The organism is Arcicella rigui (assembly GCF_034929435.1).
Lineage (GTDB): Bacteria > Bacteroidota > Bacteroidia > Cytophagales > Spirosomataceae > Arcicella > Arcicella rigui.
Window position 1 is genome coordinate 1 of sequence record NZ_JAYFUM010000019.1, and the last position, 115,343, is coordinate 115,343.

The window sequence follows — 115,343 nt, forward strand, 5'->3', positions numbered from 1 at the left end:
TTATATCTTTGCTGAGTACGTAGTACATAAAAAGGTTGCTTTGGTATGGTTCGCAAAACAAATATCAGCAACCTTTTTTATTTTTAAGCAATACTGTCAAAAAAGTCAAGATGACTTCATTGAATTAAAATGATTTTTTTACGTTTTACTTGAATAAATATCCTTGATTTTTACTGTAACGAAACTGTATAATCGTCTTTACTTCCTTCTATGGTTAGCAGTAATTTCTCGGTAAATTTTACATTACTATCCCAAAACTTATCGCTGCATTGATAGATTTTTGTGCCCACGGGCAGAAATACATAGTTATTTTTAGTCTTACTCAAAGGGCTTGAAAAACCTCTTTGCTTGTCGTTTGCCCAAGGCAATTCATAACGCACATGGGCCATTGAAGGAAACCAAGATGCCCCTTTGATATTGACACCTACCAATTTGATACCCTGTTTCTTGGCAATACTTTCTATGGAATTTTCGTCTTGAATTTTTTCGTGTTGCTTCTGAGTCATTTCTGCTCGAGCAAAGTCTAAATACTGTTCACGAGTAATTTCATAGCTTTGATTGATAAAAAAGACTTTCCCATCATCTTTCTGAGTTACCACACAGAATAACTCTCTCTTACCATTTTTTTCTTGATAAACATACACAGGAGTAGGCAAATTGACAGCGTGCGAAGCCAGTGCATTTAAGCCATAACCGTAGCCACCCGTAATTTTTTGTAATTGCGTATTGTAGCTACTAAAGCCAATCAGTTTGTTTTTGAGCGAAGGATTTTTGATAGTAAAACTCACACGAGCAGGTTCGGTTTGAGCTTTTCCGATGAAAGCAATTAAAAGAGAACAAATAAAAAGAAGTGATTTGATTTGCGTTTTCATTTTTTGAATGTTTAAGAGGTTTATGCCTCGTTGAATTGATGGGTCAAAGTTTGCCCCTCAAAAAACAGAAAACGCCTTAAAACATGATTTAGAACGTCTTGAATGATGATTTGAGACTTTCTTGAATTCGTCAGTTGACTTAAAACATCAAGACATTGCAAAAAATGATTGAGATTTCACTAAATGCAAATGGCAATTATCAAGATTGGAATGGCTTAACACTAAATGCAAGTGTCAATTATAAAGATTGAAAAGGCTTATCACTAAATGTAAGTGGTATATATCAAGATTGAAATGGCTTAACGCTAAAAATAAGTGTCAATTATCAAGATTGAAATGTCTTAACGCTAAATGCAAGTGGCAATTATCAAGATTGAAATGGCTTGTCACTAAAAGTAAGTGACATAACGCCAAAGTAAATAAGGATAACGCTAAGTGTAAGTGACATATATCAAGATTGAAATGGCTTAACGCTAAATGTAAGTGTCAATTATCAAGATTGAAAAGGTTTAACTCTAAAGGTAAGTGCCATAACGCTAAAGTGGATATGGATAACACTAAATAAGGGATAGTGTCGAATTTCGTGTATTTATCAAAACAGATAAATGACTGAATTTTAAGTACTTGAAAATTATACAAAATAAAAATAGGGTTACTTTTGCTAAGTACTTATTTTAACGAAAAACGTAAACTTTTGTATGTTTTCGAGTTAGCTACAATTAAATAAACCTTTCATATAATGAGAAATCTATTTATTATTTTTTTACTACTTCTATTTAATATTTGTTTAGCAAAAATCGCAGTAGATTCAAGTAAAGCGATTCAAATACAAAGACAAAAGATTCCGCAAGTCAAGGTTAATTTGCCCTCAACATTGCAAATCGAAAATGTTTCCAAGCCCCATGACTCTATAAATTATAAAAATATGCCTTGGGTAGTTGCCTTGGTATTAGGTTTTATATCTGCACATGATAAAAATATGCCTTGGATAGTGGCTTTGATAATTGGTATTTTATCCGCTTTTGTAAACTTCTGGATTGGCAACCGACTCAGACTTTCAAATGAAAGTAATCTACAGAAGCAAATAGAGAGCAACGAAAAAAATTTACAGCGTCAAATTGAAACATCAAAAGAAGTCAAGCTTTTAGAATTCAAAGCGACAATTTCTGCAAAGAATAGGCAAGAATGGATTAATGAATTAAGACATACTGTAAGTGACTTTCTATCAATTGCTATGCAGTTAACCCCTGAAGAACATGAAAAATTAGCTGAACTAAGCCCTATTGATAAGAGTAAGTATTGGGACAAGTTTTACTATACAAAAGCTAAAATTGAACTTCTGCTCAATTCAGAAAAAAAAGAACTGAAAGAGGTTTTGGATAAAGTTGAAGCTGTTGTCAATTCATTAACAAATGAAAATGGAGAATCTTGTATAAATATTCGAACTGCAAGAACCGACCTAATATCATCCTCTCGGAAACTATTTGATCTTCATTGGAAAAAAATTAAGAATCTGGAATAACCCTTGCTAACTCTTGTACTGCCTATGTTGTTAATCTTTTCTCACCAACAACACCTGCCTAAACAACGCACCAATTATCAAAGAGATATTAGGTGAGTTGTAGGGAAATCACTGAGCCAAAAAGGCAGGTAGCTACCGCAAAAATACTTATCTACAAACAGATTTCATTTGTAAGTACCTTGATTTTGAGTACCTTTACTTCATGGAAGCACTATACACAGACGACCAAATATTTATCCCGATAATCTCGGATTATGGTTTTAAGGCTACTTTTGGCAATGAGGCAAATACACTTTTTTTGCGTAGGGCTTTACAAGCACTTATCAAGTCAGAAGTGCCAATTAAAGAGGTTAAATTTGACAAAAACACCTTTGAGGGTATCACTCAAGACGGAAGAAGTGGTATTTTTGATTTGGCTTGCACGGATGAAAATGATAACCATTTCATTGTAGAAATGCAGTATGGTGATGCACCTTATTTTGTACAACGCATGAAGTTTTATGCTTTGCACAAGTTTAATGCAATGGTAAAACGTGGGAAGTTTGACTATGGAACACTGACCAAAATCTTTTGTGTAGCAATTCTGGCAAGCGATATTCTACCATATTATCAATTTCATACCATTGCGAATCTACGAAATGAACAAGGCGAACTTTTTGATGATCAAATGACTTTTATCACAGTAGAATTAGATAAATTTACTTTGCAAGAGATTGATTGCCAAACAGATTTACAAAAACTGATTTATACGATGAAGACGATACATACTCATACATTTACCAATCCTATACAATTTCCCAAATTTTGGGATGAGGATTGGCTTAAAGTAGCCATTGACGAATTGGACAGTCGTAAAATGACACCTGACGCAAAGGCTTCATTAGAGATTTTGATTGCTCGTAACGCTGAATCTGTAAAAGCAGAGAGTAGGAAAATTAAAGAGGCAGAGGATAGAAAAGAAAAGGCTGTAAAAATAGAAACAGTTAAAAATGGTTTATCAATGGGTTTAACCATTGAACAATGTGCGAAATTATCAAATGTATCCGAGGACTTTGTTTTATCTGTTCAGCGACAAGTTGCTGGAAACTGCCCCTAATTAGTCCAAGCCACAGGCTTGAACCAGTTATTGATAATTTTCTTCATCAAAGAAAAAATAATCTTAATAGAACGACGGATGCTCTTTTTAATTTAAGTCGTCGTAGGAGAGTCCCCAACTAATTGTTTGGCACAAAGAACCTCTTTTTTGTCGCTTTTAGACCTTGTTTATTGAGTGTTAAAGTTTAGGTTTGTGTATAGAGAATTTAACTTATAAAACTATGGCACTCATCAATCCTCACATTAACTTTAACGGAAATGCCGAAGAAGCATTTAACTTTTACAAATCAGTATTTGGCGGAGAATTCGCAACAATTGTGCGTTTCAAAGACCTTGCTGGGCCTGAATTTACCGTCTCAGAGCATGAAGCCAACAAAATAATGCACATTGCTTTGCCGATTGGCAAAAACGTTCTGATGGCTAATGATGTTCCCGAAATTATGGGACGCACAAACGAGAATGAGCATAGAAGTAAAATTTCAATCAGTGCAGAAAGCAAAGAAGAAGCCGATAAATTATTTAACGGACTTTCAGCAGGTGGACAAATTGAAATGCCTATTGCCGACAGTCCTTGGGGTTCATACTTTGGGATGTTTAGAGACAAATACGGAATAGAATGGATGGTAGATTTTGACCCAAATTATCAAGGACAGATTTAACCAAATTCCGCTTTTGATTTCTATAATAAAAATAGCTCATTAGTTCCGTTAATTTTTACTCGTGCCACTATTTACCAAAGATACCCTTGAAAAAAATCCAATAACGCAATCGAAGTTTTGTAACTTTACCAAAAATATTTAGTATGGCAAAGTATCTCAATCCTTATACTGATTTCGGTTTCAAAAAACTTTTTGGAGAAGAAGGTAACAGAGACCTTTTGATTGATTTTCTTAATCAATTATTGCCACCACATCATCAAATCGCAGACCTGAATTTTCGTAATCCAGAAAATTTAGCAGATTTATCGGCGGAGAGAAAAGCCATTTTTGATATTCATTGTAAAGCACTTTCAGGCGAAAGATTTATCGTAGAAATGCAAAAAGCCAAAGTAAAATACTTCAAAGATAGAAGTTTATTTTACGTTACTTTTCCTATCAGAGACCAAGCTCAACAAGGAGATTGGAACTTTAAATTAGAGCCTATTTATTTTGTGGCTATCCTTGATTTTGAGTATGATGAGTCTGAGGAAAGACGCAAATTTAGGCGTGATGTGGCTTTGAAAGACCAAGATGGAGATATGTTTTTTGACAAATTGCATTTTAAGTTTTTGCAAATGCCTTTGTTCAACAAAAAAGAAAACGAGTTAGCAACTAAATTTGATAAGTGGTGCTACTTTCTGAAAAACTTAGAAAGCTTTGACCATATTCCGAACATTCTCAATGAACCAATTTTCCAAAAAGCCTTTGGAACAGCCGAATTAGCAAATCTGAGTGCCGAACAAAGAGCTATTTACGAAGAAAACCTCATTCAATACTGGGGTATGAAAAGTGCTTTAGAGACAGCAGTTGAGGAACGAGAGTTTGAAATTGCGAAAATTATGTTAGCGGACAACGAGCCCAACGAAAGAATAGTTAAATATACAGGCTTAACAGTTGAACAAATAGAAAGGTTACGTGCTGAACTGAAAAAACAAAACTGATGATAATACCATGAGTTTTAAATTCATCTACAATAAATCATCAATACCTTCAAATCCAACCCTTTTACAGCTTTCAAACTCCAACAACAATTTACTGAGGGAAATGTGCTAATTTTGTGTTTGTATTTTACTTACATTACACGCATGACAAAAGAGCAAAACGATATAGCAATTCTTCCTTTCAATCAATCACTTCCTACGATGGAAGCCTTTTATACGCTTCAAGGCGAAGGTTTTCATCAAGGTAGAGCCGCTTATTTTATCCGCTTGGGCGGTTGTGATGTGGGCTGTCACTGGTGCGATGTGAAAGAATCTTGGGATATAAACGCACATCCAAAATTAAGTATTAGTCAAATTGTGGCGGATGCTTCTGCTTACGAAGGACGCTTGGCGGTAATTACAGGTGGTGAGCCTTTGATGCACAACTTAGATGAACTCACCGAAGCTTTGCATCAAGCAGGTTTTGAAACCAATATCGAAACATCAGGCGTTTGCGAACAAGTAACTGGTGCGTGGGATTGGATTTGTTTTTCTCCTAAAAAATTCAAATCGCCTAATCCTGATATTTATCCTAAAGCCAACGAGTTAAAAGTAATCATTTTCAACCAATCAGATTTTGAATGGGCTGAAAGCTTTGCCTCTGTGGTTTCGCCCGATTGTATGCTCTACCTTCAACCCGAATGGAGTAGAATGGAACAAATGCTTCCGCAAATCATAGAGTACATCAAGAACAATCCGAAATGGAGAATTTCGTTACAAGTACATAAGTTTATGGATATTCCATAGTAATTATGAGTGCTGAATTGTGAGTGAGGAATTTTAATTTTATATCTTTGATTTTCAGTTAGATATACAAATGTAGGCTATCCGTTTCATTTGAGATTATACATAATCAAATGAATTAAAAGAGTATCATTAGTTGTTAAAAATGTTTCTTTTCATTAGTGTGCGACTTTAAGTCGCACACTAATGAGTTTATCTTTGAGTAATCGTTTTATTCCTAAAAACTTTTATTTTTCACTTAACATTAACTAAACCTTTGTCGTTTTTGTAAAATAAATTCTTTTGTTCTATTAAATTTTCCAGACATGAGATTCCTTTTTTTGCTCTTCTTTTTTACTAATTTCTCCTTCTTTATTAAAGCTCAGAATACGCTGTCTTCCACTAACAAAAAAGCAATTGACGCTTACCAAAATGCCTTAAAGGCGTTGCAAGAAAGAGATTTAGAAACGGCTTATAATGAGTTTGAAGAGGCCATTGAAAGAGACAAATTATTTGCTGAACCTTATTTTCATTTAGGAAAATTATACGAACAAAGTCGCCAATTTGGCAATGCCATCCTAAACTATGAAAAGGCAGTAAATGCTCAAGAAAAAAGCTCGGTTACAGAAATCGCTTCTCAGCAATTGGGACAATTGTACCTTAAAAAAGGCGATTACCAAAAAGCTTTGGGGTATTTAGAAAAAGGGCTTCCTGCGGTTACGGCTTCCAACCAAAAAAGATATTTGGCTCGTTTAGAAAGCTGTAAGTTTGCTCTCAAATCTTTAGAAAACCCTCTAAAAATTGTACCAGTTGGACTGCCAAAAACTGTCAATCGTTTCGATTCCCAATACTTCCCCGTACTTTCTGCCGACCGTGAAACGCTGATTTTTACAGGTCAACAAGATAAAGATGAAAACCTTTATCAATCTGTTTTCAAAGACAGTACTTGGTCTGTGCCAGTTTCTATTTCTGATAAAATCAATACCCTCGAAAATGAAGGAACGGCTTCAATTTCTGCTGATGGTAGGACTTTAGTTTTTACTTCTTGCGGAGGCAGAAGAGGCTTTGGAAGTTGCGATTTATTCATTGCTTACAAAGAAGGAAATGATTGGTCGTCACCACAAAATTTAGGGCCAAATATCAATTCTGGCGAATGGGAATCTCAGCCTTCGCTTTCTGCAGATGGACGAACGCTGTACTTTGTTTCGGATAGAAAAGGAAGTATCGGCAAAAGAGATATTTGGGTGACTAAATTAGATTCAATGAATGTCTGGACGAAAGCACAAAATCTTGGCAATGTCATCAACACCAGCGAAGACGACCTTTCGCCTTTTATTCATGCCAATGGAAAAACGCTTTTTTTCTCTTCCGAAGGACACGTAGGCATGGGCGGATTGGATTTGTTTTTTACTGAAAATCAGCAAAATCAATGGACAAAACCTGTGAACTTGGGTTTCCCGCTAAATACCAATGAAGACCAAGTCGCTTTTTTCATTACTTCCGATAGCAAAAAGGCTTATTACTCTTTAGAAAGAAGTCAGGATGATAGAGTGCGTCGCTCTAAAATTGTTGAAATTGTTTTACCCGAAAACTTCCAACAACAATTTAAGTCCACTTATTTCTTAAAAGGAATTGTGTTTGATGCCAAAACCAAACAAAAGCTTTCGGCTGAAATTGAATTAATTTCGCTAAAAACACAGGAAAAAGTAGGACTTTTTAAGGCTGATGCACAAACAGGAAATTATACTTTTGTCTTGGAAAATGGCGGATCTTATGCCGTTTTCGTTAATAAAAAAGGGTATTTTTTCAAGAGTATGAATTTTGATTTTTCTGAAATATCTGGCACAGATAAAGTACTCGACATTCCGCTTGAACCGATTCAGAAAAATAGTAAAGAGATTTTAAACAACATCTTTTTCGATACTGGAAAATGGGAGTTACAAGAAGCATCAAGAATTGAATTAGATAAATTGACGCTTTTGCTGAATGAAAATAAAGACCTGCCGATTGAAATTTCTGGTCATACCGACGACGTTGGAAAGGATACTGAAAATTTAGTTTTATCACAAAAAAGAGCAAAATCCGTTCGTGATTATTTAATACAAAAAGGTATCAATCCTGCTATGGTAAAATCAGAAGGTTATGGGAAAAGCAAGCCAATTTTACCCAATACTTCTGCCGAAAATCGTAAATTGAATAGGAGAATTGAAATAAAGTTTTTGTAGCTATGAGCTTTTAGCTATGAGCGGTGAGCCTTGAGTTTTATTTTTTGAAAATATTAAGCTCACAGCTCAAGGCTCAAAGCTCAAAGCTCAAAGCTCAAAGCTAAATATCTACACCCCCCAAACCGTTTCGCCCGTAACCAATTCTAAGCCATTCTGATTCACCATTTTATGTACAAAGCCCTCGCCAATTTGTTGACTTTGAGTAATGATTTTGTCGCCAAAAATACTTTCATTTTTGAAGATAATATCAAAGGTTTTCAGTACGCCCTCATTCAATACTTTAGTTGGCACACTTTCCATCAACCATTCTACATAGCGGTTATTGTTGGCGTGTTGGTTTGAATCAATATCATGCCAACGAATATCAAAAGCTCTTTGAGTCTCGACCTGAGTAAGCTGTGGAATTTTTCCAGATATTTTCTGTACTTTTTCTTCCGTAGTACAAATGGGCGTGATGGCTCGCATCCAATCTGGCACAGAAGTAATACGACGGCGAGAAATATCTATCAAACCAAACAAAGCGTTGGCTCTGATAATTTCATTGCCATTGGTATCGTAAACCTTAAAATCTCGATAATAAAAGTACTTGTCAATTTCTTGAATGTAAGTTTTTACAAGTACAGTTTCATCATAAGAAGGTAGTTTTTGAATCCAAATTTTTAGTCTTGAAAGTACCCAAGTAATATTGTGTTGTGCTGTTAAGTCTGGAGCAGATACATTTGCCACAACGGAATGTCGCCAAGCCATTTCTTGGAAAAGTCCATTTAAGGCTGGAATTGTCAGATTAGCATGAGCATCTACTTCAGTAATTCTAATTCTATAAGATTCGGTAATAAAATCCAATTTAGTTTATGTTATATGGTTAATTTCAATCAAAAAAAATTCCAGAAAATAGTTCAATCAGAACCATCCTTCTGGAATTTTTACAAATGATAAATGCTATGGTAAATACTGGAAAATCTTTTTTACAGAGCAAAATATTAATAAAATCTAATTTCCAGTTTTTTGTTCTTTTAAGAATTTTTGTCGAGAAATACCTTCAGTAGGAGCGTCTTCGTAAGCTTTTTTATAGTCGTCTCGTTTCAAATCTCCATTTTTGATTGACTTAATAAAGTTCATCCAAGCAAAAGGGTTTGTCAAAGCCATAACTGGACTTTGGTAAAAACCTCTGTTGGTTGCGGCATAAGTCATTTGGTCAGAGAAGTTTCTAAAATTTCCTGCACCACTCAATCCCGCTCTCATTGCCAATACATTCAACTTCGATTGTTCAAGATTTTTTGCCAAAGCTCTTCTTCCTGCTTCATTTTCCAATTTCATGTCCAAGAAAGCTTTCTTAAATTCATCCTCAGTTCTGTAAGGATAAATTTTTACTTCTGCCAATAGCTTAGAATCTTCGGTCATGAAAATCGTAGCAACGTGCGAAAAGTCATTGGTACGAGGAATGATATAGTATTTCTTTTTGTAACCCACATACGAAAATACTACACTGTCACCGGGATAAACATACAAGGAGAAATTACCAAAATCATCAGTAAGCGTACCTCTTCCCGACTGTGGATTGAAGACGTAGGCATTTGGTAAAAACTCTGAGCTACGGTCTGCTACTACTCGTCCTGAAAATACGACGGACTTATCTTGCCCTTGCCCAAAACTTGAGGAGAAGTTAGAAAGACAAATAATAATAGCAATGATAAATATGTGTTTTAACTTTAGTAACATCGTTTCACTTTCTGAGTTGAATTTTATGCAAACTTACTCAATTTAACGTTTCTAAGTGATTCTGCTGTATGGCTTTAACAGTTTTTAACGTTTTGCAATTTATCAAATATTTTTAAAAAACTATGGGAAAAGTTTTAAAAATGTAATAATAAATGGAATGGATAGGAGTAAACCGTCAAATCTATCTAAAAAGCCACCGTGCCCTGGAATTGTAGAGGCCGAATCTTTTATTTTAATACTTCTTTTAAAGAGCGATTCTACCAAATCACCATACGTACCAGCTACCACTATAATAGCTCCACAGCCAAACCATTGCCATTCTAAGAGGTCGTTGAAGTACTTCGAAAGAATAAAAGCAACCAGCATTGATGATAGAAAACCACCGACACTTCCTTCCCAAGATTTCTTGGGTGATACTCTTTCAAATAACTTAGTTTTCCCGAATTTTGTTCCGGCAAAGTACGCACCTGTATCACTCGCCCATAGTAAAAACAAACAACCAAGAGGACGTTGCCAGCTAAAAGTAGTACTTGTTAGAAATGCCAAAATGATAATTAAAGCAAAAGGCAAGGCTACATAAATAACGCCCAAAAATGTATAAGCAATATTTTTAAATGGCTTTTCGTCTTGAGATTTATATAATTTGATGAAGAAAATCAGCGTCATCAAAGGTGATAAAATGTAATAATTACTTTCGTGGATAATTCCTTTCTCAATCAAAAAAGTAATTGTAACCAAGGCAAAACCACAGAGAGTACCATAATAAGTAAGTGGTTCGTCGCCGTCGAGCCCCAAGAGTTTATAAAATTCAAGTTGTGCTAAAACAGCAATAATAGCAAAAAGTCCAAAGAACGTCCAATCGCTAAAAACTATACAAAATATCAAAAAAGGAACAGCCACAACGGCTGCAATCACCCTTTGTGCTAAATTTGACATTCCTTGTAATTTTTTATTCATACTGATTATCTATTTATTTTGTTTATTTCTGGTTGAGTAAATTTGCTTTAGTATAATATGCTTTAAGCTATATGCAGTAGGCTTTAGGCAATGATATTTTATCACAGGTTCTGATTTTAGATTTCAGATGTCGGATATAAGGTAAATCAAATGTTTATCTAATCTCCGAAATCAGAAATCCTAAATCCGAAAAATGATACATCACTCATAATTTTCTAATCCTGCTTCATTATCCAATAAAAACTTTGCTAACACGGCATTTTGTAAATGTACATATACTTCACAAATACCTATTAAATATGAACTATCTCTTTTGCTAATCACAACGGCATCAATTTGGTGTTCGTCAACCAAAAAAGCTTTTGCTAATTCTGCTTTAAAAGGATTTGTAGATTCATAAATTTTCTTCCAGTCGTTCATGTTTTTCAGTAATTAGCAAAAAGTGATTGGTGATTAGTATTTTATGTGTCTAATAATCAGCTATTTACATAAATTAAAAACGTAACTTAACTTGTGTCCATTACTTTAACAAAGCTTCACGAATTTTAAGCTGGCTTATTTTTTTTATCTTTCTGAAGTCCGTACATCCAAAACCATCTAAGTAAAAAAATGGTAAGTAAAGCCGAAACCAAAGCCATTGTTACAGGTACTGAATCTGTTTTTTCAATATCGGTTTTGGTTACTTTCATTTGATAAAGATAGCTCATCAAAAGCGTAAAACCATTATTTACAAAGTGTGCAAACATTGAAAGCCAAAGATTTTGTGTCCAGTAATACAAGTAGCCAAACATTGCACCAAGCAACATTCTTGGAATAAATCCATAAAATTGTAAATGGATAAAACTAAACCAAAATGCCGCAAACCAAATAGCAATATGTGGATTTTTGAAGGCTTTCCATGCCAAATTTTGTAAAACTCCTCTGAAAAGAAATTCTTCGCTAATGCCAGCAAACACGGCAACTACCAACATTGCAAGCATAAACTGTGTCGGATTCTGAAAAGAAGTAAGGAATTTAGTAAGTTCCCCTGTGGCTTTTTCAGAATTTTTCATCCATTCTTCAATCCCTTTTAAAGATTCTGGTAAAACCATTTTTTGATTCAATTCAATAAAAATAGCATCAAATGGCATGAAGCCAATCACTAATATCGCTACGGTAAAGAGTACCGATAAATTAGTACTATGGAAACTTAAAGTACTAATGTCTTGTTTTTCAATGACGTACCAGTAAAAAAGAGAAGATGCTACAAATGGAATTGGGGTTGAAAAAGTTTGAAGGAGCATCAAACCAACATAAGCATTCGGGAAATCTTTGAGGTGCTGCTGGGCAAGTAAGGCTTTTTGAAGTGAGACGCCATTAAGCCAAGAAAAGGCCAATATCCCAACCATTGAGCCGACAAACATAAAAATTAGGGTCAATCCTACCAAAATCATTAGTTTGGCAATGAGTGGTCGGTCGGTTTGTGCTTTAAAAGTATCGAATTCTGTCATAATGGTTGTAAATTTACGTAAAAATTAGCAGTGAACAATTAACCAAAGAAGCTAAACTCTTGTTTGTTAGACATTGACAAGGGTAAACTTTTTTCGTGGAAAGTATAATAGATTGATAAAGATGGTAAAGATTAAAGACATAGAATTAGGAGAATTTCCTTTGTTATTAGCCCCAATGGAAGATGTTTCAGACCCTCCGTTTCGTGCAGTTTGTAAAGAAAAAGGAGCAGATTTGATGTACACAGAATTTGTTTCTTCAGAAGGACTTATTCGTGATGCGGCAAAATCTTTACAAAAATTAGACATTTTTGAGTACGAACGTCCAATAGGTATTCAACTTTTTGGCTCTGATATTGAAACCATGAGAGCTTGCGGAGAAATTGCCACCAAAGCAGGTCCAGATTTGATAGATATTAATTATGGCTGTCCGGTAAAACAAGTGGCTTGCCGTGGAGCAGGAGCGGCACTTTTGCAGGATATTCCTAAAATGGTAAGCATGACCAAAGCCGTTGTAGAATCTACACACTTGCCTGTTACGGTAAAAACTCGTTTAGGTTGGGACGATTCTACCAAAAATATCGAAGATGTAGCCGAACGTCTTCAAGATATTGGTATTGAGGCTCTTACGATTCACGGACGTACAAGAGTACAAATGTATAAAGGCGATGCCGACTGGCGTTTGATTGCCAAAGTAAGAGAAAATCCAAGAATTAGAATTCCTATTTTTGGCAATGGCGATATTGATTCTCCAGAAAAGGCTTTAGAATATCGCAATCGTTATGGCGTTGATGGTATTATGATTGGGCGTGCCGCTATCGGTTATCCTTGGATTTTCAATGAAATCAAGCATTATTTCAAAACAGGAGAGCATCTTGCTCCGCCAACGATTGATGATAGAATTGATGTTTGTAAAAAACATTTAGATTTTAGTATTCGTTGGAAAGGCGAGTATGTGGGCATCGTTGAGATGAGAAGACATTACGCTAATTATTTCAAGGGCTTATCGCATTTTAAAGAATTTAGAATGAGATTAGTAACATCCATGAATTATGAAGAAATTCTTGATATTTTAAGAGAAGTATCTGTTTTTTATAGTCAAAACGAAGTCGTTTTGGCATAAAACTTTTTCACCTATCAAAAGAAGAATCAAAAGCTTTTGATAGGTGTTTTTTTAGCATCATTTTTGCCTAATAGTAGTCTATTCATCTAAAATGTTATCCCATTGAAATTTCTTACTTTTTTACTAATCCTTACTTTATTCAGCAGTAAAACGCTATTGGCACAGCAAGAAGATAAGTCGCCAAAGTACTTGAGTGTAGCTACTGGTAATGACAATAATACCGAAAAGGCGGATAGAATTCTGGCTACTAAGCCCAGTTTTATCAGCGTTGCTCTTGAAAAACGCTTACCTAAAAGCGAGCTTTATGGTATTGGTCTCTACGCCCAACACTTCAATACTGAGTACGAAAACTATAATCATCTTTCTTTTCGGGGTTATCAACATTTTGGTGATGTACGAAATGCTCATGCTGGTAATATCGACCCTTACATTGGTGTAATGGTAGGTTTAGATTTTTGGCAAAGTACCATGAAACCTGCTTTGGGTATTTTCGGTGGCTTGCGATTGATGCTAACGACTACGTTGGGAGTTCATGCCGAAATCGCTTCGGTTTCGTCGGGTTTCAATAATAGCCTGACTACCCAAGTGGGTATTACTACTTGTTTTTTGAAATCAGATAAAAAGAAACCCAAGAAGTATTATTCAAAATGCCCTAAATTCTAATTGTTTCAGAAACTTTATATTTTTGTGGCTGGTTATCTTTTTATGAAAACAAACCTTACCACTGCTTCAAAAACACAACACCCCTTGTTAGTTTGGGGATTATTAGCACTTCTCGCCCTTATTTGGGGAAGTTCATTCATTTTAGTTAAAAAAAGTTTAGCGGTTTTTGCTCCAGCCGAAGTTGGGTCAATTCGTATTTTCGCTGCTTTTTGTTTTTTCCTTCCTTTTTTTCTGGTCAAGCTCAAAAAAATCCCTTTCAACAAGTTTCAATACTTTTTGTTAGCAGGACTTTTAGGAAATCTTTTGCCAGCCTACCTATTTTCTTGGGCAGGCTCAAAATTAGACAGTGGCGTTTCGGGGGCATTAAACTCTACAACTCCTTTGTTTACATTGATTGTCGGGGCAATTTTCTTTAGAAACAAAATTACGCAACGCCAAAGTATAGGTATCGTGTTGGGTTTTGTGGGTGCTTTATTATTGATTTTGGCAGGAGCGAGTGGCTTTCATGTGAATGCTTATGCTTTTTTTGTGATTATGGCTACGCTTTTGTATGGCATTAATTTGAATCTTACCAAGAAATTCCTCACAGGTTTAGGCATAGATTCTTTCTTGATTACTACTTGTATTTTTATGACCATTGGCCCAATTGCAGGAACAGTACTTTTTTCTGGTGATTTTATTCCGAAATTACAGCAAGAAGGAGCGATTCAAGCAATGGTATTTGCCATGTTGTTGGGTGTTTTGGGTTCTGCAATCGCTATGGTGCTTTTCAATCGACTGATTCAAATGACCAGTGCTGTACTTGCCAGTTCGGTAACTTATCTGATTCCAATCGTTGCTATCCTTTGGGGTGTATTGGACGGCGAAGCTATACTATTTCAGCATTATTTAGGCATGAGCGTAATTCTAATTGGTGTATATTTGGTGAACAAATCATAGAATTTTTTGTACGTTTTTTCTAAGGAAACAAATTTCACTAAAAAACCAACCTTAAAGATTATGCTTAAAGCCTTAGTCAACCAGCAAACGTTCGATATTATTTCGGATAAATCAGGAACAAGTATCAACGGTACGCCACTCGAATGGGACATTTTAGAAGTCCGAAATAATATCTTCCATATTCTTTTTCAGAATCGTTCTTACAACGCTGAAGTACTTGAAGCAGACTATCAAACAAAGTCATTTTTATTGAAAATCAATAGAAATCAGTACTTGGTGAATGTAAAAGACCGTTTTGATATACTTTTAGAACAGCTTGGTATGGCAAATGCTGGTTCGGCAAAAGTGAATGATTTGAAAGCTCCAATGCCCGGTTTGATTGTTTCTATCCAAGTACAAGTAGGGGATAGCATCAAAAAAGGAGACTCACTTTTGATTTTGGAAGCCATGAAAATGGAAAACGTTCTGAAAGCAACAGGTGAAGGCAAAATCAAAAATATTAAAGTGAATCCTCGCCAAAACGTAGAGAAAAACCAAGTATTGATAGAGTTTGAATAATGCGGGTTTGAAAGAAGAATTTAGGGATGGAATGAAAAAAAAGTATATCTTTGTCCCCGAAAAAAAAACCTTAAATCATGGACAAACCGAAGTACAAACGAATTCTCCTAAAACTATCAGGCGAGGCTCTTAGTTCAGACAATGAAGTAATCGACCCAACCATTTTACAGCAATATGCCCTTGAAATTAAAAAAGTAAAAGAATTGGGTGTAGAGGTAGCCATTGTAATTGGCGGTGGTAATATTTTCCGTGGAGCGGCAGCAGCAAAAGCAGGTATTGACCGTGTTCAAGGCGATTATATGGGAATGCTTGCCACGGTAATCAACGCTATGGCTATTCAGGGTTCTCTTGAGAAAAATGGAATGTTGACTCGTTTACAAACGGCTATTAAAATGGATGCAGTATGCGAGCCTTTCATTCGTCGTAGAGCTATCCGTCATTTAGAAAAAGGTAGAGTAGTTATTTTTGGTGCAGGAACAGGAAACCCCTATTTTACAACTGATTCAACTGCGGCTTTACGTGCTACTGAAATCGAAGCAGATGTAGTATTAAAAGGTACTCGTGTAGATGGTGTTTACACCGCTGACCCAGAAAAAGACCCAACTGCTACTCGCTATGAAAATCTTTCTTTTGCTGAAGCCATCAGTAAAGGTTTAAAAATTATGGATACTACGGCATTTACTTTATGCCAAGAAAATAAAGTTCCTATCATTGTATTCGATATGAACAAACCTGATAATTTATTTGCTTTAGCAAAAGGAGAAGCAGTCGGAACATTAATTAGTTAAGTAATGATTAGGAAAATTGATTGGTGATTAGTTTTTTAATCGTCAGCCATTTACATGAATCAAAAACAAAATCTAAATTGTATTCATTACTTAGTTAAAGATTGTTCTTTCATAAAATCTGAAATCCCCAATTTTTTACCAATGGAAGAGATAGAATTTTACATTGATGCGGCTAAAGAAACGATGGATGGTGCTTTGAAACACTTAGCTATCGAACTTTCAAAAATTCGTGCTGGAAAAGCAACGCCTTCAATGTTGGATGGTATTCAAGTTGATTATTACGGAATGATGACGCCACTTTCGGGTGCAGCATCTATCAATACGCCAGATGCCCGTACAATCATCGTGAAGCCTTTCGAGAAAAAAATGATTGCTGAATGCGAAAAAGCTATTCGTAATTCAAATATTGGTCTTGCACCGATGAATGATGGCGAAATTATTCGTTTGAATTTACCACCGCTTACCGAAGAGCGTCGTCGTGAATTAGTAAAACGAGTAAAAGCAGAAATCGAAACAGCAAAAATTAATGTGAGAAACGTTCGTCAAGATGCGAATAGCTCAATTAAAAAATTGAAAAATGAAGGCGTTTCAGAAGATGCAGTAAAAGCAGGCGAAGAACGTGTTCAGAAAATGACAGACGCTTATATCTCAAAAGTAGATGCAGCTTTTGCAGATAAAGAAAAAGACATCATGTCGGTATAAAATAAGTGAAGAGTCTTTTAGTGAAGAGTTTTGAATGCTGAATGAGGAGTTTCATTCGGTATTCAAAACTCTTTTTTTGTTAGTTTTGATAATTGTTGTCATCAGTTTTTCTTGATTTCATTACGCAATTGCTTTATTTGTTCAATACTTAAATTCGTTGCTTTTGCAATAAATTCGTTTTCAGAACCTAATAGAATTAAGTTTTTCGCAATCTCAATTTCTCTTTCCTCAACCGCTGTTTCCAAAGCACTTTTCATACCCCAATATTGAATAAGATTTTCTTCGTAAATAGCTCTTTGTTCGATACTTAAATTAGCTAATTCCGCTGTTCCAAAGGCTTTTTGAAAAATTGGCTCGTTGAGGATGTTCGGAATTTGGTCAAAACTTTCTAAGTTTTTCAGAAAGTAGCACCATTTGTCAAATTTAGTTGCTAACTCATTTTCTTTTTTGTTGAACAAAGGCATTTGCAAAAACTTAAAATGCAATTTATCAAAAAATATATCTCCGTCTTGGTCTTTCAAAGACACATCACGCCTAAACTTACGTATTTCCTCTGCCTCATCATACTCAAAATCCAAAATAGCCACGAAATAAATAGGTTCTAATCTGAAATTCCAGTCCCCTTGTTGTGCTTGTTCTCGAATAGGAAAGGTTATGTAAAACAAACTTCTATCTTTGAAGTATTTTACCTTAGCCTTTTGCATTTCAACGATAAATTTTTCGCCCGAAAGAGCTTTACAATGAATATCAAAAATGGCTTTTCTTTCTGTTGAAAAGTCTGCTAAATTTTCGGGATTACGAAAATTTAGGTCTGCAATTTGATGATGTGGGGGGAGAAGCTGGTTCAAGAAATCAATGAGCAAGTCTTTATTACCTTCCTCACCAAAGAGTTTTTTAAAACCGAAATCAGTATATGGATTGATGTACCTTGCCATTGTTGTATGTTTAGGGTAATTTACAAAACGTCGATAGTGTTATTGGTCTTTTTTTCAAGGGTATCTTCGTGTGAATAATGGTACGAGTAACAAATTGACGAAACCAATTATCTCATTCTTGTTATAGAGAGTTAGACATACGCTCTTTGTTTAGCAAATGCCACTACTTCACTTAATGAAATTTTCCCTGTCACTTAGTCACGTATAATTTCAATTCCTTTTGGTGTTGGTTGAAAGCCTTCAAACATATTACTTCCTATGGCGTTGGCAGTGCTATCTAATGTTCGCAAGTCTGAAAATTTCACCCCCATAATGGTCAGGTTGATTCTGTCTATTTCTATTGTATTAAACATATCTATCGGGTTTGAAATTCAGTTATAAATTTACACATTTTCACTTACTGGTTCAAGCCTGTGACTTAGACTTTTAAACCATTCCTTTTCAAACTGAAATGATTTAAAAGTCCAATTGACGCTTTTACTTGAATCAGTTAGGTTTCTTTCATAATTATTCTCCATTCTCAATTATCTCTTTCAGTGGCGTTTAATTCGTTAAGCACTAAGGTTTGTAGTGCCTCTTTGGGCAACAAAAGTTGATACTCAGCTACTCCAATGGGTTTATTTATATCTTGTAGGGCTATTTCTACATCCAAATGGTCTTTGTCAGCACAAAGAATAATACCGATAGATGAATTTTCATTTTCGCCTTTTTCTAATTTGTCTAAAAGGGAAAGATAGAGGTTCATTTTTCCCACATACTCGGCTTTAAAACTTCCAATTTTAAGTTCAATCGCAACCAAAGACCGCAAACCTCTGTGAAAGAAAAGCATATCTACAAAGTACTCTTTGTGGTTGTATTCCAAGCGGTACTGGTTGCCTATAAACGAAAATCCTTTGCCCAATTCCAATACAAAGGATTTGATTTTTTCTACCAATCGTTTTTCTAAACCTAATTCTTTTATGTTTTCGGTAATTCCTAAGAAACCAAGATTATAAGTATCTTTAAATACTTCGTTAGCATAATCGGCATCAATGGCAGGAAGTGTTTCATTAAAATTATGCGATTTGATTTGCTTTTGGGCGTAGGCGTAACTGTCCATTTTTATGGCATTGAGCAATATATCCCTGCTCCAACCTTTGCTTACGGCTTCATTGGCGTAATATTCAACAGCTTCAAGCGACTGAATTTTGTTGATTAAGAGCAAATTATGTCCCCAAGGCAAAACTGCTACGGCTTGTAGCAGTTTTTGGTCTGCCTGATAGTAACGCTCATAAAACAGTTTCATATTCCATAAATTACGAGGCGAAAGCCCCATGTCTGGAAATTCGGATTTTAAATCTACAGAGAGTTGTTTCACTACACCACTGCCATAACCTTCTTCTAAATGTTTTTCAAAAAGGAGTTTGCCCAAATTCCAATACACAGCATTGGTGCTACTGTTTACCTGTTTTGCAATCAGGGTTCGGGCAGTCTTGATTTGACTGATTGCCTGATGTAAAATCTCGGTATAATCAGATTCGTTGATATTTGTTTGAGCTTTGTTGGTCATGTCTAAAATTCTGATTTTTTACTACAACTTAATCAAAAAAGCTCATTTTAAGTGAGATAGTTTGGATAATTGAAACGTAGCTTAGACAGGCGTTGTAAGTCTTAGCAACCCCGAGAAAACGCCACAACAATTGAAATATTTCTAAACTAAACTGCAAGCGTGACGCTCTTTTATGTTTGGGGTCGTAGGAACGCTACGCTTAACCTACGAATAGTTTGAGCACAAATGCCCAATTTATTACAAAAATTTATTAGAAGCACAAAACTCCAAGCTTGCACGCCACCCCCGCCCTGACGCAGAATCTATGTTGGTTACTGGTGTACTCATTCTGTCAGCCGTTTTAGGAGGTAGTCAGTCTTACTTTTCATTTCATAAATTATATGTTTTTCAAATTTTTGTCTGTCGCTTGGTAGTTCACTGTAAGTTGTCAGTATGACCTGTGCGTCATCTGATAATATGTTTTCTATTAAACTTACACAGTCAATTAACGAATCATTGTCTAAATTTTGCTGCTTCGGTTCATCAAGTAACAAAACATTTGGAAAGTTAATTGAGTCCACGTTTTTGAACTTTATTGAAGTTTGAAGAAGCGATAAATAATAACTTAAAATAATTCGGATATTATCGCTTGAACTTGAAATATTGTAAATGTCATAGTTGTCTAGATATGGCGTGTAATTGTCGTTACTATCTACTTTAATACTTTCAATTAAAGCCTTATTACCTTTGAATAATCCTAGACTTGTTACATTAGATTTAACATAACTTGTTATGGAATTGATGATGTTTAGGTCATTCACTGTTTGTTTATACTTGGACACTTCTTCGTTTAGTTTTTTGAGTTCTAAGTCTGTTATTGTAATATCTCTTCTAAGTGGCTTTAAGTCTTCCCACCTTTGTGCAATTCTCGAATATTTCTCCATTTCCTTATGGGTATAGTCCGCATCTAAAATTCTTTTTCTTAAATCTGCGAATTCCTTACCTGCAAAAGTTTTAGTTTGATGTTCAAGTTGACTTTCATACTCTTTAATCTTGTCTCTAATCACATTTCTCTGTTCAAGAATTTTTAGTTTATCTAAAATTCTCTGTTTTATAACTTTTTTGAAGGTGTTTTCTTCATCTTCTAAGAATGCTAAATTTTGTTCAGGAGTAGAAATTTTTTTCGATAATTCAGAATGACATAAAACACATTCATCGTCTTGTTGGGCTTGTAGTTTAGCTTCACAGACTGGGCAGGTTTTAATATTAAAATCGGTAGAAAGTTCCTTAATTTTCTTAAGCTGTTTGTTCTTGTATTTGTTAGCATTAATTCTTTCTATATAACTTTCATACCCTGCAATTTCAATTGATATTTTATCAACCTTTTCAGAAGCTTTTCTAAATTGATAGTCCAATGTTTTTAAGCTGTCTCTTAGTTTTTCATTACTTTCTTCATACTCTTTGTTTTGACTAGAAAGCTGATTGATAAATTCGGATTCAGCTTTATATTTTTCTTGTAAATACCTTATGTAATCGTAAATACTTGTCTTTCCTATAGAATTTGTATTTACAATTAGAATTTCTTCTGATTTCTCGGCATTTGCGATTATTAATAGATTTTCTTCTTTCTGATACAATTCCTCTTTGAATTTTTTAAGTCTTGCTTCAAGTTCCTTCACCTTAATTTCTGTTAGATGTAAGTTAAATCTGTCTAAACCGAAAATATATTCAAAGGCAACTTTTTTGACGTCTTTAATATTGTATCTAGTAACTTGTCTAGCTTGAATTTGAGACCAACCTGCACGCTGTTCAACAAAGAATAGAGGTAAAATATTCTCAAAATATAGCTTAGATAGCTTGTTGTCATATGTCGGTAATTCAACTTGGTTTATACCAATAAAATTGAAAAGGAAATTTTGGAATCCATTTTCAGAAAAAACACCTTCACCTGATACAATTAGCTTTGTGACTTCTTCTGTTTTAAAAAACTCATCAGCGGAACATTTTTTTACAGCAGCAAGGTGAACTTCACCACCTTTAATGTATCTAAATATTGTAACTGTCTCTACTCCGTTTGAAATTTCAAGAAGTAAATATGAACTCTTGATAGTTTTTCCATCGATAAAGTTGTAGAATTCAGGTTTGAAAGGGTTTTGAATTGTCTTAAAAATGCCTAGCCCTTTTTCTGCTCCTAAACCATATATAATCCCTGTAATAATACTTGTCTTTCCGACAGAATTCGGGCCATAGATGATATTCAGTCCATTTTTAAAAGGAATGGTCGCCCCATACTTTCCATCATCTTGAGTGATGACAGTATATTTTAGTTTATTTATTATCAGTTTCGACATTTTGCTTCCAATATGAATTTGGGATGACTTCTGTAATTATGTTTATGGTTCTATCTTCTACAAGACGGCTTCCAAATAGTTCCAAAAAATTAATTTCACTGGGAAATACATCCTTTATTTTTTCGTAAAATGTTTTACCTGTTTCTGTAATTTGAATTCTAGCATTTTTTTCGTTTTCATCTGCTTTATATGTAATTAAGTCTCTAACGTAGAGATATAAAAACATATCATTAAATCTTATGTCCCAAGGAACGCTTTTATATTGAACTATATTGAAATCAGTTTCAACCTGTGATTTGGATTTGAACTGACTTAGTTTTTTGAGCACATTCTTTTGTCCATTAAAGTATTCAACAATAAATTTAGCTTGAAATGCTTCGTTGCGTAGTAAAAAGTCAATACAAGCAATCACATTTTTGCTCAAGCCATATTTATTATTAAGCATACCAAGAATTATGAGGATTCTTGTTGACCTAAATTGAATTCTGTCTTCAGGTTGTATATAGGTTGGTCTATCCAAATTAATATTTGGTTTAAGACCTTTATCGGTTATTGACTGTATTAAATGATTAAACTGTTCCATTTTTTCTCCAATCTAATGGGCATTCTGCTGCTAACTCAAATACAACGCCATGTAGTAATTTTTGTTGGTCATTTTTTAATTTGAAGTCACTATAAAAAGTGAGAATCTCCTTTTCGGCTTCTTCAAAAAAATCATGAAAAAATTCCTGAGGAGTATAACTGGAATTAATGTTAAATTTATGAGTAAGTCGATGAGCCTTAATTCTCATGTTGTCTTGCCAGTTTTTAATATTTGTTCTGAGTTCAGGATTTAAGTCAATTAAACTATCAAGATAAACTTTATAATTTGCTCTAACTCGATGATAAAAGACTCTATGTTCATCATCTTCCGATAGAACGGAGTTTAGCTTTTCATCTAAAGTTGTTTTCAAAATAGCATCTTCATCTGGGTCTTTGTCGGTTTCCTTAATTAAAATTACATCAGCAAATCTTAATGCTTCTTTTTTCTGTATTAAATTATTTATTATCGCCTTAATCCTTTGAAGCTCAGTTGCTCTGTCAATTAAAATATCGCAACTGATTTTGTTAAAAATCTTTTTATAAACTTCTGTGTCAAGGGCAAATAGTTTTTCAATTTCTTTGTCAGGTGTCCAAAACTCAACAGGATATTTGAAGTGCTTTAAAACTTTAGATTGAATGTTATGGTCAATATTGCTTAAATCCCTTAGAGGTGAAAGTGCTATAAAGGCTGTTGGTGTATGACTAGAGGCTTCAAGTTGGAGTTGTTTATTAAAGATGTCCGCCCATTCTAGTTTAGCTGTTGTGTAGTATTTACACTCAATGAAAATCTCCCTTTCTTGCTCATCATCATCTAAGAACAAAACACTTATGTCGAAACCATTCTGGTCTCCTGAGTCTTGTTTTCTTACTTGAATAACTAGAAACTCCATTTCTTGAAAAATTTTCCTAAAGAATGGTTTAACTAATTTCTCAAAGTCACTTCCTGTTATTGCCATTTATTTTTCTGTATGATATTTGATACTTTGTCGTCTTTTACACTTGCCACCAACTCGCTAATATGCGAAAGTTTTGTAGTATTTTTTGTATTGTTAGCGATTTTATATACGAATCTACCCATTCCCAAATACAATCAAAATAACTAAATGCACTAATTACAAAAAACTTATTATACGGTAAGTTTTCTTGATATAATACAAATTATGGCTGTATTTACTTATGCAATATGATAATTACTATTGATATATAGTATTTGTATTTGGCGTTATGCTAATCCATTTTAGCGTTAAGGCACTTACCTTTAGCGTTATGCCTATTTAATCTTGATATATGCCATTTACATCTGGCGTTATCCTTATTCACTTTAGCGTTATGTCATTTACCTTTAGAGTTAAGCCTATTTAATCTTGATATATGCCACTTACATTTGGCGTTATCCTTATTCACTTTGGCGTTATGTCACTTACATTTAGCGTTAAGCCATTTCAATCTTGATAATTGGCACTTACTTTTAGTGATAAGGCACATTAATCTTTATAATTGACACTTACTTTTAGTAACAAGCCTTTAGAATCTTTATAATGACCACTTGCATTTAGTGACAAGGCACATTAATCTTTATAATAGACGCTTGCATTTAGTGATAAGCCATGTCAATCTTGATAATTGTCATTTATCTTTAGCGTTATGCCAATCATTTACTCCTCACTCCGCACTCAAAACTCCCCACTCTTCAAAACTCCTCACTCTGTCAATACTTTCTCATTTCCTCCATGCCTTGTTCGTATCCGAGTAATATCATACGTTTAATATCGTCTCGGTTAAAATCTTGAATGTCTATATTAAGATGTTCTTGTGGGCGAATGATTTTTAGTTTTATTCTTGATTCTCCTTTTAAAATGCCTGTTTCAATAGGCGAGCCATCGGCTGGTAAACATTCATTTCTAAACTCTGCCCAATCTAAATCTGCATTCAAACATTCGTTTACCGCAATGTCCATTACTCTATCTACCAAAGCCAAAAGGTTGCCATAAGGGAAATTTCCGCCGTCGATATTCCGAGTATGACAAGCCACGCAAATAATTTCGGTAGCACCGTCTTGTATCGCTTTTTTTACGGGTGCAACGTCTCGCATTCCGCCGTCCAAGAAAGCCATGTTGGCTTGTCCGCCGATATTTACAACGGGCATCAAAATCGGTATAGCCGAGGAAGCCATGATATAATCCAAGAAATGGTCGTAAGTTGGGTTAGCATACACAATATTTCCGTTGATAATATCTACCGCTCCAACTTTTAGTTGCACAGGGCTTGCATTGAGGTAACGCATCGAAATATTGTTATTTAATATTTCTCTGAGTGGCGTAGTATCTAATAGTCCTTCAAAGTTTCGGCGAATGGCACTTAAACCCAGTTCATAAGTACCACGTCGGAGTGCCAAACAGTCAGGAGCGTAAATATTATTAATCCAAAAGTCACATAAATCTTTTGTTGCTTGATTGTAGTCAATAAAGCCATTGGCATCTAACAATTGCCTTCCAAAATGATTGACTAAATAAGAGGCATTCATACTGCCTGCGGAGATACCATAGATGGCATCAGGAGCAAAACCTTTTTCAAAAATTGCCTTTATTACACCCGTTTGATATGCCCCTTTTACCGAGCCACCAGCCAAAACTAAGATTTTACTCATACTTAAATAAAGATTGTTTTTAGGTTGTCAATTAAAATGAAAGTCTTTGAAAACTAACAATTTAGCTATATTAACAAATAAAATGATATTGAACAAAAAAAATAATTTCAGGTTATTCATTAAGGCAAGGTACATTTTTTTAGAGAAAAGCGTAATTTGCATGACATTTGACAAACATTATGAGCCTATCAATCAAAGAAATACAAGCTCCAATTGCGGCTGAAATGGAAGCCTTCGAAGGCAAGTTTCGCCAGTTTATGAAAACTAAAGTAATGTTGTTGGACACCATTATGAACTATATCGTCCAACGAAAAGGCAAGCAAATACGTCCGATGTTCGTGTTTTTGGCGGCAGGGGTATGCGGTGAAATCAATGAGCGTACTTATCGTGGTGCGGCACTGATGGAGTTACTTCATACGGCTTCTTTAGTGCATGATGATGTAGTGGATGATTCTAATTATCGCCGAGGTTTTTTCTCAGTCAATGCACTTTGGAAAAATAAAATTGCGGTTTTAGTAGGCGATTATATGTTTGCCAAAGCACTTTTATTATCAATCGACCATGACGATTTTGAACTATTAAAAATTGGCTCAACGGCTGTTCGTGAGATTTCAGAAGGAGAACTTTTACAAATCGAAAAAGCTCGTAGATTAGACATTACCGAAGATATTTATTTTGAAATTATTCGTCAGAAAACCGCTACTTTGATTGCCGCTTGTTGTGCAACAGGAGCAAGTTCGGTAGGAGCAGACCCAGAAACCATTGAAAAAGCACGTCTTTTTGGTGAAAAAGTAGGGATTGCTTTTCAAATTAAAGATGATTTATTTGATTATGGCGATGCAGAAATTGGTAAACCTTTGGGCATTGACATTAAAGAAAAGAAAATGACTTTGCCTTTGATTTATGCTTTGAACCAAAGTAATTGGAGTACCAAACGTCATATCATTAATTTGATAAAAAATGATTCTGAAAATCCGAAGAAAGTAGCCGAGGTAATTGATTTTGTAAAAAAATCAGGAGGTATTCAGTACGCTACACAAGTAATGCAAAATATTGTTGCCGAAGCACAAGCGATTTTAGAGTTTTTCCCTGAATCAATTTTCCGTACTTCTCTTTCTGGACTTGTTCAGTTTACGATAGAACGAGCCAAATAAGTAGTGATTGATGTTTTTATGATTAAAATACGTTGATTAAATTATACTGTTTTAAAAACTAAAGGCTGTCTTTTCGGACAGCCTTTAGTTTTTAAAACAGATTTTTATTCCAACAAAATCTTTCCAGTACTTCTCAGCTCTTGGTTTTGAATCAGGTAGAAATGATTACCTCTTCCGATGTCGCTGATTGAGATTTTAGTTTTCTTCACAAAGTTTGTTTCAAGCACTTTCTGACCAATACTGTTATAAAGTTGGAAAGTTGATTCACCTTCCAAATCTGTTTCAATATTAATTTCATTCGTTGCAGGATTCGGGAATACTTTAAAACCAAGGCTTGGTTCTGTTTGAATGATTTCTTCTCTCACCGTTTTAGCCGCTTGAATCGGAGAGGTAGTTCCCGTCGTCAGTATTTCTGGACTTACTTTGATGGCATTACTTGCCGCACTGATACAGCCATTCACGGTACAAGTTGCGGTATAGGTAGTTGCCACCGTTGGGCTCACGGTGATACTACTCGTCGTTGCACCATTACTCCATTTGATTGAACCCGAACAACCAGATGCTGTAAGCGTTGGTTTAGCCGAGGCTGGTAAATTGTCAGGGCTACAAGTCACACAAACGATATTTGATTTAATCGTTGGAGCAGTAGGTTTTGGATTCACAGTAATATATGTTATCGCACTTGAGTCACTTTTACAACCATTTTGAGAACAAATCGCTCTGTAAGCAGTAGTCTTACTTGGACTCACTGTGATAGCGATTCCTGTGAGTCCCCCTGTCCAATTCACCGTTCCACCAGCACAAGCCGAAGCCGTTAAGGTAGCACTGCTTCCTGCACAGATAGTAGCATTATTTCTTGTTACTGTTGGGGTTGAGGGTTTAGATAAAACTGTAATAGTTGCTACCAATGAAGAATCACTCTTACAAGCATTGATTGTACAGAGTGCTTTATAAGTAGTGGTTTTGGTAGGAGTAACCGTTACAGAACTACCCGTCAATCCACCCGTCCAAGAAACCGTACCCGAACAACCTGTTGCAGTAAGAATAGCACTTGTACCCAAACAAATAGAAGCATTGTTACTTTTAACCGTTGGCGTTGCAGGTTTAGGATTAACTGTAATAGTTGTTACCAATGAAGAATCACTCTTACAAGCATTGATTGTACAAAGAGCTTTGTAAGCAGTGGTTTTGTTAGGTGTTACTGTTACAGAATTTCCTGTTAATCCACCCGTCCAAGTAACCGTCCCCGAACAACCTGTTGCGGTAAGAATAGCACTTGTCCCCAAACAAATAGAAGCATTATTACTTTTAACCGTTGGAGTTGCAGGTTTAGGATTAACTGTAATTGTTGTTACCAAAGAAGAATCACTCTTACAAGCATTGATGGTACAAAGAGCTTTGTAAGCTGTGGTTTTGGTAGGTGTTACTGTTACAGAATTTCCTGTTAATCCACCTGTCCAAGAAACCGTACCCGCACAACCTGTTGCAGTAAGCACCGCACTTGTTCCCAAACAGATAGAAGCATTGTTACTTGCAACGGTTGGAGTTGTAGGTTTAGGATTAACTGTAATTGTTGTTACCAATGAAGAGTCACTTCTACAAGCATTGACGGTACAAAGAGCTTTATAAGTAGTGGTTTTTGTAGGAGTAACCGTTACAGAACTACCTGTTAAACCACCCGTCCAAGTAACTGTCCCCGAACAACCTGTTGCAGTAAGCACTGCACTTGTCCCCAAACAAATAGAAGCATTATTACTTGCTATGGTTGGCGTTGCAGGTTTAGGAGTTACCGTAATCGTTGTTACCAAAGAAGAATCACTCTTACAAGCATTGACAGTACAAAGAGCTTTATAAGTAGTGGTTTTTGTAGGAGTAACCGTTACAGAACTACCTGTTAAACCACCTGTCCAAGAAACTGTACCCGAACAACCTGTTGCGGTAAGCACCGCACTTGTACCCAAACAAATAGAAGTATTGTTACTTGCAACCGTTGGCGTTGCAGGTTTAGGGTTAACCGTAATAGTTGTTACTAATGAAGAGTCACTTTTACAAGCATTGACAGTACAAAGAGCTTTGTAAGCAGTGGTTTTTGTAGGAGTAACTGTTACAGAATTTCCTGTTAAACCACCTGTCCAAGAAACTGTACCCGAACACCCCGTTGCCGTAAGCACCGCACTTGTTCCCAAGCATATTGAAGCATTGTTACTTGCTACTGTTGGGGTTACAGGTTTTGGTGTTACTGTAATCGTTGTTACCAAAGAAGAATCACTCTTACAAGCATTGACAGTACAGAGAGCTTTGTAAGCAGTGGTTTTTGTAGGAGTAACTGTTACAGAACTACCTGTTAAACCACCTGTCCAAGAAACCGTACCCGCACAACCTGTTGCGGTAAGCACTGCACTTGTTCCCAAACATATAGAAGCATTATTACTTGCTACGGTTGGCGTTGCAGGTTTAGGAGTTACCGTAATCGTTGTTACCAAAGAAGAATCACTCTTACAAGCATTGACAGTACAAAGAGCTTTGTAAGCAGTGGTTTTTGTAGGTGCTACTGTTACGGAACTACCCGTTAAACCACCTGTCCAAGAAACCGTACCCGCACAACCTGTTGCAGTAAGAATCGCACTTGTTCCCAAGCATATAGAAGCATTATTACTTGCTACGGTTGGCGTTACAGGTTTAGGAGTTACCGTAATAGTTGTTACCAATGAAGAATCACTTTTACAAGCATTGACAGTACAGAGGGCTTTATAAGTAGTGGTTTTAGTAGGAGTAACCGTTACGGAACTACCTGTTAAGCCACCCGTCCAAGTAACCGTACCAGTACAACCCGTTGCGGTAAGCACTGCAATGTTTCCCAAGCATATAGAAGCATTGTTACTTGCTATGGTTGGCGTTGCAGGTTTAGGGTTAACCGTAATCGTAGTAGCTGTACTTGAATCACCCTTACAAGTATTGATGGTACAAAGAGCTTTGTAAGCAGTGGTTTTTGTAGGAGTAACTGTTACAGAATTTCCTGTTAAACCACCTGTCCAAGAAACTGTCCCCGAACAACCTGTTGCAGTAAGAACCGCAATGTTTCCTAAACAAATAGAACCGTTATTACTTGCAACAGTTGGCGTTGCAGGTTTAGGAGTTACCGTAATAGTTGTTACCAAAGAAGAATCACTCTTACAAGCATTGACAGTACAAAGAGCTTTGTAAGCAGTGGTTTTTGTAGGTGTTACCGTTACAGAATTTCCTGTTAAGCCACCCGTCCAAGTAACCGTCCCAGCACAACCTGTTGCAGTAAGCACTGCACTTGTACCCAAGCAAATAGAAGCATTATTACTTTTAACCGTTGGCGTTGCAGGTTTAGGAGTTACCGTAATAGTTGTTACCAAAGAAGAATCACTTCTACAAGCATTGATGGTACAAATAGCTTTGTAAGCAGTGGTTTTAGTAGGAGTCACCGTTACAGAATTTCCTGTTAAGCCACCTGTCCAAGTAACCGTACCCGCACAACCTGTTGCAGTAAGAATCGCACTTGTTCCTAAACAGATAGAAGCATTGTTACTTGCTATGGTTGGCGTTGCAGGTTTAACTAAAACAGTGATAGTCATAGCTGTACTTGAGTCACTTTTGAAACCATTGATGGTACATAAAGCTTTATAAGCTTTTGTGGTAGTAGGCGATACAGTGATAGAAGTACCCGTCAAGCCACCAGTCCAAGTTAAAGTTCCTCCTGCACAAGCACTGGCAGTTAAGGTGGCACTACTTCCTTGACAGATACTGGCGTTATTGGCTGTTATGACAGGGACAGTTGGCGTTACCGTCAGCGTAGCATTTACATAATTGAAGGTATAATTCTTGGCTGATGCCCCAGAAACTGTAATTGGATAAGCTCCAACGACTGAATTATTGGTAGCTGTTGTACTGATGGTGGGTTGACTTGTTAAAACACTTTGAGTTTCAGTATTCACAAAACCTTTCATAGTAAAGGTCAATGTTGGGTTGGCAGTCCCTACTACCTTACTTTTATTATCAGCGGTAATGGTGACAATAGCTGGATTGACAGTTAAGCTTTGACTTACATTTTTGGCAATATCATAATATAAACTTCCTGTTTGCGATGCAGTGATAGTCGCTGTTCCAACTTTGAACACTCTAATTTTTCCTGAGACAATTTTGGCAACAGTGGTGTCGCTACTACTATAAGTAATCGGGATAGTAGCATTTGTACTAACCGCACCAAGACTTATGTCAGCTGAACCATAAGTAACAGGAGTTAAAGGATTGAAAGTAATGGTCTGGGTAGCGGCACGGATAAACTTAATGCTGTATGTTTTAGTCGTTTTGCCATCTTGTGCTAAAACTGTAAATACTATGTTATTATCTCCTTCTTTCAACGGAATTGTTGCAGCGTTAGTGGCAACACCGTTAATACTTAAACTGGCGTTGATATTTGAGACAATTGCAGATACATTTATCGAGCTAATGGCATTGGAAACATTGGCTGTATAATTCACTTTCAATGAATCAAAAGCTGGGCTTAGCGTGCCATTACTCAACACAATACTTTTTAAATTAGCATTATTTGATTTTGGAATGATGGCAATATTTACCGTGGTGGTAGCTGGACCGGCTCCGTTATAGGCTGTAACAGTGTAATTTGTAGCAGGAGATAATACTTTTGAAATACCGCTAATATTTCCTGTACTTTCATCAAAATTAAGTCCATTTGGCAAAGCTGGATTGATTGTATAGCCAGTAAGATTTATTTTTCTAATGACGTTATTTCCACGGTCAACAACCAATAAATTTCCAAAATTATCTATCGAGATAGCTTGTGGATTATTAAAGACAGATTCAGTTCCAACACCGTTGATGAAACCACTATTTCCACTTCCAGCAATGGTACTTACCAATCCACCAGTACTGATTTTTCTGATTAGATGATTGCCTTTGTCTGTAACATATAAATTCCCTTTGATGTCTGAACAGATACCTGTTAAATTACTAAAGCTTGCTAAAGAACCTTGTCCATCCGCAAATCCAGAATAGTTGCCGCCTGCAATTGTGGTAACAACTCCAGTTGGGCTTATTTTTCTAACCTTATTATTTTCAGTTACATAAATATTATTAGAAGGGTCTGTTGTAATGGAAGTAATTCTTTCAAACCCTGCTGCTGTACCGGTGCTATCAACCCAGCCATAATAGCCTGAACCTGCTAAAGTACTAACTACACCAGCAGAGGTAATTTTAAGTATTTTATAATTATTGACATCAGCAACGTAGAGGTTGTTATTTTTATCAATAGCAATTTTCATTGTATAACTGTTAGTAGATGATAAGTCTGCCACTGTACTTACTGTACCTGAAGGAGTTATTTTCTGAATAAGTGTATTATTGGCAAAATATATACTACTACTTCTGTCAACAGCAATATCAGTGATATAACCATATTGTACAGGCGTAGGGAAAGGACTGACAATACCAGAAGCACTTATACGTCTGATAGTATTTCCTGCATCTACCACATAACTATTGTTGTAAGGGTCTGTTACGATTCCTGTAAAATCATAATCTAACTGAAAAGTGGCATCTTTGGCAGCTCCATTAACTCGACCAATCGAACCATTACCAGCATAAGTACTGGTTGATTTAAAAATACCTGATGGTACAATTCCTCCTTTATTAGTTGCCTGAAGCACTGGAATATTCACACCAATATTATATACTTTTGGTGTAGGATAAGTAATGGCAGGCAGTGTAGGAGTGGCTGGAGGTGTTGCAGTACCCGTCACTGCAATATTCACTGTTGTAGAACTACTACCTCCACTATTATAAGCAGTGATTGCATAGTTTTTGGCAGCAGTTGCTTTCAATGGTATGCCAGAAATTGAGCCAGAACTTGCATCAAAGATTAAACCATCAGGAAGTACATCTGTCATGGCATAACCCACAGTGGCTACTTTTTTAATACATCGGTTAACATTTGAAGCATCAGTAATAATAATATAACCCTTATTATCTATCGTTATATTCTTCGGATAAGATAAAACTGCTTGAGTTCCTATGCCGTCTCTTGAACCATCAGTACGATTACCAGCTAAAGTTGATACGACTCCATCAGCAGTAATTTTTCTGATAACATGATTATAATAATCGCATACATAAATATTTCCAAAGGAATCGGCTGTTAATTGTTGAGGATAATAAAAGCTTGCTTCCTTTCCTTTTCCATCCTGATATGTTTGATTACCACTGCCCGCTAAAGTACTTACTATTCCAGCAGGTGTAATTTTACGAATGGCATTATTGCCTGATTCTGATACAATCACATTTCCATTAGCATCTACTGTAATACCGATAGGATTATAAAGTTCTGCGTCAGTACCAGTTCCATCTTTAAAACCTCGATTTCCACTTCCTGCAAAAGTTGATACTGTTCCCGTTGAACTAATTTTACGAATCACGTGATTGTAATAATCTGCGACATATACATTTCCAAAATTATCCAATGCAATGCTTGAAGGTCCATTGAAAGTTGCATTACTGGCTTTCCCATTGGATAATCCAGCCGAACCATTTCCTGCCAAGGTACTTACGAGTCCAGAAGGAGTAATTTTACGAATGAGGTTATTTCCTGCATCTGCCACATATAAATTACCAGATGCATCTAAAGCTAATCCTTGAGGGTTGTAAAAAGAGGCTTCAATTCCTTGTCCATTCGTATTTCCTGGTTGACTGTTATTCCCAGCAAATTGACTGTAATATCCAGCTTCATTTATTTTATAGATAACATTACCTCCTGTAATGTAGATAACCTTTCTTATACTATCATAAGCGATTCCTTGTGGAGGATAATAACCAGGATAATCCTGTTTCAAAATAAGTGAACTTACCTGTCCGAAAGCCACTTGTGGAATTGCTCCTCCACTATTTTTAGGACTGAGGGGACTAATGCTTGCACCAGCTACATAAGATTTTGGTGTTTCGTAGCTAATAATAGGTGCTTTTGCAGTAGGTTGTTTTACTGGAATCGTTCCTGTTAAAGTAATATTCACGGTGGAACTACTACTTCCACCTGTATTGTAGGCTGTAATAGTATAATTGGTAGCCGCTTGAGCAACCAAAGGAATACCCGAAATACTTCCAGTATTTTCATCAAATTCTAAACCAGTTGGAAGAGTAGGAGAGATGTTATATCCACCTGTTGAAACAGTTCTGATGCCTAAGTCTAAATCGTCGCCAACATATAAATAGCCTTGTGCATCTATACCAATTTTTGAAGGATAATAAAAACGTGCAGTTGTGCCGACACCATCAACAGTTGCAGCAGTACCATCACCTACAAAGTTGGTAACAACACCTGTTGGTGTAACTTTTCTAATAACATGGTTACTTGATTCAGTTATATATAAATTTCCTAAAGCATCAATAGCAATGTCATCAGGATTATAGAAACGAGCAGTTACACCTGTTCCGTTATCTGTTCCTGCATATCCATTTCCTGCTAATGTACTCACAGTACCATCTGGGGTGATTTTACGAATCGAATGATTGCCTTTATCAACTACTAAAACATTCAAGTTTCCGTCAATAGCAAGTTTTACAGGATTACTGAATTTAGCTAAAGTACCTTTTCCATCAGCAAAACCTTCTTCTCCACCTGCCAGTGTTGTAACAATGCCTGTGGGAGATATTTTACGAATAGCATGATTTCTTTGGTCTGCAACATATACATTACCAAATCTATCAACAACTACTCCACTTGGAAATTTGAAACTTGCCGACGAGGCAATGCCATCTTGTTTCCCTGCTGTTCCATTCCCTGCTAAAGTTGTCACTACTCCTGCTGGTGTTATTTTACGAATACGATTGTTTTCAGCATCGGCAACATAAAGATTTCCATTCATGTCTATCGCCAAACCTTCAGGTAAATTAAAGCTGGCTTCTGTACCTTGTCCATCTGCGTTTCCACGAGTACCGTTACCTGCCAAAGTACTCACAACTTTAGCACTACTTATTTTTTGGATATTATGTTCATCAATATAATAAGTAAGCTTACGAACGCTGTCTATGGCAATTCCTTTACGGGCTCTTACGTACTTGTAGTATATATCGGTTCTTCCATAAAAATCTTTTGTGATAGCTCCGCCTGTATTAGTTTGTTGTAATGGCGTAATAGCCGTACCAATAGGATAAGTTTTTGGACTTTGATACTGAATCGCAGGAGCTTTTACTGTTGATGTTTGTGTCGGAATTGTCCCAGTAGTAGCAATGTTAAAGGTAGTTGTGCTACTTCCGCCTACATTATAAGCTGTGATATTATAATTAGTGGCTGTTTTTGCTAATAATGGGATTCCAGTAATGTTACCAGTACTTTCGTCAAATATCAAACCTGCTGGTAAATCAGGAGTGATAGTGGTATAACCAACTGTTGAGACTTTTCTTGCTCCATTGCTATCGCCGATGAATAAATACCCTTTATTGTCAATAGCGATACTTGCAGGATTACTAAAACGAGCATCTTTGCCAATACCATTGATATAACCATAAGTACCATTTCCTGCTAATGTTGATACTGTACCATCTGGGGTGATTTTACGAATTGTATGGCTATAAAAATCTGCCACATATAGATTCCCAATAGCATCAATAGTTAATTCTTCTGGATTTGAAAAACTTGCGGCTGTTCCTTTCCCATCAATGTATGCGGCTGTACCATTTCCAGCAAAAGTAGAAACGGTTCCGTCTGGTGCAATTTTCCGAATGACATGATTGTTTTTATCAGCCACATATAAATTTCCCCCCAAACCGACCACTACACCAGCAGGATATGAGAATTGTGCTTCGGTACTTGAACCATTTTTAAACCCATCCGTTCCATTTCCTGCGAAAGTTGAAACGATACCAGAAGCAGAAATTTTCCGAATAACATGATTATTTTTATCCGCTACATATAAATTACCGTAATTATCTAAACTAATACCTGTTGGATAATTAAAATTTGAATTTACTTTATTGCCATTCACAAAGCCAATACTCCCACGACCTGCATAAGTAGATACAATTCCATCAGGTGTTACTTTACGAATGATATGATTACCAAGATCACACACATAAATATTACCATTAGCATCAAGTGCTAAACTTGTTGGACTATTGAAATAGGCATTATCCCCTTCACCATCCGCAAAACCATAGCTCATATTTCCAGCAAGAACACTTATTTTCCCACTGGCACTTATTTTTTTAATCTGATGGTCATCTATGAAATAGGTAATGTTACGAGTAGTATCAACGATAATTCCTTCTCTCATATCCAAACCTTCCATTATCGTTGAGGTTTGTCCATAATAATCTTTTGGTATAAGTCCACCCGTATTTCCCAAAGCTAAAGGACTAATATTAGTACCAACAGGATAGGTTTTTGGGCTTGGATATTTGATGATAGGAGCTTTTACAGAAGGAGTTTTTACAGGAATTGTCCCTGTAAAAGTCATGTTAAAAGTGGTACTACTACTTCCACCTCTGTTGTAAGCCGTAAGAGTATAATTAGAGGCAGTTTTAGCAACTAATGGTGTTCCTGAGATACTTCCTGTACTGGCATCAAAAGATAATTCTTGCGGTAATGCGGGTGTAAAAAGACTATAACCAATGGTTGATACTTTTTTGAAACCATAATTATCATTTACTATTAAATACCCATTTTTATCAATCGAAATGGCACTTGGTCCATAAAAACGTGCATCAGTACCAATGGCATCTAATGAACCATAAGAAGTGTCATCTCCTGCAAGTGTAGTTACTACACCAGACGTTGATACTTTTCTGACTGAGTGGCTATAGGATTGGGTGAAATATACATTTCCAATGGCATCTGCTACAATTTTTTGAGGACTGTTTAATCTTGCGTTTGAACCTGTGCCATCCAAATAACCAGCCGAACCATTTCCAACAAGTGTTGTAACGACACCCGTTGAAGTAATTTTACGGATAACATTATTAAATTGATCGGCTACATATATATTACCCAGTAAATCTACTGTAATGCCAGCAGGAGAGCTAAATGTTGCATTGCTGCCTGTTCCATTATTATATCCAACGCTTCCATTACCTGCTAAGGTTGTTACCACTCCAGCAGGAGTAATTTTTCGTACACTATTATTACCAATTTCTGTAACATACAAATTACCATAAACGTCAATTGTAATATCTGAAGGATACGTAAATCTTGCAGCAGTTCCTGTTCCATTTTGGAAACCATTATTACCGCTTCCAGCAAAGGTGCTTACTAAACCTGAAGGAGTAATTTTACGAATGGCATGATTCCCCAAATCTGCCACATAAAGATTTCCCTTAGTGTCAATCGTTAATCCTTGAGGTTGATTGAATCGAGCCTCAGTACCTTGTCCATCGGTTAGTCCTGTTGCACCTTCAAAACTTCCCGCTACAATCTTATCATTACCATTTTCTATCTTTCGAATCGAACTGTTGTCGATAAAGTAAAGTATGTTTTGAACAGTATCAACGGCAAAACCCTTTGTGTTATATCCAGCATAGAAAGTATTTGTATTCCCATAAAATTCATTTGGAATTGCTCCTCCTGTATTGTTAAGGAAAGCTGTCATCGGAGTGCCAACTGAATACGTTTTAGGACTTGGGTAACTAATTACAGGAGCTTTAGGTAAAGTAATGGTGGGTGTTACTAAATTTCCAGTAATGGTAATATTTACATTGGTAGTTCGTATTCCTCCGCCATTTATTGCGGTAATGGTGTAATTAGTAGCTGTTTGTGGGGTCGTTGGTTTTCCTGTAATTATTCCGGTAGAAGGGTCTAATGTCAAACCTGCTGGTAAATCATTACTACTGTATCCGCTGAGTGAAATTTTACGAATAAGATTATTATCAGTATCTGCGACTAACAAATAATCTTGTCCATCTACACAAATACCTTTAGGAAGACTAAAGCGTGCTTTAATACCATTGCCGTTTACTATACCAACGTTATAATTTCCTGCTAAAGTACTTACCGTACCATCTGGTAAAATTTTACGAATTATATTGTTGCCCCAATCAGCCACATAAACATTTCCTAATTTATCAACACTAATGCCATAAGGAAGATTAAAGCTTGCAACCGTACCTCTTCCATCAATATTTCCAGTGTAAGGTCCACCAGCAAGGATTGACACTACTTGGTCTTTAGTAATCTTTCTGATAGCATTATGGTCTTCTGCTCCTTCGGTAACATATACATTTCCATCCTTATCCACAGCCACTCCTTTGGGATAATAAAACGACGCACCTGTTCCTGTGCCATTTATAATGCCAGCAGAACCATTCCCAGCAAAAGTACTTACTTCACCAGAAGCTGTGATTTTACGAATCTTATGGTTGTTATAATCAGCAACAAATACGTTTCCAGAAGCATCAACGGCTAATCCTTTGGGAGCATTAAACCTTGCTGACGGACCCGTTCCATCTGTTGAATTAGATTCAAAAACATCTCCAGCAAAAGTAGTTACTACTCCACTTGGTGTGATTTTTCTGATGGCATGAGAATTTTCTTCAGTCACATACACATTACCAGATTTATCTACTGCAATACCAACGGGTTTGAAAAAAGTAGCCTCTGAACCTGTGCCATTAAAGTAAGATGCAGCATCTATCTGTGGTTTTCCTGCTAAAGTAGAAACAATGCCAGAGGGGCTTATTTTTCTAATAAGCCCATTCCCGTAGTCTGCAACATACGTATTCCCGAATACATCTACGGCTATTGCATTAGGTTTTGAAAATGAAGCATTGCTACTTATACCATTATTTGCTCCTGTTGTACTATTTCCTGCAAAAGTTGATACTTGTCCATAAGGGGTAGCAGGCACAGTTCCACCAGTGTTTTTAGGTACGAGTGGAGTAATGCTTGTTCCTGCCACATAAGTTTGTGGAGTAGCATAGCTAATGATTGGTGCAGCAATGGCATTGGGTGTAGTAGCTGTGCCAGTGACCGTTATGCTAAAGTTAGCAGTACTGCTTCCGCCAAGATTATAACCAGTAATACTATAATTTGTTGCTACCTGTGCAGTTGTTGGAATACCTGAAATATTACCAGTACTTTCATCAAATGCTAAACCTGATGGAAGACTTGGTGTGATATTACTATATCCAACAGTAGATACTTTTCTTATCGGACTTCCATAACTACTTCCAACAAGTAAATAACCTTTTTCATCAATGGTGATACTTGAAGGAGGATAAAAACTTGCAATATTTCCTACGCCATTTAAGATAAAGCCATTGCCATTTCCTGCTAAGGTTGTAACTACGCCAGATGGTGTAATTTTTCTGATTGCATTATTGTTTTGATCTGCAACATAGATATTACCCGTTGCATCAGCTACCAAAGCCGTAGGATAGTTAAAACTTGCCCCAGTACCTGTGCCATCCCCAAGTGTATTGCTTGAATTACCTGCTAATGTCGTAACTACTCCTTCCGCAGTTATTTTACGAATACGATGATTATAAGTATCAGCCACATAAACATTGCCATTAGCATCAACTGTAATACCTGATGGATAATAAAAAGCTGCATTTAGGTCTGTACCATCGTTGTATCCAATATTACCACCGGCTAAAGTTGAAACTATTCCTCTTGTATTTATTTTACGAATAGCATGATTGTTTTTATCAGTTATATAAAAATTCCCATAAGTATCAATGCAAATAGCTACTGGAGAAGAAAAACTTGATTTTAAAGCATTTCCATTAGTAAATCCTGCTTGCCCATTGCCTGCAAAGGTTGAAACTAATCCAGAGGGGGTTATTTTACGAATGAGATTATTAGTAGCATCAGCTACATAAACATTTCCATTTGCATCAATAGCTAATCCTTTTGGTTCATAAAAGCTGGCTTCTGTACCTTGTCCATCATTAGCACCGACATTACTGCTACCTGCGAATGTACTCACTGACCCAGAAGCATTGATTTTCTTGATTTTATTTCCTTCAACAAAATAAGTAAAACCTCTTACAGTATCTTTTACGATTCCTGATACTTGATAAGATTTCTCAGTAAAATTTATTGTTTGCCCATATAATTCTTTTGGTATTGCTCCGCCTGTATTAGTAGGTATTAAAGGACTAATATTTGTTCCTGCTGTAAATGTTTTAGGAGTAGGGTAAGTAATAGATGGTGCTTTTACCAAATTAGGTTTTGGAGACACTGTACCTGTTACAGCAATATTAAAAGTGGTTTTACTATTTCCACCAAGATTGTATGCCGTTAATGAGTAATCTGTTGCAGCTTTTGCTAAGGTAGGAGTTCCTGAAATAGTGCCTGTATTTTCATCAAATGACAAGCCTGATGGTAGTTTTGGTGTGATGTTGCTATAACCTGTAACAGCTACTTTTCTAATTTTATTATTTTCAGCAACATACAAATAACCTTTGCCATCCATTGCAATGTTTGTCGGATAGTAAAAACGTGCATCAGTTCCAATGCCATCTACGCTATTACTCATTCCATTCCCTGCAACTGTCGTTACAGCCATTAGGCTAATTTTACGAATACTGTTATTATATTTATCTGCTACATAAATATTCATTTGTGCATCTATCGTAATTCCTGATGGATAATTGAATCTTGCATCTGTTCCGAAACCATCTACATAACCAGAGTTCGAGCTATAATAATCAGCTTTTTCACCACCCGCAAGTGTATAAATAATTCCATTTGGAGTGATTCCACGAACAGAATGATTGTTTCTATCCACAACAAATAAATCTCCAGTATAACCTACAATTAGTTTAGTACAATTAGAAAGACTATTATCGGCTGCCGTTAAATCTTCGACTATACCAGTTGTTGAAATTTTCCGAATGACATAATTGCCATTATCAAGTACATATACATTTCCAAAACCATCTATTGTAACACTTGAAGGAGAAGAAAAAACGGCTTTGCTTGTTATTCCATTAGCTTTTCCTGCTTCACCTGTTCCAGCAAAAGTACTAACTGTTCCAGCAGGTGTAATTTTACGAATGAGATGATTATAGGTATCTGCCACATATAAATTGCCATTAACATCAATCGTCAATCCTTGAGGTTGATTAAAACTTGCTTCAGTACCTTGGCCATTTGTATTGCCAGAAACACTACTACCAGCAAAAACACTTACTACATTTGAAGTGCTTATTTTCTTGATAGTATGTCCATCTATAAAATACACAATGTTTCGTACTGTATCTACAATAATGTCTCCACTAACGTTTACGTTTTCTACTAATGTGGAGGTTTGTCCATAGAAATTATTTGGAATAGCTCCGCCTGAATTTGCTAATACTAAAGGACTAATGGCCGTACCTGCTGAATAAGTTTTGGGGGTTGGATAGCTGATTACTGGAGCTTTCACCGCAGGAGTTTTTGCAGGAAGTGTTCCTGTAACGGTGATATTGAAAGTACTTGTACTTTGTCCACCAGCATTATAAGCTGTAACACGATAATCGGTAGCAGGATTTGCTAAAGTAGGTATGCCTGTAATATTTCCAGTAGTTTCATCGAAGAGTAAACCGACTGGTAGTTTTGGTGTAACAGGTGAATATCCCATGGTTGAAACCTTCCTAATACCAGTATTATCCGTTACCCATAGATTTCCAGAAGCATCTATACAAAGGTCTCTTGGAAGATTAAATAACGCAATTGCCCCAACACCATCTTTGTTATAAGCGTTTTGCCCATTACCTGCAAGGGTTATTACTTCTCCTGTTTGGCTAATTTTACGAATGGCATGATTTGAATTATCTGTTATAAAAACATTTCCTGAATTATCTACCACTATATCACTCGGGTAATAGAATAGGGCATTTGTTCCTACTCCATCCACAAAACCCGAGTAACCGCTTTTCCCTGCCAAATTAGTTACTTCTCCATCAGGAGTTACTTTATAAATAGTATGATAGTCGCTATTCACCACAAAAACATTTCCTAAAGCATCAACACTTAGAGCATCTGGTGAAAAAAATGGTGTCTTATTTTCACTCATTGTAGAAACAATTCCAGTGGCAGTAATTTTACGAATAGCTTTATTGTTCTTATCCGCTACATACAATACCCCAAAACTATCAAAAGCTACATCACATGGATAATTGAAACTTGCCTTATCTGTACTACCATTCAAAAAACCAGCATTCCCTGTTCCTGCAAAAGTGGTTACAGTACCTGAAGGAGTTATTTTACGAACTTTTTGATTATATATATCAGCTACATAAACATTTCCACTGGCATCTACTGTTAAGCCAGATGGTTGATTAAAGCTTGCTTCTGAGCCTTCTCCATCATTAGCTCCAGAAAAAGTAGAACCTGCCAGAATACTAATTTCCCCTGACGGGCTTATTTTTTTGATATAATTACGTTCTATGTAGTAAATAATATTTCGTACAGTATCCATTGCGATACCATTCGTATAATTTAAGTTTTTCTTGTAAGTACTTACTTGACCAGAATAGCCTTTAGGAATTGCTCCACCCGTGTTGTTCGATAATATCGGGCTTATGGATGCTCCCACTGGAAAGGTTTTTGGCGTAGGATATTTTATTGCTGGAGCTTTTACTGTTGGAGTCTTTACGGGAATTGAGCCTGTAATGGTTAATGTTAAATTGGTAGAACTGACACCACTTAAATTATAAGCGGTAATGGTATAAGTTGTAGCGGCTTTTGCCAACATGGGCGTACCTGAAATTGTTCCTGTATTTTCATCAAACACTAAACCGGCTGGTAAAGCTGGACTAATGCTATAACCTACGGTTGATATTTTTTGTAAACCTATCTGCGAAAATGTTTGCCAACTTACTAATAAGTTTCCTGTACCATCCAAACAAAGACCATAAGGTTGATATAAGCCTGCATTTGTACCGATTCCCTCTCTGTAACCATTAACTCCATTTCCAGCAAAAGTACTTACTATTCCGGTAGGAGTGATTTTACGAATCGCATAATTGTAACCATCTGCAACATATATATTACCTAAAGCATCAATGGCTATGTCTTGTGGTTGGTTGAAATTTGCGTCTGTTCCTGTTGCATCCTTGAAGCCACTCGTACCATTTCCTGCTATTGTACTTACTACACCAGTAGGCGTAATTTTACGAATAGCATGGTTATATTCATCCACTACTAACAAATTACCAGTAGCATCAAAAACTAACCTTTTTGGATAATTAAAGCTTGCGGCTGTACCTGTACCATTTACCAAACCTGCTTTACCACTACCTGCAAAAGTGGTAACCACACCAGAAGGGGTTATTTTACGAATAAGGTGATTGTTGTAATCTGCCACATAAACATTGCCAGAAGCATCTACCGCTACACCCTGCGGAAAATTGAAACTTGCTTTTGTTCCTGTTCCATTGGTAGAACCTGCTACACTATTTCCTGCCAAAGTGTTAACTATACCGTTTGGACTGATTTTTCGGATGCTATTATTATAAGCATCTGCCACATAGATATTTTTATTTGCATCTATGGCTAAACCTTGGGGACTATAAAATTTTGCTGCCGTACTTTGTCCATCAACAGCACCGCTCAAACCATTTCCTGCTACAACGTTTAATACACCTGTGTTACTAAGTTTTCGTATTAATGATTTTGGGCTGTCTGAAAAATAAAGATTTTTGGCTGAATCCATAACCATTGCGTTCACATTACCAAAATCTGTTTTGAGATTAGTCGTAAACATTTGTCCATAAAATGCTTTGGGAATAGCTCCGCCTTTGTTGTTAAGTTTTAGTGGCGTGATGGGTGTTCCAACAGTGAAAATCTTTGGACTTTCGTAACTAATCTGTGGAGCTTGTGAAAAGCTTGATTGGGTGTTTACTAACAGGAGCAAGAGAACAAGGTTAGTAAATAGGCTTCTCAGTTGGGAGAATAGAGATTTAATCATAAAATTGTATTTGCAAAAAGTGATATTTTAGGTGAAATAGGTAATATTTCAAAGTTTCGAATAAAATTATACAATAATTTTATTATCCTAAAAATTGTTAAAAATATTTATTCAAAAATTTATTTAACGGTATTCTCACTTGTTTATTGATGAATAAATACTTTAAATAGAGGAAAAAATAACATAAGGTGTTTTTTGTTTAGTTTTTTCTTTTTTACGTTAGATGTAAAACTTAGCTTTTTAAAGCTTCTAATTTTTCATTTGAAAGAAGTAATACTTTTAGCTTTCAAACCTAACTTTATGTTAAAAACCACATAAAAAAAACTCCCTTATTCAACCATGAATAAGGGAGTTTTTAATTAAAAAAATCTATAATTTTTGATGTAAATCTCAAAGAATAAAAGGTTTTCAAATCTTGCCTCTTTGGTCTTCAAGTCCGAAAGTCTAATTAAAGAAATCTTTCATTTTCTCAAAGAAATTTTTATCGCTTTTAGTAGGTTTTGGTTGGAAGTTGGGCGAGTTTCTAAATTTCTCTAAAAGCTCAGTTTCTTCACGACTAAGACTTTTTGGTGTCCAAATATTTACGTGAATCAATTCGTCACCTACACCATAACCGTTTAATTCTTTGATACCTTTTCCTTTTAAGCGAAGAATTTTTCCTGCTTGAGTTCCTGCTTCAATCGTAATGCGTGCTTTTCCTCCAATAGTTGGTACTTCTACCGAAGTTCCTAAAGCTGCGTCTGCAAAGTTGAGGTACAAATCGTAAATGACATTTGTGCCATCACGGTGCAATACTTCATTAGGTTCTTCTTCAATCACAATCAATAAATCACCAGCAACGCCACCACGAGGAGGAACGTTTCCTTTACCTGTCATTGATAATTGCATACCTTCGGCTACACCAGCAGGAATTTTGATTGGAATCACTTCTTCTTCTAAAACTCTACCTTCGCCAAAACATACTTCACAACGGGTTTTAATCATCTTACCTTCTCCATTACACGTAGGGCAAGTTGAAGTTGTTACCATTTGTCCAAGCATGGTTTGCTGTACTCTGCGTACTTGTCCTGAACCACCGCAAGTCTGACACGACTGTAATTCCGTGCCATTTTTTGCACCAGTTCCGCTACAAGGTTTACAAGTAACGTGGCGTTTTACTTTGATTTTCTTCTCTACACCGTTGGCTACTTCTTCAAGGTCCAATTTAAGTTTGATTCTCAAATCAGAGCCTTTTCTGGCTCTACGTCCTTGTTGTTGACCGCCGTTGAAGAAACTACCAAATGGGTTATTATCGCCAAAAATATCTCCGAACTGACTGAAAATGTCGTCCATATTCATGCCTCCGCCATTGAAACCACCACCGCCAGCAGCACCACTCATTCCGGCATGACCGAATCTATCGTATTGAGCTTTTTTCTGAGCATTCGATAATACTTCATAAGCTTCAGCCGCCTCTTTGAATTTTTCCTCGGCAGCTTTATCTCCCGGATTTTTATCTGGGTGATACTTTATCGCCATTTTGCGATATGCCTTCTTTATTTCATCTTCCGAAGCTGACTTAGAAATCTCTAATACTTCGTAATAATCTCTTTTTGCCATTTTTTCTGAACAATAAATTAAGTAATCAAGTAGAACCAATTTTCTATCAATAATTACTTTATTTTAGTAAGTATAATCTTAATAAATAAGTGATGTTTTTTAGGATAAAATATAATGAGTAATTATTTTAAACCTTAGCAGTGAACCACTCATAATTCATACTTAAATTAGTTTGCTACAACTACTTTCGCAAAGCGAATTACTTTTTCGTTCAAATAGTAGCCTTTTTCTACTACATCAAACACCTTTCCTTTGTCGTCTTCGGTTGGTGCAGGGAATTGCGTAATAGCTTCGTGTACATCTGGGTTGAATACTGCTCCTTTAGCATCCATTGCTTTTAAGCCTTTTCCTGCCAAAGTGTTTGTCAATTTATTGAAAATCAACTTAATACCTTCTGAGATTTCACCCTCTTGAGCATTAGCAGTAGCTCTTTCTATATCGTCAATCACAGGAATAATATCAACAATCACTTTTTCTGATGCTGTTTGAATCATTTCCAATTTCTCTTTCGCAGTGCGTTTACGGAAATTATCAAAATCAGAATATAGGCGTAAATATTTATCTTTCAACTCTGCGATTTCTCCTTGAAGTTTTTCAGTCTCAGAAATTTCTACGGTTTCTTCAATTACTGCCTCTATATTTTCAGAAACATTGTCAGTTTCTTGGTTCAACACTTGTTCTTCTGTCTGTAATTCTTCTTTATTTTCCATTTTCAATATACTTTTCGCTTTATTTTTATAATGCTTTAATACGCTCAAAAGTTTTGCCATTTGTTTTTTCTGTCAGATTGACAGTTTTTGAATTGACAAAGTTACGTTTTTTTATGCTCAGATTTATGGAATCGCTGGATTCTTCGTTGCTAAACTTCGCCAGAGATAAAAAACAGTATAAGCTTCCCAGTTTTTGAATCCAGAAAAAAAGCTTTCTAAATCTTTTCGTAATGGTTTTTTAGGAAATTTTTTCAGAGAATGTAAGGCGTTGTACAAACCAACGTCTCCGTAAGTAACACATTCTAAGCGTTTTAATGATTTCATCAAGGCGTAGTTTGCCGTCCACTCGCCAATACCTCTGATGTTGATTAATTTTTGGATGGCTTCTTGCGTTGAGAGTTCTTCCAACATGGATTTTGAAAGAATTCCTTCTGAAAAATTCCGAGCAATTTCTATTAAATATTCAGCTTTTCTGGTCGAAAATTGTATATTTTTTAGTTCTTCTACGGTGAGTGTTGCTAAAATTTCGGGCTTCGGAAAAAGAAAATAATCTTGATTTTGATAACTTACTTTTGTGCCATAATTTTCAGTCAATCTACGTTTGAGTTTATACGCAAAGCTAAGATTAATTTGCTGTCCGATGATTGACCAGCAGAGGGCTTCAAACAAATCTGGAATACCCAATAATCGTAAACCTTGATAGTCCGAAACCATGTATTTTAAATCATCATCTTGTGCCAATAAGTGATAAAATGGCATTAAATCTCTTTCTAAATCAAACCATTCTGTTACAAATTGACAGATTTTTTCTTTATCAGATTCTCCCAGAAGTACTTCTATGTGTAAGTAGTTTTCAACTTGTTTAATTTCAATCAAGCTTGTTTTTTCATTGAATGAAAGCAGTTTTAAGACAGAATTTTCCCGAACTTCGTGCAAACAATCGTCATAGTTTCTGTCTAAAAACCACAAACATTCCTGAAATGAAAACTGTGAAGGAGTGGGGAGAAGTATCTGAGTCATGTTTTTTTCTTGCAAAATACTCAATAGTTTTCTTAGCCAAAAACCAAAACTTGCTAATCGTGAAAGAAATGAACCTCGAAATTTTTACTAAATATATTGATTCGCCTTTGGGGGTAATTGAAGTGTCAGCTACTGAAAATTATTTAACCTCAATTTTGTTTGTTGAAACACAGAAAAAGCCAAGTCCCAGAAAAGAGGCAACTGCTTATGTTCCTTCTATTATTGACCAATGTGAGTTACAAATGCAGGAGTATTTTGAAGGAAAGCGTAAAAACTTTGAGCTTGCCTTTCAACATGAAGGAACAGATTTCCAGAAATCAGTTTGGGGAAAATTAGAAACGATTCCTTACGGAAAAACGATTTCGTACTTAGAACTTTCAAGAAGAATTGGCAATGAAAAAGCTATTCGGGCAGTTGGAACAACCAATGGTTCAAATAAATTCACGATTGTTGTGCCTTGCCATAGAGTAATCGGCAAAAATGGTTCTTTGGTAGGTTATGGCGGAGACCTTTGGCGGAAAAAATGGCTTTTAGAACACGAAGCCAAACATTCTGGGAATTTTAGTTATCAAACAAGTTTGTTTTAACTTTTCTCAAGTTTGAGTGTAGAGTGAAATGATAATGTATATAATTAAAATTTGAGGGCTATTTTGGATTTAATGTTTCAGATATTAGATTTATAAAATACTTCAAATAAGCTTTTATAAATCCAATATCTGAACTCATAATTCATAATTACTATCTATCTACTTCTGCCATAAAAATACCAGAAGTAGCGTCTTGTTTGAAGGATTTCATAATCCAACCACCGCCAACTACATCATTTCCTTCATAGAAAACCGCTGCTTGTCCGGGTGCGATTCCAGAAACTTGTTCGTGGAAATGAGCTTTTATTTTATTGCCTTCTTGCCAAATAGTAGCTGGCGTTCCGGCATCTTTGTAACGTACTTTTGTAATGGTTTCAATCGGATTATCAATAGAAGCGTATTTTGATAAATTCAATTGACCAACCACCATGCCGTCTCTTTCTAAATCTTTATCACGACCCAATATTACTTCATTGGTTTCTTTTCTGATTTCAGTCACAAAAGCTGGATAGCCCAAAGCGATGCCTAAGCCTTTTCTTTGTCCGATGGTATAAAATGGATAGCCTTCGTGTTTGCCAAGAATTTTCCCGTCGGTATCTAAGAAGTTTCCGCCTTTTACTCTTTCTTCCAAGCCTTCTACTCTTCTTTTGATAAAACCTCTGTAATCGTTGTCAGGCACGAAACAGATTTCATAGCTTTCAGATTTATTCACCAAGTCCATAAAACCTCTTTCCGTTGCCATTTCTCTGATTGTGGCTTTTGTCAAATGTCCTAAAGGCAATTTAGTACGAGCCAAACTTTCTTGTGAAACACCCCAAAGTACATAGCTTTGGTCTTTCCAAGTATCAGCACCTTTTGAAATGATATGTCTGCCGTTTTCTTCACGGATATTGGCGTAATGTCCAGTGGCGATAAATTCACAATCTAATTTGTCCGCTCTACGCAAAAGTGCGTCCCATTTGATGTGCGTATTGCACATTACACAAGGGTTTGGCGTGCGTCCTTCGATGTATTCGCCCGTGAAGTAATCAATTACGGCATCACCGAATTCGTTTCTAATATCTAAAATATAATGTGGAAAGCCCAAAGAAACGGCAACGTTTCGGGCATCGTTGATGGAGTCTAAAGAACAGCAGCCTGTTTCTTTTTTTGTTCCGCCCGAAGAGGCATAATCCCAAGTTTTCATCGTCATTCCAACGACTTCATAACCTTCTTCGTGTAACATTACTGCTGCTACCGAACTGTCGATACCGCCACTCATGGCGACTAAAATTCTTCCGTGTTTGCTCATTGTACTGCTCAGGTTCAAGGCCTGACGTTTAAAAATAAAAAATGTTATTCGTTATCTGTATATCCGTTATCGGTGTATCGGCTAACCAATAACTATCATATTAACAGATATACTGATAACCATTAACCGAATAATGTTACAAATTTACAATAATATTCAACATCATTTCTGATTTTTTGGTTCTGGATAGAAAGCTTGGTAGTTTTGCATCAAGTTATTGGTGATTGGAATTAGTGATTAGTATTTTTTCTAATATGTCATTTAACCAATCAATTATAGAAGTACTCATTTGGTATTGCCTAAAATCAAATAGTAAAATCTATTCTTTAGCGATTCCAATTTATCAAATAAAAGCTCAAGGCTGATAGCTCAGAGCTGACAGCTATAACATTATGCTTAAAACAACTGTAAAAGTATCAAATTTAAATAACCTCTCAGACGCACGCTACTGTGCAGGAATGGGAGTAGAATTGTTGGGTTTTTCGATGGATGAACTCGACTTTGAAAAGTACAAAGAAATGCGTGGCTGGTTGGCAGGCATTCAAGTAGTAGGGGAGACGGATTCAAGTGATGTATCAAAAATCATTGAGTTGACAGAAAATTTCCAACCAGATTATTTACAAGTAAGTGCTTGGGAGAATTTAGCTGAAATTCAAAGAATTGGTTTACCGATTATTCTAAAAGTAGATTTTGCTACGGCTAATCTTCCAGCTTTGTTTCAAACTACAAAAGGAGTGGTCGAGTACTTTTTGTTGGAGAATTCGGAGGTATCTGAAGAAATAGATGAAGCTACTCAAAGCCAAATAGATGCTTGGTCGTTTCAATACCCAATTTTATTAGGTTTTGGCGTGAAAGAAGCTAACGTTAATGACCTTTTAGAACAAACCCAACTGAAAGGATTTGCTCTAAAAGGAAATGATGAAATCAGACCGGGATTTGGAAACTTCGATGAGCTAATGAACATTCTGGAAACGATTGAGACAGATGACTAATATTTAGCAGGAAACTTATCATCTTTAGAGTTGCTTACTTTGAACGATAGGTACACTCCCATACCTAAAAGTACTAAGGTTAAAATTACTAAGGCCATAGTAGAATATATTGCTTGTTAAAAAAGGTTTTAGTTGATATTATAAATACGTAAAAAAGTGTACGTAGGATTCAGAATCTTGGATTAAAATTAAATAAATTTAGATTTTTTCAGCATTAAATTATGTTAAAATCACTCATAAATTTATTAAACGGTACATTTGAGTCTAACCAATTGATTTTCAAGCCGTCGTTTTCCATTTTTCGGAAGAAAGTCATCTGTCTTTTAGCAAACTGATGAATGGCAACATTGAGCTTTTCGAACATTATTTGGTATGAAATTTCTCCCATAAGATACTGTGTGATAAACTTGTATTCTAAACCGTAGAATATGAGTTTATCGGGCGAAATTCCTTTGTTCAGCAATGCTTCAACCTCCAAAATCATGCCATTTTCTAAACGTGCAATTAAGCGTTTTGTTATACGTTCTCGGCGAATTTCCGTAGGTGGGTTTAATCCAAAAATAGTAGCGTTGGTGATGGGCTGTGAAGTAATTTTGAAGTCAGGATTTTGGTTCAAAAAAAGATTAATTTCTATGGCTCTTATAAGTCTCTTTTTGGTAGAAGTATCTGATTTTTCTGCATACATATTTTTGTTTGCTTCAAAAATGTCGAGGAGTTCTTCCATTGATTTTTCAAGCAAAGTTTCTCTTAAAGATTCATTGACTGGAACGGCGGTGAATTCATAACCTTTCAAAACGGCATCTAAGTACATGCCCGAACCTCCGCATAAAATAGGTGTTTTTCCTCTTTGAAGAATATCAGTATAAGCTTTCTGGAAATCTTGTTGAAATTGATAAATATGATAGCTTTCACCAGCCTCAATAATGTCGATAAGATGATACTGGATTTTTTTTCCTTCAATTACATATTCGTCTAAATCTTTTCCTGTGCCAATATCCATTCCACGATATACTTGTCTGGAATCAGCACTGATGATTTCACCATCAATCTGATGAGCCAGTTGCACTGCCAGATGAGTCTTTCCACTGGCAGTTGGACCAAGAATAACGATGAGTGAAGACATTTTTTTAGCAGTGAGTCGTGAGCTTTGAGCTTGATGTTTTTTTATAAAAATAATCTTTTGTCTTGCGTCTTGTTTCTCAAATCCTAAAGATTTGTTTTAGCAATGAGCTGTTAGCATTGAGCAATGAGATTGATAAAAGATAAGCTCAAAAAACTTTTGTATTGCCTCTTAATTTTTATGTATTTTTTTCTTGTGTCTTTTATCTTTCTTCTTTCAGTCCTCAAGTCTCAAAATCTACATTAACAATCGCCAAATAGCTGAAAGAAAAATCCCCAGAATGGCAAAAGGCGTAAGTACTTTCCAAGTAAGATACATCAATTGGTCAACACGCAAACGAGGGAAAGTCCAGCGAATCCACATTTGAATAAAAATGCCAGTATAAGCTTTAGCAATCAACCAGAAAAATCCCCAAATTGCCCCTGACCAAGTATTAGGCTCACCAGAAGTCCAATCCGCTAATTTCAAGAAACCGATATTAGGAAAAGGCGTATTCCAGCCACCCAAGAAAAGGATAGCTCCTAAAATGCTTACCAAAAGCATCATTCCGTATTCCGATAAAAATACTAAAGCCCAACGCATACCTGAGTATTCGGTATGGAAACCACCGACTAATTCAGATTCAGCCTCGGGCAAATCGAAAGGAGCTCTATTGGATTCTGCCAAAGTGGCAATAAAGAAAATGATATAAATAGGAAAGAAAAAAGGTACACGAACGATATTCCAAGTAAGGAAACCACCTATTTTTGAAACATCAATAGCTAAAAATTTTAAGCCAAAAAGATAATTAGTTTCTTCTGTGTAAATGCCCTGTTGTAAACTAATTTCTTGTAAATTAAGGCTTTGTGAAATCATCGCCACACAAATAACCGTTAGTCCAAGCGGTACTTCATAAGAAACAATCTGAGCTACCGAACGCATCGCCCCAAACAAAGAATACTTGTTATTAGAAGCCCAGCCAGCCATCAGAATACCAATAATATCAATAGAAACAACAGCCAAAAGGTAAAATAAACCAACATCCGTTTGTGAGCCTTGAAGATATTCGCTTGGTCCTAAAGGTAAAACAGCAAAGCCAGCAAAAATAGCTACAAAAATGACACAAGGAGCCATTAAAAAAAGGCGTTTGTTGGCTAAAGCGGGAACGATGTCTTCTTTTTGGAGTAATTTAACTAAATCCGCAATTACTTGTAACAGCCCGTATTTCCCTACTTCCATAGGCCCCAAGCGGTCTTGCATAAAAGCTGACACTTTTCGTTCTGCATACACACCAACGACAACATTGGCTAATACTAAACCCAAACAAATCAGTAAGGCTATATACATTTTTGAATATAATGTTTGAATTTGAAAATTTGAAAATTGGGTAATTTGAAAATATCAGTACTTAGAACATTCACTTAGAAAGTCCTTTTTATCATTTTCAAATTAACTTATTTTCAAATTTTCAAATCATGTAAAATTTATCCTACCAAAGTAGCGATTGTAGCTTTTTGTAAAGCTTGCTCAAAATCTTCTATTAAATCTTCAATGGCTTCCAAACCAACGGCTACTCTCACTAAACCATCAGTAATACCGACTTCAGCTCTTTGTTCAACGGTAAGTTTAGAGTGCGTTGTAGAGGCTGGGTGAGTAATAATTGTTCTGGTATCGCCTAAGTTTGGAGAAATAGAAGCAATTTTTAAGTGTTTCGACATTTCGTTTACTACTTCAAAACCACCTTTTACATCGAAAGTCAAAATTGCACCACCCATTTTCATTTGTTTTTTTGCTAACTCAAACTGAGGATGCGAAGTCAAGAATGGATATTTTACAGCGTTTAAAGCAGGATTTTTGTCTAAAGCTTGTGCTAATTTAAAAGCATTTTCGCAGTGTTTTTCCATGCGTAAATGAATTGTCTCTAAGCTTTTTGATAAAACCCAAGCATTAAATGGCGACATCGATGGCCCTGTATGACGTGCAAAGAAACGAATTTCATTAATCAAACTTTCTCTACCACAAACTACTCCGCCCAATACTCTTCCTTGCCCGTCGATGTATTTTGTAGCTGAGTGAATTACTAAATCTGCCCCCCAGTCTGCTGGTGTTTGAATAATTGGCGTAGCAAAACAGTTGTCTACTGCCAAAATTAAATTATGTTTTGCTTTTAATTGGCAAATCGCTTCGAGGTCAATTAAATCTAAACCCGGGTTTGAAGGACTTTCACAAAACAAGAATTTAGTATTTTCTTGAATTGCCGACTCCCAAGCTGCAAGGTCGTGACCGTCAACATAAGTAGTTGAGATTCCCCATTTTGGAAGAATTTTACTCAAAATCTGAATACAAGAACCAAAAAGGGCTTTTGAAGCCACCACATGGTCACCAGATTTTAGTAAACCAGCCATTGCTGCAAAATTGGCAGCCATACCCGAAGCAAAAGCGATACCATCTTCGGTATTTTCAAGCATACACATTTTCTCTACAAACTCATCCACGTTAGGATTCATGTAGCGAGAATATATGTTTCCTTCTATTTCGTCGGCAAAAATGGCACGTCCTTGTTCAGCATCTTCAAAAGTAAAACTTGAAGTAAGATATAATGGTACAGAATGCTCACGATTTTGTGAACGTTCTGCTTGTATTCTGATAGCTTTTGTCTGTTTTTTCATCGTATTCCGCAGGAAAGTATTAATCGAAAGAAAATAAAAATCATCTCATAAACCGAGAAATGATTAAGGGAGGCAAAGTTAAAACAAAAAAGCTACTAAATCATGTCTGAAATAGTAGTTTTCATTGAGCTGTAAGTATTATTGGAAAATAAACTTAACTTTTTGAGTGTGAGATATGATTTGCAAAAAAGATTCTGCATACTTCACAAGAAGTATTAAGCACTTCCATTTATATATAATTGACTATATTTTCTTTTGGTTAGATTAAGTTTCACGCTAAAATGACAGTCACCGCCATCTTGAACGGAAATTATTTGAAAGTGATACCCTTTAGAGTTGTCTTTGCAGTTGCAGTAAACGATGACTTCTATTTCATTATTAGCGTTAGTAACCGCTACACATTGCTTAGTGTAACTATTTACATGGTGGGTAATTCTGTTATTATTTTCAGAAATACACAACTCTAATAAATCATTTATTGCCAAAATATCATTCTTTTTCAGCGAGTACGGCTTTACTTTTTCTGAAAAGAAGTCATAATAGTTAGGATGATATGTGAAAAAAGCATAACTACTATCAAGGCTATTAATAGCGTACTCATCTTTTATACTTCTTTCAGTAATTTTTAGTTTTAATGGAGCACTTCCTCCAATAAATTCAACGAATCCGTTATTAATAACTGCAACACGGCATCTTAGGTACTGGAAGCCTCTGTCAATAAATTTTATTGTATCATTTTCAAGCAAATATTTTCCAGAATACTTTTCATTTTTTTCATAGTATGTACTTTTTTGAAATAGATTGAAAGTATAGGTACTATCACCATAAAACTTCATGGTAGTATTTACTTCATTATAGGGAGAAATGTGTTCTGCTTCCAAAACGTTTTGCTTTTCTTTTTTGTAAAGTTGGCATTTACAAAATAAGACAAAAATAATTAAGCTTAAAAAAACAGAAATGATTTTCATTAATTGATGATTTGAAATATCAAGAAGCCAATTAAAACTACAAATAATAAGGCTTTGTTACTTTCCCTTTTTTCATGTCTTTCATTTGTTTGATACTGCTATCTAAACTTTCCAAAACCTCAGTATCTTGAATTTCTTTGACACTTACGAAATCAAATTTGGCAAGTAATTCTTTTAAAAATGCCGCTTCACTGTCTTTTACTCGAACGTGTAAATCCATAATATTTTCATTAAGTGATTAATGTGTTAGTTTTTGCAATAGAGTGAATTTAAGGAAATAGACTGATTTTGGAAAATAAATGAACAAATTTTCTGTATTTTTCAACGAATTATAGATTTCCAAATGGATAAAATTCTGGCTGTTCTGACTTTTGAACTTGATACTTCTAAATTTGATGAAATTTCTTCTTCTAAGTAAGGACGCTCTAAAAGTGTTGAAATTGACTTTTGAATAAATAGTTTTACATTATTTTCTAAGTTTATAATTTCCTCTTTGATTTTTAAACGGTTGTCAAAAATATATATAATGTCTTCAAAATCACTATTTAAGCGATAGTCATCACCATGCCTGTTTGATACTAAAGCTTCAAATTTTGAAGCAAGAAATAAGTCAAGAGGAAAAATTTGAATATTTAGTTCATCGTCTAAATGGTAAGTTAAACTGTTTTGTAATCCTTCTTTGTACCAAATATTCGTGAATCCTAATATATTCTCATCATCAGGCATAATATCAACAACAATGTCGTGATAGATATAGCGACAAATAACTCCAGAAAACACATCATTTTGAAATCCCATTTTCCGTAGGTTTTCTTCTAAAACAGCATAAGAACCTTTGTTATGAAGTTCTACTACAACATCTACATCATTTGTAGGTCGTACTTCTGCTCTTGCAGGGTCGTCACAATAAAGTTCAACAACAGCACCTCCTACAAAGACGATTTTATTCGTCAAATGGCTAAATGCTTCAGCTAATACTTTTATTCTTACAATGTTGTGAAAACTATTTTTCATGCTGATAAAATTCGTTTTTCTAATTCCTGTGAAGCAATATTTACTACTCTGGCTGTTCCTGTTCTGATGGCATCAACTAAGGCTAAGAGTTCATAGAGTTTTTTGTTATTCTCTACAATAGCTGGAATAGTATGATATAATGGTACAATAGATTGCCCTCTTACTTCTCCTGCTGGATTTTCCCAGACGTATAATTCATTAGAGATAATACTTTTTGATAGGGGTAATGCAGAATGTGCAGTAGGTACTCCTCTCACCAATGCTCCTGGATGTGTAGGAAAAACATACTTTAGACCATTTAATAGAAATGCCAAGAATGCTTTTTGATTAATTTTTTTAGTTTTTATATCGGCAATTAGTCCTGCGTACTCAGACCTTCGTAACGATTCAGAAACCTCTGCTTCGCTCATTTTTAAACTGTATGCAATATTTTTATTTTGAATCGAAACGTTAGGGTGTTCAGCAGAAGAAACTTCTTCATTATCAGACAATTTCATTGATATTAAGTCCAAGATGATGACTATATCCTGTGGACGCATTCCATTATGTTTTTTCATACGAATTTTTCTATGTTCTCAAAGACAAAGATACAATAATTCACGATTTGCAAATCGCAAATCGTGAATTATTTAATAAACAAAAAAGCTGTTCTAAATTTTCATTCGGAACAGCTTTTTTGTTACTTTGTTTTATAATGTATTTCTGACAAGGCTCGCAGTACTGCTGCACTTTTTTCAGCCGTGATGTCTCTTTGTGGATTGGCTAACATTTCGTAACCTACCATAAATTTCTTAACAGTTGCCGAGCGTAACAATGGCGGATAAAACACAAAATGCCAATGCCATTCGTCATGTGCTTCGCCATCGGTTGGAGCTTGGTGAACGCCAGCAGAGTAGGGGAAAGAAGTTTCAAAAAGGTTGTCATAACGAACAGTCAATCTTTTATAGGCATTCGCAAAAGCGTCTTTTTCTGCATCGGTCATGTCCGAAATTCTTGCCATTTTTCGCTTCGGAACAATCATCGTTTCAAATGGCCAAACTGCCCAGTATGGTACTAAGGCTACAAAATGCTCATTTTCAAACAAAACTCTTTCTTGCTTGATTAATTCTTTTTCGATATAGTCAGCCAATAAAGATCGTTGATTTTTTTGCCAATACTTCAATTGAGCTATTTGTTTTTTCATTGGTTCGTCTGGCACTGATGATGATGCCCAAATTTGCCCATGTGGATGCGGATTCGAGCAACCCATTACAAACCCTTTGTTCTCGAAAATCTGAACGTAATTGATAAAATCTTTTCCTCCGAGCGTCAAATACTCATCAATCCAAGCGTCCACTACTTTTCTGATTGCTACTTCTTCCATTTCTGGAACGGTCAAATCGTGGCGAGGCGAAAAACAGATTACTCTACCCAAACCTCTTTCTGTTTCTGCCTTGAAAAGTTCGTCTTCTTCAAAGCTGTGAGCAGGCGTATCTTCCAACAAGGCTGCAAAATCGTTATTGAAAATATAAACGTCTTGGTAGTCAGGATTTACTTCGCCGTTCATCCTTGTATTGGTCGGACATAAATAACAAGTTTCATCATAAGCAGGGCGGTCGTCGCCAGCTACTTTTTCTACTTGTCCTTGCCACGGACGTTTTGCACGATGTGGCGAAACTAATACCCAGCTGTCTGTCAGTGGGTTATATCTTCTGTGAGGATGTTCTTCAAAAATTGGATTCATTGTTTTTGGCTGTAAGCTATAAGCTATAAGCTATAAGCTTTGAGTTTTTCAACTCTCTAAAAGCTCATAGCTCAAGACTCATTGCTAAAATTAAACTATTTCCGTTCCGTTTGTTAAGGCTACTTCGTAAGTCACTAATTCTTTATGATATTTTTCTTGATAAGCTTTTTTGATTCTATTTAGAAAAGCTTCTGCTTTACTTTTTTCAACAATGTTGATTGAACAACCACCAAAACCTCCACCCATCATTCTTGAACCAATTACGGCGTCGTCTTCACGTGTTTGGTCAACCAAAAAGTCTAATTCTTCACAAGAAACCGCATAATTATGTTGAAGTCCGTCGTGAGTTTCGTACATTTTTTTACCGAAAGTTGCCAAATCGTTTTGCTCAAGTGCTTCGCAAGCTACAATTACTCTGTCGATTTCGCCCACTACATACACACAACGTTTATAGACATTTTCAGAAAGGCTCGTTTTGGCTTCTTCCACCATTGTTAAAGTTAAATCTCTGAAACTTTTTACATTAGGATAAATTTCTCCCAAGATTCTCAAACCTTCTTCACATTCTAATCTACGAGTATTGTACTCAGAATCTCCCAAAGAGTGTTTTACACCTGAATTACAAAGAATTACAGTATGATTTGGCAAAGACAATGGGAAGTGCTGATAAGCTAAACTTCTGCAATCCAAGCGAATAACAGCATCTTTTTTACCAAACATAGAAGCAAACTGATCCATAATACCGCAGTTTACGCCAACGAAATTATTTTCAGCAGCTTTACCGATTTTCACCATTTGCATGGTTTCTAAACCCAAATCAAAGAGTTGATTTAAGGCAAAAGCTAAACCTGTTTCTACGGCAGCAGATGAAGAAACGCCAGCACCCAAAGGAATATCACCTCCGAAAACCAAGTCAAAACCTTTTACTTTTTGTCCAGCTTTTTGTAGTTCGTCCACAACGCCAATCAAATAATTAGCCCAACTTTTATCGGATTTCTGAATCGTCGAAATATTAAAAATAGTGCTACTTTTCAAATCAAAAGCATAAATATTACAGTTATTGTCTTCACGAGGAGCGATAGCAAAATAAATAGCTTTATTGATAGCGGCTGGCAAAACAAAGCCATCGTTGTAATCGGTGTGTTCGCCAATAAGGTTGATTCTACCGGGGCTACGTACTGTTAAAGAGGGCGTTATCAAATATAATTCTTCAAATTGATCAATGATGTTTTTGGGATACATTTCTGGAGGTAAATTAAAATTTAATTCAAAGAAAGTATTTTTAGTAAAGTTGTCACTTATATTTTTTTAGGTGTTATTGAAAAAACGTAAAAAAACGTACAAAAAATAGCCTTAGAATTGATTACAAACATTTGCGCAAATTTTGCACAAAATTCAATAAACTTCTTAATTTTACCATATCCAACCTTAAAGATGTATGCAGAAGAGTCAGGTAACCATCAAACATATTGCTCAAGAATTAGGAATTGCTATTTCTACGGTTTCGAGAGCATTGCAGAATCATCCACGGATTGGTCTTAAAACCAAAGAGCGGGTTTTTGAAGTCGCCAAACGACTCAATTATGTACCTAATCCAGCGGCGATTTTATTGAAGAAAAACAAAACGAATACTGTTGGTGTTGTTTTCCCATATTTACAAGAAGAGTTTTTTTCTCAGGCAATTACAGGAATTGAAGATGTCATTAGTGCTAAAGGTTACAATGTTGTTATTAGTCAATCGAAAGATAAATTAGAGCGAGAAAACAGAGCGATTAAATCATTTATTAGTAGTCGTGTAGATGGAGTAATTGCTTCAATATCAGCCGAAACGACGCAGTATTATCCTTTCAAAGAATTAGAAAATCATGGAATTCCATTGGTTTTTTTCGATAGAGTTCCGAAAGATGTAGCCGTAAACAAAGTACGGGGTAATATTTTAGAAGCGGCTTTTGAAGCAACCATTTTTTTAGCTAAAAAAGGATTTTCACGAATTGCGATTTTGAATGGTCCTTCTAATTTAGAGATTTCAAATGAGCGTTTGGAAGGTTACTGGAAAGCCCTAAAATCTTTGAATTTACCGATTGTTCAGCAGTATATAAAATCAACAGATTTGACGAAAGATAGTACTTCTAAAAAAATGGAGGAGCTATTATTGTTACCTGAGAAACCTCAAGCAATTCTTTGTTTCAATGACTACGTAGCCTTATTTGCGATGCAGAGTTGTAGGCAAAATGGTGTAATTCCCAATACTGACATTCACTTTGTGAGTTTCGCTAATTTACCCATTACTGCTTATTTAGATAATCCTCCGATAGCCTCTGTCGAGCAATTTGCCTACAAAATGGGCGAGCAAGCGGCTACTTTATTGTTGAAAATTCTTGAGTCTAATGAAGAGAGTGAAATCATTCCAGAAGAAATTATCATTGATACAGAACTGATAATACATTAGAATTTTAGAGGAATCAACAAAATTTGTATTATCTTCGCAGTCCCAAAGAATGAAACGTTTTGATTTCATTTGATGTTCTTAAAAAAATGGGGGCGACCGGTATTGACAGCTTGTGCAGGTCGGTGGTAAGCACGTCAGGAGTTGGTCTAATCTCCTGTTAAAAATTAGTCCGAACAACAATCGGCAATACTCAGTATGCCATGGCAGCTTAATCCTTAAGGGATTTCGTTTTGGATAGTTATCAACGGAGTTGGAGCTATTCGCCACACCTCGCTCGGCTAAACTCTGCCGCTGGGATTCGGGGTGTCGAAACGCAGAGTCGAATGTAGTGATTTCTCTAAGCTAACATTTAGTACAAAGAGGATAAGGATAGTTTAAGGTCCGGCTTGAACCCTGCCTATCTCGAAAATCCAATCAAGACTAAACGTGTAGAAAGCTATCGAGTTCCTTGTCTGGACGAGAGTTCGAATCTCTCCGTCTCCACTAAAAAAGCCGCTTAAATTTAATTTTAAGCGGCTTTTTTAATTTTAAACTTTATTTTTTGAAAATCTTTAAGCGATACTTTAGCACATTTATTAATGCTTTTGGTTTATATAAATAGTTGACTATTAGATGTATTGGAAACTAATCACGACTTATTTCCCAATGTACCGCTCAAAAAACTCATAAATTCTTAGCATTCTGTCAATTCTCTGGCGTACATTTCCTGTTCTCGAAAGTTCGTGTGTTGCTCCCGGAATTCTTACATATTCCACTTCTTTCCCCATAATTTTCAGAGATTTATACATCATTTCAGACTGAATTACGCCTGTACGCAAATCGTTTTCACCATGTTTTATCAAAAAAGGCGTTTTGATTTTATCCACATAAGTATAAGGTGATTCACGTTCTAAAATAGGTTTTATTTTTGCTTCCCACGGATAACCGCCAAAATAGTTTGGCGTGAGTCGCCAAGCGTTTCCTTCGCCCATAAAAGTTGAAAGTTCATAAACGCCTCTTTGAGCAAAAGCTGCCTTAAAACGGTGGTCATGCGAAATAATCCAAGCCGTTAAATAGCCCGCATACGAACCTCCTGTAATTACTTGTCGTGAAGTATCAACCCAACTGGCTTTGGCGGCTTCGCTTGCTGCTGCTAAAACATCTTCGGCTGGTCCTGTTCCCCAATCTTGATAATTTGCTATTTGGAAATCCTTGCCATAACCGCCCGAACCTCTTGGATTAGCATAAACAATTCCATAACCTTGCGAACAGAAGTACTGAAATTCATGCCACATCGAACTTTCGCCCGGCCCCCACATGGCTGTTGGCCCACCGTGCATATTTAATAATAATGGATATTTTTTACCAGCTTCAAAATTGGTAGGTTTCATAATCCAGTACTCTATTGTTTGTCCTTTCGAGTTTTTTAAGGTTTTTTTCTCTGGAAAACTAAGAGCTTTATTCGCCAACCAAGTATCATTATGTGAACTTAGTTTTACTGAATTTTTCACTAATAAATCCGAATAATAGAGTTCAGAAGGATTTTTTACTTCTGTTTTAGCAAAAACAATTCTTTCTTTTGAAAGGTCAAAACTGCTAATACCCGAATCAAAATCTGTGAGTTTTTCTACTTTTTTACTCTGTACATCAAGGCGATACAAAGGTACTCCACCATTTGAATTCGCAAGAAAATACACAAATTTGCCATCTTCCGACCATTCAAAGCTATTGGCAGACCTGTCAAAATTGATAAACGTTTTATTTGTGCCGTCGGCATTGGCTAAAACAATTTGGTTTGAACCTAACCATTCCGTTTTTGATGTAGTCAGTACCAATAATTTACCATCTGGCGAAGGCGTAGGATTGTTATATGAAATGCCCTTTTCGCCCAAAACCATTTTCAAACCAGTACCATCAGCGTTCAAACTCACGATGGCAGAATTTTGCTCTCTATCGGGATGTACTAAACTATCCAAGCCCATTGTGGCATAAATCTTTTTACCATCGGCCGACCAATTTGCTCCGTTCAATGACCAAAAACCTCTGCTGATTTGTGTAGGTTTTGCTCCTTCTTTGGCATCAATTACGAAAAGAATGTTGAAACGAATTTCTGGTTCGGTAGTAGCTTCTCCTTGAAAATTCAGACGGTTGATTACTTTAGCCTTTTTGTCTTCTACATCTTTGTCAAGATAAGCCCTGATTTCTTCGATACTTCCGTTGGGATTCGCCTTTACTTTTTTATCAGGTTTCAAAAAGTTATTATTGCTAAAACCAGCTTTTTCAAAAGACCAAGAAGGCAGTTTTTTAGCAGGATTCAATAAAGAATCTTTCAATAAATCTGAAAAAGAAACATTGATAGAAAACAAAATCTTAGAGCCATCAGGCGACCAAGACGGGCTACCCGTACTGTATTTAAAATCTGTTAATTGAAAAGCCTCGCCGCCATCCAAAGGCATAATAAAGATTTGCGACTTGCCTTTTACGTTTCTACTAAAGGCAATTTGTTTACTATCTGCCGACCAAGTAGCTGTACCAACGTTTTCAGTACCACGAGTCAATTGTTTAACAGTCTGAAAATCAGTAAGCCACAAATGCGAGCGATAGTCGAAATCCAATTTGTCGGTTTCGTTACTTTCGTTGCTTCTTAAAGCATAAATAGCTTTTGTACCATCAGGGGAAATAGAGACATTGCCGACTTGCTTGATTTTAGTCATGTCCGTAACCAATACTTTTTCTTTAGCATTTTGGGCAAAAGACAAATTGGCAAAGAGCAGAAAAATAGATAAGATTTTTTTCATGTGATGAAGTAATGTTAATGAAAAAGAAAGAAAATTTATTCAATCATTCAATTTAGTAATAATTTGAATAAATAGCTTGATTTTGTAGGAGTGTGCGGGTTTAGTTTAAAAACTAATAATGTCCTTACTGAAGTCTAAGTGACGCTTTGTTTAATACTTGAACTGGTTGTGAAATCTTGCAGGGAGGGAGACAAAGTACTTAACCAATCTAAAACCAAAAGAGGCGTTTCACTTATCGCAAAACACCTCTTTTATATATCTATCAAGAAAAATTATTTTCTATCTGCAATATTAACATAAGCACGTTCAGTAGCACCAACATATACTTGGCGTGGGCGACCGATAGGTTCTTTGTTAGCTTTCATTTCTTTCCATTGTGCAATCCAACCCGGTAAACGACCAATCGCAAACATTACAGTAAACATATCTGTTGGAATACCCAAAGCACGGTAAATGATACCTGAGTAGAAGTCAACGTTTGGATATAATTTACGAGCTACGAAGTACTCATCACTCAAGGCAGCCGCTTCTAATTCAGAAGCAATTTTCAATACTGGGTCGTTGATACCCAAAGCTGCTAATACGTCGTCAGCTGCTTTTTTGATAATTCTTGCTCTTGGGTCGAAGTTTTTGTAAACACGGTGTCCGAAGCCCATCAAACGGAAGCCAGAATTTTTATCTTTCGCCATAGCGATATACTTAGCAGTATCACCGCCGTCGGCTTTGATAGCTTCAAGCATTTCAATTACTTCTTGGTTTGCACCACCATGTAATGGCCCAGAAAGTGCGTTGATACCTGCTGAAATTGAAGCATAAAGACTTGCATGAGAAGAACCTACCAAACGAACTGTTGAAGTAGAACAGTTTTGCTCGTGGTCTGCATGAAGAATCAATAATTTGTTCAAAGCAGCCGCAACCACTGGATTTACTTGATAAGGAGCAACTGGCAAAGCAAACATCATGTTCAAGAAGTTTGAACAATAATCCAAAGAGTTGTTTGGATAGTTTACTGGATGTCCTTGTGATTTTTTGTAAGACCAAGTAGCCATAGAAGGCATTTTAGCCATCAAACGAATGATGTTTAATTCATCAGCACCCGCTTTGTCGCCTGTATAGAAAGCCGACATTGCACAAACCATTGCAGAAAGTACGCCCATTGGGTGTGCATTTACTGGGAAGCCTTCAAAAATTTTACGCATATCTTCGTTGACGATAGTGTGCATTTTAATATCGTTCTCAAAGGCAGCGTATTGTTCGGTGGTTGGCAATTCACCATAAATTAGAAGGTAAGCAACTTCCAAGAAAGTAGCTTTTTCAGCTAATTCTTCGATTGAGTAACCTCTGTAACGAAGAATCCCTAATTCACCGTCCAAAAACGTGATAGCACTTTTAGTAGCTCCGGTATTTTTGTAGCCAGAATCAATGGTGATATGACCTGTTTCATCACGGAGTTTGGCAATATCAATTGCTTTTTCATCTTCACTTCCTGTAATTACAGGAAACTTATACTTTTTGTCACCTAACGAGAGTTCTGCAAATTCTGACATGACCTATATTTTATTGGGCTTTATCTTGAAAAAATATGTTTTTATTTTGTTGATACGAAATTAAATGAAAAATCCTCTTTCTAATGCTTTCGTTGACTTTTCTTTGCAAAATTTAGATAGTTGTTGAAAAAGTTCTATTTTTAAAAGAGAACCTTATATTCTTTAGAGATTGTTCACGCAAGATAGTCACGAAAATTTAAACCTTTGTTACCTTTGCTAATATTTTACAGGATATTTTCCAGACAGATTTAAACATAAAATTAATGTTAATCAATTATAAAAATACCTCTACTGAGCGTTTCTTGCGTTATGTGCAAATAGATACGCAGTCGGATGCAGCATCTACTTCGCAACCTTCTACTAAAAAACAAAAAGATTTGAGCAGACTTTTGGTGGAAGAATTACAAGCAATGGGCATCACGGATGCACATTTAGATGAATTCGGTTATGTATATGCGACCATTCCGAGTAATACCGAAAAGACTGTTCCTGTTATCTGTTTTTGTTCTCATGTAGATACTTCTCCCGACTGTTCGGGAGCTGGCGTGAAGCCGATTATTCATAAAAACTATCAAGGACAAGATATTGTTTTGCCAGATGACCACAGCCAAATCATTAAATTATCAGAACATCCAGATTTGGCACATCAATTTGGCAACGACATCATTACGGCAAGTGGAACTACTCTGTTGGGGGCGGATAACAAAGCTGGCGTTGCTGAAATTATGGATGCGGCTTATCATTTAGTCAATAATCCTGAAATAAAGCACGGTACTATCAAGATACTCTTTACTCCAGACGAAGAAATTGGCAGAGGAACAGCAGCGGTAGATTTAGAAAAATTAGGAGCAGATTTTGGTTATACGATTGATGGCGAAACTTTGGGTTCATTAGAAGATGAAACTTTTTCGGCAGATGGCGTAAAAATTTCGATTCAAGGAGTAAGCCAGCACCCCGGTTTTGCAAAAGGTAGAATGGAAAGTGCTTTGAAAATTGCAGCAGAAATTGTGGCAAATCTTCCCAAAGAAACACTTTCGCCAGAAACAACCGAAGGCAAAGAAGGATTTATTCATCCAGTCGGAATATCGGGAATGGTAGAAAACGCAACGGTTGAATTTATTATTCGTGATTTTTCAGAAGAAAAATTACACCAACACGAAGCCGTTTTGAAAGAAATAATGGATAAAGTATTGATAAATTATCCAAATTCTATTGCTATTTTTGAAGTGTTTGAGCAGTACCGCAATATGAAAGAAGTATTGGACAAAACGCCACAAGTAACGGCTTATGCTTTTGAGGCAATCGAAAGAAGCGGTATAAATGCTAAACAAATGAGTATCAGAGGAGGAACGGACGGTTCGAGGCTGTCATTTATGGGTTTGCCTTGTCCGAATATCTTTGCAGGAGAACACGCATTTCACGGAAAACACGAATGGGTATCAGTACAAGACATGGAAAAAGCTACCGAAACTATTATACATTTGTGTGAAATTTGGGAAGAAAATTTTTAGTAATTTATATTAACAAAGCAATGATTAAGATTAAAAACGAAGCTGAATACGAAAAAGCCTCGGAACGAGCAGACAAACTTTACAATGCCAAAAAAGGCTCGTCGGATTACAAAGAATTACAATCATTATTAAAAGCCCTAAAAGCTTATGAAGATGAGTTTGTAAAAATGTTGAAAGACGAGTATTGAGGCAAAGTAAAAAAACGGCTATTTTCAGTGATGAGAATAGCCGTTTTTGTGTGTTATAGATTATCTATGAATGATTTTACTTGGTTGTGGAAATTTCTAAAGCTTTCTGAACGACTTTCAAGATAAGCTATGTCAAAAGTATTTGTCAAAGTTTCAACAATTGGAATGGAAACTTTATTGGATGCTTTGATATTTCCATACACTGCCAGTTTTGCTTCTTTATTGGGCTTTGACTCTAAATCTTCATTTTTAGTTGATAAAGGATTTTCAAGGTTAATCTTCAAATACCAAAGCCAATGCTCAATACACTGTACAGGTATCATCAACATTGTTTTATTGATAAAATCATGCTGTAATTGGCTTTTCATTGTCGTGATTTTATCTTTAAATTCATTCGATGTGAAAGTGTCTAAATCTCTACCAACAACAAAAAAGTCTTGTTGATAATCAACGAAGCCTTCTTGTACTGCTTGTGGAAAAATGTTATCAACTTCTGTTTTATTTCTTCCACGATATTTGTAGGTGAAAACCTCGTCGAATTCAAAAAGCATTTTTTCTGAATTTCCAGAATAGATTAATAATTGCTCAAGATAGTTGTGCAAGAAAATCCGATGAGCTTCGTCCTCACCGAAATAGCCATATTTCAGTATAGTTATCTTCATTTTGGTACGCCGCCAATAAATCCAGTTACCCAGTGTGAACCTAAAGACTCAGTGAATTTTATTCTGGGTAAACCCAGCGATTCCATTTTAATATTTGAAGGTTCAATAATATCTTTTAGTAGATTTTTTACTTGTGTAGCACCTTCTTCATCTTTATCAAAAACAAATACAGATTCTGGAATATCTTCAAATTCATCCAATACTCTTTCGCTATGAGTAGTCATAATTACTTGAATATCCTTTTCCTCCACTAATTGAAAAATAAAATCAATTACTTCTCGGATTCTTCGTGGATGAATCCCCTTTTCTGGTTCTTCCAGTAGTAATAACTTTGGTGGATTGGGTTGATGGATGATACAGAGTAAAGCCAGAAAGTATAAAACGCCCTCTGATACTTCGTCAGCCCAGTAACCTTCTCCATCTTTATCAAAGAACTTTAGACTTAATTTACCTCCTGCTTCAGTATTGACTGGAGGAGTACTTATTTCAATTAAGTCTCCAACACATTTAGCAAAATCTTCTTCTAATTTTCTATAAGCTTTTTTATTGTTTGTACTAAGAGTGTATAGAAAAGTAATCAAATTTGAACAATCATCATTTAAGTCATCATTTGAAGCAAGAGGTAGAGGTTTAATGAAAATGGTAGGATTTGGTTTATATATTTTAAGTTCCTCAATATTTGAAGGAATTAGATCATTTACGTTTTTAATTAGAGTTTCTTCTAAATTGCTATCAAGGAGATTTTTATTTATTTCTTCTGATTCGAATAACCCAAATTCTCCTGCTAAACCTTCATATTTTATCAATTTTTTTTTTTCATCATTTTCTACATAAAATGCAAGGCTTAAAATATTATCTAAATTTTTTTTGAAAATTAGACCAGGGTTGTATCCTGACTTATCCTTTTTAGTGAAAAACTCCAACCCCTTCAAAAAATTACTCTTCCCTGAATTGTTTGGACCAATCAGGAGGTTTACTTTTTGGAGTTCGAGCGTCACATCTTTGAGGCTCTTGAAGTTCTGTATTCTTACTTTTCGTAACATCTTCTTTTCATTTATTTACACAATATTAACCATCTTTTCAATCTTCGTGAAACAGAACCAATAGATTTTGGTATTTTTGAGGAAATCTTGTCTTTTTAGGCATATACTCTTCGTTACAATTAGATGAAAAAACTATTTCTTCTCGATGCAATGGCATTGATTTATCGAGCACATTTTGCTTTCCAAAAAACTCCTCGTATTACTTCTAAGGGTTTGAATACCAGTGCGGTATTTGGCTTTACGAATACTTTGTTGGAGGTGCTTACTAAAGAAAAACCTACGCATCTTGGCGTGGCTTTTGATACGCCAACTCCGACGTTTAGACATATCCAGTTTGAGGCCTACAAGGCTCAACGTCAGGCTCAACCAGAAGATATTACGATTGCCATTCCATATATCAAGCGTCTTTGTACTGCCATGAATATTCCGATGTTAATCATGGAAGGCTACGAGGCGGATGACGTTATCGGAACAATTGCCAAACGTGCCGCTCGTGAACATGAGGACATGGAAATTTATATGATGACACCCGATAAAGATTACGGTCAGCTCGTGGAGGAACGAATTTTTATGTACAAGCCTGCTTTTATGGGAAAAGGCGTTGAGATTTTGGGCGTGAAAGAAATCTGTGAACGCTGGGGAATCCAAGATGTTTCGCAAGTGGTGGATACTTTGGGTTTGATGGGCGACTCTGCCGATAATATTCCGGGTATTCCGGGCATAGGGGAGAAGACTGCCCAAAAATTGATTCAAGAGTATGGTTCTTTAGAAAATCTGATTGCCAACGTTGATAAACTAAAAGGCAAGCAGCAAGAAAACGTTAGAAATTTTGCTCAACAAGGTTTATTGTCGAAAGAATTAGCGACTATTCACTGTGAAGTACCTGTTACTTTCGATGAGGAAGATTTAAAAGTTGTTGAAGTAAACAAAGAATTACTTTCTCCGCTTTTGGATGAATTAGAATTCAGAACTTTGCGTCGTAGATTACTGGGTGAAGAAGCTGTTGTAGAACAACCTACTGCCATTCCAGAAGCTAAAAAAGCGACTGCGGCTGGCAAAGCAAAAGCGTCGTCGGGTCAGTTTGATTTGTTCGGAAGTATTGTTGAAGAAAAGAAATTAGAGCTTTTTGATGAAACTGATACGCCTGCTGAAAGTAATCCAAAAGCTACGATTGATACTACCGTTCACCAATATCATTTGATTGATACGCCAGAATTGCGTCAGTCTTTGATTCATTTTTTGAGTTTGCAAGATGAAATTTGTTTCGATACGGAAACGACCAGCGTTGATGCCGTCGAAGCAGATTTGGTAGGTTTATCTTTTGCGTATCGTGCGGGCGAAGCTTATTATGTGCCAACTCCTGCCAATCGTGAAGAAACCCAAGCGATTGTAGATGAATTTAAGCCGATTTTTGCTAATGAAAAAATTACTAAAATCGCTCAAAATATCAAGTATGATTTAATGGTGCTTGCTCAATATGGCGTAGAAGTAAAAGGCAAAACTTATGATACGATGTTGGCACATTATATCATCGAGCCAGAAAAACGTCATGGAATGGATATTTTGGCTGAGGATTTCTTGAATTATACACCAGTGTCGATTGATGAATTAATCGGTAAAAAAGGAGCGAAGCAAGGCAATATGCGTGATGTGGAATTTGAAAAAATCAAAGAATACGCTGCCGAAGATGCCGACATTACTTTACAATTGAAAAGTAAATTACATCCCATTTTAGCACAAAATCCAAGTGCGGTGAAGTTATTGGAAGAAGTGGAAATGCCTTTGACACAAGTACTTTCTGATATTGAAATGGAAGGCGTAAGGCTTGATATTGATTTCTTGAAAGATATGTCGAAGACCTTGGAAAAAGATATGTTGGAAGTACAAACCAAAGTTTTTGAATTGGCTGGACAAGAATTCAACATTGGTTCGCCAAAGCAATTAGGTGAAATTTTATTCGATAAATTGAAGCTTGACCCTAAAGCCAAAAAGACTAAGACGGGTCAATACATGACGGGCGAAGAAGTATTGTCTAAATTAGAATCTGAACATGAAATTGCTCGTAAGATTCTGGATTTTAGAGAATTACAAAAATTGAAATCAACCTATGTAGATGCTTTGCCTTTGATGATTTCGCCAAGAACGGGTAGAGTACATACTTCTTTCAATCAGGCAGTTACGGCTACTGGTCGTTTATCAAGTACCAATCCTAACTTACAAAATATTCCGATTCGTACTGCCCGTGGACGAGAAATCAGAAAGGCATTCATTCCTAAAAACGATGATTTCTTGATTCTTTCAGCCGATTATTCGCAAATTGAATTGCGTATCATGGCGGCTGTTGCCAAAGATGAATCTATGATTGAAGCCTTCAATCAAGGAAGAGACATTCACGCTACTACTGCTGCAAAAGTATTTAATGTAAGTTTGGACGAAGTAACTTCTGATATGCGTAGAAAAGCGAAAACGGTCAATTTTGGGATTATTTATGGCGTTTCGGCTTTTGGTTTGGCACAGCAAATTGCTATTTCAAGAACGGAAGCGAAAGAAATTATTGATAGTTATTGGCGAGAATTTCCTGCCATCAAACGCTACATGGACACCGCCGTAATTGAAGCCCGTGACAAAGGTTATGTAGAAACCATTTTGGGAAGAAGACGTTACTTGCGTGACATCAATTCAAACAATATGGTAGAACGTGGTTTTGCCGAACGTAATGCCGTAAACGCCCCGATTCAAGGTTCGGCGGCGGATATGATTAAGGTAGCGATGATTAAAGTAAATGATTTTATCAAACAAGAAAAACTTCAATCTCGTATCATTCTTACCGTGCATGACGAATTAGTTTTTGATGTACATAAATCAGAATTAGAATTGATGAAAACCAAAGTAAACGAATTGATGGTAAATGCAATCCCTTTCCCCGTAAAAATGGAAACAGGCATGGGCGTTGGTTTGAATTGGTTAGAAGCACATTGATTTTGAGTTTTGAGTTTGGAATGCGGAGTGAGGAATAAATAGCTTTGACAAATTTTGAAATTTGTCAAAGCTATTAAGCCAAAAAAAAAGACCAAAATAACAAAGAGATTCAAGACCTCCGTAACGAATGGCAAAGGGATATTTAATAGACACCAATATTGGAATACTGACCCTAAAACTCAAAAACATAAAGGTCTTTAATAATATCATTTACTTCTGTTTTTTGTGTGTTCGGATAATTCCATTTTGTTGTGACAAACGCAATCTTTGGCGGTAAAATTCATTATCAAACCAAATCCTCAACCGCACATAACAAATCAATTTCAAGGCTGTCTTATTTCAACTACTTTTGAAAAAATCAATTTGACCATCCTTGAACTTTATGGATACTTTATTCAAACTTTATCTTGCTGTACGACGCAACCAATACCTTTCTTTTTTTGTAATCTGGATGCGGTATTTAATTGGCTTTGCCTTTGTGCCTTCTGGCTTGACGAAATTAATGGGCAATCGCTTTACTTCTATTGCTACTTCAAATCCTATCGGATTCTTCTTTGAAGCACTTTATCAAACAGGTATTTATTGGCAGTTTTTGGGCTTGATGCAAGTTCTTGCGGCGTTTTTATTGATGACTCAACGCTTTGCTACTATCGGTAATCTTATTTTCTTGGGTATTATTACCAATATATTTCTCATTACTTTTTCCCTACACTTTCAAGGCACAGTTTACATCACTTTTCTTTTACTGTTTGCTTCTTTGGGCTTGTTGTTGTGGGATTTTCCTAAATGGAAAAGTCTTTTCTTTCCTGATAATTTCAAGATGGAAGTAACAATTGAAGAGCTACCAACCTACAATACTTGGTGGATTTATACAGGAGTGATTTTCTTTATAGAATCGCTTATTTGTAGTTTTGTTGGAGGCATTTTTAAGAGTGCAAGCTCGGTGATGGTAGTGTTAGGTGTGATCATGCTAACGGCAATTCTCTCTTTACTTTTGTTTAAAAAGTATCATAAAACTTCTTGATAAAAGTTTCAATTTTAGCTTTTCTTACAGAGATTTAGTTGAAAAAATAACTGTAATTTATATACATATTTCTACGAAACTTCTACAAAAAAGCCTCACAGGTAGTATTTAAGAGCATATTTTCAGACAACAGCCGTTGGGATGTTTTAAAATAATTAAACATTTATATGAAAAAGTTGAGAAAATATTTGTGTGCTGTTGCCGTAGTGGTGGCGGCGATGCTTTCGTTTACTTCATTGGCTCAGTTTGGTGGAGGTGGTGGTCCGGGTAGGGGAGATATGCCCCCAAATATGGAAGGAAGAGCGACTCCAGAGCCACCAGACCCTGAAAAAATGGTTGAACAAGAAGTAAAATGGATGAAGAAAAAGCTGAAATTAAAGCCCGACCAAACCGAACGAGTAACGGATATTTCTACTAAATACGCTTTCGCTCAGGTGGATTTGTTGGATAAAAGTATGAAAAAAGGAACTCGTCCTACGGAAAAAGATATGAAGCAAATCAAGGAAAAAATGGATGCTTTGATGGTTCAGAAAGATAAGGAAATGAGTTTGGTACTTGCCCCGAAACAGTTTGAAAAATACCTAAAAAAGCGTGAAGACCTTGCCAAAAGTGTAGAAAAAAGTAATGGTAGAACAAATGATGGACCGCCAGCAGGTGGCCCACAAGGTGGAGGCGGACGAACTCCTTTCTAAATCAAAAGCTCTCAGTCTATCAATGAATAGGCTGAGAGCTTTTGATTTTAAATACAAAATATTATTTTTCAATGATGTTAATGCCTTCATTTCCAGCAATAATGGCTTTGGTGGCTAATCCATAAAAGAGTGAATGCTCTACTACTCCAGTCATCATTTGAATACTGCTGTTCACATTTGCCCAGTCTGGCACTGCTTTATAATACACATCTAATAAGTAATTACCATTGTCGGAAACAACTGCTCCATCTTTTTCTTTGGAAGTTCGTAAGCTCAATACTGCATTGGGGAATTGCTGAGTTAATTTGGCTGAAACAGTTTTTAATGCTTGTGGAAGAATTTCTATCACCACAGGATATTTTAAATCAAATTGTTTTACATACTTCTCATAGTCGCCAATCAAAATAAATTCTTTTGCCATAGTGGCCAAAATCTTTTCGTTGGTATGAATCCCACCGCCACTTTTTAAAGCATTAAGTTGAGAGTCGAATTGGTCGCAACCGTCGAAATAGACATCTATTTCAGAAAGATACGCAGTGGTTTGTACGTTAAGCCCTTTTTCAATCAATAAATTAGTGGTTTTGAAAGAGGAAGAAGTAAAAGTTAAGGCAGACGCTAAAGAACTATTTTCGGCAATGAGATTTACCAAATAGGCAATAGAAGTACCAGCACCCAAACCTATCACATTGCCTTTGAGGTGTCTCAAGGCTTCCGTAGCCGCTTGCATTTTATAATTTATTGGGTTTTCCATAAATGATTGATTTGATTAAAAAAATGATTTGAAGCTGTCGGCTAAACGAATTATTGATGTTTTAGCGTAATTTATCAGATTTTAGATAAAAATAAAACCCGATTTTATTATAAGTCCAATTGCTGATTTCAAAAAGTTCATTGCTAAGAACATAAATTTAATTTGGCTCATTACTAAATTAAATTTATATTTATTAAACAAAAATCAACCTGCCAAACGCTATGAAAAACTTTACTCTTCTTGTGGCTCTTTGGGCTTGTATTGCCTGCAACGCTTCCGAAAAACCAAGTACTACTGCTAATACTCACGAAGCTTTCATTCGACAATATTATGCTTATTTCAATCAGCATGATTGGGGGAAAATGGCAAATATGTACACCGAAACGGCTGATTTTAAAGACCCTTCGCTTGGAAAAGGCATCGTAAAACAAACTCGTGAACAAACCATTAAAAAGTACAGCGAATTAAGCCAAGCTTTTCCAGACCTTAGAGATTCCATCACCAATATTTATCCAGCAGGTGAAAAACATATTGTAGTAGAATTTATCTCAAGAGGTACTGCTCCAGATAAATCTACTTTTGAGTTACCCATTTGCACGATTTTTACTATCGAAAAAGGCTTGATAAGTAAAGACTTTACGTATTACGATAATTTTTGATATTTTCATGAATTACTCTAACTGAACTTGTCGAGTTATGGTTTAAGGTGCTGAATGATAATTGATTAAGATGCTTTAAACTGAAGATAATTTTGTATGATTACTTTATTCTGTGTTCTTATTTATCTTTTTTTTAAACGCTAAAAATTAAAACTATGTTTGGACTTACCTCTCTCGGAATCATTCATACTGCCATTAGCTTGGTGGCGGTAGCAACGGGTGCAATTTCCCTCATTCGCCAAAAAGAAATTGCTTGGGGCAATAGCATTGGCAATATCTATGTTATTACAACCATTCTAACTTGTTTGACAGGCTTTGGTATTTACCAACATGGAGGTTTTGGAAAACCTCATGTATTGGGAATTATTACTTTGCTGGTTTTAGGGTTGGTTTATTTGGCACAAAATAATAATTCGCCTTTTGGCAAGCTTTCGTTGTATATCGAAAAAATCGGGTACTCTATGACCTTCTTTTTTCATTTAGTACCAGGCGTTACTGAAACACTAACCCGACTTCCGATTGACAAACCTGTTGCCAGTAGCCCCGAAGACTCACTTGTTACTACTTTGGTAGGAATATGTTTTGTGCTGTTTGCTATTGGAGCAACGTTTCAAGCAGTAGCTTTGAAGCAAAAATTAAGTCAAAATACTTAAACAAACCTTTTTTAATCAATTCAATTTGTAGCTATTCGGTATGACAGAGATTAAGCGTATTGTATCAATGGATGTTTTCAGAGCATTAACAATGCTTTTGATGATTTTTGTAAATGACCTCTGGACTTTGAAAAATATCCCTCTGTGGTTGGAACACGCCGAAGCGAATCAAGATTTTTTGGGTTTGGCAGATACTGTTTTCCCTTGCTTTCTATTTATTGTGGGTATGGCTATTCCTTTTGCTATCAAAAACCGTATAGCAAAAGGAGATACGCCTTTGCAGTTGGTCAAGCATATTGTTACTCGTTCGCTTGCTTTGTTAATTATGGGCATTTTTACGGTAAATGTACCAGAAATCAATGCTCAGGCAACAGGTATGAGTAGCGAAGTATTTCAAATACTGATGGTAATGGGCTTTTTTCTTATCTGGAATGTGTATCCAAAAGCAGAGGCTTTTAAAAGTAAACTATTTTCAGGCTTGCAAGCTGTTGGTGTACTGATTTTATTGGGTTTAGCCTATATTTTTAAAGCTGGGCCAAATGATAAGTTGGTAGGAATGACAACCCAATGGTGGGGAATTTTAGGGCTAATCGGATGGACTTACCTTACCGCAGCCCTCATTTACTTATTTGCTTATCGAAAAACTTATTTATTGGTCTTGTGCTTTTTCCTTTTTAACCTTTTAGCAATAGCTGGACACGCAGGTTTCCTAACAAAAATTTGGGAAAATGGCCCTTCTGAATGGATTTTAGCGAATGGTGCTTTGTTTGCTTTTGCCTTTGCAGGAATGTTGGTAAGTATCACTTTAGAAAAATACTCAACGCTTTCTAATCAGTATTTGCTTGTTGGAGGCTATATTTTGATGGGTTCGGTACTGATTATGTTAGGTTTTGTAGCCAGACATTTCTTTATTATTTCTAAAATCCAATCTACACCAACGTGGGTTTTACTTTGTAGCGGTATCGCTCTTATCTTTTTTGCAATCATTTATTTTCTGGTTGATGTCAAAGGGAAATCCGCTTGGTTTAGTAGTATCAAAACCGCTGGTACAAGTACGCTTACTTGTTACTTAGTGCCGTATTGGTATTATAGTATTGCGAATTTATCAGGAATTTCCTTGCCTGATTTTTTGACTACTGGACTTGTAGGATTAATCAAATCTTTAGCTTACGCTTTTATCGTTATCGGTATAACGGCTTTACTTGGCAAGCTAAAGATTAAACTGAAAATTTGAGATTTCTTTTACTCGACTTGGAAAGTCGAGGTACTTACTATGTTTTCAATTTGTCTTTAATCAAAGACAGGCTTTCTTCGTAGGACGCTCCTATGGGAATTTCTGTGGCTTGAATAAAAACAGATTGTCGAGTGATTTTGCTTACTTTTTGATAAGCAATAATGTACGAACGATGTACTCTGACAAAATACTTTTCGGGTAAAATTTGAAGGGCTTCTATCATCGTTTGTCGGCTTAGAAGCTTTTTATTTTTCAAGAAAAAAGTGAGGTAATTGCCTTCGGCTTCGATATAAAGTATGTCGTCAAAAAACACTTTTTCTTCTTCATAACCTGTTTTGATAAAAATAAAATCTCGTTCATTTCCTTCTTTGCTTTCTTTGGCTGCCAGTGCTTTGTTGCAGGCTTTGGTAAATCTTGCCAAAGAAAAAGGTTTCAATAAGTAATCAATCGCATCCAATTCAAAACCCTGTACGGCGTATTCGGAATAGGCGGTAGTAAAGATAATCATGGGTACTTTCTGTAAGCAATGCACGAAGTCGATACCCGAAATATCGGGCATTTTGATGTCCAAAAAGATTAAATCGACTTTGTTGTTTTGCAAATAAGGAATGGCTTCAAAAGCATCCGTAAAAGAGGCTTTTAAGGTCAAAAAAGGAATTTTAGTCGCATGAAATTGTATGACTTCTAAAGCCTTTGGCTCGTCGTCGATGGCTATGGCAATCATTTTACGTGGTGAGTTGTGAGTGATGAATGGTGAATTTTTTGAAGTTGCTAAACGTGCTTTCGCTCTTCTTCCAATTTTCTTCCCTCTTTCATCTTGTATCTTTCATCTTTTGTCTTTCATCTTTTGTCTTTCTTCTTTTAATCACTAATCTACTGACCAATCCCCAAAGAAAGGGTCAATGATACAAAATAATCTTGTTCAGATTGTTGAATTTCTAAGGTATGTCTTTGTGGATAAATGAGTTCCAAGCGTTTTTGAACATTCTCTAAGCCAATGCCCGATTGCTTTTCTGTGTCATTTTCATTTTTAGGATGTAGCGAATTGTGTACTTTAAAATACAATTTTTGAGCATCAAAAGTAAGCGTAATATAAATCCAAGAGGGTTTTCTAAAACTAATGCCATGCTTAAAAGCATTTTCTACAAAAGGATTCAACAACATCGGTGCAATATAAATTTCATGGTCGAGCTGTTGGATATTTACACGAATCTCAATCTCATGCGATTCGTCCAAACGCATTTGTTGAATTTCGATAAAATTTTCTAAATATGCTATTTCCTTGCTCAAAGGAATACGCTCTTGATGGTTTTCGTGTAGCATAAATCGCATCATATCGCCCAATTTCTGAATGCCATTAGAGGTTTTTTCTGCTTCTTCTTTCAATGCCACTGCATACAAAGTATTCAGGGCATTAAACAAAAAATGAGGATTAATCTGCGAACGTAAAGTATCCAGTTCGGCTGATTTTTGGAATACTTTGCTCAGTAATTGTTTCTTTTCTTCAAAAAACAACCAACGAACAAGTGCTGTTGCAAAACCCAGTAAATGAGGTAAAATAAAAAAGCCAAAGAAAAAGCCTCGACTGGCAATTTTATGCCAAAGTAAATACAAAATGACGCTTAATAAAGTATATGTAAAAAGCCCCAAAAAAGGCACAACAAGCTCTTTTTGAACAGAATAATTGATTTTTGCAAAATATGGGATAACGATTTTAAAGAAAAAAAAATGTAGTGCCGTAATCAACAGTAATTGAAAAATGCCCACCATCAAGCCATTTAAACCCACAATAAGATTGGCTACTTTGCCAAAAAGGGAGAAAAAAGTAATGCCAAATACCGATACAATCCATATAAAATTGCTTAGGATTTTATGTTTGGCTTCTTGCTGTTTTTCATACAATTCGGCAGAATAATAGCATAGTTGAGCCACTACTTCATAAAAAGCGATGAGTATTAATACCGCAATGGTGTTGGTAAGTACATGCAGTTTTCTGTATAAAGAATAGACCATGAAACCTATTTCATTCCATTGTTCATCGTAGCGGAATCGCCAATAAAGCTTAAAATATCCATAAACGAAACTACCCAGAAGTGCTAATACTATCACCGAAACCCAAAGAACGATAGTAGTTGTATCAAAGCTTTTTTGCTTGATGGCTGGAAAAACAAAGAAATGAAAAATTGCCCAAGCCGCAGTAAAAAGTACTGCGGCGGCAATGGTGGGAAAAATGTTGTTGATGATTTGGTCGTAACTGGCTAAATCTGCCCAAATTACTTCATGAGGAATAACAATTTCAGCTCGTTGACCAATATCGTAATCAAAATCATTGGCAATGCCAATAAGTCGCCTAACAACATAGATGATGATGGCTAAGAGGATAAAAATAAATTCGTAGGGTCTGAATTTTTCGTGTGCGTTCATATCGTTTTTTTCATCAAAACTACATTACCGTTCAGAGGCAAATATAAAAATGTTATGAAATAAGCTGTTGCTGTGATGAAAAATGCTTTTAGCCTTTGCTGATGGATTACGCCCTTTCAGGGCGACATCCATCAGCAAGTGGAACGCCGCCCTGAAAGGGCGTAATCTATCAACACATGGCGGAGCCTTGTGCTACCGCCACACTGCGATGCCTATCTAGCATCCCACAGCCCTGTGGATGTGGCGTGTGGTTATGAGATATGGAAGACGTTTGTATGAATATGATAGTTCATGTTTTTCAATGGGCGATGCCCATTGTTGATGGATGTCACCCTTTCAGGGCTTTTGTTGGCTTCTTTCGATGGGCATTACCCATTGTTGGTATATTTACGCCCTTGCAGGGCTAAACTAAATGCTTTTTCTTTAACCCATAACCAGCTATTCCCAAACATATCGTTCATCAAATTCAACTTTATACTTTTTTAGAAATGCTCTGTATTCGTCTTGAAAGGTCTTTTTGCGGTGATGTTCATGTTGGTTTTTGATATATTGTACAACTACGTCTATTTGACTTGGATTCACCGAAAACGCTCCATAGCCATTTTGCCAATAGAAATTTTTTAACGATTCATCTTTGGTTTTCATCCATTTTGAAGCGTGAGATTTAAGCTCTTCTACCAATTTCATTAAGGCTATTTTTTTGGATAGCATACAAAGTATATGAATATGGTCAGTATATCCTCCAACAATGATGGGCTGACAATCTAATTTTTTGCAGATACCCCCTAAATAATGATGAAGTTCATTTTCGTAGGGCGGGTGTATAAGTGGCTGACGATATTTGGTACTAAATACAATGTGTATATAGTTTTTTACAAGTGATTGTCCCATATATAATAATTCGTTTAAGGTTAAAACTACAAATCAAAAATATACGCTGCATCTCAATCCTCCAAGCCCTGAAAGGGCATAATCTATCAACACATGGCAACGCCTTGTGCTACTGCTATACTCTCCCAAGCCCTGAAAGGGCGAAATCCCTTAGCACAGGGTAACACCCTGTGTTTTGTGGTTGCGGTGTATGGATGATGGTTCACGTTATGCGTTTTCAATGGGCGTTACCCATTGTTGATAGATTTTGCCCTTTGGGGGCTATGTGATTTATTTCAATGGGCGTTACCCATTGTTGATAGATTTTGCCTTTTTGGGGCTATGTGATTTATTTCAATGGGCGTTAACCATTGTTGATAGATTTTGCCCTCTCGGGGCTATGTCATTTATTTCAATGGGCGTTACCCATTGTTGATGTATTTTGCCCTTTCAGGGCTATGTGATTTATTTTCAATGGGCGTTACCCATTGTTGATGTATTTCGCCCTTTCAGGGTTATGTGATTTATTTCAATGGGCGTTACCCATTGTTGATGTATTTTGCCCTTTCAGGGCTATGAATATATTTTAAGTTCAATATACCGAAAAAGCAGAAAACAAAAAAGCCTTTACGCAATATGCGAAAAGGCTTTTTTGTTGTGGTCTCGTAGGGATTCGAACCCCAAACCTTCTGATCCGTAGTCAGATGCTCTATCCAATTGAGCTACGAAACCGTATTATTTAATTTGTTTCCCGTTGTTTGGGACTGCAAAGGTAGTAGGTTATTTTTCTAATCCAAAACAAAAAAGTAGAAAAATTCAAACTTTTTTGTAAGTTTCTGATTTTTAATAGTTTAAAAATAGACTTTTTTTTTACTGATTCAGAAGGGATAAAAAATTAAGTAAAAATACCTCACTAACCCAAGTAAGTGAGGTATTTTACATATTACCAAAAAAAATGTTGTGGTCTCGTAGGGATTCAAACCCCAAATTTCCTGATTTGTAGCTGCTGAAATCCGAAGACCGACATCCGAAATCAATTAATATATTTTCTCTTTCTGCTCTTTTACTTTAGCATCCGAAATATAGTCATCAAACGTCATCAACTTGTCTAAATAGCCTTTTGGTCCAATTTCAAGGATTCTGTTTGCTACTGTTTGCGTAAGTTGGTGGTCATGGCAAGTAAATAGGATTGTTCCTGTAAAATCAACCATTCCATTGTTCAAAGCAGTAATCGACTCCAAGTCTAAGTGGTTAGTTGGTTCGTCAAAAATGGCTACGTTTGCTCCCGAAAGCATCATTCTTGAGAACATACAGCGTTGTTTTTCACCCCCAGAAATAACCGTACATTTTTTCAAAGCTTCATCGCCTGAAAACAACATTCTACCCAAGAAACCACGAATGAAAGATTCATCTTTTTCAGCCGAATACTGACGTAACCAGTCAACCAAATTCAATGAACTATTTTCAAAATACTTGGCGTTGTCGTTTGGTAAATAAGACTGCGTAGTGGTTACTCCCCATTTAAAAGTACCAGCATCGGCTGTTCTTTCGCCCATAAGTATGTCGAACAAAGCTGTAATCGCCAAAGAATCACGAGAAAGTACCGCTAATTTGTCGCCTTTAGTTAAAGTAAACGACACATCTTTGAATAAATAACCACCTTCTGGATTTTTTACTGTTAAGCCTTCTACCGAAAGTAATTGGTCGCCTGCTTCACGTTCTGGCTTAAAGTTGATAAATGGATAACGTCTTGACGATGGCTTGATGTCTTCCACTTGTAATTTATCCAACATTTTCTGACGAGAAGTAGCTTGTTTTGATTTGGCTACGTTGGCAGAGAAACGACGGATAAATTCTTCTAATTCTTTACGTTTTTCGTCAGTTTTCTTGTTTTGGTCAGCACGTTGGCGAGCTGCTAATTGTGATGATTCGTACCAGAAAGTATAGTTACCACCATACAATTGGATTTTACCAAAATCTAAATCGGCAATGTGGGTACAGATATTGTCTAAGAAGTGACGGTCGTGAGAAACTACAATTACTGTATTTTTGAAGTTTGTCAAGAAGTTTTCTAACCACAAAATAGACTCGATGTCTAAGTTGTTGGTAGGCTCATCTAATAACAAAATATCTGGCGAACCAAACAACGCTTGTGCCAAGAGTACCTTTACTTTCTCAGAACCCGAAACGTCTTTCAATAAAGTATAATGTAAATCTTCTTTAATGCCCAAACCGCTAAGGAGTTGCCCCGCCTCTGATTCAGCTTCCCAACCATTCATTTCAGCAAATTCTGCTTCAAGGTCGGCTGCACGGTTTCCATCTTCTTCTGTGAAATCTTCTTTTAAGTAAATGGCGTCTTTTTCAACCATAATATCATAAAGACGCTTATTTCCCATAATCACGGCTTGCAAAACAGGCACATCTTCGTACTCGAAGTGGTTCTGTTTCAAAATCGACATACGTTCGCCCGGATTCATGCTTACTGAACCAGTCTGAGATTCGATTTCTCCTGATAAAATCTTTAAAAAAGTAGATTTTCCTGCTCCGTTTGCTCCGATGAGACCATAGCAGTTTCCTTCTACAAATTTGATATTTACTTCTTCAAAAAGTACCCGTTTACCAAAACGGAGTGAAACATTCGATACGTTTAGCATTATTGTTATGTAAATTATTGCTGTTGCGGTTCAGATAATTTTGGAATTATCTGTTTTTGAAAATGACAAAAAATGCTGATTTGTATTTACCAATCAGCCATTTGTTCTCAAAGATTTGCAAAATTACTACATTGACGGGAATTGACACGATAAGACCAAGATATTATTCCATTTAGCTTTCTGTAAAAATCAAGAAGGCTGTGCTTTGAATAATATTTGTGTAGGAATAAAAGGAATAATTTTACTTTCGATACTCTGAAAAGGAATTCCCAATAAATCTGCGATTTCGTCGCCCAACAAATAACGCATTTGAGCGGCAGGAAATGATTTTAATAATGGATTTGGAACAAAACTTTCGAGCGTTTGCAAGAGTGATTTTGTCAGTAATTTCCCTTCTTCTGAAGGACGAAACTGACGATTGGCAATTACTTTATCCAAAGTAAAAGCTTCTCTAAGATTCTGTGGAATCAATACTTCTTCAACGCCCATAATGTGGCTAATGATATTCCAAAGATGCAAGTAGGCTTCTTCTTCACTTTCGCTGGGTGTTTTTCCTGTTTTTCTAAGTCCACGAATCACAATGTACGAAAACGCACCGTTTGTGCCTGCCATATCTTCTTGGTTTACGGGTTTTCCCCAAGCCGTATTCCAAGTACCGTGAAATTCTGAGAAAAAACGAATGGCGGCGTGCATTAGTCTTACTTTTAGTATTTTACGAAAAGCCTTGCCGTTATGCCAGTTTTTTTCTTGCATTACCGTAAAAATAAATTCGCCTGTTTCCTCCAAACGTTTTAAAGTATCATTCTGAATCCTTTGTGATTTTGCTAATACTTTTGCTCCGTCAGCACCAGCGTAGCAATAAGGCAAAGCCAAACAAGCCAACATAATACCGATTCTTTCCTGATTTTCTTTGAAAAAATCCATGCCTTTTTGCATCTTTTTCCAATTGGCAAGGGCAGGTAATACGGGTTTTTGATTCACAAAATCGTTGACAAAACTCAAAGAGTACTCCGTTTCGTTGGTATTGAGCCACTTAAAAAAATCACGAAGACCAGCCATCTCAGTTTGCTGAAATACTTGTAGAATGATATTATCGGCGACTTCATCACCAGTTTGTCGAAGTCTGTCCATTAATTCATTCGAAAACGAGCGAGTGGGTTTTATGGGGTTCATTTTTTGGGGACTTTAGGATTTTGGACTTTAAGACTTTAGGATTTTTGATTTTGGGATTTGATGACTTTAAGACCTTGGGACTTTAAGATTTTATGATTTTGGACTTTATGAATTGTATTAAAGAAAACACAGGGATTAAGTAAATGTTTAGATATCTCAAGAATCTTAATTCTCAAAGCTCTAAAGTCTTCAAGTCCTAAAGTCCTCAAATCCTAAAGTCCAGAAAAATTCTCTTTAAGCTAACCCACCATTTCCTTTAAATTTCCATCTTATCTTTAGAAAACAAAATATTTGCTTTATTACGAGAATGGGGATTTTTACAAAAAAAACTTAAACATTTTTTTGATTCCAAAACTCCGAATCGCTACGGTGAACCGTTCTCAATGCAGCACACTGAAATTATGCCTGATAAACTTTCATCATATATTGAACAATTTCAAAAAGGGAATCCTCTTGTTTTCGAGAAGATTTACCAAGCGATGTCTCCAAAAATGTTTGGTGTTTGTTTGCGATATGCCGCTGACAAAGAACAAGCAAAGGACATTTTACAAGAAAGTTTTATCAAAGTTTATCATCAACTCAAAAATTTTAGACACGAAGGTTCTTTTGAAGGATGGGTCAAAAAAATCGTAGTCAATACCGCTTTAGAGTATTTCAGAAGTAAAGCAAAGTGGAAAATTGAGACGATTGAAGACAACGACGAGGTTTACGAAATAGAAAGCGAAGACGATATTGTAGGCTACCTGAGTAAGCAAGAAATTTTACTGATGATTCAAGAACTACCGCCTTCTTATAGATTAGTGTTCAATTTATATGTTTTTGAAGGATTGAAACACAAAGAAATTGCCGAGCAATTAGGCATTGGCGAAGGTACTTCAAAGTCGAATTTGGCAGATGCCAGAAGAATTTTACAGAAAAAATTATCAGGAGTAACGAAATAAAGACAATGGAAAATAACGAAGAACATACTTTAGATAGCTTTTTTAAAAAGTCGCTTGAAAATCAAGATTTTATTCCACCCGCAAATCTTTGGGAAAATATTGCTGCTGAGACAATTCAAAAAGAAAATAAAAAAATAAAACCTATGATAAAGTACCTCTTTTTTACCGCAGGATTTTTGCTGATTTCCGCTTTAATATTTTTGGGAATCAATAAATCGACTTTTGTAGAAGCAAATCATATTGCTCAGAAGGCTGAAATTGTGTCAAGCACAAGTATTTCAAACAAGCCACAGTCAATATTAAAGAAAGAAAATATCAGCCAACAAAATCCATTAAATGAAACTCAAAAACCGATAAGTATTGAAGTACCGACTTTTTCAAAAGCAAAACCAACTGAGCCAAAAGGTATAAAACCAATAAATGATGAAAAGCTCAGTAATGAAGCTTATTCGTCATCAGCAATACTTGAACAAGAACCTAAAAGTAGTAATGTAAAACTCAAGGAAATAAAGCATAAAGATTTAATATTGAGAGATTTATCAGCTATTTTTAAAGAAAAACTAACTAATAAAGTTCGACCAATTGATACGCTAAATGATGAAATTTTTGAAGAAGAATCTGAAAAGAAAGGCTCAAAATTTAGTTTAAAGCATCCAATTATTAGTTTTGACTATGGTTTGATGACGAATGATGTTACTTATAAATCTGACAATTACTCTCCGAAAACGGCTATTTACCCTGATAAAAGCTCAAGTACAGGTTTAAGGGCAAGTATTGCATGGAAGATTTCTGAAAAATCAAGAATGGGAATTAGTCTGGGCTACAACCGCTATAATCTTGGCGAACCTTATGTCAGTTTACCTGCATGGAGTAGTGCTTTAGGAATTCAGACAGCTACCTATAATATCAAAAATGCAACACCTTATTATAGTACTGTGATGGCATTGGGTACGGTAAATATTCCAGTGGAAAAATTTGAAGGTTTACCAACAAAAAAACCAAACCAATTAGATAGTACCCGACAAATGATTGCTTTGGATAATCATCGAATGACTACGATAAATCTTGCTATTAGCACCCAGCATGATGTTGTCAGTTTACAAAGTAAAAAGAGCAAGTACTTAAACTTAAAAATATACAGTATTGCAGATTTTAGTTTTCAGCGACAAATCACGTATCAGTATGCTGGTACAGATGCACTTTCATTACTGTCATCTTCATCTCAAGTGGCACTAAAGGGAAGAATCACTTATGAAAGTAAGCATCTTGAAAATGCCTCTGATTTTATATTTGGCGTAAGGGTAGGCGTAGGTTTACGTTGGCAGTTCTCTCCAACTTTGGGTTTTCATGTAGAAGGCACTACACAAAATTCCTTTAATTCATGGGTGAAAAACCAAGAAGTAAATACTTATTTAAGAAACAACGGGATTAATTTGGGGATAAATCTTAGTTTGTAGGAAGGGACATAAACAAAAAAAGTCTTATTTGTTAAGGATAAGACTTTTAGTTTTTGTAGAGAGTGAGGGATTCGAACCCCCGGACCTGTTACAGTCAACAGTTTTCAAGACTGCCGCAATCGACCACTCTGCCAACTCTCTTCGTTTTTGATGATGCAAAATTAGTACTTTCATTCTTGTTCTGCAACTTTCTCGCAAAAAAAAATCAAAAATCTCTAAAAGTTTTTTGTCAATGCTTGATTTTCAGTAAGATAATTTTCAAAAAAAATAGGCTTTGTTTTTGTGAAAATACTTCTTTGGCTCGTTTAAATGGCTATTTGTGAAAAATTCCCTCTTATTTTCTGATTAGTATTTTAGAAAATTCATTCCTAAACATGATTTTATTATCTGTTTGGGTTAAATGATTGTTAAGATTTGTAGAAGGATTATTTCCAACAAGAGAGAATTACTCTTCAATGAGGATTCTGAGCAATTTTCTATCCTTTTATACTCTTTATTCTAAAACTTTTGTCGTAAATTGTCACCTATTTTAGTTTGATAAAAAAGTATATGACGGATATGATAAAACAACTTATTCAAAATCTTAGTATTACCTTACGTTCTGTTCTTGTGAAGACGATGCACCAACTTTGGCTTCTACTCGACAAATTGTTGGTATTGATATTAGGAGAAGAGAAAGTAGCTAATTTTTACAAAAGTCTTGATAACCTAAAGGCTTATCTTTCAAATGTCAAACAAAGTATCGACCAAAGCTTCGATAAAGAATCTGCCTACTATCGTCCTATTAAAACTCTTTGGAAATCTTTTGCATGGACAGTTTTTGCAGGAGTATTTTATTTATTCTGTATTCAAACTAACTTTTTGTGGCTGACGGGCGAAATGCCTTCGGTAGGTGAACTTCAAAATCCTAAGCTGTCGCAATCTTCTGAAATCTATTCAGAAGATGGTGTTTTAATGGGAAAATTTTTCCAAGAAAACCGTACCCCTGTAAAAAACTATAAAGACCTTTCTCCTTACTTAGTTAAAGCTTTAGTGGCTACTGAGGATGCTCGTTTTTATCAACATTCTGGTATTGATTTCAAAGCTACTTTTGGTGTAGTTGCTGGTATTTTAAGAGGAGCAAGCGAACGTGGTGGAGGAAGTACTATTACGCAACAATTAGCCAAAAATTTATTTAAAACCCGTAAAAAACAAGGCATTTCTAAAAAAGGTCTTTTTGGTTATGTACCTGTTTTAGGAAAATTTGTCATCAAAACAAAAGAGTGGCTAACGGCTATCAAACTGGAGCGTTATTATACAAAAGAAGAAATCATTCTTTGGTACTTAAATACAGTGGATTTTGGAAGTAATTCTTTTGGTATTAAAGTAGCCGCCAAAACATATTTCAATACTTCGCCAGACAGTCTGAATGTGCAAGAAGCTGCTGTGTTGGTAGGGATGCAAAAAGCTACAAGTACTTATAACCCAAGAAGAAATTACGAGAAATCTTTAAAAAGAAGAAATACGGTACTTTCGCAAATGGTAAAGTATGGATATTTAGGAAAGGTTGAATTTGATTCATTATCAAAATTACCGATTGCCCTAAAAGTGAATGAAGAGTCGCCTTATGATGGTTCAAGTAATTATTTCAAAACAGCCTTGGCAAAGGCACTTCGTGAGTGGGCTGATACCAGCGATGTAGATTTGGATTTGTACAGAGATGGTTTGAAAATTATTACAACGATTGATTCAAGAATGCAGGTTTATGCCGAAGCTTCTGTACAAGAAGGAATGCGTTCTTTACAACAAACTTTTGATAATCACTGGTCGGGTAAAAATCCTTGGACAGACGAAAAAGGAAATGAAATTCCCGGATTCATTGATACCGTAGCCAAAAGAACAAGCTATTATAAAGCATTAGCAGCTAAATATAAAAATAACCAAGACTCCATTTGGTATTACATGAAAAATGTAAAACGTAAAATGTGGGTGTATTCAAGAAATGGCTCTGGTGAAGAACAAATGACCATGAGTGCCTATGACTCTATCGCTTATTACAAAAAGTTCTTGCAAGCGGGTATGATGAGTATGGACCCTTTTACAGGCCATATCAAAGCTTGGGTAGGTGGTTTAGATTTCCAGTACTTCAAATACGACCATGTTAATCAAGGGCGTCGTCAGCCGGGTTCTACTTTCAAGCCTTTTGTTTATACTACGGCTATTGATGGACCAAAAGATATGTCGCCTTGTACACAAATTACCGACGAACCATTTGAGATAGAAGTAGAAGAAAAAGGTGAGAAAAAAATCTGGCGACCGCACAATGCCGATGGGCGATATTCGTATGCAAGAATGTCGTTGCGACGTGCAATGGCTCGCTCGATTAACTCTTGTGCCGCCAAACTTACTGCTGATGTTGGTGCAGACTCTGTGGTGTATTATGCTAAAAAAATGGGAATCAAAAGTCCTTTGTCGGCTGTGCCTTCAATTGGTTTAGGTTCAAAAGACGTTACTTTATTTGAAATGGTAGGAGCTTATGGCTGTTTCTTGAATGAAGGAATGTACACACAGCCAATGTTGGTAGTAGAAATTCGTGACAGAAACGGTAAAACAATTCATACTTTTGAACCCGAACGTCATCAAGCAATTAGAAAAGAATCTGCTTTATTGATGCGATATATGCTTGAAGGTGGTTTAGAAGAACAAGGAGGAACATCACAGAATTTATGGTCGTTCAAGGATTTATTTGATGGAAAAGACCGTTACAAATCTCGTTTTGCAGGAAAAACTGGTACTACTTCAAACCATTCAGATGGCTGGTATATGGGGCTAACCAGTAATTTAGTAACGGGTACTTGGGTAGGTGGCGACGACCGTTCGATTCACTTCCGAAGTGGGGCTTATGGGGAAGGCTCGAAAACTGCCTTGCCACTGTTTGGGCGATATATGTCTAAAATTGTCAAAGACCCTACGCTGGAGGCTTACCATCCTGTACCGTTTGAAAAGCTCGACCCTAAACGGATTAGCAAACCGTTTAACTGTACTGCTGCGTATGTACCTTCAACAGATTCAACAAGTAATGATAGTTCTTATGTAGGTTCGGATTCATTGGCACCGGTTCGTCCTTCTTTTGAGAGCAAACCAGATTCTTCTGGTATCAATTAATGATAATACTTACGTCAATCTCATACGAGATTGACGTTTTAATAATTACCAAAAATGATTATGACTAAAGAAAACATTTCTACTTACTTTCAAGGTTTGCAAGATGATATTTGCAAAGCTTTAGAAAGTGCAGATGGAAAGGCAACTTTTCATGAAGATAACTGGCAACGTGAAGGCGGTGGCGGTGGCAGAAGCCGTGTGATTCAAGGTGGAAATGTAATTGAAAAAGGCGGTGTAATGTTTTCGGCTGTTTGGGGCGACCTTCACGAAAAAATGCTGGCTTCGATGGGACTTACCGAAAAAGTAGATTTTTTTGCTACGGGTGTTTCTATCGTTATTCACCCTAATAGCCCTAAAGTACCCATTATTCACATGAATGTTCGTTACTTCCAGATGTCGAACGGTACTTATTGGTTTGGTGGAGGTATAGACCTTACGCCGCATTATGTAGTAGAGGAAGATGCTGTTTGGTTTCATCAATACCTCAAAAAAGTTTGTGATGAACACGACGAAACGTATTATCCAAAATTCAAAACTTGGGCTGATGATTACTTCTTCAATACACATCGTAATGAAACTCGTGGTATTGGGGGAATATTTTTTGATTATCAAAAACCCCATGAAAACAGAAATAAAGAAGATTTATTCGCTTTTGTAAAATCAGTAGGAGAGGCTTTTGCCCCCATTTATACTCATTTTATGAATAAGAATAAAGATTTGCCTTTTACCGAGACTGAGAAAACATTCCAAATGCTTCGTCGTGGACGTTATGTAGAATTTAATTTGGTACATGACAGAGGTACAAAATTTGGCTTGGAAACTAACGGTAGAACGGAGTCAATCCTGATGTCGATGCCACCGATGGCTCAGTGGGTTTATGATTATAAAGCCGAGAAAGACTCAGAAGAAGCGAAAACTTTAGGGCTATTACGAAAAGGAATTAATTGGGTTTAGAGGATTTCTCTAAACCTTTTTTATTTTTTAGTACTTAGTTTTTCTTCCAGCAACAAAATCTGAATCTGTAAAGATTTTATTTCAGAGCTTTTGCTTTCCAATAATTGTTTCAATAATTGTAGTTGCACTTCCAAACCTTCTACTTGTTGATGAAGTAATTTATTATGAAACTCCAATTGCTTGATAGGAGTACTCAAATCATTATCGTTTGTAGCAAGTTTTTTTTCTTCCTGACTTTGTTTTAATTCTTCTACCGAAATAACAGAAAAGTCGAGGTTTTGTAAATTATCAAGGTTGATACCGAAATGAAGGCAAATCGCCTCACAAACATCCAAAGAAGGGAAAGTATGACCATTTTCATAATCAGACAAAGCACTCTTGCTCACATTTAGGATTTTCCCTAAAGCTTCTAAAGTCAACTTATTTCTTTTTCTCAGAATTCTGAGATTGGCACTAAACTTACTTTCCATTCAATCTTGTGTATTTATATCGCAATTTAATTATTTATTGAATTCAAGAAATTCATTTTATCAACCAAGCCGATAATGATATTAAAACCAGAAAGGTCTCCGCAAAACCTTTCGCAGAGACCTCATGGATATTCTTTTAATCAAATAAATGAATTGTAAAATCTCATTCAATTAAGTGCTATCAGACTCAACAAGTATGGCTTACTCAGCATCTGCCGACCATACAATTTTTTTCTTTTTACCCACTACTAAAACTACACGAGTAGGGCTTGGTAAAAGTAATAATCTTGCATTGGCAATTGGGTTTTCTTCTAATTCTACTTCTACGCCAGCATCCGCACCTACTTCTATTCCGCCGTCGCTGGTTTCTTTGAAAGAGCGTGCCAAATAAGCTGTTGGTAACAACACATCAGATTCTGGGCAATACTCTTTGTGAATTACTTGAAGAATATTTTCTAAATAATCACCGTATTTATCATTAAAATCGTCTTCTAAATCGTGAAGTGCTTCTTCTACATCGTCATAATCACGGTGGTCGTAGCCCATTTGGCTTAACGCAATTCTTTTTTCAAACAAAGAAAGAAGCTCTTTATCAAGTTCTTGAATATTCATTGAATTAAATTTTGTAATTAAGAATGATACAAAATTGCAAAGTCCTGACTTGAATCTCAAATTTATCTTTAAAAATTTCTTACAGAATAAATTAAATCAAAAACTGCAAAGGTGCTAAATCCCAAGCATTTTGAGGGTTATGTCTAATTTTTCCTTCGTTAATTTCTAAAGGTGAAGCAATGTTGTTGTGATACAATTGCCCCGTTCCAAGTCCTTGTGGAAGTGGATTGTTAAATTCTGCCGTGAATTGTGTAATGGCATTAAGCCCCACATTCGATTCTAAAGCGGAGGTCATCCACCAACCAATTTTCAGGCGATTCGCATTTTCAATCCATTCTCTACATTGCTGAAATCCGCCTACCAATGTTGGTTTCAGAATAATGTATTGCGGCATGATTTTTTTCAAAAGCCTGTACTTGTCGGTATATTCCCGAACGCCAATCAATTCTTCATCTAAAGCAATGGGTACTGGCGTAATTTGGCAAAGTTCTGCCATAAAACTCTCGTTACCTTGGCGAATGGGCTGTTCGATAGAATGTAATTGATATTCCGAAAGTCTTTTTAGTTTTTCTACCACTTCTGCTTGCGAAAAAGCACCGTTGGCATCAACTCTCAGCGTAATTTGTTCTGCAGAGTAACTCTTGCGAATATAAGCCAGCAAATCACACTCTTTCTCAAAGTCTATCGCACCCACTTTCATCTTGATTGTATGATAACCTGCTTCCAGTTTCTGGTCGATTTGTCTGAGCATAAAATCTTTGTCGCCCATCCAAACCAGTCCATTAATATCAAGTTGGCGTTCTGCTCTGGCAAAAGCATTGTTGAATACTTTGCGTTTTCCGCCATTCATTAAATCGAGCATGGCGGTTTCAAAACCAAAAACTACCGAAGGAAAAGATTTATCTAATACTTGTTCAAGAATGATATTAAGATTCCAAGGATATACTTCTAATTCGAGTGTATTGAAGTTTTCGCAAATACCAAGTAGTTGGAGTTCAAAGTCGGGGCGGTCGTCGATACTTAGTCCTTTTAGCGGAGCACATTCGCCCAAACCAAAAACCGAAGGATTTTCAGAATCAAAAATCTTAACGAAGTAGCTATCTTTGTGCGTAAGCACACCCCGAGACGTTCCAGCCTCGAATTTAAAATCAAGTGTATATTTTGCAAAGACAGCTTTAAGACTCATTTTCTGGTAAGCCCAATAATTTTATAAGAAATTTTTACTATTGTTGTTTGCCAAAATGCTAAATTCTGAGCAAGTATTTATCGACAATCGCTTGACAGCGTGCGTATTAGTAACAGTGAAAAGCTTTTAAGCAAGAATTATGCCTCGTTAAAGTTTCTTAAAAGGGATTTGAAATTAGTAAAAAGTCAGAACTCTTTATGAATTTTACCAAGTAAAATTTTAATTTTTATTACACATTCTAATTTTCTTCATTTTTAGCTTTCAAAAAAATGCTGCTTTCGATTGGTTTTGTAGCCTTTTTTTGAAAAATATTCGGTAATATATGTCAGGTATTCATAGTATTTTACGCTTTATTCTTTTGCCATTTTCGCTACTTTACGGATTAATTACTGATGTACGAAACTTTTTGTATGATAAAAATATCTTTCAGGTGACGGTTTTCGATAAAGTAATTATTAATGTCGGAAATTTAACCGTTGGCGGAACAGGAAAAAGCCCACACGTAGAGTATTTAATTCGTTTATTATATCCCAAATTTCATTTAGTAAGTCTCAGCCGTGGTTATGGACGCAAAACCAAAGGCTTTATCATTGCTGACCAATCGGCAACTGCCGAAAGTATTGGCGACGAACCTATGCAATTTCACCAAAAGTTTCAAAATGAAGTACAAGTAACTGTTGGCGAAAAACGTGCTGAGGCACTGACTAAAATATACGAAAAGTTACCTTTTACAGACATCGTGATTTTGGATGATGCTTTTCAGCACAGAGCCGTAAAAGCTTCTTTGAATATTGTACTGATGGATTTTTCAAGACCTATTTATGAAGATTTCACTTTTCCTGCTGGTCGCCTCCGTGAACGCCGACATGGAGCAAAAAGAGCCGATATTTTGATTGTGACCAAATGTCCAAACGATTTATCAAAGACAGCACAAGAGCAAATTCAGCATCAATTGAAACCTTATTTAAAAGCAACAACGCCCATTTTCTTTACAGGAATTCAGTACTCTACACCGAAGCCTTTGTTTGAAAACACAAGTAAAGCTTTTTCAAATACACTTTTGTTAGTTTCGGGTATTGCGAATCCAAAACCTTTTGAAGCATATTGTCGGAAACAGTTTAGAGTAATCAAGCATTTGACTTTTAAAGACCATCATCTTTTTACAGAAAAAGATATTCCTGAAATGGTTGATACTTTTAAACATATCCAAAGCGAAGAAAAGGGTATTTTAATGACAGAAAAAGACATGGTAAAATTTAAGAAATTCATTAAACATGAAGCTTTGCAAGAAATACCGCTCTTTTATTTGCCCATTGAAATCTATTTTTTGAATCAAGCTCAACAAGAATTCAATGACTTAATTTTGCAGCATATCAGCACTGAGAGTAATCCTTAAAAATTATTTAATGTTGAAACCTCTTCTGTAAAGTCAATCTTGCGAATAGACTTTACCGCTTTCACCTTTTTTGATTAATTTTGTATCGTGAATTTTAAAAGATATATCCTGACTTTCTTCGGACTTCTTATTTCAGAAGTCTTATTAGCTCAAATTTCCAGCGATTTTGGTACTGGAAATTCGACAAACAATACTTTCCCCAAAACGAACAGTACCACTACTACCGCCAAAAAAGGCAGTAGAAGAGGTGGACTGGATGATTCTACCAAGGTAATTTATGGGCCAACTTCCACAAAGTACTTTTTGGAAGAAGATGTTTTCAATAATAGAAAGAAACTTTATACCATCGACACCACTTTGGGCGAAGGACATAATTTTAATTTTGTTCAGCGAAACCGTAATCTCTATCAAGATTTAGGAAATATGGGAACGGCGATTCGTCCTATTTTCTTTAAAGCTCCCGAGCAAATCGGTACAATGCTGGGCTACGATGCGTATTCACTTTATTCTTTCAAACCCAACCAAGTACGCTATTATAATACTCGTTCGCCCTTTTCAAACTTGGTGTATGTAACAGGCGGAAACGAACAAGATTTACTTCAATTTGAACTCAGTAGAAACGTAGATTCTCTTTGGAATTTTAGTATCAATTTACAAAGAATTGTAGGAAATAAGCAGTTGGTTAGCTCTACTTCAAGTTCAAACAAAAATGCAATGGGTCATTGGGATTTTATGGTGCATACCAATTATCAAACCCGCAACAAGAAGTATCAATTATTGGCTTATGCCAATTTATCCGATCATAATTCTAATGATGAAGGTGGCGTATTACCACAAGGAAGAACTTATGATGTAATACTTCAACAAAGTAACAATGCCTCCATTTTAGCAAATGCTGCTACAAGAGATAAATTTTACAATCTTCATCTATATCACGAATACGTTGGCTACAAGGCTTTTCAAGTATATCAAGTACTTGATTTTCAGACCCGAAAAGTACAATTCAGAGACCCAGATTATGTAGCAAACTGGACAAGTGGCTTTTATCCAATTGCTTATGATACTTTAGGGAAAGCTTCACGCTACACAACCGATGCCACAGTAACCAACAAAATGAAGTTGGATTCGCTTTACAACGAAAATAGTTACAGCATTTTTGAACATAAATCTGGTATCAAAGGCTTTTACAGAGGTTTTAATTATCGTTTGCATTTACGTCAGCGTTTCTTTGGTTTTAGTAATCCATTGTATAATTATAGCATCAATAAAAACGAAAACTTCTTGGGCGTTTGGCTGAATCAGTACTTCAAAGACAGCACAAGAGCTTTTGCAGAAGTCGAGTATTTGCTAACAGGAAGTGATTTTAAACTCAATGTTGAATTTCAAGGAAAGTGGCTTAATATTGGCGGAAAAGCCATGTCCACATCGCCAACTTTGGTGCAACAGGTAATGTTCAACGATGGATTTCGATGGGATAAAAACACAAGTTCTTTCGTCACTACTTCGGGCATTAGCAATAATATGCAAACTTATACGGCTTATGCTTCGGCGAGTCCGAAGTTTGGGAATTTAGTCCTTCGTCCCAGTGCTGATATTACTTTAATCAATAGTTATATTTATTACGATACTTTGGCATTTGTAAAACAAGCCAGTTCGGACATTGGTATTTTTAGAGCAGGCATGGGCTTGGATTGGAAAAAAGGAAGATTTTCGACGACCAATCAATTGTATTTAACCACTACAACTGGCCCAGATGTAATCAGAATTCCGAAGATATTTGCTAATTCACGTTTGGCATTTGATTTATTGTACAAAAAGAAACTCTTTATTCATACAGGTTTAGAGCTTCATTATAAATCAAATTATTATGCTGATGGCTATATGCCAGCCATTCAGCAGTTTCATTTGCAAGATACTCAGCTTATCAAAGGCTATGTACAAGCTGATGTTTTTGCCGATATGCGAATCAATAGAGTACGTTTATTTGTCAAATTTGCTAATGTAGCACAAGGAATTTTAGGAAATGGCTATTACGCAGCCCCCGGTTTCGCAGGAATGGGCAGAACATTTGGCTTTGGCTTGCAGTGGTTGCTTTTTGACTAATTAGTGAATGAGTAAATTGTGAATTAGTGAGTTGCTTTTTTAATTACTATTCAATAATTATCAATTTTATAATCACGACTCTCTAAATCACAAATTAAAAAAATCACTAAATCACCACTCACAATTCACAATTTCAAAATATGACCAACGAACAAAAACAATACGCTACAAAAACGATGTTAGGTTTAAAACTCCCAACTGACCCACGTTGGGTAAATATTGCCGAAAAAAATATTGAAGAAATCTTAATCGACCACGCTTATTGCGAGCAGAAAGCGGCTTCGTCTTGTATTTCACTAATCATTCAATTTCCTGAAAAAGAAAAACTCAGAGAAGTATTGATGCCTGTGGTTTCGGAAGAATGGGCTCATTTTAGAATGGTGATTAAAGAATTAGATAAACGTGGCTTGGCTTTGGGGAATCCTCGCAAAGATTTATATATACATCAATTATATGAAGGGATGCGTCGTGGTGGTTCTCGTGAAGAACAATTGGGTGAAAGATTATTTATGAATGCCCTCATTGAAGCTCGTAGTTGCGAACGTTTTAGATTACTTTCTTTAGAAATTTCAGATGTAAATCTCAGAGAATTTTATCATGAATTGATGATTTCGGAAGCGGGACATTACGTCAATTTTATCGACCTTGCCAAAGAGTACTTGCCTGAAACTTACGTTAAACAACGTTGGAATGAATGGCTGGAAATGGAAGCAAATATTATGAAAAATTTGGAGATGAGAGGGGATAGGGTGCATTAAATTGAGGACTTTAGGATTTTGAACTTTAAGACTTTAGGACAAAAGATTTTTTAGATTTTAGGACTTTAAGACAAAAAATAGATGCAAGAGATAAGAAAATAGACTCAATAAAATCTGAAATCTAAAACCCAAGTTCCAAATTCCGAAATCCGAAATCCGATAGCTCACCGCTCATTGCTTAAAACTAAAAGCTACTATGCAAACTTTCCTCGACCAAGCCGCTGAATATATTTTTAAACAACATTCCCTCAATCAGCTTAGTCGGGTTTGTATCGTGATTCCTTCTCGACGTGGGGTTTTGTACTTCAAAGATGCTTTGGCGAAGCTTTCTGATAAACCTTTTTTAGCTCCTGATGTACTGGCTATCGACGATTTTGTGAATACGATGACGGGCGTTCGCCAAATCGACCAAGTGGCTTTGTTGTTTGAATTGTACGATGTTTTTAAGGAAATTGACCCGAACGTTGTCTTTGAAAGATTCATGACTTGGGCAAGTACTTTGTTGAATGATTTTGATAAAATCGACCAATATTTAGTAGATGCCAAAGCTTTGTTTGCTTATATGTCGGAAGCCAAAGCCATTGAACGTTGGCAAATGCAATTGGGAGAGTCGCAAAGAGATAGAAAACTACAAACCGACCGCACCGACCGTTACTTCAAACTTTTCGAGAATATTTTTTCGGTTTATCAAAACCTTCGTCAGCGTTTGGCAGACAAGGGTTTACATTACCGTGGAATGGCTTATCGTGAATTAGCCGAAAATGTTGAAAAATATATTTTAAGCAAAGAGCGTCACACAAAATATTACTTCGTGGGTTTTAATGCCTTGAGTGATGCCGAAGAAAAAATCATTCGTACTTTATTAAAAAGAAAAGGTTTTGCCGAGACCCTTTGGGATTCAGACGCTTATTATCTCTACAATAAAGACCAAAAAGCAGGAAACTGGCTTCGTTATTACAAAAATGGCGATGAGAAAAATGGTATTACTCCTCTTTTTAATGAAGAATGGAAATGGCAGTCGGATGAATTATTAAAGGGTAAAAAGAAGATTCAAATTATTGGTGTAGCCAATGCCAGTGTACAAGCGAAAGTAGCAGGACATATTTTTAAGGATTGGGAAAATACTTCAAAAACAGATGCAATAATTCCTAAATCGCAAACGGCAATTGTTTTGGGTGATGAGAATTTATTAGTACCTGTGATGAATTCTTTAGATGAATCAGTCAAAGATTTTAACGTCACGATGGGGCTTTCTTTGCGAAATTCTATGCTTTTTACCTTGGTTGATGCTCTTTTTGAATTGCAAAAGAATTTAGTAGAATTCAAAACAGAAGATGGCGGAACGGTAAAAATTCCAAAATTCTCACATCGACAAATTGTAAGGGTACTGAATCATCCTTTTTTGAGGCGGTATGAGTTGATAAGGTTTAAACCTCACCCCCCTGTCCCCTCTCCTTCTGAGAGGGGGAGCAATACGGCTTTTGAAGATTCTACTCTTAATGAAGAGCAGAATCTTCAAAAGAAAAGTACTGCAAATATTGAAGGTAAACCTTCCAATCCATCGGAAGAAAACACCCCCTCTCAGAAGGAGAGGGGGCTGGGGGGTGAGGTTTCTAAACTTTTCACCACCGATGCCCAAACATGGAAATACCTAAAACCTTTTGCAAGAGAAAACCGCATTGAATCTACCAAAGCAGAGGAATTATTATGGCAACTCCTTCGGAACAGACAGTTTGAAAACTATAAGTTCAGAAGACAGCATGCTGTTTTGGGCTATATCGTCGATTTTATTAATATCGAACATAGCTTAATTATAGAACTGGATGGGGAAATTCATGAGAAAGATGATAATCCAAAATACGATACTTACCGAACACAAGAATTAAATCAACTTGGCTATAAAGTACTTCGCTTTAAAAATGAAGAGGTGTTGGAAAATGTTCAGGGGGTACTGGATGAGATATTGAGGGTAATTAGAGGAGGAGAACCGAAACCTCACCCCCCAACCCCCTCTCCTGTTGAGAGGGGGAGCTTTTCTTCTTTTGAAGATGCGGCTCTTAATAAAGAAGAGCCGCATCTTCAAAAGAAAAGAGCTACAAATATTGAATATAAACCTTCCAATCCATCGAAAGAAAACACCCCCTCTCAACAGGAGAAGGGGCTGGGGGGTGAGGTTAAAACTGAGGTTGAAAACCCCATCCGCAAAACCCTCCGTGAAATCACTGAAAGAAATCGTGTTTTTCTTAGCTCAAAAGAGCTTTTAGAAATTGCTAAAAATGAACCACTTTTTGAAAGTATTTTTAAACATTGGTACAATAAACCCAAAAATGCAGTTAAGTGTTTTTATGAGTTAATCGACTTATTAAGAGAAGTTTATAAAGAAAATCAAGATGCTATTGAGACGGAATATCTCTATCAATTTTACTTGATTTTACAAAGAATGGAAGTGATTCTGGATGAACGTGGCGACACCGTTAGTATCCGCAGTTTCAAAACTTTCTTGTATGAATTGATAAAACAAACCAAAATTCCTTTTGAATCTGAAACGGATGAAAGTTTACAAATCATGGGAATGTTGGAAACCCGTACCCTTGATTTTGAAAAAGTAATCATTTTGTCGGTCAATGAAAAAACACTTCCGCAAGGCAAAAGACAAAATACTTTAATTCCTTTTGATGCCCTCAGCGACCCACAATTTAATTTACCTACGCACAATCACGCCGATGCCGTAATGGCTTACCACTTTTTTAGGCTCATGCAGCGAGCTAAAGAAGTAGTACTTGTCCATGTTTTGCCTTCGGATACTTATGGGGCTGGCGAGAAAAGTCGCTTTATTTTACAGATTGAGCATGAGTTATCCAAGCTAAATCCTAACCTTGACATTACTTATCCGAATGTGAAATTTATTGGTTTGGAAGAAACTGAGGATAAAGAAGAAACACCTTTGTTGATTCAAAAAACAACCGATATTTTGGCATTTATTGAACAAGAAATTACTGAAAAAGGAATTTTCCCTTCTCAGATGAATCAGTTTTTGGATTGTTCACTCAAGTATTATTTTACACGCATTGCAGGAATTGCTCAGGAAGAGGAAGTAGAAGAGAAAATCGGCGTTGACACTTTTGGGAATTGGATTCATAAAACTTTTGAAAATATCGACAAAACCTTTGTAGAAAAAGGCAGTAAAGTAGAAAAAGAAGATTTACAAACGGTACTCGAAAACATTGATACTTATCTAAAAGAAGCTTTTTTACAAACCAATCAAGGCTTGAAGGCAGACGATGGTATGAACTTTATTCTCTACCAAATTGGAGAAACGATTGTTAAGAAATTTATCAATTACCAATTGGAAAATGAGGTTTTCCCGATTGAATTATTGGATGTAGAAAAAACGCTAAAAGTAACTTTCAATGCCCAAGTAAATGATAAAGTATTACCCGTAAAAATTGCAGGTAGAATAGACCGATTGGATAGAGTATCGGGGAATAAAATCAGGGTAATTGACTATAAAACGGGAAAGGTAGAAGCCAAAGAACTGACCATGAAGCCAGAAGATTTGGAAGAAAAACTCTTGGGCGATACTGATAAAGATAAATTCAGACAGCTTTGGTTGTATAAATACATGGTATTGAAACAAATGCTTTCAACCAGAGGCTTGAGTATCAGAGGAACAAAATTACCCGAAATTGATAATGAAGTAAGTGCTGGTATTTATTCATTCAGAAATATTGACGCAGGTTTATTAGAACAAAAAATCGCCTTTAATGCAGGCGAAACAGCCACGGAATTTGTAGCTGATTCCGAAAAATACTTACAACAATTCGTCAGCGATTTACTTAATCCAGAAAAACCTTTTGAAAAAACCAAAGACCAAGACAAATGTCAATACTGTGATTATAAAAGGATTTGTGGAAGGTAGGAATGAGTGCTGAGTTTTGAATGGTGAGTTGTGAATTTGTAATACTCTTCATTTTTGCCATGTAAGATTGAAGTAAATAACGTGATAATAAAACAGTAAACAAGCGATGATTTGATGAATTTTAGACAAAATCTTATGAATAAAACCACTATATTTGATTTAGTATAAAACGATAATAATATGCTAACAGCCATAGAAGGAGTTTATGATAATGGTCAGATAATTCTAAAAGAAAAGCCAGAACTTACTCATAAAGTAAAGGTATTTGTGATGTTTACAGAGGAAGAAGTTTTAGAACAGCCTGAAAATACTAAGATAGCGGTTTCTGGTACTTCAATGAAAGGTACTTTGCGAGGAGCTTGGAAAAATATAGACCCAAAAGATAAAGAAGATATTAAAAATCACTTTGAAAATATCAGAAATGAATGGGAAAGAGATATTTAATTGATACAAATCTTATTGCTTTATGCTATGACTCAATTCTATTATCTGATAATGATTCCGACTTTGGGAAAATACCTTATTTAAGATACCTCAATCCTCGAAAGTACAAAGGTTAAAAAACTGTCTTTAATGCAGGCGAAACAGCCACGGATTTTGTAGCTGATTCCGAAAAATACCTACAACAATTCGTCAGCGATTTACTTAATCCAGAAAAACCTTTTGAAAAAACCCAAGACCAAGACAAATGTCAATACTGTGATTATAAAAGGATTTGTGGAAGGTAGGAATGAGTGCTGAGTTTTGAATGGTGAGTTATGAGTTTGAAATGCTAAATGTTAATTAAAAAATTAAATAACTGACAGGACTTAGCTTTAGGCAGTGAAAAACACTACTGAAAGCTTGGGAGAATAATTTTAGGTTTTAAATTTTGTTATATCTCTGAAGAAATCCTTAATACCAATCTTATTATTATTTTCATATATAAAATCTTGATAAATATGCTCAAAATAATTTTCAACTCTGCAATAATCAATTATGGAATCTACCTTTCTTTTATCTAATTCATAGAATAGAGAAGCATCTAAAATATCAACTTTTGAAAACAAGGGGTCAAATCCGCTTACAAAATAGAAGTATAAAAAACATAGTTCATCAATAGTAAACGTTGACCGAATTATATCAAAGTAAGGTCTTTTATTCTTCCCTCTCAAAAATTTATCTTCATTGATAAATGAAAAAAGTAATCTTAATGTGCTCAGATAAGGAGATAGTATTATTAAATAACCCTTCAAAGCATGAGGATTTGAATCAATAATTAAAGATACTTGTTCTATTTTCTCTTTGTCTTTTAAATCATTATATTTTAAATAAAGGCATTTACTTTTCTTACTTATTAAACTATTCTCAGGAAAACCAAAGTCACGTTCTTCATATATCAGCTTTTCCAGAGCAGAAATAAAAGACTTATTATCATTATTTATAATCAAATTTCTACTTTCAGGATCCAAGAGAATAATCTTAATAAGATTAATAATTTCTTTGATATAAGAATCTAATTCATTCATAGAAGAACTATGTCTATATTTAATGAATTTCTCATTGTTAAGAAAATTTATATTTTCTTGCTCATAAGTTATTTCAAAAATATTATGTAAAAATTTCAACTCTTTTAAAATTTCAGCAAAACCATCATTTTTAGGAAATAGATTGTTAAATCTATCTCTATTTTCAATATGTATTTTTAATAATTCAAAAAATCTACTTTCAAATTTACTGTTCTGTTGGTCTCTAAATTGTTTTTTAAATTGTTTTGCTTGTTTCTTGTTAGCTTTTACCTGCTCCATAAAAGCCCAATAGGTAAGCAGAGCTGCCAATAAAGCCACTATTGGGCCGAGTAGTCCACCAATTGTTCCTCCTAAATTGTTTGTAATTGGTAAAAGAGAAGTGAAGCTATTTAAAAAACTCTTTTTACTAAAAATTGAGTTTATTAGTGGTAAAAACATTATTGTAAGAACTATTAATGCACAAATTACTATCATTGATAAAATCAATGGCATTTGAATATTAAAATTTTCTTTATTCTTTTTGATTTTTTTGGTTTGATTCATTGGGTGTGAATTCAAAATATGTGAGAAATAACTATTTACAAATTACCTTATTTTTTTATATTTTTAAAAGGGGTACATTATTTTTAAATCATTGGAATATAATTATTTAAAATAAATAGAAGCGTTTGCCTAAAATAAACTATGTAAACCCATTTTATACGTAGTTTAACTAAAATATTGCTAAGAATAATTTAAACAAATCACGAGAACAACCATGAAAATAAATGATAAACTTATTTGAACAAGCAATAAATAAAGACGAACTATTGGACTTTGCATTAGGTAAAGGTCATTATTTCATTGTAGATAGAGAATATGGAGGACATTCAGTTCTCTTCTCTTGGATAAATTATATTTTACCATTGTCCAAAATTAAGGGCTATGATTATGTTAATACAGCTATTGAGAAAATGATGATGGTTCTTTTTTATGCAACAGAGTTAGAAGAGCAGGAAAAAAATAAAACTTTACTTTATCAACTTCATGTATATTACTATTTCGACAGTGAAAATAGAATCAATGCCAAGCCTCTAACAGCATTAAACTTACTGCTTGAAAAGTCATTGAGTAATTATATCAATTCATTAATGCTTAAAAATGACCCTAAAGCAAATGATTTTATCAATGCGATAAATTTAATCAAATCACGAGGAGGGTTGAAAACAGATAGCCTTTAAGATAAAGATTATTTTATTGTAATTGTAGATAAAGACCCTCTAAAAGGTTCTCAAAAGAACCTATCTTCCTAAAAATACATTAAAAAAGGTTCTTTGGACATTCTAAAAGGATATCGGGAGAACCTTTTTCCCGCAAAATACCGCAAAAAAGGTTCTTCGGACATTCTAAAAGGATGTCGGGAGAACCTATTTCCCGCAAAATACCGCAAAAAAGGTTCTTCGGACATTCTAAAAGGATATCGGGAGAACCTATTTCCCGCAAAATACCGCAAAAAAGGTTCTTCGGACATTCTAAAAGGATATCGGGAGAACCTTTTTCCCGCAAAATACCGCAAAAAAGGTTCTTTGGATATGCTAAAAGGTTCTCAGAAGAGCCTTTTGTCTTACCAAATACCCCAAAAAGATTCAGTGGAAGTGTTAAAAGATTTTAAGGACAGTTTATCGAATAAACGCCAATAGCATGATTTGTGGGCATGCTATTGGTAGGGAAATCGTTTAAATAAATGAGTATGATAACTTAGGGATTCATGCGGTTGAAAGTAGCATTGATAACTTCTGGATTTGCTTTTGAAAGCATTTCACTAAAACCAAAAGTAAGTTCTGTTTTTCCTTCTTCCAATTGTTGGAAGATAGCTTCAATAAAAGCAGATACTGGTGGGTATTCATCATGTAAACCTTTCCCTCCAAGGTCGGTATTTAAAGCTGGAGGTATCATTTCAATTACTTCAATTGCTTTGGCTTTTAAAGTATGTCTCAAAGAAAGCGTAAACGAATGGAAAAAAGCCTTTGTAGCACAATAAACTGGTACTTTGGTGAGTGGCACAAAAGCCAAACCAGAAGTTACATTGATGATAGTAGCCAAAGACGGCAAGTTAATAAACAATGAAATAAGGTGAATAGGAGCTAAGACATTAGTATTGATTTCATGGCTTGCTTTGGCATAAAAATCATTGTCAGATACTTCCATCCAATTTTGAATTCCTGCATTATTTACCAAAACATTCAAGTCTGGGTGTTCTTTAGCAATCCATTCATACAAGGTAATACGTTCAGATTCAAGCGATAAATCACATACTTTAGTAATTACGGAAGGGAATTTATCTTCTACCTCCTTTAAAACATCTGCACGCCTTCCGCAGATAATAACCGTATTATTTTCTTGGATAAATCTTTCTGTAAGTCCTAATCCAATACCACTTGCACCACCTGTAATTAGGATTTTGTTGTTTTGTAATTTCATTTTTGTTGATTGTTTTTCTGATGGGATTTTGGATTTGTTTAGACAAATTTTAAGAGTTGTCTTAACAACTTATGATTTAGTTTTCTGTTCAAACCGATTAGATAAAAATACAGTTAGCATTCCTGCTAATAGCCCAACAATAAACCAAAGTGTATCAGCGATACTACAATGTTTTATCCATAGTTTTATTTCCAGCAATCTACTTGGATACAATGACAAATAAAATGAAAAAACTAAAAATAGAGCGGAGAATATACGGTAAGGAGGAGGCGTTTTCATGAGTTTAGTGAAATAATTGATATAGATTGTTTTATGACTTTAATTATTAGGAATAAATTCTCTGTAATTTGAAAATCTTTTAATGTGGATTCAATAGTCTGGGTAAACTACTTAAAATTTCTAAAACGACAAAATATTTTTAGTCAGGACAACTTTCAAAAAAACTATAATTACTATGTCATGAGCGATGACTAAAATAGAATTATAATTAATACACAAAAAAGGGTATCTATTCTATACTGATGGCATGACTTCAAGTCATGCCATCAGTAATTATAAACAAACTTAAATCAAAAAGGGCATCAAGAATAAATCTCTTGATACCCTTTTTAATTCAAAAACCTGCTCAAAGCTCATTGCTCAAGGCTCAAAGCTAAAACTACATTTTATCCAATAAGTAAACCAAACTTGCCATCGCTGCTGCTCCTAATTCTAATTCTCTTTGGTTTACCGTCTCGAAAGTATCGTTTGAAGCATGGTGATATTCAAAATATCGCTGTGAATCTGGTTTGAAACCAATTAAAACTGTTCCTTGTGGAGCTAAAGGGCCGATGTCAGCACCGCCACCGCCACGCTCGAATTCGTGGATGCCATAAGGAGCAAATAATTTGCGGTAGGCTTGAAATTTACTTAATAATTCAGCCGAAGCCCCTTGCATTCCAAAACCTTTTGGGGTAAATCCTCCGCTGTCTGACTCTAAACCAAAAATATGTTTTTCATTATTGGCTTTGGCTAATTCAGCGTACTTGATACCGCCACGAGTGCCATTCTCTTCGTTCATAAACAATACAACTCTAATCGTATGTTTCGGACGAATATTCAAAGCTTTAAACATACGAATTACTTCCATCGACTGCACAATACCTGTTCCATCGTCGTGAGCCCCCTGTGCCAAATCCCAAGAATCTAAGTGTCCACCCACTACAATAATTTCTTCTGGATGTTCCGAACCTTTGATTTCAGCCACTACATTATGTGAAGGAGCATCATCAAAAGTTTGACAAGACTGTTTGAAATAGAATTTTGTTGAAGGATTTTCCTTTAAAATATTACTCAACAAGGTAGCCGCTTTAGTACTTAAAGCTGCCGCAGGAATCAATGGCACGCCAGTAGCATAAGACATAGAACCTGTATGCGGATAATCATTTTCTGTATTGCTCAACGAACGAATAATAACGCCAATTGCACCCACTTTTGCGGCTTCATTTGCTCCCGCACGACGTTGGTCGCCTGCCATTCCGTAAGCTTCAAAAGTATTGATACGGGTAGCATCCATTGGGCGATTGAAGAAAATAATTTTGCCTTCGCATTTTTCTTTGCCCAATGCTCTTAGTTCTTGAAAAGTTTTTACTTCAATTACTTCGGCAGTAATCCCTTTTTTAGGCGTTGCGATAGAGCCACCCAAAGCCGCAATTGGTACTTTTATTTTCTCTTTGCCATTCAAAATATAGCCTTCTTCTTTTGCTCCACGTTCCCAGTGTGGCACCATTACGTCTTGCAAAAAAACACGGTCATAACCACCAGATTCTAATAAAGTTTTTCCCCATTGTACGGCTTTTTTTGCTCCTTCCGAGCCACTTAATCTTGGGCCGACATTGCCAGTCAAGTCTCGAAGCCATTCATAAGATTTTCCTCGCATTAGCGATTCGTCAAAGAATTTACGAACCATAACGGAGTCATTATCCTGAGCAAAAGTGGATAATGATAAAGATAAAAGGATGCTTGTGATGAAGGTTGTTTGTTTTTTCATGTTTTGTTGGTTGATGAACTACAAAGAGTTCATAGTGAAGTATTGAAGTTTCAATTTAGCACTTTCTGCCAAGATTTGCTCTAAAAAATGTATATCAAAGCCATATTCATCGGGTTTATGAGTGATTCTACGCAGAGGTTTATGTCCAAAAAGCATCATAACGCTATGTTCTTGGCTTGCTCGGGCTAATCCTTTTTTCACATCTTCGATATTCAGATTTGTTCCTGCATCAATTAATAAAGCATTTACTTTACGAGTACCGTCGTGCTGATGATAAATTTCGTCCATATTTTCAATGGCTCTGGTATAAGTAAAACCCCATATTGTTCTTTCTTTCATCGAAACATCTCTTAAAAGAGTAAAGTATTTGAGCAGTTCACGGTCGGAGTACCAAATCTGCGAGCCGCCCGGATGAGCAAAAGTTGTAGGCGAAAAACCTTGTTTTTTCATCGTTCTCAGGGCTTTGAAGATTTCATTTTCCATGTATTCTTCCAAAGTATGTTCCCAGAGATAAGGAACTGCTCGCACGTGCATTGCTCCGTGGCAGGCAATTTCATGTCCGTCTGCTTTAAATTGATGTAACATTTTTACTTCTTCCACAGAAAGGCTATCGGGTTGCGTAATGTAAAATGTTACTTTTGCATGATACTTATTCAACAAAGGTCTAAGCTGAAACCATTCTTTAATAAATCGGTCATCAAAAGAAAGAGCAATCCCAGCAGGTTGTGAGGGTATTTTTTCTTTTTGGCAACTGATAAAAAGAACGAAGGGCAAAAGATAGATTAATTTCATTTCTTTGACTTTAGGACTTTATGACTTTAAGACTGAAGGACTTTATGATTTTAGGACTCAAAGACTTTAGGACTTTATGATTTAATTACTTTAATAATGAAACCCAGACCTCATTAAATTATTAATTCCTTGAGTCTTTCAGTCTTAAACCCCTAAAGTCTTAAAGTCCTTCAGTCCTAAAGTCATCAAGTCCTAAAGTCAAAAAATCCCCATAAAAATATGTTTACCAAACCAAAAATATTTCAACCATTCCCCAACCTAATTGCCGCCGAAAGTACTCGTCATGGCGGTTATAGTCAAGTTCCCTATACATCCTTGAATTTAGGTTTACATTCGGGCGATGAGCTTGAAACAGTGTATAAAAATAGAGATAAATTCTTTGAAGCACTGACAGTCGCTACTGAAAATGTAGCTTATTCGTATCAAATTCATGAAGATAAAATCTTAATTGCCACAGAAGCAGGTGCTTACGAAGGCTACGATGCTTTGATAAGTAATCAAGCAGAAGTATTTGTGGCGGTTACGGTGGCAGACTGTACGCCCATTTTGATTTTTGATGCCAAACAAAATGCCGTGGCGGCTATTCATGCAGGCTGGCGAGGAACGGTTTTAGAGATTGTAGCAAAGACAATTTCTAAAATGCAAGCCACTTTTGGCACAAATCCAGCAGACTGTTTTGCCTATATTGGTACTTGTATTGACGAATGTTCTTTTGAAGTAGGAGAGGAGGTAGCCCAAAATTTTGCAGACGTTTACAAACGTTTTGATGAATCGAAAAATAAGTATTTTGTCGATTTGAAAAAGGCAAACAAAGCCCAATTATTAGCCTGCGGAGTACCCGAAAATCAGATAGAAATTTCTGAATTTTCGACTGTTTTACAGAACGAAAACTACTTTTCGCATCGGAAAGAGCAAGGGAAAACAGGAAGGATGTTAGCCCTAATTGGAGTGAAAAAATGAGCTAAATCTTAAAATAATCAAATAAAATTGCAGTATTTAAAGAATCTGTATTGGAATAATTATATTTTTTGGAATTATTGAAACTATTTTTCATAACTTTGTGTCAGTCAATTGATTAACACCGAAAGCACTGATATTTAATATTTTAAAAAGCCTGTTAGGCTCATCAACGTCAGATTCGGTGCAACAATTTAAATGATTAAATTTATGAAATACAATCTTTTATTGGCCGAATTGATTCTGGAAGAATCAAAGAGCCGCAAAGCAAACTTGAGAACATCTAAAAGTAATGATGTTAAAAAAAGTTGGTTAGAGCGTTTTTTCGAATTCTTAACGCCATCTAACATTTACATTGCAGCGAAGTAGTCATTATTTATTGAAAAAAGAGCTTCTACCAGTGGGTAGCCTCTTTTTTCCTGACACTGACCTGCTGATGATAGAAATTGATTTTCTATCTGAGCTTGGCCCCGACTGTTATCAAATATATTTTCACACATTTAAACACTTTATCCTCAAACATTTTGATTGGCAGTTTTCCAATTGGTTAAAAAATTTGATTTTTCACAGGTAATACTCAAAGTGTGTTTTTTCTATTGAGGTGATTAAAACTCACTTTGAGTAAAACCAAAAAACATATTCATAACAAAAAAGGACACCCGTTTAGGCATCCTTCTTGTTTTCATCAAAATAGATTAGCGTTTTCTGTTAGTTTCCGCCACTTTTTACACGACCTTTTTCATCTTCTAAACCAGTTTTGCGTTGGCGTGCTGCGGCAACTTTACTATTTCCAAAACGATACGAGAAGTTTAAGCGTATTACTCGGCTTTCCCATTTATTCACTACTTGAACGTCGATGTCATTAAAGATAAATGAACCATTAAATTTGTTCGACCAGAAAACGTCGTTGACATTTAATTTAACTGTCGCTTTGTCGTTCATTAATTTCTTTTGAATACCGAAAGACATTGCACCCATTGGACGACCAGACATTTGTCCTTCAATGAATGGCGACATATACCAACCGCTCAATTCTAAAGTGAATTTCTTCGGTAAAGTAAACTGGTGCGTCATGTTAGCTTGGTAACTTGTAGCACGAGCATCCAAAGGTTGAAAAATTGTCGATGAAGTACCATCTGAAGCAATAATCGTCTTAGGAATATCGCCCACATAGTGATTATTATACAAATTGAAGTAAGTATTACTAAACCACCATTTTGTAATTGGCACAGGTACTGAGAAGGCAATTCCTATATTTTCTACATAACCAATATTGATTTTTGTTTGGTTCGTAGTCTTCAAAGCGTTGTTTTGTTCCAAAATATCAGTCATAACGCCATTTGTACGGCTGAAATTTACTGTGGTTGTAATAGCATCTTTGAAAGTATGTGATACTTCAAAAGCGTTGGTGTATTGAGGTTGTAATAACTCATTTCCTCTTGAATAAGTGTATGGGTCGAGGAAGAATAAGAATGGATTCAAATCTTCATAGCTTGGACGGTCGATTCTGCGACTGAACGAGTAGCCCAATTGATGGTCTTTCGAGAGTTTTTGGCGGAAGAATACACTTGGAAATAAATTAGTATAATGTCTGTTCAATAATTCTTTTCCTAATAAAGTACCTTGTCCGTTGGTATTTTCAACACGCAAACCTAATTGCATACTAACTTTTTTAAACTCTTTTGAATAGTTGATATAGCCAGCATTGATATTTTCTTTGTAAATAAAATCACGAGTACGAGTTGGATCGAGTACTGGAGTATATAAATCGCCAATCAAGAAATCAAAACGCATATCATTATTAGAAGTAACATAACTTGATTTCAAACCAACTTCAAATTTTGAAGTTTTATTGATTGGATATACTAAATCTGTCTTAAATGAATAAATATTGATTTTTGAATTTGCTTTTCCATCTTCATTGCGAGTTGTTCTTAGAATATTCTGATTATCGTATTTTGAAGTACGATATTTCATCGAATTGTTAGCGTCGTAACGAGCAAAGTCCAAATCGGCTGTAAGTTCTTTACCTGTTGAATCAATTACGTGTTTGAAGTTCAAATTAGTTGAATAATTTCCCCATCCGTTTCTAATCGTTCCTAAAGTTCTTGAAGTAGTATCTAACTGCGAAGTAGCATTTTTAATCAAAGTTTCATTGTTAGTATCTTCGTTCCAATTTCCATTCATTCCATTGAACAAGAAACCAATAGTATTCTTTTTGTCAAGAAAATAATCTGCACCAACTTTATAAGCAAAAGAATTATTTCTACGTTCGTTATTGCCTACTTGGTCGAAACCAGAAATTACTTTACCATTTTCAAAAAACTTTCGGTTAATTTGTTGAATTTGAAAACTTTGTCTGTCATTTGCCGAAAAATTACCAAAAACATTTACTTTTTCATTTCTGTAATTTAAGTTCAAACCTGCACTTTCTTTTGGTAAAGATTTATACGGACCATAACCTAAACCAATGTTGGCTGAACCATTCAAACCAATATTTTGATTCTTTTTCAAGCGGATATTAATTACCCCAGCATTTCCAGCAGCATCGTACTTGGCAGGCGGATTCGTCATAATTTCGATTTTATCCAATTGCGTCGATTGCATATTACGAAGCATATTTGCCAAGTCACTTGCCGACATATACGTTGGTTTTCCGTCCAGCATTACCATTACATTTTGCTTTCCTTTCAAAGAAATGTTACCGTCTTTGTCAACAGTTACACCGGGAGATTTCTCTAAAATTTCAATAGCAGTACTTCCTGCCGAAACCACAGAGTTTTCAACATTCACAACCGTTTTGTCGATTTGTTGCTCGATAAAAGGTTTTTTAGCTGTTACTTGTACTTCGCCTAATTCTTTAGATTCTTCGGATAAAATCAAATTTGAAAGCTTAATGTTATGATTTTCAGAGGATAAAGTAAATTTTGGTGTGTAATATTTTTTGTAACCTAACTGCGAAATATTAATGATATAATTTCCGTAGTTTACTTTTTCAAATTCAAAAGAGCCGTTTACATCTGCTAAAGCTCCTTTTACTAAACTTGAGTCTTTAGCTTGCAAGAGCGTAATCGTAGCGAATTCTACAATTTTACCTTTGTTATCGGTAATTTGTCCAGATATTTTTCCTTGAGCTTGGGCTTTACCATTTGCCAAAGTCAGTAAAATAAGAATAGAGTAAATAAATGTTTTCATGATTAAAGAAGAATTATGTTTAGAATAATTAACAAATGTTTGTTGCTGATTTTCTAATTGTGAATTGATTAAACAAAACTAATGTAATGCCCACTACCTTGTTATGCAAACTATCTAATCGGCTTCTCTAAATGATAAATGGTAAAGAAGTGCCCAGAAATGTTTGTGAAAATGATAGACGGGAGAATTTGTAAGTTAGATGCAAGAACGAAACAAAAGGTTGCAGAAAAATTAAAAAAAATAGCAATCTTTTGAATTTGTTTCGATTCAAAGGATTGCTATTAATAAAGAATTTATATCAACAAAAATGAATAAAGATATATTTTTTCTATAAGTGTCTGATAAATAGTGTTTTACAAATCTATTCACCAATCACTATTTACTAACCATTAAGTATGCACGATTTCAGCGATAATTTTTAGTCCGTTTAAAGTAAGTAATTTATCTACTTCATCAAACTCATCACGAAGTGGTGTAAGAATCGACGAAAGTCCGCCAGTGGCTAAAACGATACAATCTTCACCTACTTCTTTTTTGATTTGCATAATCATTTCACGCACCATTCCTACATAACCCCACAAAATCCCTGCTTGAATGGCATGAACTGTATTTTTGCCAATAGCAGAAGATGGCATTTCTAAAGGCACTTCTGGAAGCTGTGCAGTATTTGAGAAAAGCGATTTTACAGCCGTTTTCAAACCGGGAGCGATAGAAACCCCCAAAATTTTACCTTCGCCCGAAACCACTGTGAAAGTAAGTGCCGTTCCGAAGTCAACAATAACACAGTTTTTTTGATAAGTATAATAGGCATAAGTGGCATTGCAAACCAAATCTGTACCGATTTCGTAAGGACTTGGAATTTCCATTTTCAAATGCTCATAGATTTCAGGCCCAATCATCGTTGGTTCAATCCCGAGCATTTGTTGCACCATTTCTTTCAAAACACTCTTTAAATCGGGAACTACCGAACTGATAATAGCACGATTGAATTCACCAATTTTAAGATTATTTTCCAAGAAAAATAAACGAAGTTTGGCTTCAAAATCAGAAGAACGACGAGATGCATCAGAAGGAATTCTGAACTGATGAATCCATTCTTGGCGATTGTGTACGCCAAAAACAACATCCGTATTACCTATATCAATGGCTAAAAGCATATTTTCAATTTTTACGATTACTAAAATCCAATTTTTCCTCTGCGTTTTCCTTTTCCAGAGTTATTTACAAATTCTCTCATTTCAGAAAGTTCTTTTTCAAAACCTCCAGAAAGAATCGGGAATCTCAACCAACTTCTTGGGTCGAGGTTGCGGTCGTCCACATGAAAACTTGGTGCATAGCGTTCTCTTTTCCATTGATTTCTGGCAAAAAGCTTGAAGAAACGTTCAATAGATGCCACAATTTTTTCCTGAGAGTAAATGCCATCAAATTCCATTTCCATCAATTGTAGGCAGTCTTTCGGAGACTTTTTGTCTCTGATGGCAGCCGTTTCTATGGCGTTTAGCAAATCATAAGGCATTAAATCTTCTTCGTCAATTTGTTTGGCTTCAAGCGGACGCAGTTCGGCGGTTGGCTGCAAATTGTTCATCGCATTCAATCCTTTGATTGCGTGTGTGCCGCCTAAGCCAGTATTTTCTAACCAACGCAACCAATGACGCAACCAATGCTTGTCGATACCAGCAATAGGTGAAATAGAGCCAGAAGTATCTCCATCCATAGTGGCATATCCTACGGATGCCTCCGAACGGTTTGAAGTAGAAAGTAACAAGGCATTTTTGATATTTGCCAAAAGCCAAGCACTTGGGCTACGAACCCTCGCTTGAATATTTTGTAGGGCAATATCATCTGTTTGCCAAGATAAATCTCTGCCAATAGCTCCTTGAATCAAACCTTTGTAAGTTTCAACCAAACCGTTGATGTCGATGTCGAAGAAAGTAGTATTTAAGTCTTTTGCTAAAGAAGTAGCAGAATGACGAGTATCTGCCGAACTATTTTGTGTGCCTTGATACACATTGGTAATCAATGCGGCCGATAATTCTTTTACAGAAGTACAAGTTTGAATTTCTTTGATGTACTGTAATTTTTTCTTGAAACCTTCCAAGCCCAATTCATCTACTGCCATTTCTATGGCTAAATAACAAAGTGCAGTAATGGCAGAAGAGTCAGCTCCACCCGAAAGTGAAATTACCCAACCATTTGAGCGAGATTTGCGGAGATAGTCAAACAAAGCTAAAGCGACAGCTCGGGCAAATTCCTCTTCTTTTTGAAAACCGTTGGCTTCCCAATGTTCTAATTCATAACGGTTTTTGATAGGAGCAATCAGCGGATAATCAAAAAGTACTTGAACAGGATTGAAATTCTTGTAATGAAACAAATTTTGAATTTGTTCTAATCTGATTTTATCTAAATCAATTACCGCCGAAGTCAAGTAATGGTCTTTATATGAAAAACGAGTACCAGAAACTAACATTTCGCCTGCCTGAGCAATCATGGCATCGCCATCAAAAATAGCTCTACCCGCTTCATTTCCCAGTAAATTAGCATAAATATAAGCGACTCCGAAGGCACGTGAACCATCTTGTACCAAACGTTCACGAGTTTGAGTTTTGAAGAAAGCAAAATGAGACGCCGTAGGGTTCAAAATAATGTCACAGCCTCTTAAATAATGTTCACGACCGGGTCTATTGGCAATCCACGCATCTTCGCAGATTTCAAAGCCAATTTTTACGCCACCAACCTCAAATAATAAATCTCCAACAGGATAAGTAAACTCTCCAATTTTTATTTCAGTACGCTCGCCAGCTGGCCAATGCTGAAACCAACGAGTTTCGTAATGAATACCATTATTTGCTAAAGTCTTTTTACAAACAAAGCCTCTGATTTGTTTATTGACAATCAAACAAGCCGCATTGTACAAGTGATTGTGAATTTTGATAGGCAAACCCACACAAACCGCAATGCTTGAAGTATGCAAAGCGATGTCTTCAAGGGCTTCTAAGGCGTTGTCGCAAGTACCTTGGGCATAGAACATATCTTCACAACCATAACCTGTAATACACAATTCTGGTAAGCACAATAAGCTAATGTCTTGGTTTTTGGCTTCTTCAATACAAGCAATGATGTTTTTAGTATTACTTTCCCAAGCGAGTGGTGTTTGGTTTACGACCCCTGCGGCTACTTTTATTAGATTCATATTTTAGGATTTGTGTATAAAATGCTTGATTTATTTTGTTTTAGGGAGTGATTAGAAAATAGAGATTGGTGATTAGTATTTCAAGTTTCTAATTATCAGTTATTCTGCGAAAAGTGAAAAGGGTCAATTGATTTCTATTCATTACTTAACGATTAAACAAAATAAAAAATTTTTGTTTAGCTTTTTCAAGCATAAAACAGATGGCAAAAATGAAATTTTACCTAATGCTTACAGCCTATTGCAATATTAATTTTTATCAAAATTTACTCTTTCTCCAGGAAGCAAATATTTGAATTTAGGTTTTTTACTCTTTTTGTCTTTTTTAGCGTTGTATTTGTTTTTTCCAGCAACTGCCGACCACGGCCAATGCTTTTTAGTACTTACCCAAGAGAAAGCCGCCCTTGGACGAAAAACACCGCCTTCGTGCTTATGTTCAACTGAAACACGACAGCTTTTTTCAGGGCAACGCTTTGCCCACAAGCATCCTGTAAAGCCAAAGCACACAAGTATAAAAAAGCAAGAATATATAATTTGATTAAATTTCATTAGCCTTAATTTTTGCCAAACAAAAATACAGCATTTTAGCTCAGAATGAAAAAGGAGGGGAGGAGATTTTGAAGCAGCCACCAGATAGGTGAAAAACAGTGTTGAACTCGTACCTAAGCTTTATAAGCAAAAAACCCTTCATACGCCATGTATGAAGGGTTTTTGTTGTTTTAGAGCCTTCTATCGGGATCGAACCAATGACCTACTGATTACAAGTCAGTTGCTCTACCAGCTGAGCTAAGAAGGCTTTTTTCAACGATTAGCGATTCGTTGTTCGTTTATCGTGATGCAAAATTAGTAGGTTTCTACATACTGTGCAAATGTTTTGGAAAGAAATTTTTAATAAAAAATGAAAGTTTTTTTCAAGTTTCTGAATATCAAAAAGTTAGAATTGAAATTTTTTTTCAAAAAAATAGGGCTTACGATGTCGTAAGCCCTATTTTTTGTGTTTTTGAAGACTAAGCTTCTCTAATTATTTTAATTTGATGCTTTAAATCATTCAAATCTTTTACTGCTTTCTGAATTTTCACTTCTACTTCCTGACGTAATTTGTCAGCATTTTTAGATTTTGCGAAAAATTCTAAGTTATTTCTATAAACGGCAATGTCGTTTTCGATACTTTGCATTTTACGACGAATGTCATTTTCTTTTTTCGCTAAGTCTTTTGGTGAAAAATCCCCTTGCGATTTCGCCAACTCAATTTCATTTTGTAAGCTCAAATGCTCTTTTTCTTTGCCAGAAAGTTTGCCCATTGCACTTACATACTTATTGATGGCATTGATATAGCGTTTGCCAATGTTTTGCATTTCTTTTTTAGGAACAAAACCAATTGCCGACCATTGTGCTTTGAACTCAGCCAAACGAGTAGTGTCTGCACCCTCAGTTGCTTCACTTTCAATTTGTTCGCAAAGGGCTACTTTTTTCGCTAAGTTACTTTCAAATTCTTTTTCGATACTTTGGCTTTTGGCACGTTTAGCGTTAAAGAAAGCATCGCAAGCAGCTTTGAATTTCCCATAAATAAGGTCTTTCTCTTTTTCAGGTACGTGACCAATCTCACGGAATTCTTTTTGCAAACGAATCACTGTATTTGTTCCTTCTTGCGATTCGTCTCCTTTAGCTACTAAAGCCTCAACTTCTTCAATAATGGCAATTTTAGCTTTTAGGTTTTCTTCACGTTTTGCTTCTAACAATTTAAAGAACTCAGTTTTGTTACGGAAGAAAGTTTTAATATCAGCCCAAAACTTATCGCTAAGGTCTTTACCTTTTTCTTTCGGCATAAAACCTTTGATATTGTTCCATTGGTCTTGTAAAGCTAAAAGTGCTTTTGTTCTATCGTTCCATTCTGAAATAGACGTAGAATTGAAAGTAGCAAAAGGCTCAACCAATTCAGCTATCGACGATTTCAAAGAGAAAACTTGTTCTGCTTCTGCTTTAGAGGCTTCTAATTGTTCACGACGTTTGCCATAAATTACGTCTAAAGCATCTTTTACTCTTTGCCAGATAATTTCGTTTTCTTCTTTTGGAGCTGGGCCAATATGCTTGTACTCTTCAAAAGTTGCTACGGCTTCATCCAACATTTTTCCCGTAACGT

General features: G+C 35.8%; 86 protein-coding genes, 3 tRNA genes, 1 other RNA gene and 1 pseudogene (1 of these 91 running past the window's edge). 38 read left to right on the forward strand and 53 right to left on the reverse strand.

The window, feature by feature from the left end; genetic code table 11:
• Positions 1-170 precede the first annotated feature (170 nt).
• Positions 171-872, reverse strand: coding sequence for a hypothetical protein (locus VB248_RS15530; RefSeq protein ID WP_323297717.1), 702 nt, complete (start codon positions 870-872; stop codon positions 171-173).
• Between the two features lie 739 nt (positions 873-1,611).
• On the opposite strand from VB248_RS15530, the gene VB248_RS15535 reads away from it, so the two are divergent.
• From VB248_RS15535 to VB248_RS15560, 6 genes are all read left to right on the forward strand, one after another.
• Positions 1,612-2,394: a GlsB/YeaQ/YmgE family stress response membrane protein gene (locus VB248_RS15535; RefSeq protein ID WP_323297718.1), complete on the forward strand. Its 783-nt coding sequence runs from the start codon at positions 1,612-1,614 to the stop codon at positions 2,392-2,394.
• 202 nt (positions 2,395-2,596) lie between these two features.
• The gene (locus tag VB248_RS15540) at positions 2,597-3,490 is read left to right on the forward strand and encodes an Rpn family recombination-promoting nuclease/putative transposase (RefSeq protein WP_323297719.1); all 894 of its coding nucleotides are present in this window, start codon (positions 2,597-2,599) and stop codon (positions 3,488-3,490) included.
• Between the two features lie 220 nt (positions 3,491-3,710).
• Entirely contained in the window at positions 3,711-4,148 is a 438-nt protein-coding gene (locus VB248_RS15545) for a VOC family protein (RefSeq protein WP_323297720.1), read from the forward strand.
• A gap of 143 nt (positions 4,149-4,291) precedes the next feature.
• Positions 4,292-5,128: an Rpn family recombination-promoting nuclease/putative transposase gene (locus tag VB248_RS15550; protein ID WP_323297721.1), complete on the forward strand. Its 837-nt coding sequence runs from the start codon at positions 4,292-4,294 to the stop codon at positions 5,126-5,128.
• A gap of 144 nt (positions 5,129-5,272) precedes the next feature.
• On the forward strand, positions 5,273-5,914 hold the full coding sequence (locus VB248_RS15555) for a 7-carboxy-7-deazaguanine synthase QueE (protein WP_407652913.1): 642 nt from the start codon (positions 5,273-5,275) through the stop codon (positions 5,912-5,914).
• Between the two features lie 302 nt (positions 5,915-6,216).
• Positions 6,217-8,115, forward strand: a complete 1,899-nt coding sequence (locus VB248_RS15560) for an OmpA family protein (RefSeq protein ID WP_323297722.1) — start codon at positions 6,217-6,219, stop codon at positions 8,113-8,115.
• A 108-nt stretch (positions 8,116-8,223) separates the two neighbouring features.
• Here VB248_RS15560 and VB248_RS15565 read toward each other — a convergent pair whose 3' ends face one another.
• From VB248_RS15565 to VB248_RS15585, 5 genes are all read right to left on the reverse strand, one after another.
• A complete protein-coding gene (locus tag VB248_RS15565) occupies positions 8,224-8,958 on the reverse strand; it encodes an acyl-[acyl-carrier-protein] thioesterase (RefSeq protein ID WP_323297723.1) in 735 nt (244 codons plus the stop codon).
• A gap of 147 nt (positions 8,959-9,105) precedes the next feature.
• Entirely contained in the window at positions 9,106-9,834 is a 729-nt protein-coding gene (locus VB248_RS15570) for a carboxypeptidase-like regulatory domain-containing protein (RefSeq protein ID WP_323297724.1), read from the reverse strand.
• Positions 9,835-9,954: 120 nt separating this feature from the next.
• On the reverse strand, positions 9,955-10,791 hold the full coding sequence (locus tag VB248_RS15575) for a phosphatidate cytidylyltransferase (RefSeq protein ID WP_323297725.1): 837 nt from the start codon (positions 10,789-10,791) through the stop codon (positions 9,955-9,957).
• 201 nt (positions 10,792-10,992) lie between these two features.
• The gene (locus VB248_RS15580) at positions 10,993-11,211 is read right to left on the reverse strand and encodes a DUF2007 domain-containing protein (protein WP_323297726.1); all 219 of its coding nucleotides are present in this window, start codon (positions 11,209-11,211) and stop codon (positions 10,993-10,995) included.
• Positions 11,212-11,336: 125 nt separating this feature from the next.
• On the reverse strand, positions 11,337-12,281 hold the full coding sequence (locus tag VB248_RS15585; protein ID WP_323297727.1) for a CPBP family intramembrane glutamic endopeptidase: 945 nt from the start codon (positions 12,279-12,281) through the stop codon (positions 11,337-11,339).
• A 121-nt stretch (positions 12,282-12,402) separates the two neighbouring features.
• On the opposite strand from VB248_RS15585, the gene dusB reads away from it, so the two are divergent.
• The 6 genes from dusB (at position 12,403) to frr (ending at position 17,051) form a co-directional block, all read left to right on the forward strand.
• Complete coding sequence (gene dusB / locus VB248_RS15590; RefSeq protein WP_323297728.1) at positions 12,403-13,401, forward strand: tRNA dihydrouridine synthase DusB; 999 nt, start codon at positions 12,403-12,405, stop codon at positions 13,399-13,401.
• 102 nt (positions 13,402-13,503) lie between these two features.
• A complete protein-coding gene (locus VB248_RS15595) occupies positions 13,504-14,064 on the forward strand; it encodes a hypothetical protein (protein WP_323297729.1) in 561 nt (186 codons plus the stop codon).
• Positions 14,065-15,003: a DMT family transporter gene (locus VB248_RS15600; protein WP_323297730.1), complete on the forward strand. Its 939-nt coding sequence runs from the start codon at positions 14,065-14,067 to the stop codon at positions 15,001-15,003.
• Between the two features lie 60 nt (positions 15,004-15,063).
• Positions 15,064-15,561 carry an acetyl-CoA carboxylase biotin carboxyl carrier protein subunit gene (locus VB248_RS15605; RefSeq protein WP_323297731.1) on the forward strand — a complete coding sequence of 166 codons (498 nt, stop codon included), beginning with the start codon at positions 15,064-15,066 and terminating at the stop codon, positions 15,559-15,561.
• Positions 15,562-15,638: 77 nt separating this feature from the next.
• On the forward strand, positions 15,639-16,349 hold the full coding sequence (gene pyrH, locus VB248_RS15610; RefSeq protein WP_323297732.1) for a UMP kinase: 711 nt from the start codon (positions 15,639-15,641) through the stop codon (positions 16,347-16,349).
• 141 nt (positions 16,350-16,490) lie between these two features.
• Positions 16,491-17,051, forward strand: a complete 561-nt coding sequence (frr, locus tag VB248_RS15615; protein ID WP_323297733.1) for a ribosome recycling factor — start codon at positions 16,491-16,493, stop codon at positions 17,049-17,051.
• A gap of 101 nt (positions 17,052-17,152) precedes the next feature.
• On the opposite strand, the gene VB248_RS15620 is transcribed toward frr, so the two are convergent.
• The 8 genes from VB248_RS15620 to VB248_RS15655 all read right to left on the reverse strand — a co-directional run bounded on the left by VB248_RS15620 (position 17,153) and on the right by VB248_RS15655 (position 25,094).
• Positions 17,153-17,986, reverse strand: a complete 834-nt coding sequence (locus VB248_RS15620; RefSeq protein WP_323297734.1) for an Rpn family recombination-promoting nuclease/putative transposase — start codon at positions 17,984-17,986, stop codon at positions 17,153-17,155.
• Positions 17,987-18,180: 194 nt separating this feature from the next.
• Positions 18,181-18,339 (reverse strand): antitoxin VbhA family protein, encoded by a 159-nt coding sequence (locus VB248_RS15625; RefSeq protein ID WP_323297735.1) that lies wholly within the window; start codon positions 18,337-18,339, stop codon positions 18,181-18,183.
• Positions 18,340-18,506: 167 nt separating this feature from the next.
• A complete protein-coding gene (locus VB248_RS15630) occupies positions 18,507-19,535 on the reverse strand; it encodes a PDDEXK nuclease domain-containing protein (protein ID WP_323297736.1) in 1,029 nt (342 codons plus the stop codon).
• Between the two features lie 323 nt (positions 19,536-19,858).
• Entirely contained in the window at positions 19,859-21,865 is a 2,007-nt protein-coding gene (locus VB248_RS15635; RefSeq protein WP_323297737.1) for an AAA family ATPase, read from the reverse strand.
• Positions 21,843-22,448, reverse strand: coding sequence for a hypothetical protein (locus tag VB248_RS15640; RefSeq protein WP_323297738.1), 606 nt, complete (start codon positions 22,446-22,448; stop codon positions 21,843-21,845). Before VB248_RS15640 ends, VB248_RS15635 begins: the two co-directional genes overlap by 23 nt.
• On the reverse strand, positions 22,435-23,403 hold the full coding sequence (locus VB248_RS15645; RefSeq protein ID WP_323297739.1) for a hypothetical protein: 969 nt from the start codon (positions 23,401-23,403) through the stop codon (positions 22,435-22,437). The genes VB248_RS15640 and VB248_RS15645 overlap by 14 nt, the downstream gene beginning before the upstream one ends.
• Complete coding sequence (locus tag VB248_RS15650) at positions 23,394-23,525, reverse strand: hypothetical protein (protein ID WP_323297740.1); 132 nt, start codon at positions 23,523-23,525, stop codon at positions 23,394-23,396. The genes VB248_RS15645 and VB248_RS15650 overlap by 10 nt, the downstream gene beginning before the upstream one ends.
• Before the next feature lie 630 nt (positions 23,526-24,155).
• Complete coding sequence (locus VB248_RS15655) at positions 24,156-25,094, reverse strand: patatin-like phospholipase family protein (protein ID WP_323297741.1); 939 nt, start codon at positions 25,092-25,094, stop codon at positions 24,156-24,158.
• A gap of 179 nt (positions 25,095-25,273) precedes the next feature.
• Here VB248_RS15655 and VB248_RS15660 point away from each other — a divergent pair, with 179 nt between their 5' ends.
• Complete coding sequence (locus VB248_RS15660; RefSeq protein ID WP_323297742.1) at positions 25,274-26,248, forward strand: polyprenyl synthetase family protein; 975 nt, start codon at positions 25,274-25,276, stop codon at positions 26,246-26,248.
• Between the two features lie 104 nt (positions 26,249-26,352).
• On the opposite strand, the gene VB248_RS15665 is transcribed toward VB248_RS15660, so the two are convergent.
• The 4 genes from VB248_RS15665 to VB248_RS15680 all read right to left on the reverse strand — a co-directional run bounded on the left by VB248_RS15665 (position 26,353) and on the right by VB248_RS15680 (position 46,502).
• Positions 26,353-43,119: an NHL domain-containing protein gene (locus VB248_RS15665; protein WP_323297743.1), complete on the reverse strand. Its 16,767-nt coding sequence runs from the start codon at positions 43,117-43,119 to the stop codon at positions 26,353-26,355.
• Positions 43,120-43,617: 498 nt separating this feature from the next.
• Positions 43,618-44,772: a molecular chaperone DnaJ gene (dnaJ, locus tag VB248_RS15670; RefSeq protein WP_323297744.1), complete on the reverse strand. Its 1,155-nt coding sequence runs from the start codon at positions 44,770-44,772 to the stop codon at positions 43,618-43,620.
• Positions 44,773-44,939: 167 nt separating this feature from the next.
• Positions 44,940-45,542 (reverse strand): nucleotide exchange factor GrpE, encoded by a 603-nt coding sequence (locus VB248_RS15675; RefSeq protein WP_323297745.1) that lies wholly within the window; start codon positions 45,540-45,542, stop codon positions 44,940-44,942.
• A 63-nt stretch (positions 45,543-45,605) separates the two neighbouring features.
• Positions 45,606-46,502, reverse strand: a complete 897-nt coding sequence (locus tag VB248_RS15680) for a DNA-3-methyladenine glycosylase family protein (RefSeq protein WP_323297746.1) — start codon at positions 46,500-46,502, stop codon at positions 45,606-45,608.
• 68 nt (positions 46,503-46,570) lie between these two features.
• On the opposite strand from VB248_RS15680, the gene VB248_RS15685 reads away from it, so the two are divergent.
• Complete coding sequence (locus VB248_RS15685; RefSeq protein ID WP_323297747.1) at positions 46,571-47,089, forward strand: methylated-DNA--[protein]-cysteine S-methyltransferase; 519 nt, start codon at positions 46,571-46,573, stop codon at positions 47,087-47,089.
• 151 nt (positions 47,090-47,240) lie between these two features.
• On the opposite strand, the gene mnmA is transcribed toward VB248_RS15685, so the two are convergent.
• Entirely contained in the window at positions 47,241-48,380 is a 1,140-nt protein-coding gene (gene mnmA / locus VB248_RS15690; RefSeq protein ID WP_323297748.1) for a tRNA 2-thiouridine(34) synthase MnmA, read from the reverse strand.
• A gap of 392 nt (positions 48,381-48,772) precedes the next feature.
• Here mnmA and VB248_RS15695 point away from each other — a divergent pair, with 392 nt between their 5' ends.
• Complete coding sequence (locus tag VB248_RS15695) at positions 48,773-49,372, forward strand: beta/alpha barrel domain-containing protein (protein WP_323297749.1); 600 nt, start codon at positions 48,773-48,775, stop codon at positions 49,370-49,372.
• Between the two features lie 214 nt (positions 49,373-49,586).
• Here the strand turns inward: VB248_RS15695 and miaA are convergent, their stop codons facing one another.
• From miaA to VB248_RS15740, 9 genes are all read right to left on the reverse strand, one after another.
• Positions 49,587-50,495 (reverse strand): tRNA (adenosine(37)-N6)-dimethylallyltransferase MiaA, encoded by a 909-nt coding sequence (gene miaA / locus VB248_RS15700; RefSeq protein WP_323297750.1) that lies wholly within the window; start codon positions 50,493-50,495, stop codon positions 49,587-49,589.
• Between the two features lie 234 nt (positions 50,496-50,729).
• Positions 50,730-51,839 carry an NADH-quinone oxidoreductase subunit NuoH gene (gene nuoH / locus VB248_RS15705; RefSeq protein ID WP_323297824.1) on the reverse strand — a complete coding sequence of 370 codons (1,110 nt, stop codon included), beginning with the start codon at positions 51,837-51,839 and terminating at the stop codon, positions 50,730-50,732.
• 116 nt (positions 51,840-51,955) lie between these two features.
• A complete protein-coding gene (locus VB248_RS15710; protein ID WP_323297751.1) occupies positions 51,956-53,140 on the reverse strand; it encodes a trans-sulfuration enzyme family protein in 1,185 nt (394 codons plus the stop codon).
• Positions 53,141-53,355: 215 nt separating this feature from the next.
• The gene (locus VB248_RS15715) at positions 53,356-54,108 is read right to left on the reverse strand and encodes a hypothetical protein (protein WP_323297752.1); all 753 of its coding nucleotides are present in this window, start codon (positions 54,106-54,108) and stop codon (positions 53,356-53,358) included.
• 37 nt (positions 54,109-54,145) lie between these two features.
• Positions 54,146-54,328 carry a hypothetical protein gene (locus tag VB248_RS15720; RefSeq protein WP_323297753.1) on the reverse strand — a complete coding sequence of 61 codons (183 nt, stop codon included), beginning with the start codon at positions 54,326-54,328 and terminating at the stop codon, positions 54,146-54,148.
• A 101-nt stretch (positions 54,329-54,429) separates the two neighbouring features.
• Positions 54,430-55,122 (reverse strand): hypothetical protein, encoded by a 693-nt coding sequence (locus VB248_RS15725; protein WP_323297754.1) that lies wholly within the window; start codon positions 55,120-55,122, stop codon positions 54,430-54,432.
• Positions 55,119-55,679, reverse strand: coding sequence for a hypothetical protein (locus VB248_RS15730; RefSeq protein ID WP_323297755.1), 561 nt, complete (start codon positions 55,677-55,679; stop codon positions 55,119-55,121). The genes VB248_RS15725 and VB248_RS15730 overlap by 4 nt, the downstream gene beginning before the upstream one ends.
• Before the next feature lie 122 nt (positions 55,680-55,801).
• Positions 55,802-56,845 carry a UDP-glucose--hexose-1-phosphate uridylyltransferase gene (locus VB248_RS15735; protein ID WP_323297756.1) on the reverse strand — a complete coding sequence of 348 codons (1,044 nt, stop codon included), beginning with the start codon at positions 56,843-56,845 and terminating at the stop codon, positions 55,802-55,804.
• A 90-nt stretch (positions 56,846-56,935) separates the two neighbouring features.
• A complete protein-coding gene (locus VB248_RS15740) occupies positions 56,936-58,087 on the reverse strand; it encodes a galactokinase (RefSeq protein ID WP_323297757.1) in 1,152 nt (383 codons plus the stop codon).
• 196 nt (positions 58,088-58,283) lie between these two features.
• Here VB248_RS15740 and VB248_RS15745 point away from each other — a divergent pair, with 196 nt between their 5' ends.
• Positions 58,284-59,294, forward strand: a complete 1,011-nt coding sequence (locus tag VB248_RS15745; protein ID WP_323297758.1) for a LacI family DNA-binding transcriptional regulator — start codon at positions 58,284-58,286, stop codon at positions 59,292-59,294.
• 88 nt (positions 59,295-59,382) lie between these two features.
• Positions 59,383-59,780, forward strand: a transfer-messenger RNA (tmRNA) gene (ssrA, locus tag VB248_RS15750).
• A gap of 149 nt (positions 59,781-59,929) precedes the next feature.
• On the opposite strand, the gene VB248_RS15755 is transcribed toward ssrA, so the two are convergent.
• Together VB248_RS15755 and VB248_RS15760 are read right to left on the reverse strand one after the other, a co-directional pair.
• Complete coding sequence (locus tag VB248_RS15755; RefSeq protein WP_323297759.1) at positions 59,930-62,071, reverse strand: S9 family peptidase; 2,142 nt, start codon at positions 62,069-62,071, stop codon at positions 59,930-59,932.
• A gap of 272 nt (positions 62,072-62,343) precedes the next feature.
• A complete protein-coding gene (locus VB248_RS15760) occupies positions 62,344-63,618 on the reverse strand; it encodes a citrate synthase (protein WP_323297760.1) in 1,275 nt (424 codons plus the stop codon).
• Between the two features lie 263 nt (positions 63,619-63,881).
• On the opposite strand from VB248_RS15760, the gene pepT reads away from it, so the two are divergent.
• Positions 63,882-65,129, forward strand: coding sequence for a peptidase T (pepT, locus tag VB248_RS15765; protein WP_323297761.1), 1,248 nt, complete (start codon positions 63,882-63,884; stop codon positions 65,127-65,129).
• A gap of 20 nt (positions 65,130-65,149) precedes the next feature.
• Positions 65,150-65,317, forward strand: coding sequence for a hypothetical protein (locus VB248_RS15770; RefSeq protein ID WP_323297762.1), 168 nt, complete (start codon positions 65,150-65,152; stop codon positions 65,315-65,317).
• Between the two features lie 53 nt (positions 65,318-65,370).
• Here the strand turns inward: VB248_RS15770 and VB248_RS15775 are convergent, their stop codons facing one another.
• Both VB248_RS15775 and VB248_RS15780 read right to left on the reverse strand, forming a co-directional pair.
• On the reverse strand, positions 65,371-65,979 hold the full coding sequence (locus tag VB248_RS15775) for a hypothetical protein (RefSeq protein ID WP_323297763.1): 609 nt from the start codon (positions 65,977-65,979) through the stop codon (positions 65,371-65,373).
• Positions 65,976-67,022: an AAA family ATPase gene (locus tag VB248_RS15780; protein WP_323297764.1), complete on the reverse strand. Its 1,047-nt coding sequence runs from the start codon at positions 67,020-67,022 to the stop codon at positions 65,976-65,978. Before VB248_RS15780 ends, VB248_RS15775 begins: the two co-directional genes overlap by 4 nt.
• 123 nt (positions 67,023-67,145) lie before the next feature.
• Here VB248_RS15780 and polA point away from each other — a divergent pair, with 123 nt between their 5' ends.
• The 3 genes from polA to VB248_RS15795 all read left to right on the forward strand — a co-directional run bounded on the left by polA (position 67,146) and on the right by VB248_RS15795 (position 71,717).
• Positions 67,146-70,001 (forward strand): DNA polymerase I, encoded by a 2,856-nt coding sequence (gene polA / locus VB248_RS15785; RefSeq protein WP_323297765.1) that lies wholly within the window; start codon positions 67,146-67,148, stop codon positions 69,999-70,001.
• Between the two features lie 382 nt (positions 70,002-70,383).
• Complete coding sequence (locus tag VB248_RS15790) at positions 70,384-71,025, forward strand: hypothetical protein (RefSeq protein WP_323297766.1); 642 nt, start codon at positions 70,384-70,386, stop codon at positions 71,023-71,025.
• A 167-nt stretch (positions 71,026-71,192) separates the two neighbouring features.
• Positions 71,193-71,717, forward strand: coding sequence for a hypothetical protein (locus VB248_RS15795; protein ID WP_323297767.1), 525 nt, complete (start codon positions 71,193-71,195; stop codon positions 71,715-71,717).
• Positions 71,718-71,778: 61 nt separating this feature from the next.
• Here VB248_RS15795 and rpiA read toward each other — a convergent pair whose 3' ends face one another.
• Positions 71,779-72,468, reverse strand: coding sequence for a ribose 5-phosphate isomerase A (gene rpiA, locus VB248_RS15800; RefSeq protein ID WP_323297768.1), 690 nt, complete (start codon positions 72,466-72,468; stop codon positions 71,779-71,781).
• A gap of 221 nt (positions 72,469-72,689) precedes the next feature.
• On the opposite strand from rpiA, the gene VB248_RS15805 reads away from it, so the two are divergent.
• The 3 genes from VB248_RS15805 (at position 72,690) to VB248_RS15815 (ending at position 75,014) form a co-directional block, all read left to right on the forward strand.
• The gene (locus tag VB248_RS15805) at positions 72,690-73,127 is read left to right on the forward strand and encodes a nuclear transport factor 2 family protein (RefSeq protein ID WP_323297769.1); all 438 of its coding nucleotides are present in this window, start codon (positions 72,690-72,692) and stop codon (positions 73,125-73,127) included.
• Positions 73,128-73,282: 155 nt separating this feature from the next.
• Complete coding sequence (locus tag VB248_RS15810; RefSeq protein WP_323297770.1) at positions 73,283-73,780, forward strand: hypothetical protein; 498 nt, start codon at positions 73,283-73,285, stop codon at positions 73,778-73,780.
• A 40-nt stretch (positions 73,781-73,820) separates the two neighbouring features.
• Positions 73,821-75,014 (forward strand): DUF5009 domain-containing protein, encoded by a 1,194-nt coding sequence (locus VB248_RS15815; RefSeq protein ID WP_323297771.1) that lies wholly within the window; start codon positions 73,821-73,823, stop codon positions 75,012-75,014.
• A gap of 37 nt (positions 75,015-75,051) precedes the next feature.
• Here the strand turns inward: VB248_RS15815 and VB248_RS15820 are convergent, their stop codons facing one another.
• From VB248_RS15820 to VB248_RS15845, 6 genes are all read right to left on the reverse strand, one after another.
• Positions 75,052-75,738, reverse strand: a complete 687-nt coding sequence (locus tag VB248_RS15820; RefSeq protein ID WP_323297772.1) for a LytR/AlgR family response regulator transcription factor — start codon at positions 75,736-75,738, stop codon at positions 75,052-75,054.
• Between the two features lie 149 nt (positions 75,739-75,887).
• Positions 75,888-77,438 (reverse strand): sensor histidine kinase, encoded by a 1,551-nt coding sequence (locus tag VB248_RS15825; RefSeq protein WP_323297773.1) that lies wholly within the window; start codon positions 77,436-77,438, stop codon positions 75,888-75,890.
• Positions 77,439-77,876: 438 nt separating this feature from the next.
• Positions 77,877-78,329, reverse strand: coding sequence for an IS200/IS605 family transposase (gene tnpA / locus VB248_RS15830; protein WP_323297774.1), 453 nt, complete (start codon positions 78,327-78,329; stop codon positions 77,877-77,879).
• Positions 78,330-78,966: 637 nt separating this feature from the next.
• A tRNA-Arg gene (locus VB248_RS15835) sits at positions 78,967-79,040 on the reverse strand.
• Between the two features lie 305 nt (positions 79,041-79,345).
• Positions 79,346-80,962, reverse strand: a complete 1,617-nt coding sequence (locus VB248_RS15840) for an ABC-F family ATP-binding cassette domain-containing protein (protein ID WP_323297775.1) — start codon at positions 80,960-80,962, stop codon at positions 79,346-79,348.
• A 189-nt stretch (positions 80,963-81,151) separates the two neighbouring features.
• Positions 81,152-82,135 carry an oxygenase MpaB family protein gene (locus VB248_RS15845; protein WP_323297776.1) on the reverse strand — a complete coding sequence of 328 codons (984 nt, stop codon included), beginning with the start codon at positions 82,133-82,135 and terminating at the stop codon, positions 81,152-81,154.
• Positions 82,136-82,518: 383 nt separating this feature from the next.
• Here VB248_RS15845 and VB248_RS15850 point away from each other — a divergent pair, with 383 nt between their 5' ends.
• Together VB248_RS15850 and VB248_RS15855 are read left to right on the forward strand one after the other, a co-directional pair.
• Positions 82,519-83,076, forward strand: coding sequence for an RNA polymerase sigma factor (locus tag VB248_RS15850; RefSeq protein WP_323297777.1), 558 nt, complete (start codon positions 82,519-82,521; stop codon positions 83,074-83,076).
• 5 nt (positions 83,077-83,081) lie between these two features.
• A complete protein-coding gene (locus VB248_RS15855; protein WP_323297778.1) occupies positions 83,082-84,533 on the forward strand; it encodes a hypothetical protein in 1,452 nt (483 codons plus the stop codon).
• Between the two features lie 56 nt (positions 84,534-84,589).
• Here VB248_RS15855 and VB248_RS15860 read toward each other — a convergent pair.
• Positions 84,590-84,674, reverse strand: a tRNA-Ser gene (locus tag VB248_RS15860).
• Between the two features lie 417 nt (positions 84,675-85,091).
• Here VB248_RS15860 and VB248_RS15865 point away from each other — a divergent pair.
• Both VB248_RS15865 and hemF read left to right on the forward strand, forming a co-directional pair.
• Entirely contained in the window at positions 85,092-87,677 is a 2,586-nt protein-coding gene (locus tag VB248_RS15865) for a penicillin-binding protein 1A (protein WP_323297779.1), read from the forward strand.
• Between the two features lie 60 nt (positions 87,678-87,737).
• Positions 87,738-88,631 carry an oxygen-dependent coproporphyrinogen oxidase gene (hemF, locus tag VB248_RS15870; protein ID WP_323297780.1) on the forward strand — a complete coding sequence of 298 codons (894 nt, stop codon included), beginning with the start codon at positions 87,738-87,740 and terminating at the stop codon, positions 88,629-88,631.
• Between the two features lie 20 nt (positions 88,632-88,651).
• Here hemF and VB248_RS15875 read toward each other — a convergent pair whose 3' ends face one another.
• The 3 genes from VB248_RS15875 to VB248_RS15885 form a co-directional block, all read right to left on the reverse strand.
• Positions 88,652-89,101 carry a helix-turn-helix transcriptional regulator gene (locus tag VB248_RS15875; protein ID WP_323297781.1) on the reverse strand — a complete coding sequence of 150 codons (450 nt, stop codon included), beginning with the start codon at positions 89,099-89,101 and terminating at the stop codon, positions 88,652-88,654.
• A 201-nt stretch (positions 89,102-89,302) separates the two neighbouring features.
• On the reverse strand, positions 89,303-89,713 hold the full coding sequence (locus VB248_RS15880) for a hypothetical protein (protein ID WP_323297782.1): 411 nt from the start codon (positions 89,711-89,713) through the stop codon (positions 89,303-89,305).
• A 91-nt stretch (positions 89,714-89,804) separates the two neighbouring features.
• A complete protein-coding gene (locus VB248_RS15885) occupies positions 89,805-90,899 on the reverse strand; it encodes an o-succinylbenzoate synthase (RefSeq protein ID WP_323297783.1) in 1,095 nt (364 codons plus the stop codon).
• 322 nt (positions 90,900-91,221) lie between these two features.
• Here VB248_RS15885 and lpxK point away from each other — a divergent pair, with 322 nt between their 5' ends.
• From lpxK to VB248_RS22605, 6 genes and pseudogenes are all read left to right on the forward strand, one after another.
• A complete protein-coding gene (lpxK, locus tag VB248_RS15890; protein WP_323297784.1) occupies positions 91,222-92,295 on the forward strand; it encodes a tetraacyldisaccharide 4'-kinase in 1,074 nt (357 codons plus the stop codon).
• Between the two features lie 87 nt (positions 92,296-92,382).
• Entirely contained in the window at positions 92,383-94,398 is a 2,016-nt protein-coding gene (locus VB248_RS15895; protein ID WP_323297785.1) for a putative porin, read from the forward strand.
• A gap of 140 nt (positions 94,399-94,538) precedes the next feature.
• Positions 94,539-95,156: a tRNA-(ms[2]io[6]A)-hydroxylase gene (gene miaE, locus VB248_RS15900; RefSeq protein ID WP_323297786.1), complete on the forward strand. Its 618-nt coding sequence runs from the start codon at positions 94,539-94,541 to the stop codon at positions 95,154-95,156.
• Between the two features lie 196 nt (positions 95,157-95,352).
• Entirely contained in the window at positions 95,353-99,075 is a 3,723-nt protein-coding gene (locus VB248_RS15905; RefSeq protein WP_323297787.1) for a DUF559 domain-containing protein, read from the forward strand.
• A gap of 180 nt (positions 99,076-99,255) precedes the next feature.
• The gene (locus tag VB248_RS15910) at positions 99,256-99,519 is read left to right on the forward strand and encodes a hypothetical protein (protein ID WP_323297788.1); all 264 of its coding nucleotides are present in this window, start codon (positions 99,256-99,258) and stop codon (positions 99,517-99,519) included.
• Between the two features lie 146 nt (positions 99,520-99,665).
• Positions 99,666-99,803, forward strand: a pseudogene (locus tag VB248_RS22605) (hypothetical protein); the annotation flags it as partial.
• Positions 99,804-99,932: 129 nt separating this feature from the next.
• Here VB248_RS22605 and VB248_RS15915 read toward each other — a convergent pair.
• Positions 99,933-101,126 (reverse strand): putative phage abortive infection protein, encoded by a 1,194-nt coding sequence (locus VB248_RS15915; protein ID WP_323297789.1) that lies wholly within the window; start codon positions 101,124-101,126, stop codon positions 99,933-99,935.
• Positions 101,127-101,350: 224 nt separating this feature from the next.
• Here VB248_RS15915 and VB248_RS15920 point away from each other — a divergent pair, with 224 nt between their 5' ends.
• Both VB248_RS15920 and VB248_RS15925 read left to right on the forward strand, forming a co-directional pair.
• Positions 101,351-101,803 (forward strand): hypothetical protein, encoded by a 453-nt coding sequence (locus tag VB248_RS15920; RefSeq protein ID WP_323297790.1) that lies wholly within the window; start codon positions 101,351-101,353, stop codon positions 101,801-101,803.
• A gap of 93 nt (positions 101,804-101,896) precedes the next feature.
• Positions 101,897-102,262: a hypothetical protein gene (locus tag VB248_RS15925; RefSeq protein ID WP_323297791.1), complete on the forward strand. Its 366-nt coding sequence runs from the start codon at positions 101,897-101,899 to the stop codon at positions 102,260-102,262.
• A gap of 58 nt (positions 102,263-102,320) precedes the next feature.
• Here VB248_RS15925 and VB248_RS15930 read toward each other — a convergent pair whose 3' ends face one another.
• The 3 genes from VB248_RS15930 to VB248_RS15940 form a co-directional block, all read right to left on the reverse strand.
• Positions 102,321-103,043, reverse strand: coding sequence for an SDR family oxidoreductase (locus tag VB248_RS15930; protein ID WP_323297792.1), 723 nt, complete (start codon positions 103,041-103,043; stop codon positions 102,321-102,323).
• Positions 103,044-103,701: 658 nt separating this feature from the next.
• A complete protein-coding gene (locus tag VB248_RS15935) occupies positions 103,702-105,072 on the reverse strand; it encodes a M20/M25/M40 family metallo-hydrolase (protein WP_323297793.1) in 1,371 nt (456 codons plus the stop codon).
• Positions 105,073-105,090: 18 nt separating this feature from the next.
• Positions 105,091-105,864: a polysaccharide deacetylase family protein gene (locus VB248_RS15940; RefSeq protein WP_323297794.1), complete on the reverse strand. Its 774-nt coding sequence runs from the start codon at positions 105,862-105,864 to the stop codon at positions 105,091-105,093.
• 219 nt (positions 105,865-106,083) lie between these two features.
• On the opposite strand from VB248_RS15940, the gene pgeF reads away from it, so the two are divergent.
• The gene (gene pgeF, locus VB248_RS15945) at positions 106,084-106,824 is read left to right on the forward strand and encodes a peptidoglycan editing factor PgeF (RefSeq protein WP_323297795.1); all 741 of its coding nucleotides are present in this window, start codon (positions 106,084-106,086) and stop codon (positions 106,822-106,824) included.
• A 705-nt stretch (positions 106,825-107,529) separates the two neighbouring features.
• Here pgeF and VB248_RS15950 read toward each other — a convergent pair.
• From VB248_RS15950 to VB248_RS15975, 6 genes are all read right to left on the reverse strand, one after another.
• A complete protein-coding gene (locus VB248_RS15950) occupies positions 107,530-110,016 on the reverse strand; it encodes an outer membrane beta-barrel family protein (protein WP_323297796.1) in 2,487 nt (828 codons plus the stop codon).
• A gap of 389 nt (positions 110,017-110,405) precedes the next feature.
• Positions 110,406-111,173 carry a type III pantothenate kinase gene (locus VB248_RS15955; protein ID WP_323297797.1) on the reverse strand — a complete coding sequence of 256 codons (768 nt, stop codon included), beginning with the start codon at positions 111,171-111,173 and terminating at the stop codon, positions 110,406-110,408.
• A gap of 20 nt (positions 111,174-111,193) precedes the next feature.
• A complete protein-coding gene (nadE, locus tag VB248_RS15960; RefSeq protein WP_323297798.1) occupies positions 111,194-113,206 on the reverse strand; it encodes an NAD(+) synthase in 2,013 nt (670 codons plus the stop codon).
• Positions 113,207-113,452: 246 nt separating this feature from the next.
• Positions 113,453-113,752: a hypothetical protein gene (locus VB248_RS15965; RefSeq protein ID WP_323297799.1), complete on the reverse strand. Its 300-nt coding sequence runs from the start codon at positions 113,750-113,752 to the stop codon at positions 113,453-113,455.
• A gap of 174 nt (positions 113,753-113,926) precedes the next feature.
• Positions 113,927-113,999 (reverse strand) — tRNA-Thr (locus VB248_RS15970).
• A 211-nt stretch (positions 114,000-114,210) separates the two neighbouring features.
• Positions 114,211-115,343 carry the 3' portion of a DUF349 domain-containing protein gene (locus tag VB248_RS15975; RefSeq protein ID WP_323297800.1) on the reverse strand. It continues 859 nt past the right edge of the window, so 1,133 of the gene's 1,992 nt are visible here — the last part of the coding sequence; its start codon lies off the right edge, out of view — the gene reads right to left on this strand; it ends in the stop codon at positions 114,211-114,213.

What these genes read in the sequence shown, in the direction of transcription:
- VB248_RS15530 (WP_323297717.1), bottom strand. Translation starts at nt 872, where the DNA reads ATGAAAACGCAAATCAAATCACTTCTTTTTATTTGTTCTCTTTTAATT.
- VB248_RS15535 (WP_323297718.1), top strand. Translation starts at nt 1,612, where the DNA reads ATGAGAAATCTATTTATTATTTTTTTACTACTTCTATTTAATATTTGT.
- VB248_RS15540 (WP_323297719.1), top strand. Translation starts at nt 2,597, where the DNA reads ATGGAAGCACTATACACAGACGACCAAATATTTATCCCGATAATCTCG.
- VB248_RS15545 (WP_323297720.1), top strand. Translation starts at nt 3,711, where the DNA reads ATGGCACTCATCAATCCTCACATTAACTTTAACGGAAATGCCGAAGAA.
- VB248_RS15550 (WP_323297721.1), top strand. Translation starts at nt 4,292, where the DNA reads ATGGCAAAGTATCTCAATCCTTATACTGATTTCGGTTTCAAAAAACTT.
- VB248_RS15555 (WP_407652913.1), top strand. Translation starts at nt 5,273, where the DNA reads ATGACAAAAGAGCAAAACGATATAGCAATTCTTCCTTTCAATCAATCA.
- VB248_RS15560 (WP_323297722.1), top strand. Translation starts at nt 6,217, where the DNA reads ATGAGATTCCTTTTTTTGCTCTTCTTTTTTACTAATTTCTCCTTCTTT.
- VB248_RS15570 (WP_323297724.1), bottom strand. Translation starts at nt 9,834, where the DNA reads ATGTTACTAAAGTTAAAACACATATTTATCATTGCTATTATTATTTGT.
- VB248_RS15575 (WP_323297725.1), bottom strand. Translation starts at nt 10,791, where the DNA reads ATGAATAAAAAATTACAAGGAATGTCAAATTTAGCACAAAGGGTGATT.
- VB248_RS15580 (WP_323297726.1), bottom strand. Translation starts at nt 11,211, where the DNA reads ATGAACGACTGGAAGAAAATTTATGAATCTACAAATCCTTTTAAAGCA.
- VB248_RS15585 (WP_323297727.1), bottom strand. Translation starts at nt 12,281, where the DNA reads ATGACAGAATTCGATACTTTTAAAGCACAAACCGACCGACCACTCATT.
- dusB (WP_323297728.1), top strand. Translation starts at nt 12,403, where the DNA reads ATGGTAAAGATTAAAGACATAGAATTAGGAGAATTTCCTTTGTTATTA.
- VB248_RS15605 (WP_323297731.1), top strand. Translation starts at nt 15,064, where the DNA reads ATGCTTAAAGCCTTAGTCAACCAGCAAACGTTCGATATTATTTCGGAT.
- pyrH (WP_323297732.1), top strand. Translation starts at nt 15,639, where the DNA reads ATGGACAAACCGAAGTACAAACGAATTCTCCTAAAACTATCAGGCGAG.
- frr (WP_323297733.1), top strand. Translation starts at nt 16,491, where the DNA reads ATGGAAGAGATAGAATTTTACATTGATGCGGCTAAAGAAACGATGGAT.
- VB248_RS15620 (WP_323297734.1), bottom strand. Translation starts at nt 17,986, where the DNA reads ATGGCAAGGTACATCAATCCATATACTGATTTCGGTTTTAAAAAACTC.
- VB248_RS15625 (WP_323297735.1), bottom strand. Translation starts at nt 18,339, where the DNA reads ATGTTTAATACAATAGAAATAGACAGAATCAACCTGACCATTATGGGG.
- VB248_RS15630 (WP_323297736.1), bottom strand. Translation starts at nt 19,535, where the DNA reads ATGACCAACAAAGCTCAAACAAATATCAACGAATCTGATTATACCGAG.
- VB248_RS15635 (WP_323297737.1), bottom strand. Translation starts at nt 21,865, where the DNA reads ATGTCGAAACTGATAATAAATAAACTAAAATATACTGTCATCACTCAA.
- VB248_RS15640 (WP_323297738.1), bottom strand. Translation starts at nt 22,448, where the DNA reads ATGGAACAGTTTAATCATTTAATACAGTCAATAACCGATAAAGGTCTT.
- VB248_RS15645 (WP_323297739.1), bottom strand. Translation starts at nt 23,403, where the DNA reads ATGGCAATAACAGGAAGTGACTTTGAGAAATTAGTTAAACCATTCTTT.
- VB248_RS15650 (WP_323297740.1), bottom strand. Translation starts at nt 23,525, where the DNA reads ATGGGTAGATTCGTATATAAAATCGCTAACAATACAAAAAATACTACA.
- VB248_RS15655 (WP_323297741.1), bottom strand. Translation starts at nt 25,094, where the DNA reads ATGAGTAAAATCTTAGTTTTGGCTGGTGGCTCGGTAAAAGGGGCATAT.
- VB248_RS15660 (WP_323297742.1), top strand. Translation starts at nt 25,274, where the DNA reads ATGAGCCTATCAATCAAAGAAATACAAGCTCCAATTGCGGCTGAAATG.
- dnaJ (WP_323297744.1), bottom strand. Translation starts at nt 44,772, where the DNA reads ATGGCAAAAAGAGATTATTACGAAGTATTAGAGATTTCTAAGTCAGCT.
- VB248_RS15675 (WP_323297745.1), bottom strand. Translation starts at nt 45,542, where the DNA reads ATGGCAAAACTTTTGAGCGTATTAAAGCATTATAAAAATAAAGCGAAA.
- VB248_RS15680 (WP_323297746.1), bottom strand. Translation starts at nt 46,502, where the DNA reads ATGACTCAGATACTTCTCCCCACTCCTTCACAGTTTTCATTTCAGGAA.
- VB248_RS15685 (WP_323297747.1), top strand. Translation starts at nt 46,571, where the DNA reads ATGAACCTCGAAATTTTTACTAAATATATTGATTCGCCTTTGGGGGTA.
- mnmA (WP_323297748.1), bottom strand. Translation starts at nt 48,380, where the DNA reads ATGAGCAAACACGGAAGAATTTTAGTCGCCATGAGTGGCGGTATCGAC.
- VB248_RS15695 (WP_323297749.1), top strand. Translation starts at nt 48,773, where the DNA reads ATGCTTAAAACAACTGTAAAAGTATCAAATTTAAATAACCTCTCAGAC.
- miaA (WP_323297750.1), bottom strand. Translation starts at nt 50,495, where the DNA reads ATGTCTTCACTCATCGTTATTCTTGGTCCAACTGCCAGTGGAAAGACT.
- VB248_RS15710 (WP_323297751.1), bottom strand. Translation starts at nt 53,140, where the DNA reads ATGAAAAAACAGACAAAAGCTATCAGAATACAAGCAGAACGTTCACAA.
- VB248_RS15715 (WP_323297752.1), bottom strand. Translation starts at nt 54,108, where the DNA reads ATGAAAATCATTTCTGTTTTTTTAAGCTTAATTATTTTTGTCTTATTT.
- VB248_RS15720 (WP_323297753.1), bottom strand. Translation starts at nt 54,328, where the DNA reads ATGGATTTACACGTTCGAGTAAAAGACAGTGAAGCGGCATTTTTAAAA.
- VB248_RS15725 (WP_323297754.1), bottom strand. Translation starts at nt 55,122, where the DNA reads ATGAAAAATAGTTTTCACAACATTGTAAGAATAAAAGTATTAGCTGAA.
- VB248_RS15730 (WP_323297755.1), bottom strand. Translation starts at nt 55,679, where the DNA reads ATGAAAAAACATAATGGAATGCGTCCACAGGATATAGTCATCATCTTG.
- VB248_RS15735 (WP_323297756.1), bottom strand. Translation starts at nt 56,845, where the DNA reads ATGAATCCAATTTTTGAAGAACATCCTCACAGAAGATATAACCCACTG.
- VB248_RS15740 (WP_323297757.1), bottom strand. Translation starts at nt 58,087, where the DNA reads ATGTATCCCAAAAACATCATTGATCAATTTGAAGAATTATATTTGATA.
- VB248_RS15745 (WP_323297758.1), top strand. Translation starts at nt 58,284, where the DNA reads ATGCAGAAGAGTCAGGTAACCATCAAACATATTGCTCAAGAATTAGGA.
- VB248_RS15755 (WP_323297759.1), bottom strand. Translation starts at nt 62,071, where the DNA reads ATGAAAAAAATCTTATCTATTTTTCTGCTCTTTGCCAATTTGTCTTTT.
- VB248_RS15760 (WP_323297760.1), bottom strand. Translation starts at nt 63,618, where the DNA reads ATGTCAGAATTTGCAGAACTCTCGTTAGGTGACAAAAAGTATAAGTTT.
- pepT (WP_323297761.1), top strand. Translation starts at nt 63,882, where the DNA reads ATGTTAATCAATTATAAAAATACCTCTACTGAGCGTTTCTTGCGTTAT.
- VB248_RS15770 (WP_323297762.1), top strand. Translation starts at nt 65,150, where the DNA reads ATGATTAAGATTAAAAACGAAGCTGAATACGAAAAAGCCTCGGAACGA.
- VB248_RS15775 (WP_323297763.1), bottom strand. Translation starts at nt 65,979, where the DNA reads ATGAAGATAACTATACTGAAATATGGCTATTTCGGTGAGGACGAAGCT.
- VB248_RS15780 (WP_323297764.1), bottom strand. Translation starts at nt 67,022, where the DNA reads ATGTTACGAAAAGTAAGAATACAGAACTTCAAGAGCCTCAAAGATGTG.
- polA (WP_323297765.1), top strand. Translation starts at nt 67,146, where the DNA reads ATGAAAAAACTATTTCTTCTCGATGCAATGGCATTGATTTATCGAGCA.
- VB248_RS15790 (WP_323297766.1), top strand. Translation starts at nt 70,384, where the DNA reads ATGGATACTTTATTCAAACTTTATCTTGCTGTACGACGCAACCAATAC.
- VB248_RS15795 (WP_323297767.1), top strand. Translation starts at nt 71,193, where the DNA reads ATGAAAAAGTTGAGAAAATATTTGTGTGCTGTTGCCGTAGTGGTGGCG.
- rpiA (WP_323297768.1), bottom strand. Translation starts at nt 72,468, where the DNA reads ATGGAAAACCCAATAAATTATAAAATGCAAGCGGCTACGGAAGCCTTG.
- VB248_RS15805 (WP_323297769.1), top strand. Translation starts at nt 72,690, where the DNA reads ATGAAAAACTTTACTCTTCTTGTGGCTCTTTGGGCTTGTATTGCCTGC.
- VB248_RS15810 (WP_323297770.1), top strand. Translation starts at nt 73,283, where the DNA reads ATGTTTGGACTTACCTCTCTCGGAATCATTCATACTGCCATTAGCTTG.
- VB248_RS15815 (WP_323297771.1), top strand. Translation starts at nt 73,821, where the DNA reads ATGACAGAGATTAAGCGTATTGTATCAATGGATGTTTTCAGAGCATTA.
- VB248_RS15820 (WP_323297772.1), bottom strand. Translation starts at nt 75,738, where the DNA reads ATGATTGCCATAGCCATCGACGACGAGCCAAAGGCTTTAGAAGTCATA.
- VB248_RS15825 (WP_323297773.1), bottom strand. Translation starts at nt 77,438, where the DNA reads ATGAACGCACACGAAAAATTCAGACCCTACGAATTTATTTTTATCCTC.
- tnpA (WP_323297774.1), bottom strand. Translation starts at nt 78,329, where the DNA reads ATGGGACAATCACTTGTAAAAAACTATATACACATTGTATTTAGTACC.
- VB248_RS15840 (WP_323297775.1), bottom strand. Translation starts at nt 80,962, where the DNA reads ATGCTAAACGTATCGAATGTTTCACTCCGTTTTGGTAAACGGGTACTT.
- VB248_RS15845 (WP_323297776.1), bottom strand. Translation starts at nt 82,135, where the DNA reads ATGAACCCCATAAAACCCACTCGCTCGTTTTCGAATGAATTAATGGAC.
- VB248_RS15850 (WP_323297777.1), top strand. Translation starts at nt 82,519, where the DNA reads ATGCAGCACACTGAAATTATGCCTGATAAACTTTCATCATATATTGAA.
- VB248_RS15855 (WP_323297778.1), top strand. Translation starts at nt 83,082, where the DNA reads ATGGAAAATAACGAAGAACATACTTTAGATAGCTTTTTTAAAAAGTCG.
- VB248_RS15865 (WP_323297779.1), top strand. Translation starts at nt 85,092, where the DNA reads ATGATAAAACAACTTATTCAAAATCTTAGTATTACCTTACGTTCTGTT.
- hemF (WP_323297780.1), top strand. Translation starts at nt 87,738, where the DNA reads ATGACTAAAGAAAACATTTCTACTTACTTTCAAGGTTTGCAAGATGAT.
- VB248_RS15875 (WP_323297781.1), bottom strand. Translation starts at nt 89,101, where the DNA reads ATGGAAAGTAAGTTTAGTGCCAATCTCAGAATTCTGAGAAAAAGAAAT.
- VB248_RS15880 (WP_323297782.1), bottom strand. Translation starts at nt 89,713, where the DNA reads ATGAATATTCAAGAACTTGATAAAGAGCTTCTTTCTTTGTTTGAAAAA.
- VB248_RS15885 (WP_323297783.1), bottom strand. Translation starts at nt 90,899, where the DNA reads ATGAGTCTTAAAGCTGTCTTTGCAAAATATACACTTGATTTTAAATTC.
- lpxK (WP_323297784.1), top strand. Translation starts at nt 91,222, where the DNA reads ATGTCAGGTATTCATAGTATTTTACGCTTTATTCTTTTGCCATTTTCG.
- miaE (WP_323297786.1), top strand. Translation starts at nt 94,539, where the DNA reads ATGACCAACGAACAAAAACAATACGCTACAAAAACGATGTTAGGTTTA.
- VB248_RS15905 (WP_323297787.1), top strand. Translation starts at nt 95,353, where the DNA reads ATGCAAACTTTCCTCGACCAAGCCGCTGAATATATTTTTAAACAACAT.
- VB248_RS15910 (WP_323297788.1), top strand. Translation starts at nt 99,256, where the DNA reads ATGCTAACAGCCATAGAAGGAGTTTATGATAATGGTCAGATAATTCTA.
- VB248_RS15915 (WP_323297789.1), bottom strand. Translation starts at nt 101,126, where the DNA reads ATGAATCAAACCAAAAAAATCAAAAAGAATAAAGAAAATTTTAATATT.
- VB248_RS15920 (WP_323297790.1), top strand. Translation starts at nt 101,351, where the DNA reads ATGATAAACTTATTTGAACAAGCAATAAATAAAGACGAACTATTGGAC.
- VB248_RS15930 (WP_323297792.1), bottom strand. Translation starts at nt 103,043, where the DNA reads ATGAAATTACAAAACAACAAAATCCTAATTACAGGTGGTGCAAGTGGT.
- VB248_RS15935 (WP_323297793.1), bottom strand. Translation starts at nt 105,072, where the DNA reads ATGAAAAAACAAACAACCTTCATCACAAGCATCCTTTTATCTTTATCA.
- VB248_RS15940 (WP_323297794.1), bottom strand. Translation starts at nt 105,864, where the DNA reads ATGAAATTAATCTATCTTTTGCCCTTCGTTCTTTTTATCAGTTGCCAA.
- pgeF (WP_323297795.1), top strand. Translation starts at nt 106,084, where the DNA reads ATGTTTACCAAACCAAAAATATTTCAACCATTCCCCAACCTAATTGCC.
- VB248_RS15950 (WP_323297796.1), bottom strand. Translation starts at nt 110,016, where the DNA reads ATGAAAACATTTATTTACTCTATTCTTATTTTACTGACTTTGGCAAAT.
- VB248_RS15955 (WP_323297797.1), bottom strand. Translation starts at nt 111,173, where the DNA reads ATGCTTTTAGCCATTGATATAGGTAATACGGATGTTGTTTTTGGCGTA.
- nadE (WP_323297798.1), bottom strand. Translation starts at nt 113,206, where the DNA reads ATGAATCTAATAAAAGTAGCCGCAGGGGTCGTAAACCAAACACCACTC.
- VB248_RS15965 (WP_323297799.1), bottom strand. Translation starts at nt 113,752, where the DNA reads ATGAAATTTAATCAAATTATATATTCTTGCTTTTTTATACTTGTGTGC.